Annotated in this window: 112 protein-coding genes, 1 pseudogene and 1 riboswitch (1 of these 114 cut by a window edge); of the genes and pseudogenes, 54 read left to right on the top strand and 59 right to left on the bottom strand. The window is 72.6% G+C overall.

Annotation, left to right across the window (positions count from 1 at the left end):
* The 4 genes from ACWCPM_RS10540 to ACWCPM_RS10525 form a co-directional block, all read left to right on the top strand.
* Positions 1–850, top strand: the final stretch of a protein-coding gene (locus tag ACWCPM_RS10540) for a SpoIIE family protein phosphatase (RefSeq protein ID WP_450975746.1). 1,652 nt of this gene lie to the left of the window's left edge; only the last 850 of its 2,502 coding nucleotides appear in the window; its start codon lies beyond the left edge, outside the window; the stop codon is at positions 848–850.
* Between the two features lie 322 nt (positions 851–1,172).
* Positions 1,173–1,595, top strand: coding sequence for a hypothetical protein (locus tag ACWCPM_RS10535; protein WP_450975745.1), 423 nt, complete (start codon positions 1,173–1,175; stop codon positions 1,593–1,595).
* Positions 1,596–1,645: 50 nt separating this feature from the next.
* A complete protein-coding gene (locus tag ACWCPM_RS10530) occupies positions 1,646–2,371 on the top strand; it encodes a lysophospholipid acyltransferase family protein (protein WP_450975744.1) in 726 nt (241 codons plus the stop codon).
* A 142-nt stretch (positions 2,372–2,513) separates the two neighbouring features.
* Complete coding sequence (locus ACWCPM_RS10525) at positions 2,514–3,566, top strand: NAD-dependent epimerase/dehydratase family protein (RefSeq protein ID WP_450975743.1); 1,053 nt, start codon at positions 2,514–2,516, stop codon at positions 3,564–3,566.
* A gap of 19 nt (positions 3,567–3,585) precedes the next feature.
* Here ACWCPM_RS10525 and ACWCPM_RS10520 read toward each other — a convergent pair whose 3' ends face one another.
* The 6 genes from ACWCPM_RS10520 to ACWCPM_RS10495 form a co-directional block, all read right to left on the bottom strand.
* On the bottom strand, positions 3,586–4,350 hold the full coding sequence (locus ACWCPM_RS10520; RefSeq protein ID WP_450975742.1) for an urease accessory protein UreD: 765 nt from the start codon (positions 4,348–4,350) through the stop codon (positions 3,586–3,588).
* Positions 4,347–5,024 carry an urease accessory protein UreG gene (ureG, locus tag ACWCPM_RS10515; RefSeq protein WP_450975741.1) on the bottom strand — a complete coding sequence of 226 codons (678 nt, stop codon included), beginning with the start codon at positions 5,022–5,024 and terminating at the stop codon, positions 4,347–4,349. Before ureG ends, ACWCPM_RS10520 begins: the two co-directional genes overlap by 4 nt.
* A 241-nt stretch (positions 5,025–5,265) precedes the next feature.
* Positions 5,266–5,940 carry an urease accessory protein UreF gene (locus ACWCPM_RS10510; RefSeq protein ID WP_450975740.1) on the bottom strand — a complete coding sequence of 225 codons (675 nt, stop codon included), beginning with the start codon at positions 5,938–5,940 and terminating at the stop codon, positions 5,266–5,268.
* Positions 5,941–5,953: 13 nt separating this feature from the next.
* Positions 5,954–7,675 carry an urease subunit alpha gene (locus tag ACWCPM_RS10505; protein WP_450975739.1) on the bottom strand — a complete coding sequence of 574 codons (1,722 nt, stop codon included), beginning with the start codon at positions 7,673–7,675 and terminating at the stop codon, positions 5,954–5,956.
* Positions 7,668–7,979, bottom strand: coding sequence for an urease subunit beta (locus ACWCPM_RS10500; RefSeq protein WP_450975738.1), 312 nt, complete (start codon positions 7,977–7,979; stop codon positions 7,668–7,670). Before ACWCPM_RS10500 ends, ACWCPM_RS10505 begins: the two co-directional genes overlap by 8 nt.
* Before the next feature lie 10 nt (positions 7,980–7,989).
* Positions 7,990–8,292 (bottom strand): urease subunit gamma, encoded by a 303-nt coding sequence (locus ACWCPM_RS10495; protein WP_450975737.1) that lies wholly within the window; start codon positions 8,290–8,292, stop codon positions 7,990–7,992.
* 729 nt (positions 8,293–9,021) lie between these two features.
* A riboswitch (cyclic di-AMP (ydaO/yuaA leader) is annotated at positions 9,022–9,211 on the top strand.
* A gap of 3 nt (positions 9,212–9,214) precedes the next feature.
* Between ACWCPM_RS10495 and ACWCPM_RS10490 the strand changes: the two genes are divergently transcribed.
* Positions 9,215–9,688: a C40 family peptidase gene (locus ACWCPM_RS10490; protein WP_450975736.1), complete on the top strand. Its 474-nt coding sequence runs from the start codon at positions 9,215–9,217 to the stop codon at positions 9,686–9,688.
* 787 nt (positions 9,689–10,475) lie between these two features.
* Here the strand turns inward: ACWCPM_RS10490 and ACWCPM_RS10485 are convergent.
* Complete coding sequence (locus ACWCPM_RS10485) at positions 10,476–10,943, bottom strand: ATP-binding protein (RefSeq protein WP_450975735.1); 468 nt, start codon at positions 10,941–10,943, stop codon at positions 10,476–10,478.
* A 212-nt stretch (positions 10,944–11,155) separates the two neighbouring features.
* Here ACWCPM_RS10485 and ACWCPM_RS10480 point away from each other — a divergent pair, with 212 nt between their 5' ends.
* Complete coding sequence (locus ACWCPM_RS10480) at positions 11,156–12,016, top strand: helix-turn-helix domain-containing protein (protein ID WP_450975734.1); 861 nt, start codon at positions 11,156–11,158, stop codon at positions 12,014–12,016.
* Between the two features lie 9 nt (positions 12,017–12,025).
* Positions 12,026–12,247, top strand: coding sequence for a DUF397 domain-containing protein (locus ACWCPM_RS10475; protein ID WP_450975733.1), 222 nt, complete (start codon positions 12,026–12,028; stop codon positions 12,245–12,247).
* Positions 12,248–12,345: 98 nt separating this feature from the next.
* Here ACWCPM_RS10475 and ACWCPM_RS10470 read toward each other — a convergent pair whose 3' ends face one another.
* Positions 12,346–13,473 carry an 8-amino-7-oxononanoate synthase gene (locus ACWCPM_RS10470; RefSeq protein WP_450975732.1) on the bottom strand — a complete coding sequence of 376 codons (1,128 nt, stop codon included), beginning with the start codon at positions 13,471–13,473 and terminating at the stop codon, positions 12,346–12,348.
* Positions 13,474–13,626: 153 nt separating this feature from the next.
* Here ACWCPM_RS10470 and bioB point away from each other — a divergent pair, with 153 nt between their 5' ends.
* The 4 genes from bioB to ACWCPM_RS10450 all read left to right on the top strand — a co-directional run bounded on the left by bioB (position 13,627) and on the right by ACWCPM_RS10450 (position 17,765).
* Positions 13,627–14,856 carry a biotin synthase BioB gene (gene bioB / locus ACWCPM_RS10465; protein ID WP_450975731.1) on the top strand — a complete coding sequence of 410 codons (1,230 nt, stop codon included), beginning with the start codon at positions 13,627–13,629 and terminating at the stop codon, positions 14,854–14,856.
* On the top strand, positions 14,849–16,129 hold the full coding sequence (locus ACWCPM_RS10460) for an adenosylmethionine--8-amino-7-oxononanoate transaminase (RefSeq protein ID WP_450975730.1): 1,281 nt from the start codon (positions 14,849–14,851) through the stop codon (positions 16,127–16,129). Before bioB ends, ACWCPM_RS10460 begins: the two co-directional genes overlap by 8 nt.
* 1 nt (position 16,130) lies before the next feature.
* Positions 16,131–16,859 carry a dethiobiotin synthase gene (gene bioD, locus ACWCPM_RS10455; RefSeq protein ID WP_450975729.1) on the top strand — a complete coding sequence of 243 codons (729 nt, stop codon included), beginning with the start codon at positions 16,131–16,133 and terminating at the stop codon, positions 16,857–16,859.
* Positions 16,860–17,084: 225 nt separating this feature from the next.
* A complete protein-coding gene (locus ACWCPM_RS10450; RefSeq protein WP_450975728.1) occupies positions 17,085–17,765 on the top strand; it encodes a class I SAM-dependent methyltransferase in 681 nt (226 codons plus the stop codon).
* 9 nt (positions 17,766–17,774) lie between these two features.
* Here ACWCPM_RS10450 and ACWCPM_RS10445 read toward each other — a convergent pair whose 3' ends face one another.
* Both ACWCPM_RS10445 and ACWCPM_RS10440 read right to left on the bottom strand, forming a co-directional pair.
* On the bottom strand, positions 17,775–18,149 hold the full coding sequence (locus ACWCPM_RS10445; RefSeq protein WP_450975727.1) for a fic family toxin-antitoxin system, toxin component: 375 nt from the start codon (positions 18,147–18,149) through the stop codon (positions 17,775–17,777).
* A 4-nt stretch (positions 18,150–18,153) separates the two neighbouring features.
* Positions 18,154–18,435: an antitoxin gene (locus ACWCPM_RS10440; RefSeq protein ID WP_450975726.1), complete on the bottom strand. Its 282-nt coding sequence runs from the start codon at positions 18,433–18,435 to the stop codon at positions 18,154–18,156.
* 221 nt (positions 18,436–18,656) lie between these two features.
* On the opposite strand from ACWCPM_RS10440, the gene ACWCPM_RS10435 reads away from it, so the two are divergent.
* The 7 genes from ACWCPM_RS10435 (at position 18,657) to ACWCPM_RS10405 (ending at position 26,616) form a co-directional block, all read left to right on the top strand.
* Positions 18,657–19,469: an ABC transporter ATP-binding protein gene (locus tag ACWCPM_RS10435; protein ID WP_450975725.1), complete on the top strand. Its 813-nt coding sequence runs from the start codon at positions 18,657–18,659 to the stop codon at positions 19,467–19,469.
* Between the two features lie 4 nt (positions 19,470–19,473).
* Positions 19,474–22,041: an ABC transporter permease gene (locus ACWCPM_RS10430; RefSeq protein WP_450975724.1), complete on the top strand. Its 2,568-nt coding sequence runs from the start codon at positions 19,474–19,476 to the stop codon at positions 22,039–22,041.
* A gap of 476 nt (positions 22,042–22,517) precedes the next feature.
* Entirely contained in the window at positions 22,518–22,946 is a 429-nt protein-coding gene (locus ACWCPM_RS10425) for a GNAT family N-acetyltransferase (protein ID WP_450975723.1), read from the top strand.
* Between the two features lie 158 nt (positions 22,947–23,104).
* The gene (locus tag ACWCPM_RS10420) at positions 23,105–24,445 is read left to right on the top strand and encodes a hemolysin family protein (RefSeq protein ID WP_450975722.1); all 1,341 of its coding nucleotides are present in this window, start codon (positions 23,105–23,107) and stop codon (positions 24,443–24,445) included.
* Positions 24,442–25,455 (top strand): hemolysin family protein, encoded by a 1,014-nt coding sequence (locus tag ACWCPM_RS10415; RefSeq protein WP_450975721.1) that lies wholly within the window; start codon positions 24,442–24,444, stop codon positions 25,453–25,455. Before ACWCPM_RS10420 ends, ACWCPM_RS10415 begins: the two co-directional genes overlap by 4 nt.
* A 67-nt stretch (positions 25,456–25,522) precedes the next feature.
* Complete coding sequence (locus ACWCPM_RS10410; RefSeq protein ID WP_450975720.1) at positions 25,523–26,308, top strand: SGNH/GDSL hydrolase family protein; 786 nt, start codon at positions 25,523–25,525, stop codon at positions 26,306–26,308.
* A 47-nt stretch (positions 26,309–26,355) separates the two neighbouring features.
* Positions 26,356–26,616, top strand: a complete 261-nt coding sequence (locus ACWCPM_RS10405) for a hypothetical protein (RefSeq protein WP_450975719.1) — start codon at positions 26,356–26,358, stop codon at positions 26,614–26,616.
* A 94-nt stretch (positions 26,617–26,710) separates the two neighbouring features.
* Here ACWCPM_RS10405 and ACWCPM_RS10400 read toward each other — a convergent pair whose 3' ends face one another.
* Positions 26,711–27,163: a hypothetical protein gene (locus tag ACWCPM_RS10400; RefSeq protein WP_450975718.1), complete on the bottom strand. Its 453-nt coding sequence runs from the start codon at positions 27,161–27,163 to the stop codon at positions 26,711–26,713.
* Entirely contained in the window at positions 27,160–27,804 is a 645-nt protein-coding gene (locus tag ACWCPM_RS10395; protein ID WP_450975717.1) for a hypothetical protein, read from the bottom strand. Before ACWCPM_RS10395 ends, ACWCPM_RS10400 begins: the two co-directional genes overlap by 4 nt.
* A gap of 423 nt (positions 27,805–28,227) precedes the next feature.
* Between ACWCPM_RS10395 and purB the strand changes: the two genes are divergently transcribed.
* Both purB and mug read left to right on the top strand, forming a co-directional pair.
* Positions 28,228–29,670: an adenylosuccinate lyase gene (gene purB / locus ACWCPM_RS10390; RefSeq protein ID WP_450975716.1), complete on the top strand. Its 1,443-nt coding sequence runs from the start codon at positions 28,228–28,230 to the stop codon at positions 29,668–29,670.
* A complete protein-coding gene (gene mug / locus ACWCPM_RS10385; RefSeq protein WP_450975827.1) occupies positions 29,667–30,224 on the top strand; it encodes a G/U mismatch-specific DNA glycosylase in 558 nt (185 codons plus the stop codon). The genes purB and mug overlap by 4 nt, the downstream gene beginning before the upstream one ends.
* A 118-nt stretch (positions 30,225–30,342) precedes the next feature.
* Here mug and ACWCPM_RS10380 read toward each other — a convergent pair whose 3' ends face one another.
* The 4 genes from ACWCPM_RS10380 to ACWCPM_RS10365 are packed head-to-tail and all read right to left on the bottom strand — an operon-like array spanning position 30,343 to position 32,591.
* The gene (locus ACWCPM_RS10380) at positions 30,343–30,465 is read right to left on the bottom strand and encodes a hypothetical protein (RefSeq protein ID WP_450975715.1); all 123 of its coding nucleotides are present in this window, start codon (positions 30,463–30,465) and stop codon (positions 30,343–30,345) included.
* The gene (locus ACWCPM_RS10375; protein ID WP_450975714.1) at positions 30,462–30,902 is read right to left on the bottom strand and encodes a hypothetical protein; all 441 of its coding nucleotides are present in this window, start codon (positions 30,900–30,902) and stop codon (positions 30,462–30,464) included. The genes ACWCPM_RS10380 and ACWCPM_RS10375 overlap by 4 nt, the downstream gene beginning before the upstream one ends.
* Before the next feature lie 40 nt (positions 30,903–30,942).
* A complete protein-coding gene (locus ACWCPM_RS10370; RefSeq protein ID WP_450975826.1) occupies positions 30,943–31,668 on the bottom strand; it encodes an ABC transporter permease in 726 nt (241 codons plus the stop codon).
* 2 nt (positions 31,669–31,670) lie between these two features.
* The gene (locus ACWCPM_RS10365) at positions 31,671–32,591 is read right to left on the bottom strand and encodes an ATP-binding cassette domain-containing protein (protein WP_450975713.1); all 921 of its coding nucleotides are present in this window, start codon (positions 32,589–32,591) and stop codon (positions 31,671–31,673) included.
* Between the two features lie 107 nt (positions 32,592–32,698).
* On the opposite strand from ACWCPM_RS10365, the gene ACWCPM_RS10360 reads away from it, so the two are divergent.
* The 3 genes from ACWCPM_RS10360 (at position 32,699) to ACWCPM_RS10350 (ending at position 35,790) form a co-directional block, all read left to right on the top strand.
* Positions 32,699–33,856 carry a sensor histidine kinase gene (locus ACWCPM_RS10360; protein ID WP_450975712.1) on the top strand — a complete coding sequence of 386 codons (1,158 nt, stop codon included), beginning with the start codon at positions 32,699–32,701 and terminating at the stop codon, positions 33,854–33,856.
* Positions 33,857–33,870: 14 nt separating this feature from the next.
* The gene (locus tag ACWCPM_RS10355; protein ID WP_450975711.1) at positions 33,871–34,533 is read left to right on the top strand and encodes a response regulator; all 663 of its coding nucleotides are present in this window, start codon (positions 33,871–33,873) and stop codon (positions 34,531–34,533) included.
* A 99-nt stretch (positions 34,534–34,632) separates the two neighbouring features.
* The gene (locus ACWCPM_RS10350) at positions 34,633–35,790 is read left to right on the top strand and encodes an ROK family transcriptional regulator (RefSeq protein WP_450975710.1); all 1,158 of its coding nucleotides are present in this window, start codon (positions 34,633–34,635) and stop codon (positions 35,788–35,790) included.
* A 217-nt stretch (positions 35,791–36,007) separates the two neighbouring features.
* On the opposite strand, the gene ACWCPM_RS10345 is transcribed toward ACWCPM_RS10350, so the two are convergent.
* Entirely contained in the window at positions 36,008–36,769 is a 762-nt protein-coding gene (locus tag ACWCPM_RS10345) for a GntR family transcriptional regulator (RefSeq protein WP_450975709.1), read from the bottom strand.
* Positions 36,770–37,208: 439 nt separating this feature from the next.
* Between ACWCPM_RS10345 and ACWCPM_RS10340 the strand changes: the two genes are divergently transcribed.
* The 4 genes from ACWCPM_RS10340 (at position 37,209) to ACWCPM_RS10325 (ending at position 44,153) form a co-directional block, all read left to right on the top strand.
* Positions 37,209–38,057, top strand: coding sequence for an alpha/beta fold hydrolase (locus ACWCPM_RS10340; protein WP_450975825.1), 849 nt, complete (start codon positions 37,209–37,211; stop codon positions 38,055–38,057).
* A gap of 416 nt (positions 38,058–38,473) precedes the next feature.
* Positions 38,474–39,886, top strand: coding sequence for an SWIM zinc finger family protein (locus ACWCPM_RS10335; RefSeq protein ID WP_450975824.1), 1,413 nt, complete (start codon positions 38,474–38,476; stop codon positions 39,884–39,886).
* Positions 39,883–42,534: a DUF7824 domain-containing protein gene (locus ACWCPM_RS10330; RefSeq protein WP_450975708.1), complete on the top strand. Its 2,652-nt coding sequence runs from the start codon at positions 39,883–39,885 to the stop codon at positions 42,532–42,534. The genes ACWCPM_RS10335 and ACWCPM_RS10330 overlap by 4 nt, the downstream gene beginning before the upstream one ends.
* 179 nt (positions 42,535–42,713) lie before the next feature.
* Positions 42,714–44,153: a GNAT family N-acetyltransferase gene (locus ACWCPM_RS10325; RefSeq protein WP_450975707.1), complete on the top strand. Its 1,440-nt coding sequence runs from the start codon at positions 42,714–42,716 to the stop codon at positions 44,151–44,153.
* A 125-nt stretch (positions 44,154–44,278) separates the two neighbouring features.
* Here the strand turns inward: ACWCPM_RS10325 and ACWCPM_RS10320 are convergent, their stop codons facing one another.
* A complete protein-coding gene (locus ACWCPM_RS10320; protein ID WP_450975706.1) occupies positions 44,279–45,511 on the bottom strand; it encodes a trans-sulfuration enzyme family protein in 1,233 nt (410 codons plus the stop codon).
* Positions 45,512–45,570: 59 nt separating this feature from the next.
* Here ACWCPM_RS10320 and ACWCPM_RS10315 point away from each other — a divergent pair, with 59 nt between their 5' ends.
* Together ACWCPM_RS10315 and ACWCPM_RS10310 are read left to right on the top strand one after the other, a co-directional pair.
* A complete protein-coding gene (locus ACWCPM_RS10315; RefSeq protein WP_365444835.1) occupies positions 45,571–46,062 on the top strand; it encodes an Lrp/AsnC family transcriptional regulator in 492 nt (163 codons plus the stop codon).
* A 33-nt stretch (positions 46,063–46,095) separates the two neighbouring features.
* A complete protein-coding gene (locus ACWCPM_RS10310) occupies positions 46,096–47,787 on the top strand; it encodes a DUF885 domain-containing protein (RefSeq protein WP_450975705.1) in 1,692 nt (563 codons plus the stop codon).
* Between the two features lie 22 nt (positions 47,788–47,809).
* On the opposite strand, the gene ACWCPM_RS10305 is transcribed toward ACWCPM_RS10310, so the two are convergent.
* The 6 genes from ACWCPM_RS10305 to ACWCPM_RS10280 form a co-directional block, all read right to left on the bottom strand.
* A complete protein-coding gene (locus ACWCPM_RS10305) occupies positions 47,810–48,655 on the bottom strand; it encodes an SDR family oxidoreductase (protein WP_450975704.1) in 846 nt (281 codons plus the stop codon).
* Between the two features lie 145 nt (positions 48,656–48,800).
* Positions 48,801–51,788, bottom strand: a complete 2,988-nt coding sequence (locus ACWCPM_RS10300) for an AAA family ATPase (RefSeq protein WP_450975703.1) — start codon at positions 51,786–51,788, stop codon at positions 48,801–48,803.
* Positions 51,785–52,948, bottom strand: coding sequence for an exonuclease SbcCD subunit D (locus ACWCPM_RS10295; protein WP_450975702.1), 1,164 nt, complete (start codon positions 52,946–52,948; stop codon positions 51,785–51,787). The genes ACWCPM_RS10300 and ACWCPM_RS10295 overlap by 4 nt, the downstream gene beginning before the upstream one ends.
* 123 nt (positions 52,949–53,071) lie before the next feature.
* Positions 53,072–53,698, bottom strand: coding sequence for a YigZ family protein (locus ACWCPM_RS10290; RefSeq protein WP_450975701.1), 627 nt, complete (start codon positions 53,696–53,698; stop codon positions 53,072–53,074).
* A 146-nt stretch (positions 53,699–53,844) separates the two neighbouring features.
* The gene (locus ACWCPM_RS10285) at positions 53,845–54,387 is read right to left on the bottom strand and encodes a SixA phosphatase family protein (RefSeq protein ID WP_450975700.1); all 543 of its coding nucleotides are present in this window, start codon (positions 54,385–54,387) and stop codon (positions 53,845–53,847) included.
* On the bottom strand, positions 54,384–55,106 hold the full coding sequence (locus tag ACWCPM_RS10280; RefSeq protein WP_450975699.1) for a hypothetical protein: 723 nt from the start codon (positions 55,104–55,106) through the stop codon (positions 54,384–54,386). Before ACWCPM_RS10280 ends, ACWCPM_RS10285 begins: the two co-directional genes overlap by 4 nt.
* A 184-nt stretch (positions 55,107–55,290) precedes the next feature.
* On the opposite strand from ACWCPM_RS10280, the gene ACWCPM_RS10275 reads away from it, so the two are divergent.
* On the top strand, positions 55,291–55,698 hold the full coding sequence (locus tag ACWCPM_RS10275; protein ID WP_450975698.1) for a CoA-binding protein: 408 nt from the start codon (positions 55,291–55,293) through the stop codon (positions 55,696–55,698).
* Between the two features lie 139 nt (positions 55,699–55,837).
* Positions 55,838–56,275 carry an FAD-dependent monooxygenase gene (locus tag ACWCPM_RS10270; protein WP_450975823.1) on the top strand — a complete coding sequence of 146 codons (438 nt, stop codon included), beginning with the start codon at positions 55,838–55,840 and terminating at the stop codon, positions 56,273–56,275.
* On the opposite strand, the gene ACWCPM_RS10265 is transcribed toward ACWCPM_RS10270, so the two are convergent.
* Entirely contained in the window at positions 56,182–56,541 is a 360-nt protein-coding gene (locus tag ACWCPM_RS10265) for an ArsR/SmtB family transcription factor (protein WP_450975697.1), read from the bottom strand. The two genes, ACWCPM_RS10270 and ACWCPM_RS10265, sit on opposite strands and share 94 nt — an antisense overlap.
* 86 nt (positions 56,542–56,627) lie before the next feature.
* On the opposite strand from ACWCPM_RS10265, the gene ACWCPM_RS10260 reads away from it, so the two are divergent.
* Positions 56,628–57,650, top strand: a complete 1,023-nt coding sequence (locus ACWCPM_RS10260; RefSeq protein WP_450975696.1) for a cation diffusion facilitator family transporter — start codon at positions 56,628–56,630, stop codon at positions 57,648–57,650.
* 8 nt (positions 57,651–57,658) lie between these two features.
* Here the strand turns inward: ACWCPM_RS10260 and ACWCPM_RS10255 are convergent, their stop codons facing one another.
* Complete coding sequence (locus tag ACWCPM_RS10255) at positions 57,659–58,216, bottom strand: YbaK/EbsC family protein (RefSeq protein ID WP_450975695.1); 558 nt, start codon at positions 58,214–58,216, stop codon at positions 57,659–57,661.
* 202 nt (positions 58,217–58,418) lie between these two features.
* Positions 58,419–59,183, bottom strand: a complete 765-nt coding sequence (locus tag ACWCPM_RS10250) for an acyltransferase (protein ID WP_450975694.1) — start codon at positions 59,181–59,183, stop codon at positions 58,419–58,421.
* 108 nt (positions 59,184–59,291) lie between these two features.
* On the opposite strand from ACWCPM_RS10250, the gene ACWCPM_RS10245 reads away from it, so the two are divergent.
* The gene (locus ACWCPM_RS10245) at positions 59,292–59,822 is read left to right on the top strand and encodes a gamma carbonic anhydrase family protein (RefSeq protein ID WP_450975693.1); all 531 of its coding nucleotides are present in this window, start codon (positions 59,292–59,294) and stop codon (positions 59,820–59,822) included.
* A gap of 211 nt (positions 59,823–60,033) precedes the next feature.
* Here the strand turns inward: ACWCPM_RS10245 and ACWCPM_RS10240 are convergent, their stop codons facing one another.
* Complete coding sequence (locus tag ACWCPM_RS10240) at positions 60,034–60,684, bottom strand: DedA family protein (protein ID WP_450975692.1); 651 nt, start codon at positions 60,682–60,684, stop codon at positions 60,034–60,036.
* 254 nt (positions 60,685–60,938) lie between these two features.
* Positions 60,939–61,376 carry a DUF4442 domain-containing protein gene (locus ACWCPM_RS10235; RefSeq protein ID WP_129797489.1) on the bottom strand — a complete coding sequence of 146 codons (438 nt, stop codon included), beginning with the start codon at positions 61,374–61,376 and terminating at the stop codon, positions 60,939–60,941.
* 186 nt (positions 61,377–61,562) lie between these two features.
* Here ACWCPM_RS10235 and ACWCPM_RS10230 point away from each other — a divergent pair, with 186 nt between their 5' ends.
* Together ACWCPM_RS10230 and ACWCPM_RS10225 are read left to right on the top strand one after the other, a co-directional pair.
* On the top strand, positions 61,563–62,579 hold the full coding sequence (locus ACWCPM_RS10230; RefSeq protein WP_450975691.1) for a hypothetical protein: 1,017 nt from the start codon (positions 61,563–61,565) through the stop codon (positions 62,577–62,579).
* A 48-nt stretch (positions 62,580–62,627) separates the two neighbouring features.
* A complete protein-coding gene (locus tag ACWCPM_RS10225) occupies positions 62,628–63,968 on the top strand; it encodes an MFS transporter (RefSeq protein ID WP_450975690.1) in 1,341 nt (446 codons plus the stop codon).
* Here ACWCPM_RS10225 and ACWCPM_RS10220 read toward each other — a convergent pair.
* The 3 genes from ACWCPM_RS10220 to ACWCPM_RS10210 all read right to left on the bottom strand — a co-directional run bounded on the left by ACWCPM_RS10220 (position 63,930) and on the right by ACWCPM_RS10210 (position 67,093).
* Entirely contained in the window at positions 63,930–64,775 is an 846-nt protein-coding gene (locus ACWCPM_RS10220) for a spermidine synthase (RefSeq protein ID WP_450975689.1), read from the bottom strand. The two genes, ACWCPM_RS10225 and ACWCPM_RS10220, sit on opposite strands and share 39 nt — an antisense overlap.
* A 124-nt stretch (positions 64,776–64,899) precedes the next feature.
* Positions 64,900–66,069, bottom strand: coding sequence for an elongation factor Tu (tuf, locus tag ACWCPM_RS10215; protein ID WP_450975688.1), 1,170 nt, complete (start codon positions 66,067–66,069; stop codon positions 64,900–64,902).
* Positions 66,070–66,370: 301 nt separating this feature from the next.
* On the bottom strand, positions 66,371–67,093 hold the full coding sequence (locus ACWCPM_RS10210) for a DNA alkylation repair protein (RefSeq protein ID WP_450975687.1): 723 nt from the start codon (positions 67,091–67,093) through the stop codon (positions 66,371–66,373).
* A gap of 49 nt (positions 67,094–67,142) precedes the next feature.
* Between ACWCPM_RS10210 and ACWCPM_RS10205 the strand changes: the two genes are divergently transcribed.
* Both ACWCPM_RS10205 and ACWCPM_RS10200 read left to right on the top strand, forming a co-directional pair.
* The gene (locus ACWCPM_RS10205; protein ID WP_450975686.1) at positions 67,143–67,949 is read left to right on the top strand and encodes a TVP38/TMEM64 family protein; all 807 of its coding nucleotides are present in this window, start codon (positions 67,143–67,145) and stop codon (positions 67,947–67,949) included.
* Positions 67,950–68,092: 143 nt separating this feature from the next.
* Positions 68,093–68,563 (top strand): winged helix-turn-helix transcriptional regulator, encoded by a 471-nt coding sequence (locus tag ACWCPM_RS10200; RefSeq protein ID WP_450975685.1) that lies wholly within the window; start codon positions 68,093–68,095, stop codon positions 68,561–68,563.
* 8 nt (positions 68,564–68,571) lie between these two features.
* Here the strand turns inward: ACWCPM_RS10200 and ACWCPM_RS10195 are convergent, their stop codons facing one another.
* From ACWCPM_RS10195 to ACWCPM_RS10185, 3 genes are read right to left on the bottom strand one after another with little or no spacing between them, the layout of a single operon-like run.
* Positions 68,572–69,297 carry a cupin domain-containing protein gene (locus tag ACWCPM_RS10195; protein WP_450975684.1) on the bottom strand — a complete coding sequence of 242 codons (726 nt, stop codon included), beginning with the start codon at positions 69,295–69,297 and terminating at the stop codon, positions 68,572–68,574.
* Complete coding sequence (locus ACWCPM_RS10190) at positions 69,294–70,220, bottom strand: DUF6807 domain-containing protein (RefSeq protein ID WP_450975683.1); 927 nt, start codon at positions 70,218–70,220, stop codon at positions 69,294–69,296. The genes ACWCPM_RS10195 and ACWCPM_RS10190 overlap by 4 nt, the downstream gene beginning before the upstream one ends.
* Positions 70,217–71,422 carry a Gfo/Idh/MocA family protein gene (locus ACWCPM_RS10185; RefSeq protein ID WP_450975682.1) on the bottom strand — a complete coding sequence of 402 codons (1,206 nt, stop codon included), beginning with the start codon at positions 71,420–71,422 and terminating at the stop codon, positions 70,217–70,219. The genes ACWCPM_RS10190 and ACWCPM_RS10185 overlap by 4 nt, the downstream gene beginning before the upstream one ends.
* 248 nt (positions 71,423–71,670) lie before the next feature.
* Here ACWCPM_RS10185 and ACWCPM_RS10180 point away from each other — a divergent pair, with 248 nt between their 5' ends.
* The 6 genes from ACWCPM_RS10180 (at position 71,671) to lnt (ending at position 77,612) form a co-directional block, all read left to right on the top strand.
* Complete coding sequence (locus tag ACWCPM_RS10180; RefSeq protein ID WP_450975681.1) at positions 71,671–72,549, top strand: undecaprenyl-diphosphate phosphatase; 879 nt, start codon at positions 71,671–71,673, stop codon at positions 72,547–72,549.
* A gap of 257 nt (positions 72,550–72,806) precedes the next feature.
* Positions 72,807–72,986, top strand: coding sequence for a hypothetical protein (locus ACWCPM_RS10175; RefSeq protein WP_450975680.1), 180 nt, complete (start codon positions 72,807–72,809; stop codon positions 72,984–72,986).
* A gap of 627 nt (positions 72,987–73,613) precedes the next feature.
* Positions 73,614–74,120, top strand: coding sequence for a cupin domain-containing protein (locus ACWCPM_RS10170; protein ID WP_450975679.1), 507 nt, complete (start codon positions 73,614–73,616; stop codon positions 74,118–74,120).
* 164 nt (positions 74,121–74,284) lie between these two features.
* Complete coding sequence (locus ACWCPM_RS10165; protein WP_450975678.1) at positions 74,285–75,358, top strand: helix-turn-helix transcriptional regulator; 1,074 nt, start codon at positions 74,285–74,287, stop codon at positions 75,356–75,358.
* Between the two features lie 136 nt (positions 75,359–75,494).
* A complete protein-coding gene (locus tag ACWCPM_RS10160; protein WP_450975677.1) occupies positions 75,495–75,974 on the top strand; it encodes a nuclear transport factor 2 family protein in 480 nt (159 codons plus the stop codon).
* Between the two features lie 69 nt (positions 75,975–76,043).
* A complete protein-coding gene (gene lnt / locus ACWCPM_RS10155; protein ID WP_450975676.1) occupies positions 76,044–77,612 on the top strand; it encodes an apolipoprotein N-acyltransferase in 1,569 nt (522 codons plus the stop codon).
* Here the strand turns inward: lnt and ACWCPM_RS10150 are convergent.
* Positions 77,527–78,441, bottom strand: coding sequence for a Gfo/Idh/MocA family protein (locus ACWCPM_RS10150; RefSeq protein WP_450975675.1), 915 nt, complete (start codon positions 78,439–78,441; stop codon positions 77,527–77,529). The two genes, lnt and ACWCPM_RS10150, sit on opposite strands and share 86 nt — an antisense overlap.
* Before the next feature lie 464 nt (positions 78,442–78,905).
* Between ACWCPM_RS10150 and ACWCPM_RS10145 the strand changes: the two genes are divergently transcribed.
* Both ACWCPM_RS10145 and ACWCPM_RS10140 read left to right on the top strand, forming a co-directional pair.
* Positions 78,906–79,418 carry a DinB family protein gene (locus ACWCPM_RS10145; RefSeq protein ID WP_450975674.1) on the top strand — a complete coding sequence of 171 codons (513 nt, stop codon included), beginning with the start codon at positions 78,906–78,908 and terminating at the stop codon, positions 79,416–79,418.
* A 392-nt stretch (positions 79,419–79,810) separates the two neighbouring features.
* On the top strand, positions 79,811–80,290 hold the full coding sequence (locus ACWCPM_RS10140) for a hypothetical protein (RefSeq protein WP_450975673.1): 480 nt from the start codon (positions 79,811–79,813) through the stop codon (positions 80,288–80,290).
* A gap of 26 nt (positions 80,291–80,316) precedes the next feature.
* Here ACWCPM_RS10140 and ACWCPM_RS10135 read toward each other — a convergent pair whose 3' ends face one another.
* From ACWCPM_RS10135 to ACWCPM_RS10105, 7 genes are all read right to left on the bottom strand, one after another.
* The gene (locus tag ACWCPM_RS10135; protein ID WP_450975672.1) at positions 80,317–80,838 is read right to left on the bottom strand and encodes a hypothetical protein; all 522 of its coding nucleotides are present in this window, start codon (positions 80,836–80,838) and stop codon (positions 80,317–80,319) included.
* Positions 80,839–80,955: 117 nt separating this feature from the next.
* A complete protein-coding gene (gene ung / locus ACWCPM_RS10130) occupies positions 80,956–81,648 on the bottom strand; it encodes a uracil-DNA glycosylase (protein ID WP_450975671.1) in 693 nt (230 codons plus the stop codon).
* Positions 81,649–81,729: 81 nt separating this feature from the next.
* Positions 81,730–83,310 (bottom strand): ABC transporter substrate-binding protein, encoded by a 1,581-nt coding sequence (locus ACWCPM_RS10125; protein ID WP_450975670.1) that lies wholly within the window; start codon positions 83,308–83,310, stop codon positions 81,730–81,732.
* A gap of 228 nt (positions 83,311–83,538) precedes the next feature.
* Positions 83,539–84,300 (bottom strand): SDR family oxidoreductase, encoded by a 762-nt coding sequence (locus ACWCPM_RS10120; protein WP_450975669.1) that lies wholly within the window; start codon positions 84,298–84,300, stop codon positions 83,539–83,541.
* 11 nt (positions 84,301–84,311) lie between these two features.
* A complete protein-coding gene (gene fabG / locus ACWCPM_RS10115; RefSeq protein ID WP_450975668.1) occupies positions 84,312–85,073 on the bottom strand; it encodes a 3-oxoacyl-ACP reductase FabG in 762 nt (253 codons plus the stop codon).
* Positions 85,074–85,208: 135 nt separating this feature from the next.
* Positions 85,209–85,625 carry a DUF3037 domain-containing protein gene (locus tag ACWCPM_RS10110; RefSeq protein ID WP_450975667.1) on the bottom strand — a complete coding sequence of 139 codons (417 nt, stop codon included), beginning with the start codon at positions 85,623–85,625 and terminating at the stop codon, positions 85,209–85,211.
* On the bottom strand, positions 85,622–86,377 hold the full coding sequence (locus ACWCPM_RS10105) for a HipA family kinase (protein WP_450975666.1): 756 nt from the start codon (positions 86,375–86,377) through the stop codon (positions 85,622–85,624). Before ACWCPM_RS10105 ends, ACWCPM_RS10110 begins: the two co-directional genes overlap by 4 nt.
* 183 nt (positions 86,378–86,560) lie before the next feature.
* Between ACWCPM_RS10105 and ACWCPM_RS10100 the strand changes: the two genes are divergently transcribed.
* Positions 86,561–87,016, top strand: coding sequence for a Rieske (2Fe-2S) protein (locus ACWCPM_RS10100; RefSeq protein WP_450975665.1), 456 nt, complete (start codon positions 86,561–86,563; stop codon positions 87,014–87,016).
* 2 nt (positions 87,017–87,018) lie between these two features.
* Here the strand turns inward: ACWCPM_RS10100 and ACWCPM_RS10095 are convergent, their stop codons facing one another.
* A complete protein-coding gene (locus ACWCPM_RS10095; RefSeq protein ID WP_450975664.1) occupies positions 87,019–87,660 on the bottom strand; it encodes a cysteine hydrolase in 642 nt (213 codons plus the stop codon).
* A gap of 132 nt (positions 87,661–87,792) precedes the next feature.
* Here ACWCPM_RS10095 and ACWCPM_RS10090 point away from each other — a divergent pair, with 132 nt between their 5' ends.
* Positions 87,793–88,260, top strand: coding sequence for a pyridoxamine 5'-phosphate oxidase family protein (locus ACWCPM_RS10090; protein WP_450975663.1), 468 nt, complete (start codon positions 87,793–87,795; stop codon positions 88,258–88,260).
* A gap of 6 nt (positions 88,261–88,266) precedes the next feature.
* On the opposite strand, the gene ACWCPM_RS10085 is transcribed toward ACWCPM_RS10090, so the two are convergent.
* Positions 88,267–89,169 carry a LysR family transcriptional regulator gene (locus ACWCPM_RS10085; protein ID WP_450975662.1) on the bottom strand — a complete coding sequence of 301 codons (903 nt, stop codon included), beginning with the start codon at positions 89,167–89,169 and terminating at the stop codon, positions 88,267–88,269.
* Between the two features lie 62 nt (positions 89,170–89,231).
* Between ACWCPM_RS10085 and ACWCPM_RS10080 the strand changes: the two genes are divergently transcribed.
* A complete protein-coding gene (locus ACWCPM_RS10080; protein ID WP_450975661.1) occupies positions 89,232–90,197 on the top strand; it encodes a DMT family transporter in 966 nt (321 codons plus the stop codon).
* A 30-nt stretch (positions 90,198–90,227) separates the two neighbouring features.
* Here the strand turns inward: ACWCPM_RS10080 and ACWCPM_RS10075 are convergent, their stop codons facing one another.
* Together ACWCPM_RS10075 and ACWCPM_RS10070 are read right to left on the bottom strand one after the other, a co-directional pair.
* Complete coding sequence (locus ACWCPM_RS10075; protein ID WP_450975660.1) at positions 90,228–90,560, bottom strand: glyoxalase superfamily protein; 333 nt, start codon at positions 90,558–90,560, stop codon at positions 90,228–90,230.
* Positions 90,561–90,682: 122 nt separating this feature from the next.
* On the bottom strand, positions 90,683–92,005 hold the full coding sequence (locus tag ACWCPM_RS10070) for an aminotransferase class I/II-fold pyridoxal phosphate-dependent enzyme (RefSeq protein WP_450975659.1): 1,323 nt from the start codon (positions 92,003–92,005) through the stop codon (positions 90,683–90,685).
* Between the two features lie 35 nt (positions 92,006–92,040).
* Here ACWCPM_RS10070 and ACWCPM_RS10065 point away from each other — a divergent pair, with 35 nt between their 5' ends.
* Positions 92,041–92,724 (top strand): pyridoxamine 5'-phosphate oxidase family protein, encoded by a 684-nt coding sequence (locus ACWCPM_RS10065; RefSeq protein WP_450975658.1) that lies wholly within the window; start codon positions 92,041–92,043, stop codon positions 92,722–92,724.
* Here ACWCPM_RS10065 and ACWCPM_RS10060 read toward each other — a convergent pair.
* The 3 genes from ACWCPM_RS10060 to ACWCPM_RS10050 form a co-directional block, all read right to left on the bottom strand.
* Entirely contained in the window at positions 92,711–93,646 is a 936-nt protein-coding gene (locus tag ACWCPM_RS10060; protein ID WP_450975657.1) for a DMT family transporter, read from the bottom strand. The genes ACWCPM_RS10065 and ACWCPM_RS10060 overlap by 14 nt on opposite strands.
* A gap of 182 nt (positions 93,647–93,828) precedes the next feature.
* On the bottom strand, positions 93,829–94,869 hold the full coding sequence (locus ACWCPM_RS10055; protein WP_450975656.1) for an EamA family transporter: 1,041 nt from the start codon (positions 94,867–94,869) through the stop codon (positions 93,829–93,831).
* Between the two features lie 35 nt (positions 94,870–94,904).
* Positions 94,905–95,450: a Clp protease N-terminal domain-containing protein gene (locus ACWCPM_RS10050; RefSeq protein WP_450975655.1), complete on the bottom strand. Its 546-nt coding sequence runs from the start codon at positions 95,448–95,450 to the stop codon at positions 94,905–94,907.
* Positions 95,451–95,710: 260 nt separating this feature from the next.
* On the opposite strand from ACWCPM_RS10050, the gene ACWCPM_RS10045 reads away from it, so the two are divergent.
* Positions 95,711–96,139 (top strand): type II toxin-antitoxin system Rv0910 family toxin, encoded by a 429-nt coding sequence (locus ACWCPM_RS10045; protein WP_450975654.1) that lies wholly within the window; start codon positions 95,711–95,713, stop codon positions 96,137–96,139.
* A gap of 85 nt (positions 96,140–96,224) precedes the next feature.
* On the opposite strand, the gene ACWCPM_RS10040 is transcribed toward ACWCPM_RS10045, so the two are convergent.
* Positions 96,225–96,860 carry a PadR family transcriptional regulator gene (locus ACWCPM_RS10040; protein WP_450975822.1) on the bottom strand — a complete coding sequence of 212 codons (636 nt, stop codon included), beginning with the start codon at positions 96,858–96,860 and terminating at the stop codon, positions 96,225–96,227.
* Positions 96,861–97,048: 188 nt separating this feature from the next.
* Here ACWCPM_RS10040 and ACWCPM_RS10035 point away from each other — a divergent pair.
* Positions 97,049–97,852: pseudogene (locus tag ACWCPM_RS10035) on the top strand (PhzF family phenazine biosynthesis protein); the annotation flags it as partial.
* Between the two features lie 224 nt (positions 97,853–98,076).
* Here ACWCPM_RS10035 and ACWCPM_RS10030 read toward each other — a convergent pair.
* The gene (locus tag ACWCPM_RS10030; protein WP_450975653.1) at positions 98,077–98,877 is read right to left on the bottom strand and encodes a CPBP family intramembrane glutamic endopeptidase; all 801 of its coding nucleotides are present in this window, start codon (positions 98,875–98,877) and stop codon (positions 98,077–98,079) included.
* 103 nt (positions 98,878–98,980) lie between these two features.
* A complete protein-coding gene (locus ACWCPM_RS10025) occupies positions 98,981–100,501 on the bottom strand; it encodes a glutamate--cysteine ligase (RefSeq protein WP_450975652.1) in 1,521 nt (506 codons plus the stop codon).
* Between the two features lie 565 nt (positions 100,502–101,066).
* On the opposite strand from ACWCPM_RS10025, the gene ACWCPM_RS10020 reads away from it, so the two are divergent.
* Together ACWCPM_RS10020 and ACWCPM_RS10015 are read left to right on the top strand one after the other, a co-directional pair.
* The gene (locus ACWCPM_RS10020; RefSeq protein ID WP_450975651.1) at positions 101,067–101,660 is read left to right on the top strand and encodes a hypothetical protein; all 594 of its coding nucleotides are present in this window, start codon (positions 101,067–101,069) and stop codon (positions 101,658–101,660) included.
* Positions 101,661–102,009: 349 nt separating this feature from the next.
* A complete protein-coding gene (locus ACWCPM_RS10015) occupies positions 102,010–102,216 on the top strand; it encodes a DUF5999 family protein (protein WP_450975650.1) in 207 nt (68 codons plus the stop codon).
* 121 nt (positions 102,217–102,337) lie between these two features.
* Here the strand turns inward: ACWCPM_RS10015 and kdpA are convergent, their stop codons facing one another.
* From kdpA to ACWCPM_RS09985, 6 genes are all read right to left on the bottom strand, one after another.
* The gene (gene kdpA, locus ACWCPM_RS10010) at positions 102,338–103,987 is read right to left on the bottom strand and encodes a potassium-transporting ATPase subunit KdpA (protein WP_450975649.1); all 1,650 of its coding nucleotides are present in this window, start codon (positions 103,985–103,987) and stop codon (positions 102,338–102,340) included.
* 5 nt (positions 103,988–103,992) lie between these two features.
* Entirely contained in the window at positions 103,993–104,865 is an 873-nt protein-coding gene (locus ACWCPM_RS10005) for a potassium-transporting ATPase subunit C (protein ID WP_450975648.1), read from the bottom strand.
* Between the two features lie 2 nt (positions 104,866–104,867).
* Positions 104,868–107,033 (bottom strand): potassium-transporting ATPase subunit KdpB, encoded by a 2,166-nt coding sequence (kdpB, locus tag ACWCPM_RS10000; RefSeq protein ID WP_450975647.1) that lies wholly within the window; start codon positions 107,031–107,033, stop codon positions 104,868–104,870.
* Positions 107,033–107,122, bottom strand: a complete 90-nt coding sequence (gene kdpF / locus ACWCPM_RS09995) for a K(+)-transporting ATPase subunit F (protein WP_063797361.1) — start codon at positions 107,120–107,122, stop codon at positions 107,033–107,035. The genes kdpB and kdpF overlap by 1 nt, the downstream gene beginning before the upstream one ends.
* 97 nt (positions 107,123–107,219) lie before the next feature.
* A complete protein-coding gene (gene lysA, locus ACWCPM_RS09990; RefSeq protein ID WP_450975646.1) occupies positions 107,220–108,551 on the bottom strand; it encodes a diaminopimelate decarboxylase in 1,332 nt (443 codons plus the stop codon).
* 12 nt (positions 108,552–108,563) lie between these two features.
* Positions 108,564–109,043: an SAV_915 family protein gene (locus tag ACWCPM_RS09985; RefSeq protein WP_450975645.1), complete on the bottom strand. Its 480-nt coding sequence runs from the start codon at positions 109,041–109,043 to the stop codon at positions 108,564–108,566.
* A 327-nt stretch (positions 109,044–109,370) separates the two neighbouring features.
* Between ACWCPM_RS09985 and ACWCPM_RS09980 the strand changes: the two genes are divergently transcribed.
* Positions 109,371–109,937, top strand: a complete 567-nt coding sequence (locus ACWCPM_RS09980; RefSeq protein ID WP_450975644.1) for a universal stress protein — start codon at positions 109,371–109,373, stop codon at positions 109,935–109,937.
* Positions 109,938–110,158: the final 221 nt, after the last annotated feature.

Raw genomic sequence — 110,158 nt, 5'->3', positions numbered from 1 at the left:
CGCGGGCGGGATCGACCGCGGCCACGGCGCCCCGCAGGGCGGCGACGGGACCGGCGGCTCGGAGTCCGTCGGATCCGGCTGCCTGTACGTCGTCTACGACCCGGTCGACGGCCGGTGCACCATGGCGGCGGCCGGGCACCCCGCACCGGCGGTCATCGGGGCGGACGGCAAGGTGGTGTTCGTGGAACTGCCGCAGGGACCCGCCCTCGGCGTGGGCGGGCCGCCGTTCGAGTCGGTGGAGGTGTCGCTGGCCGCGGGCAGCACGCTCGTGCTGCACACCGACGGGCTGCTGGTCGGCGACGACGAGGTGTGGGCGGTCGACATCGGCCGGGACCGGCTGCGCGGGGCACTGGAGCGGTCCGAGCCCTCGCTGGACAGGCGCTGCAGGGCGGTGGTCGACGCGCTGGTGCCCTCCCGCCCGCACGACGACGTGGCCCTGCTGCTGGCGCGCACCAGGCTGCTCAGCTCGGAGCAGGTGGCGACCTGGGAGCTGCCCGTGGACCCGGTCGTGGTCGCGGACGCCCGCAAGGCGGCCTGCCGACAGCTGTCGGCCTGGGGTCTGGACGAGTTGGCCTTCACCACCGAACTGGTGGTCAGCGAGCTGGTCACCAATGTGATCCGGCACGCCGTCGGCCCCATCCGGCTGCGGCTGATCAGGGCGGCGACCCTGGTCTGCGAGGTGTTCGACAACGGCGCCACCGCACCGCACCTGCGCCATCCGCGCACCACGGACGAGGGCGGGCGCGGACTGCTGCTGGTGTCGCAGCTGACCCAGCGGTGGGGCACCCGGTTCGTCCCCGACGGCAAGGTCATCTGGGCGGAGCAGCCGCTGACCGGCCTGCCGGACTGACGCGGGAGGCCGCGCGCCGCCTCGGTGCCGCGCCCCCGGCCGGCGGCCTCGTCCGCCGGGCCGGCACCGCCTGCGTTCCTCTCCGGTGCCGGGGACCGGCCGGGCCTTCGTCACCTCGCCCTCGGCGATCAGGCGGGCCTCCTCCTGGTGGAGGCGGTCTGCCATGACTGGGGAGTCGGAACCGCCCCGAACGGCACGGGACGCGTGGTCAGAGCCGACGTGACGACGAACCCCGCCGCCCCCGTCCCACCCGCCCCCGCGGCACGACCGTCTCCGCCTGCCGATCCCACCCCACCTCCCCACGCGCCTCGGCCATGACGCCGTGGGCACCTCACCGGCGCACGGCGAGAGCATCCTGGAGGCGCTCCCCCGCGTCGGCTGCGTCTTCACCGACGACCGGCACTGGTGGTGGGTCGTCCCCTCCGGATCGCACCTCGGGATCACCTGGCCCCCGAGCACCACGTACGTGATCGGCGCCCGGATGGGCGACCCGTCCTGGACGGCGTCCCGCCCGCGGCCGGGAACGAGCAACCCGCGCCTGCTCCACGCCCCCGTGGACGGCTCGCCGTACACCCCTCCCCTACCGCTGTATTTCCTCACCTGCCGCCTCACCGGCAGCAGCCCCCGCTGGTCACTCGGCGAGGCGGACCGACGCACCACCGGTACGACGTACTCCCCCGACGTCGTACCGGTTTCCCACCCTCCCGCCCGCGCCTACACTGACACCTCACGACGTGCTGGTTGACCTGCGAGAACGCCGCGGGACGCAGAACCTACGGAGTGAGGAGCCACCCGTTGTTCTACTACGTGCTCAAATACGTCCTTCTCGGGCCGTTGCTCAGACTGCTCTTCCGGCCCCGGATCGAGGGTCTGGAGCATGTGCCGGCATCGGGTGCGGCGATCGTCGCGGGCAACCATCTGTCGTTCTCGGACCACTTCCTGATGCCGGCGATCCTCAAGCGCCGCATCACCTTCCTGGCGAAGGCGGAGTACTTCACCGGCCCCGGCATCAAGGGCCGGCTGACCGCGACGTTCTTCCGCAGCGCCGGGCAGATCCCGGTCGACCGCTCCGGCAAGGACGCCGGCCAGGCCGCGATCCGCGAGGGCCTCGGGGTGCTGAGCAAGGACGAACTGCTCGGCATCTACCCGGAGGGCACCCGCTCGCACGACGGACGCCTCTACAAGGGCAAGGTCGGGGTCGCGGTGATGGCCCTCAAGGCCGGGGTCCCGGTCATCCCGTGCGCGATGATCGGCACCTTCGAGGCGCAGCCGCCGGGCAAGGTCGTGCCCCGGCTCCACCCCGTGGTGATCCGCTTCGGCACGCCCCTGGACTTCTCCCGCTACGCCGGCATGGAGAACGAGAAGGCCGTCCTGCGCGCCATCACCGACGAGATCATGTACGCCATCCTGATGCTGTCCGAGCAGGAGTACGTCGACCGGTACGCGGCCGTCGTCAAGGCGGAGGAGTCACAGAAGGCGGAGCAGCGCGAACGCAGGTTCCGCCGCAACCCGCTGCGTTGACGCCCTCCGCGCGGCTCCTGCCGTGCAGTGCCCGTTGACATCGCTGTCGCTCTGCTCTGCTCTGCTCTGCTCTGCTCTGCTCTGCTCTGCTCTCAGCCGAACCTGCTGGCCCGCTCGTTCGTCGCGGCCCTACGGTCGTCTCATGAGACGTGCTGTGGTGATCGGAGCGACAGGACAGATCGGGCGCCCGGCGGTTCGGGCACTCGCACGGGACGGCTGGGAGGTGACGGCCGCGTCCCGGGGCGGCGGACGGGACGCGACCTGGCCCTCCCCCGTGCGGGCGGAACGGCTCGACCGCGGCGACGACGCGGCGCTGGCCGCGCTGATCGGCGACGACTGCGACCTCGTGGTCGACGTGGTCGCCTACGGGGCCGAGCACGCCCGTCAACTGACCGGGCTGGCCGGACGGATCGGCTCGGCCGTGGTGATCTCCAGTGTGGCGGTGTACGAGGACGACAAGGGCCGCGGCTTCGACACCCAGGAGGAACCGGACGGCTTTCCCCGGTACCCCGTGCCCCTGCCCGAGAGCCTGCGCACGGTGACGCCCGGCGAAGCCTCGTACAGCACCCGCAAGGCGGCTCTGGAACGGGAACTGCTGGCGGCCGGCGACCTGTTGCCCACCACCCTGCTGCGCGCGGGCGCCGTCCACGGCCCGCACTGCCGCACGCCCCGCGAGCTGTACTTCGTCAAACGCAACCTGGACGGCCGCGCCCCGCGGGTCCTCGCCTACGGCGGCCGCAGCCGTTTCCACCCGGTGAGCGTGCACACCCTGGCCGAACTGATCCGCCTCGCCGCGGCCCGCCCCGGTTCGCGTGTCCTCAACGCCTGTGACGACGAGGCGCCGACGGTGCTGGAGATCGCGGACGCGATCGACGCCGTGATGGGTGTCGAAACGGAGACGGTCCTGGTCGACGGTCCGCCGCCGGCCCCGACGGTGGGCGACACCCCCTGGTCGGTTCCGGCGCCGGTGGTGTGCGACATGTCGGCGGCGGAGCGGGAGCTGGGCCACCGACCCGTGGTCCGGTATGCCGAGACGCTCCCGGAGACGGTCGAGTGGATCGAGCGCCGGCTGTCGGGGCGGGACTGGCGCGAGGCGTACCCGAAGATGTTCCAGACCTACGGCGACCTCTTCGACTACGCCGCCGAGGACGCCTGGTTCGACGAGGGCCGGCCGGCCGGCCACGGCACCGCATGACCGACGCCCGCGCCGGACGTCAGCCGAGCGACGCCAGGACCTCGTCCAGCGTCCGCCGCAGGCTCAGCGCGTCCGGCGCGACGGCGGTCACCAGCGCCGCCGGTCCGGCGAGGGGCAGCACCGCCGCGCCCTCCCCGACGGTCCGGGCCGTGACGGCGCGTCGCGCGAACTCCGGTCGCACGAGCAGCAGTTGACCGACGGCACGATGACCTCCGAGCCCGGCGGGACCGTCCCAGCCGCCCGGTGCGCCCGGGCCGCAGGACAGCTCCTGGTCGAGGACGGTCCGCCCGGCGATGCGCACGGACAGCCGGCTGGTGAGCCGCCCTGGTTCCTCACCCGCGCGTCCGAGCACCTGCTCCTCGCGCAGGAGGAGTCGGGCCGCGGCGCCGAGGTCGGCCCGGATACGCACCCGCAGGTCGCTGCCACGTGCGGAGATCAACTGTTCCGGCAGCCAGTGCAGTTCGCCCCCGTCGGCCACGTCCAGGCGGACGTCGTGACGGGCTTCGCCCTTGGCCTGCCCGGGCAGCGCGAGGGTGGCGGCGGGGGACCCGACACGCAGCCGGGCCCCCTCCGCCACGCCCACCTCGACCGTGAAGCGGTCGCCTCCGAGGGGTCCGCTCATCGCGCCGACCAGCATCACGTGGGCCTCCCCGGCGCTCCCCCGGGTCCGGCGCGGCGCCAGCGGCCCCTCCCCCGCCAGTACCGGCAGCGCCGTACCGCCGCGTCCGTCGGCGCGGGCGACGATCCGGGCGGTGGCGCGTACTCCGGTCGCCGTCGCGCTCATGCCGTCCACGCGGCGAGCCGCCCGCGCACCCACTCGGCCACGTCCCGCACGCCGTTGTCGGAACGCAGCGACTGGAACACGACGGGCAGTTCGGCGCGCTGAGCCTTCGCGTCCGCGGCCATCCGGGCCAGGTCGGAGCCGACGTACGGGGCGAGGTCGGTCTTGTTGACGACGAGCAGGTCGGCGGTGGTGACCCCGGGGCCGCCCTTGCGCGGGATGTCGTCGCCTCCGGCCACGTCGATCACGAAGACCTGCGCGTCGACGAGGCCCTTGGAGAAGGTGGCGGTGAGATTGTCCCCACCGGACTCGACCAGGACCAGGTCGAGCGCCCCGACCTCGTCCTCCAGGTCCTCCACCGCTTCGAGATTGGCGGAGATGTCGTCCCGGATGGCCGTGTGCGGACAGGCCCCCGTTTCCACGGCGGTGATCCGCTCCGGTGGCAGCACGGCTTCCCGCAGCAGGAACTCGGCGTCCTCGCGGGTGTAGATGTCGTTCGTGACGACGGCGAGGGAGACCTCGTCACGCAGCGCGCGGCAGAGCGCGGCGACGGTCGCGGTCTTCCCTGATCCGACAGGGCCGCCGAGCCCGATCCGCAGGGCCCGCCGGCGCCCGTCGGGCCGCCGGGCGTCGGCGCTGACGGCGGCGGGGCCGTGGTGGGTGTGATCAAGGTGCATGACACAAGCTCCTTCTGTAGCTACTTGGCTCGTCAGCGCCTCAGCGCCCTGGCGCCCTGGCGCCCTGGCGCCCTGGCGCCCTGGCGCCCCGGCAACTTGGCTCCCCGGCAACTTGGCGGCTCGGCAACTCGGCGATTCGGCGCCTCAGTGACTCGGTACCTCAGTGACTTGGCGCCTCGGTGACTTGGCGCCTCGGTGACTTGGTGCCTCAGCGCCTTCTGCGGCCGGCCCGGCGGAACCCTCACGAGGCGAACAACCGCACCGGCCTGCCCGCGTGTACCTGCGCCCCGATCTCCAGCAGCGGCGCCGATCCGGCGGGCAGCGCGTCGACCCCCTCCTCGTCGACCTCCCGGGCCGCCTCCTCCGCCCGCGCCGCGACCCGGTCGACCTCCGGCGCCAGCCGGGCCAGCACCCCGGTCGCCTCGAACGGATCCAGGCTCAGCAGCCGCACCGTCGCACCGGCCGGCCCGCTCACGCAGTCGTACGCCGCGCAGTGGGCCGCGTCGAGGGCCCCGAGCCCCGCCGCCCGCGCCACCAGCCCCAGCACCACCGGCTGGTGCGCCCCCTTGGGGAACGTCCGTGCCACGGCCTCCAGCTCGTCGGACGGCCAGGTGGCGCGCGCGGCGCGCAGCAACTGCCGTCCCAGCCTGCGCGCCGCGAGCCGCAGCGCCGGAGACGGTGCGCGCGCGTCGGCGGCACCGTCCAGTTCCTCGGGATCGGCACCGAGCGCCGCCGCGGCGGCGAGGGACGCCGACACCAGCCCCGTCGTGTGCAACCGGCCCCGGCAGAACTCCTCCAGGCTCGCCGCACCCGTGACCCGGCCCGCCTCGACCGCGGCCTCGGCCCCGCCGGAGTGCGCGTGCCCCCCGGCGGGGAAGCGGCCGTCGGCCAGCAGGAGCAGAGCCGCCCGTGACATCGCAGCTCCCGTCTCAGAAGAGGAAGTAGCGCTGGGCCATGGGCAGTTCGGCGGCCGGTTCCGCCTCGACCAGCTCACCGTCGATCCGCACGGCGAAGCTGTCGGGGTCGATGCGCACCTCGGGCCGGGCGTCGTTCTCCCGCATGTCGGCCTTGGTCACCCCGCGGGTCGAGTCGATGGCGGCGAACCGCTTGCCGAGCCCGAGCCGCTCCGGCAGCCCGTCCTCGACGGCCGCCGGAGCCACGAAGTTGACCGAGTTGGCGGCCGGTGCCCGCCCGATCGCTCCGTACATGGGCCGGGGCAGGATCGGCTGCGGAGTCGGGATCGAGGCGTTGGCGTCGCCCATCTGCGCGTACGCGATCTGCCCGCCCTTGATGACGAGGAGCGGCTTGACGCCGAAGAACGCCGGTTCCCAGAGCACGAGGTCGGCGAGTTTCCCGGTCTCCACCGAGCCGACCTCCCGCGCCAGTCCTTGCGCCAGCGCGGGGTTGATCGTGTATTTGGCGACATAGCGACGCACTCGGTGGTTGTCCGCCCGTCCGTCACCGGGCAGCGCGCCGCGCCGCCGCTTCATCACGTGCGCGGTCTGCCAGGTCCGCAGCACGACCTCACCGACCCGCCCCATGGCCTGCGAGTCCGACGAGATGATCGAGATCGCGCCCAGGTCGTGCAGTATGTCCTCCGCCCCGATGGTGGACGGCCGGATCCGGGACTCCGCGAAGGCCAGGTCCTCGGGCACCGCCGGGTTGAGGTGGTGGCACACCATCAGCATGTCGAGGTGTTCCTCGGTGGTGTTGACGGTGAACGGCCGAGTCGGGTTCGTGGAACTCGGCAGCACGTACGGCTCGGAGACCACGCTCATGATGTCGGGCGCGTGCCCTCCCCCGGCGCCCTCGGTGTGGTAGGCGTGGATGCCTCGCCCGGCGATCGCGGCCAGCGTGTCGCCGACGAACCCGGCCTCGTTCAGGGTGTCGGTGTGGATGGCGACCTGGATGCCGGTGCGTTCGGCGACGGTCAGCGCGGCGTCGATCACGGCCGGTGTGGAGCCCCAGTCCTCGTGCAGCTTCAGGCCGAGGGCGCCGCCGCGGATCTGCGAGAGCATCGCCTCGTGGGAGACGGTGTTGCCCTTGCCGAGGAAGCCGATGTTGAGCGGGTACTGCTCCATCGCCTCCAGCATCCGCGCCAGATGCCACGGGCCGGGCGTGACAGTGGTCGCCTTGGAGCCCTCGGCGGGCCCGGTGCCGCCGCCGACGAGGGTCGTGATGCCCGACGCCAGCGCCTCGTCGGCGATCTGCGGGCAGATGAAGTGGACATGGGCGTCGATGGCCCCGGCGGTCAGGACGCGCCCGTTGCCGGCGATGACCTCGGTCTCCGGTCCGACGACCAGGTCCGGATGCACCCCGTCCATGGTGTCGGGGTTACCTGCCTTGCCGATCCCGGTGATCCGGCCGTCGCGCATACCGACGTCGGCCTTGACGATCCCCCAGTGATCGACGATCACGGCTCCCGTGATGACGGTGTCGGGCGTGCCGTCCGCGCGCGTGGCACGCGACTGCCCCATCGACTCGCGGATGACCTTGCCACCGCCGAACACCGCCTCGTCGCCGGCGCGTCCGGGTCCGCCGCTACGGTCCTCCTCGATCTCGATGAGCAGATCGGTGTCGGCCAGCCGGATGCGGTCACCGGTCGTCGGGCCGAAGAGGTCGGCATAGGCGGTACGCGAGATCTCAGGCATCGAGGGCACCTCCGGTCTCCCCGCGCAGCCCGGGCACCACGCGGGCGCCGGCGAGCGGGACGAGTTCGACGTCGACGGGGATGCCGGGCTCGAAGCGCACGGCCGTCCCGGCGGCGACGTTGAGCCGCTTGCCGCGCGCCGCGGCGCGGTCGAACTCCAGGCCGGGGTTGGCCTCGGCGAAGTGGTAGTGCGAGCCGACCTGGACGGGGCGGTCCGCGGTGTTGAGCACGCTGAGGCGGGTGACCTCGCGCCCCAGGTTGTAGACGATCGGACCGTCGGCGAAGAGGATCTCTCCGGGGATCATCGAGGCCCCCTCACACGATCGGGTCGTGGACGGTGACGAGTTTGGTGCCGTCCGGGAAGGTCGCCTCGACCTGCACGTCGTGGATCATCTCGGCGATGCCCTCCATGACGTCGTCCCGGGTGAGCAGCTCGCGCCCCGAAGCCATCAGTTCGGCGACCGTACGGCCGTCCCGCGCGCCTTCGAGGAGGTGCGAGGTGATGAGGGCGACGGCCTCGGGGTGATTCAGCTTCAGGCCCCGGGCGCGGCGCTTCTCCGCCACGTCGGCCGCCACGTGGATGAGCAGCCTCTCCTGCTCGTGCGGGGTCAGTTGCACGTCCCACCTCACCTCCTCGCGCCGGGCCGTGCGGGGCCCGGCTGCCGCACCCACCGGCGAAGACCCTGGTGGCGTGGAGCGGCAGGCTAGTTGGCACGAGTTTCGTGCACGTTAACCAAGTTGTGATCCGCGTGTCGCGGCGCCCTTGGCCAAGGCCGTCGACCGTCAGGCTCACCCGGGCGCGGCAAGCGCCCGGCCGAGGGGCGTCGCAGGAGGACCGTGCGCCCGGCCGAGGGGCGTCGCAGGAGGACCGTGCGCCCTACCGAGGGCGTCGCGCAGGACCGTGCGCCCCAGTGGCGCGGGTCGTCGCGCAGGACCGTGCGCCCCACGGGCGCGGGTCGTCGTCCCACCGCGCTCCGACAGGTGCGGCAGTGCTGATCCACCCGTCGTCGACGCGGTTCGCCGGGCGTCATGACAGAGCGTGCGCACGGGAGTTGAAACGGACCAAAAGGGGTACCGCCGTCCGGATGACCTTCACCTCCCTTTCCGGGGCCCTTGCGGTTGCGCAACGCGAGCTGCCTCGGGGCGGAATGAGACGTTCCCTCGCTGGTCCGGGGTGGCGTGGCACCCTTGACACCCGTTCGCACAAGGGGCTGTCCACCCGAACGGGTGAGTGGTGAGTAACGCCACAAATTCCCGGTTGCGTTGGGATTTTCGCACTTCGGTGAGTCAAGATCCCTGACTGACGACAAGACCCCGCCGCCGCGGCGGGGCGATCCGGGCGGACGCCGAGTCCTGCCGCCGTCCGGATGACCGGTCGACAGGAGTGGATCGGCAGGAGTGGAGGACCCGAGCACGACGGGTCGCCGGAGACCAGTCTCCGAGTGTCCCTTGGGGTGAAGCCGTAGCAACGCGGCCGGGCAACTTCGCCAGCCCGAATCCGACAGGTCATCCTTCACAGGCGGCTGACGAAGGGTTGCGCATGACCGCGCTCAATCGTGTCCCGTCGCTGATGGTCCGTGCCGGTACGGCCTCGGCCCTCACCCTCGCCGCGGTGGGCGGCTCCGTCGTGGCTCCGGGGTTCGCCTCGGAGGCAGTGGCCGCCACGCCGGCCACGAAGGCACTCCAGATCGCCGCCTCGAAGAAGGGCTCCCCTTACCGGTGGGGCGCCACCGGGCCGCGCAGGTTCGACTGCTCCGGGCTGACGCTCTACTCGTTCAAGAAGGCGGGCAAGAAGCTGCCCCGCACGGCCGCCCAGCAGTACAACAAGACCCGCCACATCGGCGCCAAGAGCCGCAAGGCCGGTGACCTCGTGTTCTTCCACTCGGGATCGAACGTCTACCACGTGGGGATCTACGCCGGGAAGGGGAAGATCTGGCACGCGCCGAAGACCGGTGACGTGGTGAGGCTCCAGAAGATCTGGACCAAGAGCGTCTGGTACGGCCGGGTCAAGTGATCCCCGGGTGGCGGTGGCGGCGCCCGGAGGGGACGCCGCCGCCCCGCCCGTGACGCGGGCTCGGACGGCCAGGACACCAGGTCGCGCCGAGAGACGTCGGCGCGGCGCCCGCGACGCCCCGGGGCCGGTGCGAGGCGCTGCGCGGGCGGCGCGGGCGGGTCGGCCCCGGGTCGGGGCTCCGGCAGGAAGCCGTACGAGGCCGTCTTACGGCCCCGTACGGCCGACGGAGCCCGGAGGGAGAGGTGCGCCGCCGGTCGAGTGCGGAGCCCGGGACGGCACGGGACCGAGGCCACCGGCTCGACGTGGAGCCCGGGACGCTACTGGGACGGCAGCGGCACGGCGCCGGGGCCGTCGTTCGATGGCGGGCGCGGTGTGGCCCGCGTCCGGTGGGCGGGGCGCCCCGGCGGCTGACGCGTTCCGCGCCCTCGTGCGGGGCTCCGCCGCCCGAACCGGACAGCCCACGCCCGGGTCCACCCCCTCCATCGCCCGTGGCGCCTCGGCCGACCTGTGCGGGACCTCCCGGGGGCCTGCCGGTACGGGGTCGAGTCCACGCCGTAGCCGGCACGGCGCGTAGGCCGGGGAGGAGTCTCGGGCACCCGGCGCCGCTCGTCGGCGCGTCCGGCACATCCGCCCGGCCGGGCACCGCACGCCCACCCGGTCCCGACGTCCACGGACCACCTCGCCACCCCCGCGGCGCCCACCACCGCCAGACCGCGGGCCGACCACCCGCCCGACCGCGGCGCCCACCAACCGCCAGACATGCGCTGCGGCCCCGCCCTCGGACGCGCTACGGCTCCTGCGGGCCCGCCAGGCGGACCGGGCGGGCCGGGCGGACCGGTACCGTCCAGGGAAGCTCGATGGAGACCGTCTTGCCGCCCTCGCGGGTCGGGCGGACTCTGAGACGGCCGCCGCACTCGGCCGCGAGCCAGCGGATGATGACCATGCCGCGGCCGTTGTCCTGCTGGACGGCGGCCGGGAGCCTTTTGGGGAAGCGTGGGTGACTGTCGGTCACCCCGATGCGGAGCTGCTCGTCGCGGTCGAGCCGCATCGCGACCGTGAAGGTGGGTGACTGACCGAAGGTGTGCTGGACGGCGTTGGTGGCGAGTTCGGAGATGATGAGCCTGATCGTGTCGGCGACCTCGGTCTCCGGTGGCAGGCCCCATTCCGCCAGGGTGCTGACCACATAGGTGCGGGCGGTGGAGACCGAGGCGGGTTCGCTCGGCAGAGTGACGGATGCTTCCAGTTGGTCTGCCATGGCGACGTCGTCCCTTTCCCACGGGACCGTAGTCCGACACGGAGCGGATGGTTCGAGTACGGTCCCGGACTGGTGCTTCTTCGCCAGACTGCCACTCAAAGCCCGGTAGCGGTGGCGATCCACCAAGATATGCATATATCTGTCGCTCGAAGCGGTGAACTCTGCGACGGCAGAGCGTATTTGGGCGGCCCGGAAGGAGTAGGGAGTAGCCCATGCAGTACGGTCCCGCGGTGCGCCGCCGGAAACTGGGCGCCGAACTACGCACACTGCGAGGCCGCGCGGGCCTCACAAGCGGTGAGGCGGCCCGGCTGGTGGGATGGCACCAGTCGAAAGTGAGCCGTATCGAGACCGGCGCCAGCGGCGTGAAACCGGCCGATGTGCGGTTGCTCCTGGACGCCTACGGGGTCGACGACGCACAACTGAGGGAGCTGCTGCTGGCGTTGGCGGGGTCCGGCGACGGCCACGGCCGCGACCACTGGTGGCACGCCTACAGAGGGGTGCTGCCGCCCACCTACCGGGACTTCATCAGCCTGGAGTCGCAGGCGGGCGCCATGCGCACCCTGGAGACCTCCGTCGTACCGGGCCTGCTCCAGACCCCCGAGTACGCCCGCGCCGTGACCCGCGCGGCGGTGGAGGGCCTGGACGAGGACCGCCTCGACGCGCTGGTGGAGGTACGGCTGGCCAGGCAGGACGTGCTCCGTTCGCAGCCTCCCCTGGTGCTGAGCGCGGTGCTCGACGAGGCCGTGCTGCGCCGGGAGGTCGGCGGCCCGGAGGTGATGGCGCGCCAGCTGGAGCGGCTCCTGGAGGCCGCCCGTCTGCCCCAAGTGCGGCTCCAGGTGCTGCCCTTCGCCGCGGGGGCGCACATCGGCGTCACCGGGCCTTTCGTTATCTTCTCATTTTCGCGCACTTCTGATCTGGATGTTGTGGTTCTAGACCACTTGACGAGTAGCCTCTACCTCGAAAGGAAAGAAGACGTAGAGGCCTACACCGAGGCCTTCAACGCCCTTCAGTTCCACGCCCTTTCGCCCGAGGAATCGTTGGACTACATCGCCGGGATAGGTGACGGCGCGTAAGGAGGCACCATGACCGCACTGCCTCGGAACGTACCTTCCAGCACTCAACTGCTCGGTGTGCACTGGCTGCGCAGCAGCCACAGCACCGGCGCCAACAACTGCGTCGAGACAGCCCGGCCGGCCCTGGGCCCGTGGGCCGGACTGCTCGCCGTACGCGACTCCAAGGACCCGGCCGGACCCGCGCTGCTCTTCTCCCCCGAGAGCTGGGCGGGGTTCACGGCTCATCTCTGACAGGGTCCTGACGGCATTCGTACTCGCCCTCACCTGATCGTGTGGGATCACCCCTGATCAGTTCCGAACAGCGCGATGCACGGCCCTGGTTCGCCGACTCATGGTCGCGTGTCGCCGACGACTCGTACAGCGCGTTCGATCTGGTCCCCGGAGAGATCCGCGCGGGCCGTCAGCCGCAGCCGGGAGATGCCGTCGGGCACGGAAGGAGGCCGGAAGCAGCCCACGGCGAGCCCCTCGGCGCGGCAGTCGGCCGCCCAGCGCACGGCGCTCTCCGGGGACGGCGCGCGCACGGAGACGACCGCGGCGTCCGGCCGTACCGCCTCCAGGCCAAGAGCCGTCAGCCGGCTGTGCATCTCGCCCGCCACCGCGCGCGCCCTGGCCGCCCGCTGCGGCTCCTCGCGGAGCAGCCGCAGCGCCGCCAGTGCCGCACCCGCGGCGGCGGGAGCCAGACCGGTGTCGAAGATGAACGTCCTGGCCGCGTTGACCAGATGGTCGATCACGCGCGCCGGGCCCAGCACCGCGCCGCCCTGACTGCCCAGCGACTTCGACAGGGTGACCGTGACGACCACGTCGTCCGCGCCCGCGAGGCCCGCCGCGTGGGGCGCGCCCCGGCCGCCCTCGCCGAGCACCCCGAGGCCGTGCGCGTCGTCCACGACCAGCCCGGCGCCGCTCGCGCGGCACACCTGGGCCAGTGCGCCGAGGGGGGCCTGGTCCCCGTCGACCGAGAAGACCGTGTCGGACACGGCGAGCGCCGGTCCGTCGTGCGTGTGCAGCGCCTTGCGCACCGCCTCCGGGTCGGCGTGCGCGACGACCTGCGTGGCGCCCCGGGCCAGCCGGCAGCCGTCGATGAGCGAAGCGTGGTTTCCCGCGTCGGAGACGATCAGCGAGCCGTGCGGCGCCAGTGCGGTCACCGCGGCGAGGTTGGCGGCGTAACCGGAGGAGAAGACGAGTGCCGCCTCGAAGCCGCAGAAGGCCGCCAGTTCGTGTTCGAGTTCCGTGTGCAGTGCGGTGGTGCCGGTGACCAGGCGGGAGCCGGTCGCCCCACCGCCCCACGTCCGGGCCGCCCGCGCGGCGCCCTCGACGACCTCCGGATGCCGGGCCAGACCCAGGTAGTCGTTGCTCGCCAGGTCCAGCAGCGGCGAGTCGGCCGGGCGGGGGCGCAGGGTCCGTACGAGTCCGGCGCCCCGGCGCAACTCCGCCTGCTCGTCGATCCAGCCGAACGCCATGGGGTCCGTCCTCCGGTGTTTTTGTAGGCAGTGCACAGACACTAGCGGTACCCATCGCGGCTCAGGATGTGGCAATACCCACACGTCGAACACGCCGGATTGTACGAAGTCTCCTCTTGGCCCGAAGCGGTGCGTTAGGACAGGATCACCTTCATGGACCTGCTGAACACGCTGGTGGACAAGGGGCTTCGGCGCGAGTCGCCGACCCGCGAGGAAGCACTCGCCGTCCTCGCCACTTCCGACGACGACGTACTCGATGTGGTGGCCGCGGCCGGCAAGGTGCGGCGCCACTGGTTCGGCCGAAGGGTGAAGCTCAACTACCTGGTCAACCTCAAGTCGGGCCTGTGCCCGGAGGACTGCTCGTACTGCTCCCAACGCCTCGGCTCCCGGGCCGGGATCCTCAAGTACACCTGGCTGAAGCCCGACGAGGCCTCCGAGGCCGCCGCCGCGGGGCTCGCGGGCGGTGCCAAGCGGGTCTGCCTGGTGGCCAGCGGACGCGGGCCGACCGACCGGGACGTCGACCGGGTCTCCGAGACGATCAGGACGATCAAGGAACAGAACGAGGGCGTCGAGGTGTGCGCCTGCCTCGGCCTGCTCTCCGACGGCCAGGCCGAGCAGCTGCGCGAGGCCGGCGCCGACGCGTACAACCACAACCTCAACACCTCCGAGGCGACCTACGCGGACATCACGACCACCCACACCTACGCCGACCGGGTCGAGACCGTGCAGAAGGCGCACGCGGCCGGGCTGTCGGCCTGCTCCGGTCTAATCGCGGGCATGGGCGAGTCGGACGAGGACCTGGTCGACGTCGTCTTCTCGCTGCGCGAGCTGGACCCGGACTCGGTACCGGTCAACTTCCTGATCCCGTTCGAGGGCACCCCGCTCGCCAAGGAGTGGCACCTCACTCCGCAGCGCTGTCTGCGGATCCTGGCGATGGTGCGGTTCGTGTGCCCGGACGTGGAGGTGCGGATCGCGGGCGGCCGCGAGGTCCATCTGCGCACGATGCAGCCCCTCGCGCTGCATCTGGCCAACTCCGTCTTCCTCGGCGACTACCTCACCAGCGAGGGCCAGGCGGGCAAGGCCGACCTGGAGATGATCGCCGACGCCGGTTTCGAGGTGGAGGGCGCCGATCAGGTGACGTTGCCGCAGCACCGGGTGGAGGGCGGTTGCGGCACCCACGAAGGCGCGGCCGGCGGAGGTTGCGGCACGCACGAGGGTGCGCCGGGCGCCGGGTGCGGGTCCCACGCGGGCGGCGGGTGCGGGTCCCAGGAGGGCGGCGGAGTCTGCGGTTCCGCACCTGCCCCGCAAGCCGCCGAGCCACGTACGGACCTGGTCGCCGTACGCCGCCGGGGTGCCGGAACGGACCTCGCGCCCAATGCCTGAACTGCCCCTGCCCGAGCTGCTGGACCTCGACCGGCGGCACGTCTGGCATCCGTACGGCCCCATGCCCGGCCGGCAGGAACCGCTCGTCGTGGAGTCGGCGAGCGGGGTCCGGCTGCGGCTCGCGGACGGCTCGGGCGAGCTGATCGACGGGATGTCGTCCTGGTGGTCGGCGATCCACGGCTACAACCATCCGGTGCTGAACGAGGCCGCGCGCCGGCAGTTGTCGCGGATGAGCCATGTGATGTTCGGCGGGCTCACGCACGAGCCCGCCGTAAGGCTGGCGAAGCTCCTTGTCGATATCTCTCCTGACGGTCTGGAGCATGTGTTCCTGGCCGACTCCGGGTCGGTGTCGGTCGAGGTCGCCGTCAAGATGTGCCTGCAGTACTGGCGTTCGCTCGGCCGACCGGAGAAGCACCGCCTGTTCACCTGGCGGGGCGGCTACCACGGCGACACCTGGCAGCCGATGTCGGTCTGCGACCCCGACGGGGGCATGCACGAGCTGTGGACCGGGGTGCTGCCGCGTCAGGTCTTCGCGGACCCGCCCCCGGCCACGTACGAGGAGTCGTACGCGGAGGGGCTGCGCGCGGCGATCGAACGGCACGCCGGTGAACTGGCCGCCGTCGTCGTGGAACCGGTGGTGCAGGGCGCGGGCGGGATGCGGTTCCACTCCCCCGCGTATCTGCGGGTGCTGCGCGAGGCGTGCGACGCGCACGGCGTACTGCTGGTGTTCGACGAGATCGCGACGGGCTTCGGCCGGACGGGCGCGCTGTTCGCGGCGGAGCACGCGGGTGTGACGCCGGATGTGATGTGCGTGGGCAAGGCGCTGACCGGCGGTTACCTGACGATGGCGGCGACGCTGTGCACTCCCCGGGTGGCCGACGGCATCTCGCGGGGCGAGGTGCCGGTGCTGGCGCACGGGCCGACGTTCATGGGCAATCCGCTGGCGGCGGCCGTGGCCTGCGCCTCGATCGAGCTGCTGCTCGGCCAGGACTGGCGCACGGAGGTCAAGCGGATCGAAGCCGGGCTGCGGGAAGCACTGGCGCCGGCCGCGGACCTTCCGGGCGTACGGGACGTGCGGGTCCTGGGCGCCATCGGCGTCGTCCAGCTCGACCATGCGGTGGACATGGCGGCGGCGACGCGGGCCGCCGTGCGCGAGGGCGTGTGGCTGCGGCCGTTCCGCGACCTCGTCTACACGATGCCGCCGTACGTCACGTGCGACGCGGACCTGGCACGGATCGGCCGCGCGGTCCGCGCTGCCGCACGGGAGGGATGACATGCCGATCCTGGTGATCACGGGGACGGGCACGGAGGTCGGCAAGACGGTCACGACGGCCGCGATCGCGGCGTCGGCGAGGGCCGCGGGGCGTTCGGTCGCCGTACTGAAGGCCGCCCAGACGGGCGTACGGCCCGATGAGCCCGGTGATGCCGAGGAGGTGACGCGGCTGGCGGGCCCGGTCACGGCGACGGAACTGGCCCGCTACCCGGAGCCGTTGGCGCCGGGCACCGCGGCGCGGCGGGCCGGGCTGGCCCCGGTGCATCCGCGGGACGTGGCAGAGGCCGCAGCGAAGTTGGCCACCGAGCACGATCTGGTGCTGGTGGAGGGCGCGGGCGGGCTGCTGGTGCGGTTCGATCCGGCGGGCGGGACGCTGGCGGACGCGGCGGTGCTGCTGTCGGCGCCGGTGCTCGTGGTGGTCGCGGCGGGCCTGGGCACGCTGAACACCACCGAGCTGACGGCGCGTGAGGTGCGCGCCCGGGGGCTCGACCTGGCGGGACTGGTGATCGGCAGCTGGCCCACCGAGCCGGATCTGGCCTCGCGCTGCAATCTGGCGGACCTGCCGGAAGTGGCGGGCGCGCCCCTGCTGGGCGCGTTGCCGGCCGGGGCGGGGACGGCGACGCCGGAGACCTTCCGGACGGCGGCACCCGGATGGCTGGCCCCGCGCCTCGACGGCACCTGGGACGCGGAGGCGTTCCGCGTGCGCGAACGACCGCTGCCCTTCGGCTGAACCCGGCCGGGCGCCCTGCGCCGGCCGGGAGTCGGTGCCCTCGCCCACAGTGGGTTCGTGGGGTGCGCCGTGGGCGAGGGACCACCGCGAACGGGGCCGCGGCGACCCCCGCCCTCGATGCCGACGGCCCCGGGGCGAGTTCGCCGCGGTGCGCGGCGGGCGGGGGTGTATCCGGCGTTCACGGGGGACAATCCCGGTACGGCCCGTCCTGCCCGGGAGGTTTCGATGCCGCTTCGGTCCGCCGGCACCGGCAAGGTCGCGCGGGATCCCGTGCACCACCCGCTGTTCGCCCGCTACTACGCCCGCGTCAGCGTGGCCGCCGAGACCCGGATGGGCATGGCCGGGGTACGCGACCGGTTGCTCGCCGGGCTGTCCGGGCGGGTGCTCGAGATCGGCGCGGGCAACGGGCTGAACTTCGCGCACTACCCGGGCGCGGTCGCCGAGGTCGTCGCGATCGAACCGGAGCGCGGCCTGCGCAAGCTGGCCGTGGAGACCGCCCTGCGCGCCGACGTGCCCGTCGACGTGGTGCCGGGCGTGGCGGAGGCGCTGCCGGTCAAGAGCGAGGGGTTCGACGCGGTGGTGCTGTCGCTGGTGCTGTGCAGCGTGCGGGACGTGCCGCGCGCCCTCGGGGAGGTGCGGCGGGTGCTCCGGCCGGGCGGTCAGGTGCGTTTCTTCGAGCACGGGCGGGGCGGCGGCCGCGCCATGGGCTTCACGCAGCGCGCACTGGACCGCACGCTGTGGCCGGTGCTGGCCGGCGGCTGCCATCTGTCCCGGGACCCGCTGGGCGCGGTCCGGGACGCCGGGTTCGAACTCGGCCCGTACCGGCGGCTGCTGATGCCGCAGAAGGGGCCGGCGCTGCCGACGTCCTTCTGCGTGCTCGGCACCGCATGGCGGCCCCAGCGGTAGGCAGGCGCCTCACAGGCTCCACCGGCGCAGCTCGCGCGCGATGTCGTGCACCGACGCCTCACCGCTCTTGACCAGCCGGGCCAGATCGCGCACCTGCTCGGGCGAGGTGACGACCTTGGCGCCGCTCGCGACGAGGTAGGCATAGGCGACGGCGGAGGCGAACAGGGCGTTGGAGCGCTCCAGCGCCGGGACGTGGATGAGCAGTTGGAGCAGGGCCGCGGCGCGGGCGTGCGGGGTGTCGTAGACGGGGAGGTCGAAGATCTCGGCCCGGTGCCGGGCGACGGCGGCGACGAGGGCTCCCCAGTCGGTGACCTGGGGGTCCCCCGGCGTGTTCTGTTCGGCGAGCATCAGGAGCCAGGCGAGGTCGATGGTGAGGTCGCTCAACGGATCAGCGGCGACCTTCGCTCGAGCCGCCCTCACGGGCTCCCTTCACCGGGCCCGCGCTCACGCGGCCCTCGCGGTCGGCGCCGAACTCCTCGGCGAAGACCGACTCGTACCGCGTCATGAAGTCGGCCGCGGCCTCCACGAAGGTGTGGCCGACCTCGCCGGTGTCCTGCTTGACGAGTTCCTCGATGTAGCGGTTGACGCTCATCCCACGCGCGACCGCGCGTTCCCGCGCGGCACGGGCGGTGCCCTCGTCGACGCGGACGTTCAACTGGGTCTTGGCCATACTTCGAAGCTAGCGCTCGGACGCTAGCGCGGCAAGGGCCTCCGTGCCGCCGGTTGCATGCCCCTTACAGCCGTATCCGGCGCACGACCTGGGCAGGAGAACGGCCGGGACCTCCGGGGGATACCGCGTGTGCCACGCGTCACACTACTGTCTGCCCGTGCTGGGAGTCGTGCGCGCGGTACCCGGCCGCCCACGAGCGCGGAGCGACCAAGGAGGGACCCTTGTCCACACCTGCTGCGGAGCACGTCCCGGGGCAAGCCCCGGCCGACGGGGTCGCCGCCCGCACCCGGGGGCTGACCAAGGCGTACGGCTCGGGCGAGACGGCGGTGCTCGCCCTGGACGCGGTGGACGTCGACATCGCGCGCGGGCGCTTCACCGCCGTGATGGGTCCCTCCGGTTCCGGCAAGTCCACCCTCATGCACTGCCTGGCCGGGCTCGACACCGTCTCGGCGGGCCAGGTGTGGCTAGGCGGCACCGAGATCACCGGGCTCAAGGACCGCGAGCTGACGCGGCTGCGCCGGGACCGGATCGGGTTCATGTTCCAGTCGTTCAACCTGATCCCCACGCTGAACGCGCTCGAGAACATCACGCTCCCGATGGACATCGCGGGCCACAAGCCCGACCAGAAGTGGCTCGACCAGGTCGTCGACACCCTCGGACTGCGCGACCGGCTGAAGCACCGCCCCTCCCAGCTGTCCGGGGGGCAGCAGCAGCGCGTCGCCTGCGCCCGGGCCCTCGCCTCCCGGCCGGAGCTGATCTTCGCGGACGAGCCGACGGGCAACCTCGACTCGCGCGCGGGCCTGGAGGTCCTCGGCTTCCTGTGGGAGGCCGTCGACGCACTCGGGCAGACCGTCGTCATGGTCACCCACGACCCGGGCGCCGCGGCCCACTCCGACCTGGTGCTCTTCCTGGGCGACGGACGGATCGTCGACGAGATGGAGGGACCGACGGCCGAGGCGGTGCTGGAACGCATGAAACGGTTCGACGTGATCCGTCGTCCGCACGACGACGGCACACGGGCCCAAGGAGACTGAATCCGTGCTGAAGGCGACCCTCAGAAGCTTCCTCGCCCACAAGGGGCGGCTGCTCCTCTCGGCACTGGCGGTCCTGCTGTCCGTCGCGTTCGTCGCGGGCAGCCTGATCTTCTCGGACACCGTCAGCCGCACCTTCGACCGGTTGTTCGCCTCGACCGCGGCCGATGTCACCGTCAGCCCCAGGGAGAACCTCTCCGAGGCGGTGCCGTCCGGTGCCACGGCCACCCTGCCGGCCGCGCTGGCCGACCGGGTCGCCCGGGTCGACGGGGTGGCCGCGGCCCGCGTGGAGGTCGAGGTCCAGAACATCACCGTCGTCGACGACCGCAACGAGTCGGTCAGCCCGACGAGCGGCGCCCCCACACTCGGCAACAACTGGAACCCCACCGAGCGCAGCCCCGTGGAGCTGACCTCGGGTCGTGTCCCCCGTGGGCCGGCCGAGGCGCTGCTCGACTCCCAGACGGCCGAGCGCAGCGACGTCCGCGTGGGTGACACCCTCACGGTGATCGCGGCGCCCGGCTCGTTCGAGGTGGAGGTGGTCGGCATCGTCACCTTCACCACGACCAACCCCGGCGCCGCGCTGCTGTTCGTGGACACACCCACCGCTCAGACCAAGTTCCTCGGCGACCCGGAGGGCGCCACCGGCATCACGGTGGACGCCGCGCCGGGAGTCAGCGACGACTCGCTCAAGGAGCGAGTGGCGGACACGCTCGGCGCCGGCCGCTACGACCTGCGCACCGCGGACGAGAAGGCGGAGTCGGACGTCGAACAGCTCGGCGGCTTCCTCGATGTCATCAAGTGGGTGATGCTCGGCTTCGCCGGGATCGCGGTGCTGGTGGGCGTGTTCCTGATCGTCAACACGTTCTCCATGCTGATCGCGCAGCGCACCCGCGAACTGGGCCTGATGCGCGCGCTGGGCGCCGACCGCCGCCAGGTCCGCCGTTCGGTGCTGACCGAGGCGCTGCTGCTCGGCCTGGTGGGCTCGACGCTGGGCCTGGTCGCCGGCATCGGGCTCGCGGCCGGGCTGATCGAGCTGATGGGTGTGCTCGGCATGAACATCAGGTCCACCGAGATGGTCATCGGCTGGGCGACCCCCGTGACGGCGTACGTCGTCGGCGTCGGCGTCACCTTCGTCGCCGCGTATCTCCCCGCCCGCCGCGCTGCCTCGGTGTCGCCGATGGCGGCGCTCGCGGACGCGGAGGTCGCCGGGGTGGGCCGGCCGCTCAGGACGCGCGCGATCGTGGGCACGGTCGTCGGGGCGGCGGGCACGGCCGCGCTGGTGGGCTGCGTGGCGGCCACCGACACCGGGTCGGCGGCCTCGCTGCTTGGCCTCGGGGTCGTCCTGACGCTGGTCGCCACGGTGATCGCCGGGCCGCTGCTGGTCCGGCCGGTGATCCGGGTGCTCGGCGGCTGGTTCCCCGCGTTGTTCGGTTCGGTCGGGCGGATGAGCCAGCGCAACGCCCTGCGCAATCCCCGTCGCACGGGAGCCACCGCCGCCGCGCTCATGGTCGGGCTCGCGCTGGTCGGCGGGATGTCGGTGGCGAGCGCCTCGATGACGAAGTCCTTCGACGAACAGATCGACCGGACGCTGGGCGCGGACTTCGTGCTCCAGAACGCCAACTTCGTGCCGTTCCCCCAGGAGGTCACCGAACGGGTGCGTGGGACCGAGGGCGTCGGCCTGGTCGTGCGCTCGCGGTTCGCCCCGATCGCGCTGAGCCTCCCGGGAGGGGAACGGATCGAGACGACGGCCGCCGGCTACGACCCGCGGCTCGACGAGGTCGCCGACGTGCCCTACGCGCAGGGCGACAGCGCCGCCGCGCTGGCCCCCGGGCGCATGGCGATGGACCAGGACTTCGCTCGGGAACACGGCCTGAAGGTCGGCAGCAGGGTGCCCGTGGAGTTCCAGGGCGGACGCGAGGCCGAGCTGACCGTCGGCGCGCTCACCGACCAGGAATCCTCCGACGGCTTCGGCATGCAGGGCGGGATCTACTTCGGGCTCACGACGCTGGAGCGGTACGCGCCGACCGCGCAGGACTCCGCGCTGTACGTCAACGGCGCGCCGGGCACCGTCGCCGACGACCTGCGCGACGGCCTGGAGGCGACGCTGGAGGCGTATCCGCAGGTCCAGGTGCGCGACCTCGCCGACTACAAGCAGCTCGTCAACGACCAGATCGCGGTGCTGCTCTACCTGGTCTACGCGCTCCTCGGGCTCGCGATCGTCATCGCCGTGCTGGGTGTGGTCAACACCCTTGCCCTGTCGGTCGTCGAGCGCACCCGGGAGATCGGGCTGCTGCGGGCCATCGGGCTCGGCCGGCGGCAGCTCCGCCGGATGATCCGGCTGGAGTCGGTGGTGATCGCGGTGTTCGGCGCGGTGCTCGGACTGGCACTGGGGCTGGTCTGGGGCCTGTGCGTCCAGCAGGTGCTGGCGCTGGAGGGCATGACGGCGCTGGCGATCCCGTGGGGCACGATCGTCGCCGTCGTGATCGGCTCCGGCGTGGTCGGCGTGGTCGCGGCACTGCTGCCGGCGCTGCGGGCGTCCCGGATGAACGTACTGGCGGCGATCGCACACGAGTGAGGGAGGGGCGCGGCCGTACGCGTTCGAGTGAGGGAGGGGCACGGCCGTACGCGTTCGAGTGACCGGGGCCCCGGTCGTACGCGTTCGAGTGACCGGGGCCCCGGTCGTACGCGTTCGAGTGACTGGGGGGCGCCGGGCCGTGCACGTCGCGATGAGGGTGTGGCCGTTCTGACCACTTCTGCTGAGGGTTTGGCCGTTCTGACCACTTCCGCTGAGGGTGTGACCGGTCCGCCCAGTCCACTGAGGGGTGTGACCGACCCGAGGCCCCCGTCACGGAACTGGCCGGTCCCGGCCCCTTCGCACGGTGGGCCGTCTCCCGCGGCGTCCGGATGCCGGTAACCTCCCGCGTCCGGACTCCGTGGAGGCCACGCGTTCCGACGCCGTGGAGAACCCCGCGTCCCGACTCCGTCGAGACCCCGCGTCCCGATGCCGGAAACGGGGCGCGGGGCGGTCGCGGCGGGTGATGGGATCACGCCATGACCGATCTGCGGATACGTGCCGCCACACCCTACGACCTCGGCTCCGTACTGGCCTTCTGGAAGACCGCCGCCGAGGGCACCGGCGTCAGCGACGACCGCGACGGCGTGGACGGCCTGCTCGCCCGTGACCCCGACGCGCTGATCCTGGCTGAGCGGGCGGACGTCCTGGTCGGCACGGTCGTCGCGGGATTCGACGGCTGGCGCTGCCACCTGTACCGGCCCGCCGTGCACCCCGGCCACCGCCGTCAGGGCATCGGCGGCGCGCCGCCGGCCGCCGCGGAGGAACGCTTCGTAGGACTCGGCGGACGGCGTGGGGACGCGATGGTGCTGACCCGCAACGAGCGCGCGCAGCACGCCTGGCGCGCGGCGGGGTACTCGCCGCAGGAACAGTGGCGGCGCTGGGTGAAGTCGCTGACCGTATCCTGACGTCCTTTGCCGATCTCCTCCCCGGAAACGACCACCCGGTTCCGCCCGGACCGGTCCCGACGTGAAAGGTGTGAGCGTCCGCCCATGGGCGAGCCTCCCCGTGCCAGACATCGCGCGATCGTCACCGCCCTGCCGGATCATGGGACGGAGGTGACCCGATGACCGAAGTGCTCCTCCTGCTGGTGGCGATCCTGCTCTCGCTCGTCTGCGGCGCGTTCGTCGCCGCCGAGTTCTCGCTGACCACGGTCGACCGCGGCGACCTCGAACGGGCCGTCGAACGCGGCGACAGCGGCGCCGCCGGCGCCCTCGGGGCCGTACGGAACCTCACGTTCCAGCTCTCCGGCGCCCAGCTCGGCATCACCGTCACCAACCTGGTGGTCGGCATGCTCGCCGAGCCGTCTATCGCGCGACTCATCGCGGGACCGCTGCGCGGGATGGGCGTTTCCTCCTCCATGGCGTCGTCGATCGCGCTGGTGCTCGGCACGGCACTGTCGACGGTGTTCCTGATGGTCGTCGGCGAGCTGGTGCCCAAGAACTGGGCGATCTCCTCACCGCTCGTGGTGGCCCGGCGGGTGGGCAACGCACAGCGCTGGTTCAGTGCCGTCTTCCGGCCGCTCATCACCCATCTGAACAACACGGCGAACCGCCTGGTACGCCTCTTCGGCATCGAGCCCGCCGAGGAGCTGGCCTCCGCGCGCGGGCCGCAGGAGCTGGCGGCGCTGGCCCGGCACTCCGCCCGGGAGGGCGCCCTGGAGCCGGACACCGCCGAACTGTTCGTGCGGACCCTGAACCTCGCGGACCTCACCGCGGAGAACGTGATGACCCCACGCGTGCAGGTCGTCGCCCTGGACGCGCAGGCGACCTGCGAGGACGTGGCGAACGCGACCCGCGCGACGGGCCTGTCGCGGTTCCCGGTCTACCGCGGCAACCTCGACTCGGTCGTGGGCACCGCCCACATCAAGGACATCCTGACCGTGCCCGCGGAGCGCCGCCCCCGGGTCCGCGTCGCCGACATGATGCGTGAACCGCTGCTCGTCCCCGAGACCCTGACCGTCGACCGGCTCATCGACCGGCTGTCCGGCAAGCGCACGATGGCCGTGGTCATCGACGAGTACGGCGGTACCGCGGGCGTGGCGACCCTGGAGGACATCGTCGAGGAGGTCGTCGGCGAGGTACGCGACGAGCACGACCCGCACGAGACCCCCGACCTCGCCCCGGTCGGCGCCGACGAGGACGGCCACGCCCTGTACTCCGCGGACGGCGCCGCCCGCATGGACCAGCTCGCGCGCGTCGGTCTGCGGCCACCGGAGGGGCCCTACGAGACGCTGGCCGGACTCGTCGCAAGCGAGCTGGGACGCATCCCGGCCGTCGGCGACAGCGTCACGGTCACCGGCTGGCGGCTGGACGTGCTGGACGCGGCGGGCCGCCGGGCCGCGCGCGTGCTGCTGCACGCGCCGCTCGACGACGAGGGGACCGCGGAGAAGGGGGCGCGGTCATGACCGTCGTACAGCTGCTGATCGGACTGGCGACGCTGGTCGTGAACGCCTTCTTCGTGGGCGCCGAGTTCGCGCTGATCTCCGTGCGCCGCTCCCAGATCGAGCCGTACGCCGAGCAGGGTGACCGGCGCGCCAAGAGCGTGCTGTGGGGTCTGGAGCACGTGTCCGCGCTGATGGCGGCCGCACAGCTCGGCATCACGCTGTGCACTCTGGTGCTCGGTGTGGTCGCCGAACCGGCGATCGAGCATCTGCTCGAACCCGTGTTCCACGCGCTGGGCGTGCCGACGGGCGTGGGTCACGCGGTGTCGTTCGTGATCGCGCTGTCCCTGGCGACGTATCTGCACATGCTGCTGGGCGAGATGGTGCCGAAGAACATCGCGCTGGCAGAGCCCGTGCGCAGCGCACTGCTGCTCGGGCCGCCGCTGGTGACCGTGTCCCGGGCACTGCGGCCGGTGATCTTCACGATCAACGCCTTCGCGAACGGGCTGCTGAAGCTGCTGCGGATCGAGACCAAGGACGCGGTCACGGCGACGTTCTCGGACGCGGAGCTGGCCCGGATCGTCAAGGACTCCGGCGCGGCGGGGCTGATCGACGACCGGGCGCAGGAGCGGCTGCACGACGCCCTCGAACTGGGCCGCCGGCCCGTGCGCGACGTCGTGCTCCCGCTGGAACATGTCGTGTACGCGAGCGTCGGGGTCACTCCGGAGGAGCTGGAGGGGTTGTCGGCCCGGACCGGGTTCTCGCGCTTCCCCGTGGTGGACGAGGGGCGGCGCATCGTCGGCTACCTGCACGTGAAGGACGCGCTGGACGCCTCCCCGCGGGACATGCCGTTCCGGCTGCGCGACATGCGGCCCATCGCGCGCGTGCGGGAGGCCACACCGTTGGACGACGTCCTCACCGCGATGCGCGGCAGCCGCACGCATGTGGCGGCCGTGATGGGCTCCGACGGGCGGCTGGCGGGGCTGGTGACGATGGAGGACGTGCTGCGGGAGCTGTTCGGGCAGTGGGCCTGAGGCCCCGGGCCTGCGGGGAGGGCGACCGACCGAGGGGTATGCGCCTCGGGATACCATCTCCGACGTCATGGAGACGAACCCCTCACCCACGTACAGCAGCCTGGTCGCCGTCGGCGACTCCTTCACCGAGGGCATGTCGGACCTGCTCCCCGACGGCACCTACCGGGGGTGGGCCGATCTGCTCGCCGCCCGGATGGCCGCGCGGGCTCCCGGCTTCCGATACGCGAATCTGGCCGTGCGCGGCAAGCTGATCGGCCAGATCGTCGACGAGCAGGTGCCCGTGGCAGCGGCCATGGGCGCCGATGTGATCACGCTCGTCGGCGGGCTCAACGACACCCTGCGGCCGAAGTGCGACATGGGGCGGGTGCGCGGTCTGCTGGAGGAGGCCGTCGAGCGGCTGGCCCCGGCCTGCGGACAACTGGTGCTGATGCGCAGCCCGGGACGGCAGGGCCCGGTGCTGGAGCGCTTCAGGCCTCGCATGGAGGAACTCTTCGCCTGCGTCGAGGAACTGGCCGCGCGCCACGGCGCGCTGGTGGTCGACCTGTACGGAGCGGGCTCGCTCAGCGACCCGCGCATATGGGACGTCGACCGGCTGCACCTCACCGCCGAAGGGCATCGCCGGGTCGCGGAGGCGGTCTGGCAAGCCCTCGGACACGAGGCCGAGGACCCGGAATGGCGGGTGCCGATGGCGGCGACGCCGCCGCCCGGGTGGGCGACCCGCCGCGTCACGGACGCCCGGTTCGCCCGGCAGTACCTGCTCCCCTGGATAGGGCGCAGGCTCACCGGCCGCTCCTCCGGGGACGGCCGCCCGCCTAAGCGGCCCGACCTGGTGCCGTACGAGGATCCGGCGTAGCCCGGAGCCGCTCGACGCCGTCGTCGGCACTTGTCTTCCACCCGAGCATGCCCACGGCTCAGGGCGTCCTCCTCGTCCGTAACAACGTGACCGTGAACATCACGATCGACTCGGCCAGGATCTGGTGGACGGACGCGAACGGCACCGGTGTCGTCGGCTCCTCGGTCGAGTGCAACAGGACCGTCGTCGTCTCCGGCGAACTCACGGCCTGCTACGGGAAGACCATCCATCCCGGCACGGACTACTGGGTGCACGCCAACTACTGGCACAACGGCATGCTGAACGGGGCCGTCCCCGAGAAGATCTAGGCCCGACGCTTCATCAGGCGTGCACGAGCCCCGGTCGACGCCCGCCGAGGCCGACCGGGGCCGCAGCGCGAACTCAGCCCCTGGCAGGCGTCGACTACACCACCGGCGGCGGCTGATTCGCCTGGGCGGCCACGTTGAGAACGCGACGGGTGATGTCCACGACAGCCTGCGACGCCTTCGCGTCGTGCCGCCGGAGGATGTAGATGAGAGCCATGCTGATCATGCTGGGCCCGCACAGCAGGGCGGACAGCCACCAGGCGTCCTTCGCGACGTAGATGCCCCCGCCGAGCATGGCGAGGCTGATGACGGCGCCGACGATGAGACCGGTCATCAGGAGCCTGTGGGATCGCCTGTCGCGAGCCTCCGCCTGCTCGAGGACCTTCATCCGGGCTTCGTGCTCCCGCTGAAGCTCGGGTTCGAGCGCCACCAGCGCGACCTTGAGCTGGTCGGCGTCGGAGACCTGGCCCCATCTCCGGGCGATGTCCATGCCGGCGGACAGGATGGGGTCCCGGTCCCGGGGCGCGGGGGTGGTGCTGTCGGTGCTCATTGCAGTGCGCCTCCGCCGTTGCTGCTCGCCGGCGCGTAGTCGGCCGGGGCGGACTCGGGTGGGGGGCCGAGCCGGATGAAGAGCCGTGCCAGGGCGTGGTCGATGGTTGCCGCTGCCGCGGGAGCGGCCGCCTCGGCGTCTCGCAGGCGCATTGACGGTTGACCGTCCCCCGGCGCTGACACCGGCAACCGCAGCCGACGCGGGATCGAGAGGACGATGGAAGCGTCGCCTGGATCGGTGTTCGTGTGGACGGTCTCGTCGGCACCGATCAGACGGGTGACCTCGTACCACATTGCCTCCAGTTCGGCCCGCCGCCCCGGGGACTTCGCCGTGTACATCAGGCGTGTGTAGAGCTGGAGGATGGCGTGCCCTGGGTCGAGGTCCTCGGAAGAGGTGGGTATCTGCACCTCGTGGTTCCCCCGGGACAGCAGTTGCCACAGCTCCGCCGGGCGCGGCTGGCGGTCGGCGAACTCGCGCGCCAGAACCTGGTACAGGTCTCGGGCCACATGCAGATCCCGTCGGAACCTGAGGTTCGCCCGGTCGGCGATACCGGCGGCCGCGGTGCCCGCGAGATACGCCCCGATCTCGAACGGCAACGACCACGGAATGCCGCGTCGCGCTCTACGCCAGAACTGCTTCATCTGCCCCCCTGCGTCCCGCGCTCTGTAGCCAAGGTACTGCGCTGTGTAGCTGCCGGGGAGCGTTTCGCGGGCTCTGCCGGCGTCACGAGGCCACCCGCGCCCCGTTCGACGACGGCACACCGCCGGCCCTGGACGAGCGCTCGCCGGCCGACGGCAGGCCCTGGACGAGCGAGCGTTCTCCGGCCCACAGCAGGACCTGGACGAGCGATCTCCGGCCCACAGCGGGCCCAGCGTCTCTCCGGAAGGCCGAGGCGCGGACAGGGATCGAACCTTCGGCAGGGGCCGGCGGCGACCATCCGGCAAGCGGCGTCCGTGCGACGGACCGCCCTCGGACAGGCGCCGCCCGCCATGCCCCTGACCTGCGATACCCCGTGCTGTCCGGGCGTTCGGCGCCTCCGTGGACGGCAGGTAAACTCCGTTTACGTGACTTCTGCGCCCGCCAAGCCCCGTATCCCCAACGTCCTCGCCGGACGCTACGCCTCCGCCGAGCTCGCCACGCTCTGGTCGCCCGAGCAGAAGGTGAGGCTGGAGCGCCGGCTCTGGCTCGCCGTGCTGCGCGCCCAGAAGGACCTCGGGGTCGATGTCCCCGACGCGGCGATCGCCGACTACGAGCGGGTCCTCGACCAGGTCGACCTCGCCTCGGTCGCCGAGCGCGAGAAGGTCACGCGGCACGACGTGAAGGCGCGGATCGAGGAGTTCAACGACCTCGCCGGGCACGAGCACGTGCACAAGGGCATGACGTCCCGCGACCTCACCGAGAACGTCGAGCAGCTGCAGATCCGGCTCTCGCTGGAGCTGATGCGCGACCGCACGGTGGCGGTGCTGGCACGCCTCGGGAAGCTCTCCGGGGAGTACGCCGAGCTGGTCATGGCCGGCCGCTCGCACAATGTCGCCGCGCAGTCCACCACCCTGGGCAAGCGCTTCGCCACCGCCGCCGACGAACTGCTGGTCGCGTACGGCCGGATCGAGGAGCTGCTCGGCCGCTACCCGCTGCGCGGCATCAAGGGTCCGGTGGGCACCGCGCAGGACATGCTGGACCTGCTCGGCGGCGATGCCGGCAGGCTGGCCGACCTGGAGCAGCGGATCGCCGCGCATCTGGGCTTCTCGCAGGCGTTCACCTCGGTCGGTCAGGTCTACCCGCGCTCGCTGGACTACGAGGTCGTCACCACGCTCGTACAACTGGCCGCCGGACCCTCGTCGCTGGCGAAGACGATCCGGCTGATGGCCGGGCACGAGCTGGTGACCGAGGGCTTCAAGCCGGGTCAGGTCGGCTCCTCCGCGATGCCGCACAAGATGAACACCCGCTCCTGCGAGCGCGTCAACGGCCTGATGGTGATCCTGCGCGGCTACGCCTCCATGACCGGTGAGCTCGCGGGCGACCAGTGGAACGAGGGCGACGTGTCCTGCTCGGTGGTGCGCCGGGTCGCGCTGCCGGACGCGTTCTTCGCGCTCGACGGCCTGCTCGAGACGTTCCTGACGGTGCTCGACGAGTTCGGCGCCTTCCCGGCGGTGGTGTCGCGCGAACTGGACCGCTACCTGCCGTTCCTGGCGACGACGAAGGTGCTCATGGCCTCGGTGCGCGCGGGTGTCGGCCGTGAGGTCGCGCACGAGGCGATCAAGGAGAACGCCGTGGCGTGCGCCCTCGCGATGCGTGAGCAGGGCGCCGAGCGCAACGAACTGCTCGACAGGCTGGCAGCCGACGAGCGCGTCCCGCTCGACCGCGCCGGGCTCGACGAGCTGATGGCCGACAAGCTGTCCTTCACCGGTGCCGCCGCCGGCCAGGTCGCGGCCGTGATCGGCCGGATCGAGGAGATCGTGAAGCAGCACCCGGAGGCAGCGGGGTACACGCCGGGAGCCATCCTCTGACGCGCTTCACTCCCGAGGAGCTGGAGGCCGCCCGCGACCGTGTCGTCCCCGACGTGGTCGCGGACGGTCTGCGCGTCCTGTTCTGCGGTATCAACCCCGGACTGATGACGGCTGCGACAGGTCATCACTTCGCCCGTCCCGGCAACCGTTTCTGGCCGGTGCTCCATCTGTCCGGCTTCACGCCCCGGCTCCTGGCCCCCTCCGAGCAGGGCGAGTTGCCGTCGTACGGACTGGGCATCACGAACGTGGTGGCACGGGCGTCGGCGCGGGCCGACGAGTTGGGCGCCGAGGAGTTCCGCGAGGGCGGGCGGCTGCTGTCCCTGAAGGTGGCGCGGCTGCGGCCGCGTTGGCTGGCGGTCGTGGGGGTCACCGCGTACCGGGCGGCCTTCGACGACCGCAAGGCGCGGATCGGGCCGCAGGAGCGCACGATCGGGGAGACCCGCGTGTGGGTCCTGCCCAATCCCTCGGGGCTGAACGCGCACTGGACGGCGCGGACGATGGCGGAGGAGTACACGCGGCTCCGCCTTGCCTCGGAGGACTGCTCGGAGGGCTAACGGCCATGGGGCCGTGGGACTGTCGGGCCGTCGGGCCGTGAAAGGGTCCCCGGCTCGGGCGACCCGCCACGGAGGAGTGGCTCACGACTTCTGACGGCGGCGAAGGAGCCGACACGGCTCACGGTGGCCGCGCACAGACGCCCGCACAGCCCTCGGTCGCCGCGCAGGCGCCCGCACGGCTCACAGTGGCCGCGTAGGCGTCCGCGCCGATCCAGGTGGCCTCGATGGGCCGCACCCTCACGCCGGGGCCACCTCCGTCACGACGGCCAGGAGCCGGGCGGGGGCCGTCCCGTCGCCGGGGGCTGTTCCGAGGGCGATCCAGCGGCCCGTCCCCGCCGCCTCCCATATGCGCAGGTCGTCCGCCAGGACGCTGACGCTCGCCCAGGGCTCCGGGATCTCCTCGCCCCGCTCCGCGCGCACCCGGAGAGTGAGCATCCCCCACAGGGGACGCGCTCCCCACCGTTCGTCGAGGCGTTGGGCTATCCCCTCCCTGAACGCCTCGACGTCGTCCGCGGTGTGTTCCCCGTGTGCGCAGCCGGGGTCCGTGGCTCCCCATTCCCCCAACTCCACCAAGTGGTAGCGCGGGCCTCCTCGGCAGACGTCCGACCGGCCGTGCTCCGACGGAAAGGGGCGGGAACACAGCCGGTCGATCGTGTCCAGGCACCGCGCGATGTTCATGCATCCAGTAAACCCGGCACCACTGACAATTGGCGTCGCGTCAGGCGTCCCGCCGCAGAACGCTCCACGCACCCGCCGCCAGCGCCGCGGCGGTCCACACGGCGGTCACCGCCAGCCCGGTCCACGGCCCCAAGGTGCCGTCCCATGTCTCCTGCAGGACAATCTGCCCGGCCCGGTCCGGCATGAACTCCACGGCCCTGCCCGCCGCGTCGCCGATGACGAACGAGATGATCAGGATGAACGGGACGAGGATGCCGAGCGCCGCCGTGCCGCTGCGCAGCAGTGCGGCGAACCCGGCCGCGAACAGCGCGATCAGCATCAGGTAGACCCCGCCGCCGAGCACGCCGCGCACCTGCTCGCCGACCGTGAGCCCGGCGGCGGCGTCACCCATCCCGCTCCGCCCCGCCAGCAGGGACGCGCCGGTCGTCAGCAGACCGACCAGGAGCGCCGGTACGGCTATGGCCGTCAGCTTGGCCGCGTACCAGCGCCCACGCTGCGGCACGGCGGTCAGGGAGACGCGGAGCGCGCCCCCGTGGTACTCCGCCGATACGGCCATGGCCCCGAAGGCGATGGCCGCGATCTGACCGGGCATGATGCCCGAGAGAGCGTGGAACAGCGGGTCGAACTCCGGGTCCGAGGCACTGGAGATACCGCTCAGCGCGGAGAACGCCGTGGACACGGCGAACAGCGCGCACAGCGTGCCGCACAGTGACCGGAGCGTAAGGATCTTCAGCCACTCGGCGTGCAGTACGGGAGCGAAGTACATGGTCATGCCTCCTGGGGCTGGGCGGTGAACTCGGTCTCGGTCGCGGTCAGGTCCAGATATGCCTGTTCCAAGGTTCCCTCCGTGCCGGCCAGTTCGAGGATCGGCACTTGCGCCTCGGACGCCAGGCGGCCGATGTCGTCCACGCGCGCGTGGTGCACGCTCCACGCCCCGTCCTCGGTCTCGGTGGAGATGTAGCCATTCCGTCCGAGCACGTCCTTCAGCGCGGCGGGATCGCTCGTTCGCACGCGGACCAGGGGCTGCACGCGCGCGTCGATGAACTCCCGCATGGGCATGTCCGCGAGCAGCCGACCGCGTCCGAGGACCACGAGGTGGTCGGCGAACGACGCGGTCTCGCCCATCAGATGGCTGGAGACCAGGACCGTGCGTCCCTCGTCGGCCAGGCGGCGCAGGAGGCCGCGGATCCAGACGATGCCCTCGGGGTCGAGACCGTTCGACGGCTCGTCCAGCATGATCACCGCCGGGTCGCCGAGCAGTGCCCCCGCGATGCCGAGGCGTTGGCGCATGCCCAGGGAGTACGACTTCACGCGGCGGCGTGCGGCCGGTGCGAGGCCGGTCTCCTCCAGCACCTCGTCCACGCGGCGTACCGGGATGCGGTTTCCGGCCGCGAGGGTGCGCAGGTGGTCGCGTCCGGTGCGGGAGCCGTGGGCGGCACCGGCGTCGAGCAGGGCGCCGACCTCGCGCAGGGGCTCATGGAGCGTGGCGTAGGGGCGGCCCCCGACGGTGGCGGTGCCGGAGGTGGGCCGGTCGAGGCCGAGCACGAGCCGCATGGTGGTGGACTTTCCGGCGCCGTTGGGGCCGAGGAAGCCGGTGACGCGGCCGGGCCCGACGGTGAAGGTGAGGTGGTCGACGGCGCGTCGGGAGCCGTACTCCTTGGTGAGGTCCTGGACGTGGATGCTGGTCATGGCAGCAGCCTGGCCGGTGGGCGGCCCGTACTCCTCCCCCGCACGTGGTGACCGTCTCCCCCGCCCGGGGGAGGTGCGTTGTCGGTGGCTGCTGGCACGATGGCGAAATGGGCCGATTGCTGCGCCCCTTGCTGCGGGGGACGACGTACACACGCTGGCTGCACCTGTGGGTACCCATGTTCCTGGTGAGCGTGTGGCTCTTCATCGACATGTCGAAGCCGTGGGTGCCCGCGCTGGTGGCGGTCCCGGTCGCCATGATCCCGGCCGTGCGGAGGGGCGAGGGCGTGCAGGCGCAGCTGTTGCTGACGCCGGGCGAAGCCGATGCGGGGATCTCCACGGCGCACTCGTCGACCTGGCCGGACCGGTGGCGCACCCTGCTGTGGCTCGAGATCCGCCTGGCGCTCAGCGTGGCGGCGTCCTTCGCGACGATATGGCTGCCCCTCACCACCGTCGACCTGATCTCGACCGCGCTCGGGAACCCACAGCACGACGACAACCCCCTGCTGCCGACCGTCGAGGCCCCGTGGATCTACGGTCTGCTGGCACCGCTCCCCCTGATCGCGCTCTACGTGGCGGTGCTCTTCCTCGGCCACGTGGTCACCGCGGCCGCCCGCCTCCTTCTCGGCCCTTCCGCGGCCGAGCGGCTGGCCGCGCTCGAAGAGCGCACCGAGCAGCTCCTGGAACGGACGCGTATCGCGCGGGAGTTGCACGACTCCATCGGCCACGCCCTCACCGTGGCGGTGGTGCAGGCGGGCGCGGCGCGGGCGGCGGGCGATCCGGCGTTCACCGAGCGGGCGCTGGCCGCCATCGAAGAGACCGGGCGGGCCGCCCTGGAGGATCTGGAGCGGGTGCTGGGCGTCCTGCGCGAGGCGGAGCGCCCGCTGAGCTCCCGTCCCACGCTGGTGGACGCCGAGCGGCTGCTGGAGTCGGCGCGTGTGTCCGGGGCGAAGGTCGACGCCGAGGTGACCGGACCGGTCGACGCCGTGCCGGGACCGGTCTCGCGCGAGGGGTACCGCATCGTCCAGGAGTCGCTGACCAACGTCCTGCGGCACGCGGGTGCCGTCCCGGTCCGGGTCAGGATCGAGGTGGCGGACGGCATCCTGACGCTGGACGTCCGCAACCCGCTGCCCGGGGCGATACCGGGCCCCGGACAGGGCAGCGGCCTGCGGGGCATACGGGAGCGGGCGGCCCTCCTCGGCGGGAGCGCGCGGACGGGACCGGCCGACGGTGACTGGCAGGTGCGTGCGGAGCTGCCGCTGCGCTGATCTACGCTGGCCGGATGCCGCTCAGCGTTCTCCTCGTCGACGACGAACCTCTCGTACGGGCGGGACTGCGTGCCGTGTTGGAGGCGCAGCCCGACATCGAGGTCGTGGGCGAGGCGGCGGACGGGGCCGCGGTGATCCCGTTGGTACGGCGACTACGGCCGGACGTCGTCGCGATGGACGTACGGATGCCGCTGCTGGACGGCATCGAGGCCACACGCGCGGTCCTGCGGACGGTCGACGAGCCGCCCAGGATCCTGGTGGTGACGACGTTCGAGAACGACGAGTACGTGTACGCGGCTCTGCGGGCCGGGGCTTCCGGGTTCCTGCTGAAGCGGGCCCGGCCGGCCGAGATCGTGCACGCCGTACGGCTGATCGCCGAGGGCGACTCGCTGCTGTTCCCCGCGTCGGTACGACAGCTGGCCGCGGAGTACGGCGACAGCGGCGGCAATCGCGCGGCCCGGGCGGTACTGAAGCGGGCCCGGTTGACCGAGCGTGAGGCGGAGGTGCTGCGGCTGATGACGCGGGGGTTGTCGAACGCGGAGATCGCCGGGCAGCTGGTCGTCGGCACGGAGACGGTGAAGTCGCATGTCAGTGGCGTGCTGGCGAAACTCGGCGCGCGGGACCGGACCCAGGCCGTGATCACGGCGTACGAGTCGGGGTTCGTCTCGCCCGGTTGAGGAAAATCCCGGGCGGATTCCGGGGCTCCGGCACTCGCCGCTGTCGGCCGGTGACGAGTACGATCCGGCGAACACGCGGACGAGCTGGGAGGACGGACGTTGGGGCAGCTGACCGGCCGGGATCCCTCGCTGCTGCGAAGGATCAATTCCGCGGTGGTGCTGCACGCCCTGCGTGCCACGGACTGCGCGACGCTGACGGAGATCACCCGGGTCACCGGTCTGTCCCGGCCCACCGTCGAGGGGGTCGTGGAGGGGCTGATAGAGGCCGGTCTCGTGGTCGAGCAGGCGGCCGAGGAGGGTGCCACGCGGCGCCAGGGGCGGCCGGCGCGACGGTTCCGGTTCCGGGCCGAGGCCGGGCATCTGCTGGGGCTGGAGATCGGTCCGCACCGGGTCGCCGCGCTGCTGGCGGACCTGGACGGGCGGATCGTCGGCGCGCAGGCCAAGGACATCGACGAGACCGCGCACGCCGACGAGCGGCTGGACCGGCTGCGCACCGCCGTCGCCGAGCTGCTGCGCCGGGCCGGGATCGCGCGGGGTTCGCTGCGGGCGGTGGGGGTGGCGACGCCGGGGATCGTCGAGGCCGACGGCACCGTACGGCTGGGCACCGCGCTGCCGGGCTGGACGGGGCTGCGGCTCGGGGAACGGCTCGGGCGCTCCTTCAAGTGCCCGGTGCTGGTGGAGAACGACGCCAACGCGGCGGCGGTCGCCGAGCACTGGAAGGGCTCCGCCATCGAGTCCGACGACGTGGTGTTCGTGCTGGCGGGCCTCAGCCCGGGCGCGGGCGCGCTGATCGGCGGGCGGCTGCACCGGGGTTTCGGCGGGGCGGCCGGCGAGATCGGCGCGCTGCATCTGCTGGGCCGGGAGGCGACGCCCGAGACGCTGCTGTCCACCACCGACGAACCGCTGCATCCGCTGGACGAACAGGCGGTCGCCGAGGTCTTCGCGCAGGCCCGCGAGGGTGATCAGCGGGCGATGGCCGCCGTCGAACGGTTCATCCAGCGACTCGTGCACGACGTGGCCGCACTCGCACTCGCCCTCGACCCGGAACTGGTGGTGATCGGCGGCTGGGCGGCGGGACTGGACGGCGTACTGGATCCGCTGCGGCGGGAACTGGCCCGCTACTGCCTGCGACCGCCGAAGGTGACGCTGTCGCTGCTGGGTGAGGCGGCCGTGGCGACCGGGGCGCTGCGGCTGGCACTGGACCACGTGGAGGAGCAGTTGTTCGCGGTCGAGGGCACGGTGACGGCCCGCCGGTGACACACGGCGGTGACGTACGACGCTGACACACGGTGGAGACGTACGCCGGTGACCTGCGGCGGCCGCGGCCTGGAGAGACCTGCGTAAGGGGCGGCGGACCGGAGGGAGTGTGCGAGGCCGCCGAACCGGGAAGCGGAGCGTGCGAGGCCGCGAGCCGCGAACACCTGCGGGCCCCGGAGGAACTCCGAGGCCCGCACGACGCTGATCGCCGCCGAGGTCAGGACGCCCTGCGCTCCGGGCCCTCGTGGATCTCCACACCGCCCGAGTCGCCGAAGGTCAGCCGGCAGGTGTCCGCGCGGTACGTCGCGACGGAGACCGCCGCGATGCGGGCCGCGGAGTGGAACCGGGTGGTGACGACCAGGACCGGCGCTCCCGGCAGACGGTCGAGCTCCTTGGCGTCGTCGGCACGGGCCGAGCCGAGTTCGACGGCGCGGTCCTGGCCCTCCAGCTCCAGGCGCTGCAGCTCGCGCAGCACCGCACGCGCGCGTGCGGGGCCGGCGGGGGCATCGATGGCGGACAGGTCGGGCACCGACGACTCGGCGATGTAGAGCAGCTCGGCAGCGACCGGCTGGCCGTGGGTCGTACGGGTGCGGCGCACGATGTGCACGGGCTCGTCGCGGCCCGTCTCCAGGGCGTCCGCGACCACGGCCGGCGGGACCGCGACCACGCAGTCGACGGCCTGCCAGGCGTCGCCGGACCCGCCCGGCCAGTCGTGCTGCTCGGTGCCGACGGCCACTCCCACGCGCGGCGGGGCGACGGTCGTGCCGACGCCGCGCCGGCGCTGCAGCCTGCCTTCCAGCTCCAGCTGTTCCAGGGCCTGGCGGAGCGTGGCGCGGGCGACGCCGAAGCGGGCGGCGAGGTCGCGCTCGTTGGGCAGGATCTCGCCCACCGAGAACTCGGAGTCGAGTGCCTCCGTGAGCACGGTCTTGAGATGCCAGTACTTTGGTTCCGGCACCGATTCCAGCTGCGTGGTCCCCACCCTGTCCTCCGCAATCGCCGTGGATCGGCGGCGTTTTAGCGCCCTTGTTTATTAAAGGTTGTTGTACTTATCTGCGACCATAGGACGGCCCTCACCCTTGGTCAAGACCAATCATTTCTCGCTCGGGCGCCGCACGGGTGGGGCGCGGCCGAGCGTTCACGGGCCGTTCGCACCCCGGCACATACGTGACACAACGGCGCCGGTGGCGGAGTCGGCGGTCTTCACCTCATCCCGTCCGAAACGTCACGAGGTGTCCAGGCGCTTTCGGCGGGCACGCGCGTGCCGCCGTCTCGTGCGGACGCGCGCAATGCCTGCGTCCAACGCGGTGCGTTCGGCCGTACGGCTGACGGGACCGGGGCCCTGGGGGCTACCCGCGGGTAGCCGTTGCTGACAGGGTGCCTCCATCATGTCCGGCACCGAGTCCTCGACGAGGAGCTGTATGTCCACCGTCTCCTTCACGGTCCCCACCCCGCACGGCCCGCGCGGCATGAGCATGGCGTACACCCGCGTGGGCACCGGTGAACCGCTGCTCCTGCTGCACGGAATCGGTCACCACCGGCAGGTGTGGGACCCGGTCGTCCCCGTCCTGGCCGTCGAGCGGGACGTGATCTCCGTCGATCTGCCGGGGTGCGGCGAGTCCTCGGCACTCCCGGACGGACTGGCGCACGACCTGCCGACGACGACCACCGTGCTCGCCGCGCTGTGCGAGGCGCTCGGGGTCGAACGGCCGCATGTGGCGGGCAACTCGCTCGGCGGCCTGCTCGCCCTCGAACTGGGCCGCGACAAGCTCGCGCGGTCGGTGACGGCACTGTCGCCCGCGGGGTTCTGGTCGCAGGCGGAGCGGCGTTACGCCTTCACCGTGCTCACGGCGATGCGGCACATCGCCCGGCGCATGCCGCCGCCCGTCGTCCAGGCGCTCGCCCGCCCCGCAGTGGGCCGCACACTGCTGACGAGCGCGATCTATGCCCGCCCGGCCCGCCGTTCGCCCGAGGCGGTGGTCGCCGAGACGCTCGCGCTGGCCCGTGCCGAGGGGTTCTCGCAGACCCTCCGGAGCGGCCGGGACGTGCGGTTCACCGACGACATCACCGGCATCCAGGTCACCGTGGCCTGGGGCAGCAAGGACCGACTGCTGGTGCCCCGGCAGGGCGTCCGCGCCAAGTACATCCTGCCCAGGGCCCGGCTGGTCCGGCTGCCCGGCTGCGGTCACGTCCCGATGAACGACGACCCCGCACTCGTGGCGCGGGTACTGCTCGACGGCAGTCGCCCCGCCGCGAGGCGGTCGCCCTGAGGACCGCGTCGCAGGGGGCACGGGGCGCGCTTCTCCCGCCCCGCGGCGCACACGACGTCCGCCACGACCGGGCACCCGTGGGCGCGCTCCAGGGCCTGGAGCCGGAACGCGTCGCCTACACCGGGTCGGTCCGCGAGTCCCTGGCCCCGGGACTGCTGGAGACCGATCCGAGGCGGGCCTTCGGCAGGAGCTCAGACCCACGCCCCACGCCCCGCAGGAACTCCCCCTCCCGGCAGGAGTTCCGCCCCTCGCAGGAACTCCGATCAAGGGCACTGGTTCCCGTACCCTCGCGACACGGGTCGCGCACCGGCGCCATCTCCCGGTGCACGACCCTTCCCGAGCGTTCCAACTCCTCGGCCAGATCAGCGTTTTCGCAGGTCAGACTGATTGTCAGTGGTGGCCTCTACGGTTTTCCCATGACGCGATCATTGCAGGCCGTGGCCTATCGGCGACCCTCCGTGCTGGAGTCCGCGGTGGACGGGCAGCGCCTGGGTCTGGAGACCTCACGCGGTGCGACGCCCTCGGGCGTGCGGGACCATCCGCAGTTCTTCACGGGCTTCCTGACCTCACCGCAGATCGCTGCGGCGGGCCTCCTCGCGGTGGCGGACGTGGCGGCCGCGCGGTACCACCAACGGCAGCTGCGCGCCTCGCTCGACCCGGTGGTCACGGGTAACGGCGACCGGCTGCGCTTCGAGTCGTTCTCCGGCTGCGGCGGGGTGTACGCGCGCCTGGACGTCCTGGAGGCCGGCCTCGACGGTGGCACGGTGGGACACGGGACGACGAACGTCGACGTCAACAACCCTCTGCGGGAGGCCCTGTCGCGGGTCGGCGCGGCGGACCCGCTGCACCTTCGGGTCGGCCCGGAGGAGATGGCGGTGACCACGCTGGACGGTCCGGTCGTGGAGAAGAAGGTGCCGCTGCCCGATCGCTGGCTGCGAGGATTCGCCGAAGCCCAGGTCGTCGCCGCCGACTTCGATCTGCGGGCGGAGCTGCCGGCCGCCGACGCGGTGCGGTTCCTGCGGGCGCTGCCCCGGGGCGGCGGACGCGGCGCGTCGGCAGGCGCCCGCTGGGTGGTGCCCGCCGGTCGCGCGCTGCGGCCCAGCACGAGGCCCGTGCCCGGCGCGGTGTGCCTGCCCGGCCCGGAGCGCCTGATCGCGCTCCAGCGAGTGCTGCGGCACGCGACGTCCCTGCGGGTGTACGGCCCCGCGGTGGCCGGCGACTCCGCCGCCACGGCGGCGGCCTGGGAAGTCGTCCTCCCGGGCATGCGGCTCACGCTGACACTGTCTCCCGACGCCTCGCGCGGGTTCTCCGGCGAGGGCGGAGTCCTGGACGCGCTGGCCACCGACGAGGCCGCCCAGGACGCGGAGCTGATCGCGGTGCTGCTGGCGTGGGAGCCGCGCGTCGACGTCGGCGACCTCGCGACCGCTTCGGGGCTGACCGCCGAGCGCGTCCGGGCGGCCCTGGTCAGTCTCGGCACCTCGGGCCGTGTCGGGTACGACGTGGCGGAGACGGCTTACTTCCATCGCGAACTGCCCTATGACGCCGCACGCGTGGAGCGGCACAACCCGCGCCTGCGGTCCGCCCGCGCGCTGGTGGCCGCGGGCGCGGTCGCCCTGGACGGCGCGATCGCCACGGTGACGGCGGAGGACGGGCACATACACCGGGTGAGGGAGCAGACGGGGGTGCTCAGCTGCAGTTGCGTGTGGTGGGCGAAGTACCGGGGCGGGCGTGGTCCGTGCAAACACGCGCTGGCGGTGCGCATGGTGCGGCGCGGGGTCACCGCGGCGCAGGCGGGACAGCAGGAGCGGGTCGACGGGGGTGTGCGATGAGTTCGCTGGCGGAACTGGTGCGGGCGGGCCGTACGGCCGAGGCGGTGGCCCTGCTCGACGGGCTGACGGACGTCGAACGGCGCGCGTGCTTCCCCGAGTTGAAGGAGCTCCGCAAGGAGTTGCGGGCGGCTCCCTGGGAGTCGCCGGCGCAGCGCGCGTATCCGGCTCTGCACGCGGCCGGGGCCGCGTGCCAGACGGGCGCGGCAGGCGTGGCGAGCTGGATCGCCGCCGCCGACCTGCGCTGGACGCAGGTCTCGGCCGGCGTGCTGCTGCACGTGCTGGGCGACCGGGACGCCGACTGGCTGGCCGATGTGGCGCACCGGCTGGCGGAGCGTCCGGCCACCGCCTGGGTGCCGTTCGAGCTCATGGCGGGCCTGGTACGGCTCTCCGGGTGCCCGGTGCCGACGACCGACGCCTACGTCCGGGGCTGGGTCGATCACCTGCACGGCTCATGGCAGCGCGGGGGCACGCTCCTCGACCGGTTGCGGCAGGACCCGCATCTGCGGGAGCTCGCCGCCGCTCTGTTCGAGACGGAGGACATGGGCAACCGGCTGCGGTGGCCGAACGACGACGGCCCGGACAGCTGGATCGGCGCACTGGCGCAGTTGACGGTGGAGGGCGCCCTCGACCGACGGGCGACGGTCGACGCGTGCGTGGCACGACTGCTGCGGGGCGGCACGACCTCCGACCAGCGGGCGTTCCTTCGGCTCCTGAAGTGTCTCGCGCTCACCCGGGAGGAGGAGCGGGAGCACTCGACGGACTGGCTGGCGCTGGCCTCCGACGCCACGTCGACGGTGGCCTCGCACGCCCAGTCGGTTCTCGGGGCCCTGGCCCTGGACGGAGGGCTGACGGCGCGGCAGCTGGCGGAGATGTCCGAGGCGGTGCTGTTCCGCAGCGAGCGCAAGCTGGTGCGGGCACAGCTGGTGCTGCTGGGCAAGGCGCTGACGCGGGACGCCACCGCGGCCGGAGAGCTGCTGCCCGCCGTCGCGCAGGCTTTCGGGCACGAGGACGCGGACGTCCAGGAGCGGGCGTTGAAGCTGGCCGAACGGCACGTCGGGAAGCTGGACTCGGTGCCTGCGCGGGCGGAGCTCGCCAGGGCCGCGCAGCAGTTGATTCCCGGACTGCGCGCTCGCGCGGTCGGGACACTGGGAGCGGCGCCGGCCGGTCCCGAACCGTCGGGCCACGAGGAGCTGCTGCCCCCGGCCCCCAGGCCGGCACGCCTGGCCCCCGTCGCCGCGTCCGCCGTGGAGCTGGCCGAGGAGGTGGGCGCGGCCCTGGCCTCGGAGCCGGGCGTCACCGATTTCGAGCGGGCCCTGGACGGTCTGGTGCGCCACGCGTACCGGGACCGTGAGGCGCTGATGACGGCACTGGAACCGGTGGTCACCCGGCGCTGGTGGGACAGCGCCGACCGGTCCGCGTCGGGCGACGGCTTCGGCCACTCCTACGGCGCGGTCTCCGACGCCGGCGGCGGCCTCGACCTTCTGCTCGCCACGCTGCGCGGCGCGGTCCGCACCGCCATCCTGCACACGCGCCTCACGCGTGGCTCCCGCACCGGTGACTGTGTGCACAGCGCCCTTTTCAGGGCGTTCGAGTGCCGCCTGTGGGAGGTGGCGTACCGGCTGCGCACCGACCCGCTGCCCTTCCTTCTCTCGACCCCGACCTGGAGTACCGGCCTGCTGGAGCCGGACGAACTGGTGGAACGCCTCGACGCCTACGCGCGGCTCGGTGCCCGGGTCGCGGACGCCGATTTCGCGCAGGCCCTGCTGCGGGTGCGCCGCGGAGACCCGGAGGCGGCCGGGTCGGCGGCCCGGCGGGCGGCGGATCTCGGGACGGCGGAGGGGACACGGCTCGCCGCCTGGCTGACCTCCGGCGCACCCGAGACGCCCGTTGTGCGGCGGCGGGCATGGGGGCGGCGCGTCCTGCTGGAGCTGGGCGAAGTCCTTGAACTGCAGGAGGACTTCCCGGCGGCGTTCCGGTCGCTGGGCGGACCGCTCGACGGGTTCAAGCAGCACCGGTGGTGCTACCACTGGGAGGACGACATGCGGCAGCACTGGTCGGCGCTGCTCCCGGAGCGGCGGGAGCTGGTGGCGGCGCGGCTGCTGCAGGGGCTGTCCGACCTCGCCGTGGACGACTCGAGGGGCGCCGCCGCGGCGTTGCCGCCGCTGGCGGAGTCCGGCGGGGAGGCCGGCGAGGCCGTCCATCTGGGCGTCGCCTACGGGCTCGGGGCGCGGCATCCGGAGGACCGGCTGGCCGCGGTGGACGCACTGCTGGTGCTGGCCGCGCGCGGGCAGCTGGACGCGGGGCGGCTGGGATCGGACCTCGGGCAGCTCGTCCGATGCGGCGCGGTGAAGGCGCGACGACTGTCCGATTCGATGCGCACGGCGGCCGCGACCGGCGCCGACGCCACAACATGGAGCGTTCTGAGCCGGACGCTGCCCGACCTGCTCTCCGGTCTGTCGACAGGTGAGGCGCCGCCGGTCCGGGACCTCGGGGACCTGCTGGCGGTCGCGGCCGAGTGCGCCGAGCGGTCCGGCGCGCGCGGCGAGGTGCCCCATCTGGCCCAGGCGGCGGCCCGGCGTGGCTCCTCCCGTCTGGTGACACAGGCGCGTCGGCTGCGCAGTGCGCTGGGCGAGCGGGCGGCGGCATGACGTAGCCGGGTCGGTACCGGGAGGCGAGGGAACACATACGTCCTCGCAGGTCGTCACGACGCGAACGACTGGTTGCAGAAAAAACAATAAATAGGACAGATCCATGCTTTACCGATCAGTCACAGAGCGTTCGTGATCACGCAACACCGTTCCTCCACAGTGGGTGCATGAGTCGAGACATGTCTGATGTGACCCGTGCGAAACATGGGCGCCCCGTGCACCACTGGCGACGCGACCTTGTGGAACTCGCCGCGCTGTTCACCGCCGTCGCGGTGGCGGATGCCGTGGCCAACCTGATCGGCCACGGCCCCGACGGCCCGGCGCTGCTGGTGATCTCCGCGATCGCCCTGCTGGCCACGGCGGCGTTCCACACCTGGTGGTCACGCCACCACGGGCACGCGCCGCCGATCAGCGATACCGGCGCCCGGCCGCCCTCCTCGGAGCCGCAGGCCGGGCCCTCCGCGTCCACCGCCTCCGCGCACGGGCGGCCCGACGCCCCCGGCTCCGGCCAGGGCACGCTCTGGCGGATGCGGACGACGGTGAAGGACGAGCCGGGTTCCCTCGCCGCGCTCTGCACGGAACTGGCCGGGCACCGGGTCGACATCCTGAGCCTGCAGACGCATCCGCTGGGCGACGGCACGGTGGACGAGTTCCTGTTGCGGGCCCCGGCCGGGTTCGCGGCGGACGAGTTGACGCGGGCGGCGGCGCAGGCGGGCGGCACGTGCACATGGATCGAGCGGGCCGACGCCCACGATCTGGTGGACGCGCCGACCCGGGTCCTGGACCTGGCCACCCGAACCGCCCTGGACGCCGCCGAACTACCCCTGGCCCTGCGACAGTTGCTCGGCCGGTGCACGATCCGTTCGCTGCCCGCCTCCCCGGTGGGCGGCCGCGGGACGGACGGCGTACCGGTGGAGGGCGTCCTGGAGGACACCGTGCTGCGGCTGCGGGCACCGGAGGGTGGCGTGATCACCGTGGAACGGCCGTATCTGCCGTTCACGCCGACCGAGTTCGCGCGGGCACGCGCGCTGGTGGAACTGGACGCACGGCTCGGGCCGCGCGTCCCGCGCGGCGAGGACGTCCTGACGCTCCCGCAGGGCAACGCCATCACCGTGCGACGGGCCGACACCGGGGACGTCGAGGCCGCGAAGGCGATGCACGACCGGTGCTCGCCGCGCACCCTCTCGATGCGCTACCACGGGCCGGTCGCGGACGCGGACCGCTACCTCAACCACCTCCTGAGCCCGCGCTTCGGCCGGACCCTGGCCGTGCAGACCGCGTCGGGCCGGATCGTCGGGCTCGGACACCTGTTGTGGGACGGGGACGAGACGGAGGTCGCGCTGCTCGTCGAGGACGACTGGCAGCGCCGGGGCATCGGGACCGAACTGCTCGGCCGCCTCGTGGCGATGGCGGTCGAGGCCGGCTGCGAGAGCGTGTACGCCCTGACGCAGTCGTCCAACACCGGCATGGTCGCCGCGATGCGCGGACTGTCCCTGCCCCTCGACTACCAGATCGAGGAGCGCACCCTGGTGATCACGGCCCGGCTCAACGCGGCACCGGTCGGTTCGGGAGTACCGCACGACGCGGACCGGCGCGGCGAACGGTTCGCCCGGGAGTGAGACGACGGCCCGACCGACGGGCGTCCGGACGGCTCGGTGCCAGCGACTCCCGGAGGCGCTGACCGGCGCCTCGGGGACGGTGCCGGCGAAGGCCGCGCCGTCCCCGAGGCATGGGACCGGGCCGCTCAGGCGTGCCACACCCCCGCCGCCGCCCGGGTGGGTACCGGCTCCTCCCCCAGTGCCGCGTCCAGGTCCGCCCAGAGGTCCTCGACGTCCTCCAGCCCCACCGACATCCGGAGCAGCCGGTCGCTGACACCGGCGCCCCGGCGATCGTCCGCGTCCACGATGCGGTGACTGATGGAAGCCGGGTGCTGGATGAGGGTGTCGACGCTGCCGAGGCTGACGGCCGGGGTGATCAGACGGACGCCGGCGATGACCTGGTGCGGGTCGCCGTGCACCTCGAAGGCGACCATCGCGCCGCCGATGTCGGGGTAGTGGACGCGGGCGACGCGCGGGTCGACGGCGAGGCGGCGGACCAGTTCGGCGGCGTTCGCGGACGCCGCCGACACCCGCACCGGCAGGGTCGAGAGGCCGCGCAGCAGCAGATATCCGGCCAGCGGATGCAGCACACCGCCCGTGGCGAACCGCACCTGGCGCAGCCGCCCCGCGAACTCCTCGTCACAGGCGATGACACCTGCCAGTACGTCACCGTGCCCGCCGAGGTACTTGGTGGCGCTGTGCAGCACCAGCCGCGCGCCCTGTTCGACCGGGCGCTGGAGGACGGGGGTGGCGAAGGTGTTGTCGACGAGCAGCGGCACCGAGCCGCAGGCGTGCGCGGCGGCCCGTATGTCGACCTCCGCGAGGGTCGGGTTGGCCGGCGACTCGACCAGGACGAGCCCGGTGTCGTGGCGCAGCGCGTCCGCGAGGCCGGCCGGGTCGGTCCAGGTGACCTCAGAGCCGAGCAGTCCGGCGGTGAGGAGGTGGTCGCTGCAGCCGTACAGGGGCCGTACCGCGACGACATGGCGCAGACCGAGGGAGGCCCGTACCAGCAGGACCGCGCTCAGCGCGGCCATGCCGCTGGCGAAGGCGACGGCGGACTCGGTGCCCTCGAGCCGGGCGAGGGCTGTCTCGAAGCGGGCGACCGTCGGGTTGCCGAGCCGGGCGTAGACGGGCGGGCCGTCCGGTTCGGCGCCGGTGGTGGCGAAGGCGTCGATGCGGGCGGCCTCCGCCCGGCTGTCGTACGAGGGGTAGGTGGTGGACAGGTCGATGGGCGGGGCGTGCAGTCCCTGCCGGGCGAGATCGTCCCGCCCGGCGTGCACGGCCTCGGTGGCGAACCTCCTGGCCGGGCCCCCGGCGGCGGCCGTCCGTGTCACGTCCTCTGTGGCAGCGTTCCCGCTGTCCGGCACTCTCGTCTCCATGCCCGCAGGGTGAACACCGACCGGGCCACACAGGGAATGACCCGTGCTACGTTCGGCCGATGGCCGAATCTGTCGTACTGGATCCGGTGGACCTCGATCTGCTGCGGCTGTTGCAGAACGACGCCCGGACGACCTACCGCGATCTCGCCGCCCAGGTGGGCGTCGCGCCGTCGACGTGCCTGGACCGGGTGACCCGGCTCCGCCGCGCGGGCGTGATCCTCGGGCATCAGCTGCGCCTCGATCCGGCCAAGTTGGGACGCGGGTTGCAGGCTCTGCTGTCCGTGCAGGTCAGGCCGCACCGACGGGAGCTGGTGCGGCCGTTCGTGGAGCGGATCCGGGCGTTGCCCGAGTCGCTGACCGTCTTCCACCTGACCGGGCCCGACGACTACCTCGTGCATGTCGCCGTCGCGGACATGGCCGATCTACAGCGGCTGGTGCTGGACGAGTTCACGGCGCACCGGGAGGTGGCCCGCGTGGAGACACGGTTGATCTTCCAGCGGTGGGACTGCGGCCCGCTGCTGCCGCCTTCGCCCTCGGCACAATCGGGGTGACGCACCGTGGCCCCTCGTACGAGGATGGTCCACATGTCAGACACCAAGAGCCCGCTGCCCCGAGAGGTCGCCGACGCCTATGTCGACGAGCTCATCGCCCTCGACCCGGTCACCGGTACGTATCTCGGCGTGAAGGAGAGTTCGAGCCGCCTGCCCGACCTTTCGCCCGCGGGACAGGAGGCGCTCGCGGAGCTGGCGCGGGCGACCCTCGCGAGGCTCGACGAGGCGGAGCGCGCGCCCGGCGCGGACAGTGACATCGAGCGCCGCTGCGCACGCCTGCTGCGTGAGCGGCTCACCGCCGAACTCGCGGTGCACGACGCCGACGAGGGCCTTCGCTCGGTCGGCAACCTGGGCACCATCGTGCACCCGGTGCGCGAGGTGTTCACGGTGACGCCGGCGGAGACGGAGGAGGACTGGGCGGCGATCGCGGAGCGGCTGCGCGCGGTGCCGGCCGCTCTGGCGGGCTACCGCGAGTCCCTCGCCCTGGGGCTGGAACGCAAGCTGTACGCGGCCCCGCGCCCGACGGCCACCTTCATCGACCAGCTCGGCGAGTGGACGGACACCGACGGCGAGGGGCGCGGCTGGTTCGAGGACTTCGCCTCGGCCGGTCCCGAAGCGCTGCGCGGCGAGCTGGACGAAGCCGCCCGTGCGGCGACCGCGGCCGTGGTGGAGCTGCGGGACTGGATGCGAGAGGTGTACGCGCCGACCGTCGAGGGCACGCCGAACACGGTGGGCCGGGAGCGTTACGCCCGCTGGTCCCGGTACTTCAACGGCACCGACCTCGATCTGGACGAGGCGTACGCCTACGGCTGGTCGGAGTTCCACCGCATCCTCGGCGAGATGAGGCAGGAGGCCGAGAAGATCCTCCCGGGCGCGCGGACGCCCTGGGTGGCGCTCGCCCACCTCGACGAGCACGGCACGCACATCGAGGGTGTGGACGAGGTCCGGGAGTGGCTGCAGGGCCTGATGGACCAGGCGATCCGGGAACTGGACGGCACCCACTTCGAACTCGCCGAGCGGGTACGGAAGGTGGAGTCCCGCATCGCCCCGCCCGGCAGCGCCGCCGCGCCGTACTACACGCCGCCGTCGGAGGACTTCTCCCGCCCGGGCCGCACCTGGCTGCCGACGATGGGCCAGACCAGGTTCCCGGTCTACGACCTGGTGTCGACCTGGTACCACGAGGGTGTCCCCGGCCATCACCTCCAGCTCGCGCAGTGGACGCACGTCGCCGGCGACCTCTCCCGCTACCAGGCGACCATCGGCGGCGTCAGCGCCAACGCCGAGGGCTGGGCGCTGTACGCGGAACGCCTCATGGACGAGCTGGGCTTCCTCACCGACGCGGAACAGCGCCTCGGCTACCTCGACGCGCAGATGATGCGGGCCGCCCGCGTCATCGTCGACATCGGTATGCACCTGGAGCTGGAGATCCCGGCGGATTCGCCCTTCCACCCGGGTGAGCGCTGGACGCCCGAGCTGGCACAGGAGTTCTTCGGCGCGCACAGCAGCCGCCCGGCGGACTTCGTGGAGAGCGAGCTGACCCGCTACCTCACGATCCCGGGCCAGGCGATCGGCTACAAGCTGGGCGAACGCGCCTGGCTGCTCGGCCGGGAGAACGCCCGGGAGCGGCACGGTGACGCGTTCGACCTCAAGGCCTGGCACATGGCCGCCCTCTCCCAGGGCTCCCTGGGACTGGACGACCTGGTCGACGAGCTGTCCCGCCTCTGAGGCCACACCCTGGACGGTCAGGTCAACGCCGGAAGCCGCCTTCCGAGTCGATCACCTGGCCGGTGACCCAGTCCGCCTCGTCGGTGGCGAGCCATGCGATGAGGCGGGCCGGGTCGTCCGGCATGCCCCACCGCCCGGCGGGGAAGCGCGCGGCGACGGCCGCGTGGACCTCGCCGGTCAGATAGCCCGTGTCGACGGGACCTGGGTTGACGGTGTTCACCGTGACCGCCCGCTCGGCGAGCGTCGTCGCCAGGGAGCGCGTGATCGAGGCGAGGGCGCCCTTCTGGAGGGCGTAGGCGATCTCGTCGGGCATACCGCCCGCGATGTCCTGGCCGGAGGTCATCATCAGCACGCGCCCGCCCGGAGTGCGCGGGGGCAGGTCCTCCCGCAGTCGCGCGTATGCCTGGATCAGCAGCACGACCGACCGTGTGTCGACCGCCCAGTGCGCGTCGAGCATGCCGGCGTCGATGGCGTCGAGCGGCCCGTCGGATCCGCTGCGCGCGTGGTTGGCGACGAGGATGTCCAGCCGTCCGCCGAGCGCCGCGGCGGCGGTGGCGATCAGCTCGGCGGGCGCGGCCGGATCGGCGAGGTCACCGGGCCCGGCGACGACCCGCGCCCCGGGGTCGCCTACCGCCGCGCGCACCGAGTCGACGACGTCGTCGATCCGGTCTGCGCCCCAGGGCTGTTCGGCGTCGTGCGGCACATGGTGGTGGAGGTAGACGCTCGCGCCGTGGGCGACGAGCCGCCGGGCCACCGCATGACCGATGCCGCCGCGCCTGCTGGCCCCGGTGACCAGGGAGGTACGGCCGCGCAGCGGCAGGGGGTCTCGGCGCAGGTCTTCGGGGGAGGGGTGAGGCAGGGACGGCATGGTCGCCCATGATGGGCGACGGGCGGACAGGACGCACGCGCTTTTCCGCCCAGCCGTCCGAAGCCCTCCCGCGCGGCCGAGACCCCGCATCCGACGCCCCGACCCTCGCCACTCCCCCGGCGGCCTCTGAGCCGATGAGCGCGGTTCACCCCGCGCCCCGCTGCCGGAGCACCGACCCGGACCTCCCCTTGACCACCTCCAACTGCGCGTGCACGCGCCGCCGCAGATCGCCCACATGGCTCACGATGCCGACGCTGCGGTCCCGCTCGCGCAGTGAGTCGAGCACGTCCAGCACCTCGTCCAGCGTCTGGTCGTCGAGACTGCCGAAGCCCTCGTCGATGAAGAGGGTGTCCAGCCGCACGCCTCCCGCCTCGTCCGAGACGACGTCCGCGAGGCCGAGGGCGAGCGCGAGCGAGGCGAAGAAGGTCTCGCCGCCCGACAGCGTCGCCGTGTCGCGCTCCCGTCCCGTCCAGGCGTCGACGACGTGGAGCCCGAGGCCGCTGCGCCCGCGTCCGGACCGGTCGTCGGAGTGGACGAGGGTGTAGCGGCCGGACGACATCCGTTGCAGACGTGCGGTCGCGGCGGCCGCCACCTGCTCCAGGCGGGCCGCCAGCACATAGGACTCCAGGCGCATCCGGCGTTCGTTCTCGGCGGAGGTGCCGGCCGCGAGGGCGGCGATCCGTGCCACCCGGTCGTACACCTCGCGCAGGGGCCCGAGCCGTCGTACCCCGGCGGCGGCCCGCGCGGAGAGCAGGTCCAGTTCGGCGCAGCGGCGCTCCGCGGCGTCGCAGGCGGAGGCGGCGGCGCGCACCCGCCGGTCCGCCACCGCGGCGGTCTCCTCGGCCAGGCTGAGATCGGCGGGCGGCCGCTGGGCCGCGGACGCGGTGTCGGTCTCGGCGAGGACCGCGCGGACGGCGGCCTCCTCGGCCTGCCGGGCGTCGAGGCGGCGTTGCAGCTCGCGGTGGGTCGCGGCGTCCAGCAGGGCGTCGGCCGCGGCCTGCGGGGTGTCGAAACCGGCGCGGAAGGCGACGTCGGCGAGCCGGGCGTCGGCGTCCTTGAGGCGCTGGGCGGTGTCCTCGGCGTGCCGTGCCGCGTCGGCGGCCTCGGTGAGCCGCGCGGCACGTCGCTCCAGCTCGGCCGCGCGCGCGGCGACGCTGCCCGCCGAGCCCCGCGCCTTCACCAGCTCCCCTTCCAGGGCCGACCTTTCGCGGTCCGTGGCGTCGCGGCGGGCCAGCCGGGACGCGGTCCTCAGCTCGGCCTCGCGGCGGGCGGCGCTCCTGCGTGCGTGCTCCTGCTCGGCCCGGCGCAACTCCTCGCGCGCGGCGTGCAGACCGGAGGCCTCCCGCCGGGCCCGCTCGTGCAGCCGCGCCAGTTCCTCGGCCTCCTCGGCGAGCCTGCCGGTCGGCGTGTCCCCCGCCTCGGCGGTGGCGGCGGCCAGGGCCTCCCGTGCAACGCCCAGGCGCCGTTCGTTCTCCGCGTGCGTCTCCTCGGCCCGCTGGTAGGCGGCGAGTGCCCGCTCCTCCGTCTCGCGGTCGACGTGTCCGGCGACCTTCCGTGCCGGGGCGGGGTGTTCGGTGGCCCCGCAGACGGCGCATGCCTCGCCGTCGATCAGGCCCGCGGCAAGCTCGGCGGCGATTCCGCTCAGGCGCTGTTCCTTGAGGTCCAGCCAGTGCGCACGTGCCTGGAGGGCGCGTTCTCCCGAGGCCAGGGCGAGGTTGCGGGCCTCCTCCGTGTCCGCGGCCAGTTGGTCGCGCAGCCGCGCGGCGCCGAGCCTCTTCCCCAGCGGCTCACGGCGCACGGCGAGTTGCTCGGCCCGGGAGGCCGCCTCCTGAGCGGCCTCGACACGCTCCTGGTGGCCGGCCCGGGTCGTCTCCCACCCGGCGAGCCAGGTCTCGGCCTCCTGCAGCACGTCCTCGTCGGCGCGCTCCTGCCGGTCCAGGTCGGCGCGTTCGGCGCGGACCTCGCTCAGCCGCCGCTCGGCCCGGCGGGCGGAGTCCAGTCCGCCCAGTTCCTCGGCGGTCCGGCGCGCGGCGGCGGCGAGCCCTGCGGCGGCCTCGTCGGCGAAGCCCTCCGGCAGGGCGGCACATGCGCGTGCCTCCGCCTCGGCCGCCGCGCGGTGCTCGGTGCCGGTCGACTCCCGCAGCTCCAGCGCGGGTGCGACCACCTCCGCCTTGCGGCCCCGCTCCATGCGCCGCTGGTCGGTCCGGTGCGCCTCGTCCCGGTCCGCCAGCAGCCGGGCGCGTTCCCGGGCGTCCGCGAACCTCCGCTGCAGGCGGGCCACTTCACGTATGTCGTCCAGGGCGCGGCCGGCCGCGCCCTGGTCGGACTCGGCGGCGGTGAGGCGGCACCGGGCGGCCGTCAGCTGTTCCCTGGCGGTGCTCCGGGCGACGGCCGCGGCGGTCAGCACGGCCTCCGCCAGGCCGGGATCGCCGGGTGCCAGCTCGGGCAGCTCCATGGCGCCGTCCGCCGCCTGCTGCATGCGGTGGGCGTCGGCCAGCAGCTCCGCGTCGCCGTCGCGCACGTCCGCCTCGGTCGCCCGCCGGCGCTCGGCGAGCCGCTTCTCGACCTCGGCGAAGCGGTGGGTGTCGAAGAGACGGCCCAGCAGCCGGCCGCGGGCCTCGGCGTCGGCGCGCAGGAACCGCGCGAAGTCGCCCTGCGGAAGCAGGACCACCTGGCAGAACTGCTCCCGGCTCATCCCGAGCAGTTGGGTGATCTCCTCGCCGATCTCCTGGTGGGAGCGGCTGAGGTCCTTCCAGGCGCCGGCGTCGTGCTCGCGCAGCCACGCCTGGGCCTTGTCGAGGGTGGTGCCGGTACCGCGCTTCTTGGGGCGCTCCCAGGGCGGCTGCCGGGTGATCTCCAACCGGCGTCCGGCGACGGTCAGTTCGAGCGTCACAGAGGTGCGGGTGGCGGCCGCCGCGTGGTCGCTGCGCAGGGTGGCGCCCTGACCGCTGTGCCGGGCACCCGGCACAGCGCCGTACAGGGCGTAGCAGACGGCGTCCAGGACGGAGGTCTTGCCCGCGCCGGTGGGTCCGTGCAGCAGGAAGAGGCCCGCCGCGGACAGTTCGTCGAAGTCCACGCTCTGGACGCCGCCGAAGGGCCCGAAGGCGGTGATGTCGAGGCGGTGCAGCCTCACGGGGCCACCTCCCGCAGGGTCAGGTCGGCGCGTACGGCGTCGAACGCGTCGCGCAGCACGCCCTGCTCGTGGCCGTCGGGTCCGGCACCGCGCACGTGCGCCACGAAGTCCTCGGCGATCTGCTGGTCGCTGCGGTCCGCGAGACGTCCGGCGTAGGACGTCACGGGCTCCTCGGGGGACCGGTCGGGGGCGAAGACGAGGCTGAGGGTGTGGGGGAAGCGCTCGGTGAGGCGCGCCATGGGGTCGGCCGGCCGGACGGGGTCGGTGAGGGTCGCCTCGACCCAGGACCGCTGGTGCCGGGCGAGCGCCGGGTCGGCGAGCAGTTCCTCCAGCCGGCCGCTGATCCGGGCCAGCGGCCGCGGCACGGGGCAGTCGACGCGCTCGGCGGTGACCGCGCCCCGCGCGTCGAGGTCGACGAGCCACATGCTCTTGCGGTGCCCTGCCTCGGAGAAGGAGTACGCCAGCGGGGAACCGGAGTACCGCACGCGTGGGGTGATGGTCTGGCAGCCGTGCAGATGCCCCAGCGCCACATAGTCCACGCCGTCGAACACACCGGAGGGCACGGCCGCCACGCCGCCGACGGTGATGTCCCGCTCGCTGTCGCTGGCCTCGCCGCCGGTGACGAAGGCGTGCGCGAGGACGACCGACCGCGTGCCGCGCGCGCGTGCGTCGAGATCGGCGCGGACCCGCTCCATCGCGGCGGCGAGCACCGCCTCGTGGCCGGCCTTCTCCACTCCGAACTCGTCCTTCACCAGGGCGGGTTCGAGATACGGCAGGCCGTAGAAGGCCACGTCGCCGAACGCGTCCCGCAGCAGCACCGGTGTGCCGGAGGCGGCCGGGTCGGTGCGCAGATGGATGCCCGCGCGCCCGATGAGCCCGGCGCCGACGCCGAGACGGCGCGCCGAGTCGTGGTTCCCGGAGATCATCACCGTCGGCACCCCGAGGTCGGCGAGCCGGTGCAGGGCGTCGTCGAACAGCTCCACCGCGGCCAGCGGCGGCACGGCCCGGTCGTACACGTCTCCCGACACGACCACCGCGTCGACGGCGTGCTCGCGCACGGTCGTGACGAGGTGGCCGATGAACTCGGCCTGGGCACCGAGCATGCCCACCCGGTGGAAGGCCCGCCCGAGATGCCAGTCGGAAGTGTGCAGCAGTCTCATGATCCCCGAGACTAACGGCCGGGTACGACAGCCCGGGTGGTTACTCCCGTATCGCCCGTCATGACCCGCCCCCACCCCATCCGATACGGGCATTTGGCCCGCTTTGTCGCAGAAGTCGTCGGACTAGGCGTCCCCGTACGCCTCCCCGCCCAGCTCGAACCCCGCGGTGCCCGCGGTCGCGTCCGCGAGCCAGGACCGGAAGGCGTCCACGTCGGCGTCGGGAAGCCCGATCTCGATCGTGACCGCCTCCCCGTAGCGCACGTCCCGCACCTCGCGCCCGGTGGCGCGCAGGTCGTTCTGGACCTTGCCCGCGCGCTGGTGGTCGACGGTCACCGTGGCCAGCCGGAAGCGGCGCCGGGTGAGGGTGCCGAGGTCGTCGAGGGCCTCGCCGACCGCTCCGCCGTACGCCCGGATGAGCCCGCCCGCGCCGAGCTTGACCCCGCCGTAGTAGCGGGTGACGACGGCGACGACGTAGCGCATGTCGCGGCGGAGCAGCATCTGGAGCATGGGGACGCCGGCGGTGCCGCCCGGTTCCCCGTCGTCGCTCGCCTTCTGGACCTCGGCGCCGGCGCCGATGACGTACGCCCAGCAGTTGTGCGAGGCGTCGGCGTGCTCCTTGCGCACGGCGGAGACGAACTCCTGCGCCTCCCGCTCCGTGGCGGCCGGAGCCAGGGCGCACAGGAAGCGCGAGCGGTTGACCTCGGTTTCGTGCACGCCCGGGCGGGGGACCGTGCGGTACTCGTCCTGCATCCGGTCAGCCTATGCGCTGTACGCGTCCACCTCGTCGGGTGAGCCGGTATCCCCGCAGGGCCGCGGCCTCCGCCTCGCCGGGTGAGCCCACGCCCCCGGAGGGGCGCACCTCTCCGGAGGGCCGCCCTTCCCGGTGAGGTGCGGCCCTACTTCTTCCTCCCCCTCGGCACCAGCATCTCCGTCAGCAGCGCCTCACCGGGGCCCAGCGCGTGCCATCCGCTCTCGTGCGCGGCGAGCACCGCGAGAGCCGAGGTGGGGAACTTCACCCGCATCCGGTCCAGCGCGTCACCGACGCCGTCCCCGGCGAGCGACAGGACCAGTTCCTCGAGGCCGGGGTTGTGCCCGACCAGGAGCAGCGTGTGCACCTCGGGCGGCACCTTGCGCACGGCGGCGAGCAGTTCGGGCACCTCGGCACCGTAGAGCACGTGGTCGTAGCGCACCGGCGCCGGTGTGGCCCACTGCGCCGACGCCAGCTGCCAGGTCTGGCGGGCGCGTACGGCGGTGGAGCACAGGGCGAGGTCGGGCAGGCAGTCGGTCTCGGCGAGCACGCGACCGGCGGCCGGCGCGTCCCGCAGGCCCCTGGGCGCGAGCGGGCGCTCGTGGTCGGCGACATCCGGCGGCCGGGCGGACTTGGCGTGCCTCAGCACGACCAGCCGGCGCAGCGGGGAGCCTCCCGCGCGCGCGGTCATGCCGACGCTCCCACTTCGCGGGTCAGTTCGAGTCCGAGCAGCCGGTCGGCGTAGGCGTAGGTCTCGAAGCGCGCTCCGTCCGGCAGGTCGGTGCCGCTCTCCACCCGCCGCAGGACGCGCAGCACCGAGGGCACGTCCAGGTCGTCCTCCCAGGCGGCACGGAGCTGTCCGCGTACCGCCTCGGGGACCGGCCGGGAGGGACGTCGGGCCCAGTCGGCGACGGCCCGGCGCCAGCGTGCGAGCGTGTCGCGGGCCTCGTCCAGGACCGGGGCGTCCACGCGCGCGGGATCGCCGTGGCGCCGCGAGAGCAGCGCCAGACGCAGCACCGCGGGGTCGTCCCCGGCCCGCGTCCCCGGGCCGTGGAAGACGGGGGCCACCTCGACGCGGGGCCCGTCCGGGGTCACCCCGCCCTCCCCCACCACATGGATGACCTGCCCGTCCCCGAGCCCGGCCCCGGCGTCGTGGCGGTCCTCGAAGGGCCGGACACCGAGACCGGCCGCGGCCTCGCGGACCTGTGCCCGGTCCCGTTCCCCGGAGAGCAGCCCCCACACCGGGGTACCGCCCAGCTCCAGGGCGCGGACCAGTACGTCCGCGACCAACATGACGCGCGGGGCGGTGGCGTCGAGGGCGGGCACGTGGGCCTCGACACAGATCAGCCCCCGCCGGGTCAGGGAGGCGTCGACGGGTTCTCCGGTCCGGGCGTCGATGAGGCGAAGCACGCCAGTGAGCCTAGGCGCGCCGACGGCCTTGCGCACGGCACATGTTCCGGTCGGCGCGCTGGAAAGGCTCCCTGACCGTCCGCCAGGACGGAGATCCGGTACGCGAGCGGCTCCGGGAATCCTGGCGTGCGCTCGCCCGTTGCAGTACGTGACGACGAGACGACATGGCCGAAGGAGGCCCCTGGTGTACGGCGACGACGCGACGGTCCGCAGGATTCTCACCGAGCTGGGCGACACCTGGGCGGTGGTGGGCCTGTCGTCGAACCCGTCCCGGGCCGCCTACGGGGTCGCCCAGGTGCTCCAGGGGTTCGGCAAGCGGATCGTGCCGGTGCACCCCAAGGCGGAGACGGTGCACGGCGAACAGGGCTACGCATCCCTCGCCGACATCCCCTTCGCCGTGGACGTGGTCGACGTCTTCGTCAACGCCGACCTGGCGGGCGCGGTCGCCGACGAGGCGGTCACCAAGGGCGCGAAGGCGGTCTGGTTCCAGCTCGGCGTCGTCGACGAGGCCGCCTACGAGCGCACCCGCGCCGCCGGTCTCGCCATGGTGATGGACCGCTGCCCCGCGATCGAGATACCGCGCCTCGGCTGACAGTGGCCGTCCGGTGACCGGCCTGCACTGCGACGTCCGGAGACTCCGCTGACGCTGAGGCGGCCTCCGGGGACGCCACGGCGGCGCCCCCGGCCTCGTCCTCCTCAGGGGCCGACGCCACGATGCTCGCGTGGTGGTCATGTCCTCCCGCCGCTCCGACTCCGCCGCTCCACAGCGCTCTTCGGTCGTCGTGGTGGGCGCGGGCCCCGCCGGTATGACGCTCGGCAGCATCCTGCGGACCCGTTCCGCCGACCGTGTCGTGCTGGCGGCGGGCAGCGGGGAGTCCATCGAGCAGCAGCCACGTGCCGGGGCGCTGGAGGAGCGGGGCCGTCGCGGCCCGAAACGGCGGGGCCTTGCCGGGAACCTGCTGGAGCGGGCTGCGCCGCCTCGTCACCTCCCCGGTGGCCGCCTCCGGTCTCACGGAGCGGTACCTGGGCGCGGACTCCGGGTTCCGCGCCCGGCGCGGGCGACCGTCCCCGGCCCTCAGTCGTGCTCCGGTCGCCCGGTGAGCCGGTGGTCGGCGAGGTTCAGCGCCTCGTCGACGACTCTGCGCAGATGGCCGTCGCACAGGGCGTAGATCACGCGGCGGCCCTCCTTGCGCGTGGTCACCAGCCCCGCGAGCCGTAGCCGTGCCAGATGCTGGCTCACCGCGGGACGGGCCGCGCCGCAGGTCTCGGTGAGCGTCGAGACGTCCGCCTCGCCCGTGCTCAGGGCGTGCAGCAGCGTGAGGCGGGTGCGGTCGCCGAGCAGGGCGAGCAGTTCGGCGGCGAGCGCGAACTGCTCCTCGCCGGGGGTGCGCGGATGCGCATCCTGCGCAGATGACAGGTGCATGCGTGCGCTCATACGCACATGATGGCCTCCGGGTGCGGGTATGTCCACCACCGAGGGGCCACACCCCCGTCACCACCGCGCACCGGAAGGGGATCCCCGTGAGCGACCACCACGAGCACGAGCACCGCTCCCCCACCGGTCCGCGGCACCGGCTGGGTCACCTCCTCACTCCGCACTCCCACGACACCGCGGACAAGGTCGACTCCGCCCTGGAGACCTCGGCCCGCGGGATGCGCGCCCTGTGGGTCTCGCTCGCCGTGCTCGGTGCGACCGCGCTCGCGCAGGCCGTGGTGGTCATGGTGTCCGGGTCGGTGGCGCTGCTGGGCGACACGGTGCACAACACCGCCGACGCGCTGACGGCCGTACCGCTCGGGATCGCCTTCGTACTGGGCCGGCGCGCGGCCACCCGGCGCTTCACGTACGGCTACGGGCGCGCGGAGGACCTGGCGGGCATCGTGATCGTGCTGACGATCGCCGCGTCGGCCGCGTTCGCGGGATGGACGGCGATCGAACGGCTGCTGGACCCGCGGCCTGTCCAGCATGTCCCCGCCGTGGCGGTGGCGGCCCTGGTCGGTTTCGCGGGCAACGAATGGGTGGCCCGCTACCGGATCCGCGTCGGCAGGTCGATCGGCTCGGCCGCGCTGGTGGCCGACGGACTGCACGCGCGGACCGACGGGTTCACGTCACTGGCCGTGCTGCTGGGCGCGGGCGGCGCGGCGGTCGGCTGGCAACTGGCCGACCCGGTCGTGGGGCTGGCCATCACCGCGGCGATCACGCTGGTGCTGCGGGACGCGGCCCGAGAGGTGTTCCGGCGGGTGCTGGACGCCGTCGACCCCGCCTTGGTGGACCGCGCCGAGCGGGCGCTGCGGACGGTGCCGGGCGTGCAGGGGGTGGGCGAGCTGCGGTTGCGCTGGGTCGGGCACCGGCTGCGGGCCGAGGTGGCGGTGGTGGTGGACGGCGACGTGACGCTGCGGCAGGCCCACGCGATCGCCGTCGCGGCGGAACACGCCCTGTTGCACGCCGTACCGCGTCTCGTCGCGGCGCTGGTGCACGCCGATCCGGCGCACGCGCCCGGCGAGGCGGACCCGCATCTGCCGCTGGCCCATCACACCACGGCGTGACGGCCGAGTCAGGCCGTCCCCAGCCCCTCCAGGACCACCGCGCGGGGAAGTTCCGCGAAGGCCTTGCCCGGCACCAGCAGCTTGCCGCGCCGGCGGCCGCTGCCGACCAGGACGTACGGCAGGTCGACCACGGCCGAGTCGACCAGCAGCGGCCAGTCGACGGGCAGCCCGACCGGGGTGATGCCGCCGTACTCCATGCCGGTCTCGCCGGTCGCCGTGTCCATCGGGGCGAACGACGCCTTACGGGCCCCGAGTTGCCGGCGGACCACGCCGTTGACGTCGACGCGGGTGGTGGAGAGGACCACGCAGGCGGCCAGTGTGGTCTCGCCACCGCGCTTGCCCGCCACGACCACGCAGTTCGCCGACTGCTCCAGGAGCTCCCGTCCGTAGTGCTCCACGAAGACCTCCGTGTCGGCCCATCGCGGGTCGGTCTCGACGTAGACGATCTGCTCGGCGGGGACGCTGCCGTGCCAGTGCCGTACGGCGTCGGCGACCGGGCCGATCAGGTCGTCGAGGCAGTCGGGGGCGGGCGTCGCCTGGTCGAAGCGTCCGATGGGTGCGCGCATGTCCGCACGCTAACAGCCGGTCCGCGAGCGGCGGCGGGGCGTCTCGGTGCACGGGCGGCACCGACGCCGTCGCCGGTGAGCGGGCCAGTGAACTCCCCACGGTGACCTACGGCGTGGTGCGTCGCGTCATTCACCGAACCGTACTGCGAGACATCCCGCCGAGTCGGACCTACCGGCCGGCCGAGTCAGGCCTCGAACCGCGTCACGCCTCCCGCTCCAGTTCGGCCAGCCGCTCGACCGTCTCCTCGTCGAGGGCTGCGAGCGCGCGCAACTCGTCCGGGGTCACCCCGGACGGTATCGGCACCGGCGCCGGTGTCCGCAACGGCGGTTGCCAGCCGTCGGACGGCGTCCAGCGCCGTACGACCCGGGCGGGCGCCCCCGCCACGACGGCGTGGTCGGGCACCACCCCTCGCACCACCGCACCGGCGGCCACCACCACGTTCCGTCCGATCCGCGCGCCCGGCAGGATCACCGCGCCGGTGCCGATCCAGCAGCCCGGACCGATCTCCACCGGCTCCATCCGGGGCCACTGCCTGCCGATGGGCTGGTGCGGGTCGTCGTACGAATGGTTCGTGGACGTGACGTAGACGTAGGGACCGAAGTAGCAGTCGCTGCCGATGGTGACCGTCGTGTCGGCGATGACGTGACTGCCCCGGCCGAGGACCACACCGTCCCCGATGCGCAGGATGGGCTCCGGGCCGAGGTCGAGGTCGGGCATCAGACCGGCGGTCAGGGTGACCTGCTCACCGACGATGCAATGGGCGCCGAGGTGGATCCAGGGTTCGCCGAAGACCGTGCCCAGCGGGAAGGCGAGCCTGGTACCCGTTCCCATCGCGCCGAAGCGGAACCTTCCGGGGTGCGCGGCGGTGACGGACGCCGTGCGCTGCACCCACGCCCAGCCCGCGTGAACGGCCCGCTGCACTTGGCGGCGGCGCCAGGATGAGAACGTGTTCTTGCGCTTCGGCACCCGCTCACGTTACTCAGCGCGGGGTGCGGCCATGATGCCGTGGGGCTGTGATCTTCGCCCCACGGCGTGGCGTACCGTTCCCCCGTACGCGACGACGAGGGAGCTGGGATGACGCACCAGGCACTGATCACCGGCATCGGCGGCAAGGAGCCGCGGGTCGATCAGGAGGCGTTCGTCGCACCGACGGCCGCGGTGATCGGGGACGTGACGCTGGGGGCCGGCGCGAGCGTCTGGTACGGGGCCGTGCTGCGCGGGGACGTCGAGCGGATCTCCGTGGGCGCGAGCAGCAACGTGCAGGACAACTGCACGCTGCACGCCGATCCCGGGTTCCCGGTGAGCGTCGGCGAGCGGGTGTCGATCGGGCACAACGCCGTGGTGCACGGGGCGACCGTCGAGGACGACTGCCTGATCGGGATGGGGGCCACCGTGCTCAACGGGGCCGTGATCGGGGCGGGTTCGCTCGTCGCGGCTCAGGCGCTGGTGCCGCAGGGGATGGTGGTGCCGCCGGGGTCGCTGGTGGCGGGGGTTCCGGCGAAGGTGCGGCGGGAGCTGAGTGCCGAGGAGCGGGAGGGCGTGACGCTCAACGGGACGATGTACGCGGAGCTGGGCAAGGCCCACCGGGACGTCCACGGGGCGTGACGTGGTCCGCGGTGGGCGCGGGCGGGACCGGTCGCGCGGTTCGCCGGGGCGGTCGAGCGGCCTGCCGGCCGCCGTCGGCCGGGCGACTGACGCAGGTCCACCGACCGCCGGACGACCGGCCCACGCAACTCCACCGGCCACGACCGCCGCACGACCCACGCAGCTCCACCGGCCACCCGCTCCCCGGAGCCGCCGACGTGGGCCTCCTGGTCTACTCCGCCGCACCGACAGGTTCGGGCTCCGCGACCGGCCGCGACCGCGTCACCCTCCCGGCCTTGCGCTTCATGAGCAGCATCGAGGTGAGGCCGAGCAGGACCGCCAGCACCAGGCCGACCCACGAGAAGCGCTTCAGCCACGCCTCGGCGACCACGCCCACGTAGTAGATGACCGCCGTCGTGCCGCCCGCCCACAGGATGCCGCCGAAGACGTTGGCGATCAGGAACTTCCAGTACGGCATGCGCAGCACGCCCGCGAGCGGGCCGGCGAAGATGCGCAGCAGGGCGACGAACCGGCCGAAGAAGACGGCCCACATGCCCCACTTCTCGAAGGAGCGCTCGGCCGTGGCGATGTGCGCCTCGCTGAAGTGTTTCGGGAACTTCCTGCCGAGCCTGGCGAGGAGCGGGCGTCCGCCCTTGCGGCCGATCGCGTAGCCGATGGAGTCACCGATGATCGCGCCGGCGCTGGCGCAGGCGCCGAGGACGACCGGGTCGATGTCGCCGTGCTGGGAGGCGAGCAGCGCCGAGGAGACCAGGACGATCTCGCCCGGCAGCGGGATGCCCAGGCTCTCCAGGCCGATGACGACTCCCACCAGCGCGTAGACGGCGACCGCCGGTACGGTCTCGAGCCACTCCTGGACGTGCACGGCCGGTTCCTCCCGAATTCGCGCCCCTGGTGCGGACGGCGTGCGTCCGGGAGCCGGGCGCACGCCGCGCAGCCTACCGGGTCACGACGACGCTCCCGGGTCTCACCGATCGCGCCTGTACCCCTGTCGCACGGGCGGGTCCACGACGGGCGAACGGGGTCACCCTCGGCGGGGTGACCCCGCGCCGGAGGGGACCTCCGTCATGGCGTCCGCCGTGGCCACGGCGGCGGTCGGGGGCCTGCCCACGGTGGCTCTCAGCTGTTGGGGCGCAGCGTCCACACCACGGTCATCTCCGTGGTCACCGCCCCGTCCTCGCGCTGGATGGCGACGGCCACGGGGAACTCGGGGCGCTTGCCCTCGTCGAGTTCGGCGACGACCTCGGCGGCCGGTCGTCCGAGGGTCGCGGTGGCCGTGACGGGGCCCAGGGCGATCTTCTTGAACGCGATCTCGGCGTGGACCGGGAGCGGCACGGCACGCGAGAGCTGGTCGCCGAACGCGGCCAGCACGATCGCGCCACTGGCCGACTCGCCCAGCGTGAACATGGCACCCGCGTGCGGCCCGCCGACGTGATTGCGGTACTCGCTCTGGTCCGGCAGGGCCAGCACGGCCTTCTCGGGGGTGGTCTCCAGGTACTCCAGGTTCAGCGTCCGAACCATCGGCACCGTGGCGGCGAGCAACTCGCCGATCGACATCTGATCTGCGCTCATGGCCGCATGTTACCCATGGGTAGCCCGGACTGGCCAGATCCGCGTCCCGATCGCCGTAGCGGCGCCCGGCATGCGGCCGGGGGCGCGGTCCCGCGGAAATCCCGAATTGCTACGTCCCTGACAAAACCCGGTGACCGAATCGTGTCCCTGGCCCTACTAGGGTTACCGCTCATGTGGCCAGGAGAGCAGCCGCCCGGGGGCGAGCAGAACCCGCAAGGACAGAACAACCCGTATCAGCAGCCGGGTTACCAGCAGCCGAATCCGTATCAGCAGGCCGGATACCAACAGCCCAACCCCTACGCGCAGCAGCCGCAGTGGGGCACGCCCGCGTCGATGGGGCCCCCGCAGCCGCAGCCCGGCGGGAGCGGCGGCGGCAACCGGACGAAGCTGGTCGCGATCATCGCGGCCTCCGCCGTGGTCCTGACCGCGGGCGTCACGGGCTTCCTGGTCCTCGGCGGTGACAAGGACGACAAGGCCGACGGCGGCGACAAGCCGAAAGCGAGCCAGTCGCCGTCGAAGTCCGCGGAGCCCAGCGATTCCGCCTCGGGGTCGGACGACAACCCGCGCGACAACGAGGGCCTGAAGCCGACGATCGACGGCTGGAAGGTCGTCATCAACCCCAAGCGCGGCGTCGCCTTCGACGTGCCGGCGGACTGGGAGGTCGAGTCGCCGGGGGTCACGATCGGCTTCGAGGACGACAAGGCGGACGACCTCAAGCCGCTGATCGTGATGTCGGCGCCGGCCTACTACAAGTCGAAGTGGTGCACGTCCGACGAGAACAAGGACGGCCGGACGGAGGACACCCACCTGGCCGCCGTGGGCACCAAGGGCGCCGACGGGGCCAAGAACACCGACGAGGTCGCCGTCAACACGGTCGCCTGGTGGGTCTACGGCGGCTACACCCAGCCGGACAAGAAGAGCATGAAGTTCGATGAGAAGGCCGAGCCCTACACCACCACGTCGGGTATCGAGGGCAGCATCGCCTGGGCCGAGTCGACGAACACGCCCCAGAAGGGCAAGTGCGCCAGCGACGGCAAGGCGGCCACGTTCGGCTTCAAGAACTCCGTGGGCGACTTCGTGTCGTGGAACTTCTACGGAGCCAAGGGCGTCAAGGACGAGGTGCCCAAGGAGACGATCATGCAGATCCTGAGCACCGTACGGCTGCACGGGGAGCCCACCGAAGGCTGACGCACAATCGGTTTGGCAAGTCGGGGGTCGGGCGGTGATAGTCGGCCGGTGAACACCGTCTCCAAAGCCTCCCGCCCCGGCAGACCCTCCTGGGCGGGACGCAACTACAGCCTGCTGACCGCCGCCGCGGTCGTCACCCACCTCGGCAGCAACGGCGCGCTCGTCGCCGCCGCGTTCGCGGTGCTGGAGGCGGGCGGTGACGCGGGTGACGTGGGCCTCGTCGCCGCCGCCCGCACCGTGCCGCTGGTGCTCTTCCTGCTGATAGGGGGCGCGGTCGCGGACCGGCTGCCCCGGCATCACGTGATGGTCGCCGCGAACGCCCTCAACTGTGTCTCACAGGGCCTGTTCGCCGTGCTGGTCCTCGCGGGGGAGGCCCAGCTGTGGCACATGATGCTGCTCAGCGCGCTCGGCGGCACCGGACAGGCGTTTTTCAGCCCCGCCGCCGAGGGCATGCTGATGTCCTCCGTGCAGGGCGATCAGGTGAGCCGCGCGTTCGCGGTGTTCCGGATGGCGATGCAGGGGGCGGCCCTCGGTGGTGCGGCCGTCGGCGGCGCGATGGTCGCCGCCATCGGACCGGGCTGGGTGCTGGCCGCCGACGCCGTCGCCTTCGCCGTCGCCGGTGCGCTGCGCGCCTTTCTCGACGTCAGCCACATCCCTGCGCGCGAGCCGGGCGGCGGACTGCTCGCCGATCTGCGGGAGGGCTGGCAGGAGGTCGCAGGGCGGCCCTGGCTGTGGAGCGTCGTCATCCAGTTCTCGATCGCCAACGCGGTCGTGGCGGCGGCCGAAGCCGTCTACGGCCCGCTGGTCGCCCGTGACCATCTGGGCGGAGCCGCGCCCTGGGGCCTGGCCCTGGGCTTCTTCGCCGGGGGCACGGTTCTCGGCGCGCTGCTGATGACCCGGTGGAAACCGCGCCGGCTGCTCCTCGCAGGCACCCTGGGCGTCTTCCCGCTGGCGCTGCCGTCCGCGGCGCTGGCGGTGCCGGCGCCCGTCTGGGGCCTGTGCGCGGTGATGCTGGTGACCGGGGTGACGCTGGAGATCTTCGGCGTCTCCTGGATGACGGCCCTGCATCAGGAGATCCCGGAGAACAAGCTCTCGCGCGTCGCGGCCTACGACTGGTTCGGCTCGGTCGCGATGGTTCCGCTGGCGACGGCGATGGCGGGCCCCACCGAGGTGGCGTTCGGGCGGACGACGGCACTGTGGGGCTGCGCGACGCTCGTCGTCGTGGTCACGGCGGCGGTGCTGTGCGTCCCGGACGTACGGAATCTGCGGCGCCGTACCCACCACGTGGCCATGGGCGCGCAGGGCACGAAGCGCTCACAGGACACACGGGACGCACAAGCCACGCCGGCTTCAGCCGATGCCGAACGTCCCGTCGGGGGGCTCGGGTGAGGGGACGGCGTCCGCGTCCCCGACCGGCCGCGCGTCCCCGATGAACGCCCTCAGCGCGCAACCGTGTTCCACGCGGGCCGGGAAGGCGTCGGCGGCGGTGCGGCGCGCCAGCGCGGTTGTGTCGAGCGGACGGTGGGCGGCGACCAGCACCGCGTTGCCGAACCGCCGCCCGCGCAGCACCGCCGGCTCGGCGATCAGAGCGAGTTCGGGGAAGACGGTGGCGAACGTCGCGAGCTGCGAGCGGAGGAACGCGAACGGCGCGGCGTCGGCCAGATTGGCCATGTACACCCCGCCGGGACGCAGTACCCGCACGACCTCACGGGCGTAGCCGACGGAGGTGAACCCGGCCGGCACCCGTGAGCCGCCGAAGACGTCGCCGACGACGACGTCCACCGAGTCCGCCGGGGCACCGGCCAGCCAGTCCCGGGCGTCCGCGACGTGCAACGCGACGTCCGCGCCCGCATCGAGGGGCAGATACTCCCCCACCAGTTCAGCCAGCCCCAGGTCGGCCTCCACGACCTCCTGCCGCGACCCCGCCCGCGTCGCCGCCACGTACCGCGGCAGGGTGAGCGCGCCCCCGCCCAGGTGCGCCACGTCCAGCGGCCGGCCCGGCTCCGCGACGCCGTCCAGCACATGCCCGATCCGGCGCACGTACTCGAACTCGAGATGCGTCGGCTCGTCGAGGTCGACGTAGGACTGCGGGGCGCCGTCGACGGTCAGCAGCCAGGCCCGCTCCCGGTCGACGTCCGGCATGAGCTTCGCGGTGCCGTGATCGACGACTCGGCTGACGGGTATCTGGTCACTCACGGGCTCCATTGTGCCGGTGCGGGCGCCGGTGCCGGGACGGGCTCCATTGTGCCGGTGCGGGCGCCCGTGCCGGGACGGTGCGGGGTCTCCCTCGCGGAGGAGACCCCGCACCGTCGCGCGCGCCTCAGCCCACGGCCGTCACCGTGCCGGCGCCGACCGTCCGTCCGCCCTCGCGGATCGCGAAGCCGAGACCGGGCTCCAGGGGCACCTCCCGCCCCAGTTCCACGCTCAACGTCACCGTCTCCCCGGGCCGCGCGACGGCGACCCCGCCCAGGTCGACGTCGCCCACCACGTCCGCGGTGCGGATGTAGAACTGCGGCCGGTACCCGGTGGTGAGCGGCGTCGTACGCCCGCCCTCGCGCGCCGACAACACGTACACCTGCGCGGAGAACCGGCGTCGCGGCACCACGCTGTCCGGCGCGGCGACCACATGCCCCCGGCGCACCGCATCCCGGGGCACCCCGCGCAGCAGCAACGCCACGTTGTCCCCGGCCTGCGCCTCCTCCATCGGCTTGCCGAACGTCTCCAGTCCGGTGACGACGGACGACACGCCGGCCCCGAGCACCTCGACCCGGTCGCCGACCCGGACCGTGCCGCGCTCGACGGCCCCGGTGACGACCGTGCCGCGCCCGGTGATGGTCAGCACGTTCTCCACGGGCAGCAGGAAGGGCGCGTCGAGGTACCGCTCCGGCATCGGCACATAGGTGTCCACCGCGTCCAGCAGCGCCTCGACGGACGCGGTCCACCGGGGGTCGCCCTCCAGCGCCCGCAGCCCGGACACCCGTACGACCGGCACGGAGTCGCCCCCGTAGCCGTGCCGGGTGAGCAGGTCGCGCACCTCCAGCTCGACGAGGTCGATGAGCTCCTCGTCGCCGGAGTCGGCCTTGTTGAGGGCGACGACGATGTGGTCGACGCCCACCTGCCGGGCGAGCAGCACGTGCTCGGCGGTCTGCGGCATGACCCCGTCGAGCGCGGAGACGACGAGGATCGCCCCGTCGAGCTGCGCCGCGCCGGTGACCATGTTCTTGACGTAGTCGGCGTGGCCGGGCATGTCCACGTGCGCGTAGTGCCGGGTGTCGGTCTCGTACTCGACGTGCGCGATGTTGATGGTGATGCCGCGGGCGGCCTCCTCCGGGGCGCGGTCGATGCGGTCGAAGGGCACGAACGTGCCGGTGCCCCGCTCGGCGAGGACCTTGGTGATGGCGGCCGTCAGCGTGGTCTTGCCGTGGTCGACGTGACCCATGGTGCCGATGTTCAGATGCGGTTTGGTCCGCACGTAAGCCGTCTTGGGCATGGCGATACCTCGAAGCGTCTCGATGGTGACGGGGACCCCGGTGACCGGCCGACCCTCCCCCTGCGGGGTCCGCCGGACGTTCCGGGGAGGGTCAGCTTCGGGCGCCGTCGACAGCGGCCTGGAGGATCAGGACGGCAGCCTTCGGGGCATCCGCGACCGCGGATGCTGCGAGGTGGAAGGCGTACCGGAACATGACGTCGATACTCGCCGACGCCGCCCGGCGCGTCGAATGATTTACCGGGACCGTCCGGCGGAACAGGAGCGGCCGACACGTCGAGGCGGGCGACCGGTCGACGCCGGGTCAGGGGCCGATGTTCTTCAGCGCCTCGCGCACCGACAGCGGCGCGAACCGCCCCCGCTCACGCGCGAGGAAGCCGCGTACGGCGTCGGGATCGGTCTTGGCGTACTCCCGCAGGCTCCAGCCGATCGCCTTGCGGATGAAGAAGTCCGGATGCCCCGACTGGCGCAGGCAGTAGGAGAAGAGGCGTTCGGTGTCGGTGCGCTCCTTGTAGCGCAGTTGGTGGAGCAGGGCCGTCCGGGCGACCCACAGGTCGTCGTCCACGATCCAGGCGTCCATGTCCGGCCCGAGTCCGGGATCGGCGGCGACCAGCGGTCCCACCACGTGCGCGGCCAGCAGGTCGACGGTGTCCCACCACGGGACGGTGGAGACGAGCCGACGGGCCACCGGCAGGAAACCGGAGGAGCAGCGGCTCACATGACGGCGCAGATAGTCGACGGCGAAGTAGTGGAACTCGCGCTCGGGCAGCTCCCAGCAACGCAGCGCGACGGCCGTGCAGTCGGCCTCGTCCGGGCGGGGCGTGCCCTCGATGACCGTGCGGGACAGGGTGCGGCGCACGGGCGTGGTCAGACCGAGGAAGGGCGCGACATCCTTCATGTACGCCCGCATGGGCGCCGCGCGCGCCGGATCGGCCGCCGCGGTGTAGGCGGCGGTGAGCCGGGGCAACAGCGTGTCGGCGAGAGGGCTGCGCGGGACACCCGCCGTTCGCGCACCTGTGACGCTCATGAGACGAACCATACGGCGATCACACATATCCGTCGGTTAGGGTCGCTCAATGCTCGATGCCCACACCCGCTCTGGGGGCACCGCACCGGCCTCTCCCCGGGCCACTGCCACCGAACTCGCGGTGACCGCCACGGAAATCGCCACCGCCCGCCCCGTCTCCGGCGGTACGGCGGCCGTCCGCCCCGGCTTCGCCGCCCGCTGCGCGAGATTCCTGCTGTCGCCGTGGGCCCGCTTCTCCGTCCTCGTCGCTTTGCTGGTGGGGGCCGCGGCGACGGTGCTCCTCTTCGAGCCGCAGCGGCTGCTCGCACACGGCTGGCCACCGCAGCTCGGCGGCGTCGTGGCCGCACTCGTCTTCGCGGTCGCGTACGGACTGATCACCGTGGCGTTCGTGCCGCGGCCCCTGCTCAACCTTGCGGCGGGGGCGCTGTTCGGCTCCGAGTTGGGCATCGCCGCGGCGGTCGCCGGCTCGGTGATCGGCGCCGGGATGGCCTTCGGGCTGGGCCGGTTCCTGGGCCAGGACGCGCTGCGGCCACTGCTGCGCGGCAAGTTCCTGAGGACCGTCGACCGGCAGTTCAGCCGCCACGGCTTCCGCTCGATGCTGGCCGTGCGGCTGTTCCCGGGCGTGCCGTTCTGGGCGGCGAACTACTGCGCCGCCGTCTCCAAGATGGGCTGGCTGCCCTTCCTGCTCGCGACGGCGCTCGGCTCGCTGCCGAACACGGCCGCGTATGTCGTCGCCGGCGCGCGGGCCTCGACACCGACGTCACCCGTGTTCCTGATCGCGATGGCCGCGATCGCGATCCCGGGGCTGGCGGGCGTGGTGGTGGCATGGCGCAAACGCCACCACCTGCGTGGCTGACCCTCGGTCAAAGGCCCTACGGTCGTGGGGCCCACGGCTGTAGGACCTACGAGACCGCAGGGGCAGGCGACCGCAGGGGCGGGCGACCGTAGGACCTGAACCTTGCTGGTTGGAAAATCCAACTCTTGCCTAGACTGGGCCGCATGGCCGCCACCAAGGACCCGCGACCCTGCTCGATCGCCGACACCCTGGCACTCGTCGGCGAGAAGTACTCGCTGCTCGTGCTGCGGGAGGTGCTGCTGGGCAACGGCCGCTTCGACCAGCTCGTGCGCAACATCGGCGCCCCCCGCGACATCATGTCCACGCGGCTGCGCCGCCTGGTCGACGCCGGAATCCTCACCAAGCAGGCCTACAGCGAGCGCCCGCGGCGCTTCGAGTACCGGCCCACCCAGGCGGGCCTCGAACTGCAGCCCGTCCTGCTCACCCTCATGGACTGGGGCGACCGCCATCTGCGCGGGGACGACCGCCCCATGAGCCTCGCACACAGCTGCGGTCAGGAGTTGGTCGCACAGGTCACCTGCGGCTCCTGCGGCGACCCGGTCCGGCACGGAGACCTGACCCCGCATCCCCGCTCCCCGGGCTGGACCGTCACCGGTCCCGCAGCGGCCCGGTAGCTCCAGGACTATTCGCCGGGGTAGACGTCGAGCCGCCCGCACATGCCGAACTTCCCGCGCTTCACGGGCTGCTCGGACCTGACGACGGCCGCGGCGAGATGCGACACGTCACCCCGCTCCAGCCTGTCGAGCTGGGCCCCGGTCGCCACCGCCGCCGCCTCGGCGCCCCGCCGCCAGCGCTCCCGCCACTCGGCGAGCCGGGGCCGTACGAGCGCCCCCGCCGCGCGATGGAACTCGGCCAGCGCCTCCGGGCCCGCGGCGCGCAGCGCGCGGTAACCCTCCAGGGCGAGATCGCGTCTGGCGCGGGCGGCCCGCTCCTGCTCGGCGACGGGCGCGTCCGCGGGGATCGCGGTGGCGGCGGCGTACGCGTCCGGGTCGGCCAGGTACTCCGGCGGCAGGGTGAGCACCGCGTCCCCCGCCTCCGGCAGCCCGCTGTTCTGCATCAGCACGGTGATCCGCAGGTCGCCGTCGTCGACCAGTCGGTGGATCGTGCCCGGCGTGAACCAGGCGACCGTGCCGGGCGCGAGCGGCGTGACCTCGTACCCGGACGTCGTGAGTGTCTGCACCGCGCCCCGGCCGCCGACGACGACGTACGCCTCCGAACAGGTCAGGTGCAGATGCGGGGTTCCGCCGCACGCCCCGTCCGCGGCGGGCCAGTCGTACACGGACAGGTGCGAGACGGCGACGCCGCCCGGCAGGCCGGTGAACGGGCCCGTCAGCCCTTCGGTGGTCACCCCGGGTGCGCCTCCAGGTACGCGGCGATCTCGTCGCGCTCCCAGGCGCCGTCGGCGACTACGACCCGGTAGCGGCGGGTCAGGGTGGCGCCCGACGCGAGTTCCAGTTCGTCGTGGAAGGCCCAGGACGGGGCGACGGCGGCGAACGGCTCGTTACGGACGAACCAGTGGGCGGGATGGCCGCCGCCGGCACCGGTGTGGTCGTTCTCCGGGGCGTGCGCGAACACCAGGGTGGCGTGGCCGTCGACGCCGTCGTGCTCTCCCGAGTACGCCAGCCAGGGCGCCTGCGCGCCCATCAGGCCGGGACCCTCGCCGTCCGGCCCGAGGACGCGTCCGCCGCGGAAGGCGCGCGGCCCCCGCCAGAACAGGCCCGTGTAGCCGGCCATCTCCCGGCCCGCGGTGGTCGGACTGCCGAACAGCAGGGGCTGCTCGCGCCGGTTGGTGACGGCACTGGTCCAGGTCAGCGCCCAGGAACCGGCCGCCCGGTCCACGTCGTGCACCTCGATGCGACGCCGTTCGTCGGCCCACAGCTCACCACCGTACGGATGCCAGGTGAGCCGCTCCGCGAGTACGGCGCGGGTGCCGTCCGAGCAGAGCTCGTCGAAGCCGGCGTGCGCCATGGACCCCACGAGCCCCGGCAGGACGACGTACCCCTCCCCGTGCACATAGGTGTGCCCGCCCCACAGGTTCTGCCCGGACAGATGCGAGGCCGTCAACTGCAGGCCCTTGTGCCAGCGGTGGTCGTGGGGCCGGTAGTCCGTGACGACGGCGTCTCCCAGGGTCCGCACGGGGTGCAGATAGGGCTTCGGGGCCTCCCAGGCGGCCTCCGGCCGGTAGACGTACGTGAACAGCTGGACCCCGGAAGCGGGTTCGCGGAACGTGACCCTCTCGCCGTGCGCGTGGACGATGCTCGAACCGCTCATACGGGCACCTCCGAAGGCGCGTCGGACTCCCCGGCGACGGGCGCCCAGGCGGGAGCGCCTCCGTGCAGGGCCGTGTAGAACGGGTCCCCGGGCCCGATCTCGCCCCGGCGGACGGTGGTGCCGGTGAACGCGGACTTGTACAGCGCGGTGATCAGTTCCAGGCTCTTGCGCCCGTCCGGCCCGCTGCCGCGCGGCCGTTCCCCCGCGCGCATGCCGGCCACCAGCTCACGCAGCTGCGCCAGATGCGAGCTGGGCACGTCGGCCCCGAAGTCCCGCCATTCATCGGCCTGGCCGGCCGGTACGTGCGGCGCCGGCGTGAAACGCCAGTCGGCGTTGGCGTACCCGTACAGGTGGGTGAGTTCGACGGTGGCGTGCTCGCAGTCGACGCGGATGCGGCTGACCTCGTCGGGGCTCAGCACGCTGTTCACCACGGTGGCCAGGGCACCGTGCTCGAAGCGGACCAGGGCGGTGGAGACGTCCTCGGTCTCCACGTCGTGCACCAGCCGCCCGGCCATGGCCCGCACCTCGCGCCACGGGCCGAGCAGATCGAGCAGCAGGTCCATCTGGTGGATGCCGTGCCCCATGGCGGGCCCGCCGCCCTCGGTCTCCCAGCGGCCGCGCCAGGACACGGCGTAGTAGGCGGCGTCGCGGTACCAGGTGGTCTGGCAGTGCGCGACCAGCGGACGTCCCAGGGCCTGCGCGGCAAGCAGCCGGCGCACATGGGCGGCGCCCGAGCCGAACCGGTGCTGGAAGACGATCGACGCGTAGGGCCCACCCGCCGGTCCCTCCGCCGCCTCGACGGCGTCGAAGTCGGCGAGCGAGGGCACCGGCGGCTTCTCGCACCACACCCAGGCACCGGCGCGCAGCGCGGCGACCGCCTGCTCACGGTGCAGCCGGGGCGGCGTGCAGATCGTCACCAGGTCGGGCCGCTGTTCCCGCAGCATCCGCGCCGTGTCGGTGTAGGCGTGCGCGATCCCGCCCCGCGCGCAGAACGCCTCCACGGCGGCACGGTCGACGTCGACGGCCGCGACGACCTCCGTCTCGCCCTCCTCGGCGAGCCGGGTGAGGGCGGGCAGATGGCAGTCGCGGGCCACGGCACCGGTACCGATGACGGCGGCTCTGACGGGGCGGCCGGAACGAACGGGGCGGCCGGGAAGAGGGGCGGCGTCCTTCGCCGACGCCGGAGTCGCAGATGTGGGCATGAACCTGATCAGCACTCCTCGGAGGGTCCCTGGGTGTGCAGCAAGCGCTTTCTCCGCTCTGCAACGTAGGCCCGGCCCGCCGACCGGTCAACACCCCCTACAGGCCACCGCGGAACCCAGGGAAACCCCTGTGTCGGCCGTGTCGGCGGGGGACGCTACGCTGCCCCTCAACACACCCGATCACCGCGCGCGGGGGCTAGGTGTGTCCTCCGTCCGTTTCGCGATCGGCACTTGGACTCCTTAACTCCATGTCTTGGTTCGAATCACTCATCCTCGGACTCGTCCAGGGGCTGACCGAATTCCTGCCCGTGTCCTCCAGCGCCCACCTGCGCCTGACCGCGGCCTTCTCCGGCTGGGAGGACCCCGGTGCCGCCTTCACGGCGATCACCCAGATCGGCACGGAGGCAGCCGTGCTGATCTACTTCCGCAAGGACATCGGACGCATCCTGTCCGCATGGACCCGGTCGCTCTACGACAAGTCGTGGCGGGGCGACCACGACGCGCGGATGGGCTGGCTGGTGATCGTCGGCTCGATCCCGATCGGCGTGCTCGGCCTGACGCTCAAGGACCAGATCGTCGGCCCGTTCCGCGATCTGCGCATCACGGCCACCATGCTGATCGTCGTCGGCATCATCATGGGCGTGGCCGACCGGATAGCCGCGCGCGACGAGACCGGCGGACGCCACCGGGCGGCGAGGGAGCGCAAGTCCCTCAAGGAACTGGGCGTGCGGGACGGCCTGATCTTCGGCCTCTGCCAGGCCATGGCACTCGTCCCGGGCGTCTCCCGCTCCGGCGCGACCATCACCGGCGGCCTCTTCATGGGCTTCAGCCGCGAGGCCGCGGCCCGCTACTCCTTCCTCCTCGCCATCCCGGCCGTGCTCGCTTCGGGAGGGTACGAGCTCAAGGACGCCATGGAGGGCGGCCATGTGACCTGGGGGCCGACGATCTTCGCCACGGTGATCGCCTTCTTCACGGGCTACGCGGTGATCGCCTGGTTCATGAAGTTCATCTCGACCAAGAGCTTCATGCCGTTCGTCTGGTACCGGATCGCGCTCGGCATCGTGATCATCGCCCTGGTGACGTTCGGCGTACTGAGTCCGCACGCGGCGGAATCAGCAGGCGGCTGAGCGAACGAGAAAGGCCCCCGGGGAGATCCCCGGGGGCCTTTCTCGTTCGCACCCCTTCGAGCCATTCAGCCTCCTTCGCGCCGCTTCGATCGCATTCAGACCCATTCTGAACTCTTGATATCCCTTCGCGCCCATTCATCGCTTCTCGGACCGCTCCCGGAGCCCGCGGCCGGATCCCGTCGCTCGTGACCGACCCCATACGGGATGAGTAGCCGCCCGGTAGCGCAGTGTCAGTGCCTACCCCTAGGCTTGCCCACATGTCCCCCGATTCCGTGACCCCTGGTTCAGCGCGCTCCGCTGCCGAGGTGAACGAGCAGATCCGCGCCCTGTGGATGCGCGCGGGCGGCTCGCTGTCGGCGCAGGAGCGGGCGGAGTACGAGCTGCTGGTCGTCGAGTGGGCCGCGGCGATTCGCGGCACGATCATCGAGGCGGCGTGAGGACAGGTCCGCGGCGGCGTGAGCGGGAACGCGTGGACCGGCCGCACGGACTCGCCGCCCGCCGGCCGAAGCAGGTCCACGCACACGGCGTCCACCACATCGCCTGCGACACCGGCTTCTCGACGCGACGGAACACGCCCGGCGGATCAAGGACCTCCGCCCCTCCCGCCCCACGCCCACGGCCTTCCAGCACCTGAACGAACCCGGTACGCGGTGCCGGATACGGCTTTGAACCCCTCCGCCCGATGCCCGGCCACGTCACCCCCGCGCTCCAAGAGCCTCCAAGAGGTCGACGTACGCCTCGCGCGTCCCGGCGCCGCGCGACCCCACCCGGCGCCCACAGCGACTTGACGGGCGTTCAGCCCTGGGCCGGCGCCACGCGGGCCCTCCGGGAGCTCACGCGCCGGCGCCCCGATCTGCAGCGGTTACTGCCGCGCCGAGGGAGACAACGGTTCCGCACACGCGAGTTCACCGGCGCACACCATGCCACGCGTCTTCGCGAGGAGCGCTGTGACGTCCTCGATCCCGACGGCTCGACACCACAATTCTGGTATATCCCGACCCGTGCGGGCCTGCATAGCATCGTGTCCTGCCGCATTGCCAACACCTTCAACATCGCGAGGACTTGTGACCGAGCCGACGAACCCTCCGACGCGCGCACGCGTGGTGGGCCACAAGGACGCCCCACCGCAGCCCCACATCGGCGGTATCCGCAACCGATTCCTCATCGACGGCAGCGACACGGGTGGCCGTTTCTCCGTGGTGCAGCACCTGTTCGAGCCGCGGGCTCTGGGCGGCCCCATGCACATGCACACGAACGAGGACGAGTACACCTTTGTACTGAGCGGCGAGATAGGCGCCGTCTCCAACGGCCACGAAATCTACGCGGGTCCGGGGGAATGGCTTTTCAAGCCGCGCGGGGAGTGGCATTCGTTCTGGAACAACAGCGACGAACCGGCGGCCGTCCTCGAGGTCATCTCGCCTGCGGGTTTCGAGGACTTCTTCAAGGAGTGCGCCAAGCTGGTCGGCCCCCCGACCGAGGAGCTGCTGTCCGAAATGGCCGCTCCTTACGGGATCGACTTCGACTGGCCGGCGACTCCCCCGCTCGTCAAGCGTCACAGACTGCTCTTCTGAGACACGGGCACGGGCCGCGCCGATCCTCCACGGAGACGTCGCCGAGCCGGGAGACGGCCGGGGCGGAGGCGACCGGGCGAACACGGCCGGCCCTGCCCGGAACACGCGACATGACCTGGTCAGGCCATCAACTCCCCTGACTGACCGAGGTTAAGATCGCGGACATGAACGAGTCGGCGACGCGTCGCGTGGTGGAGAGGATCAGCGAAGCGGCGGCACACAGCCAGGACACGGAGACTCTCTGGCAATCCGCTGCGGACGCCCTCAGCGCGGCGATACCCGATCTGTGGGACACCTGCTGGCACACGGTGGACCCCGAATCCCTGCTGATCACCAGCCACTTCCGTCAGGGGCGGGCCGAAGTCCCGGAATCGTTCCTGGCCGAGCTCGTGGCACACGAAAGCTCCAGCGACGACATCAACGGGATCGTCCAACTCAGCCGTTCCGAGACCGGAATTGCCACGCTTCACGAAGCAACAGGCGGCAATCCTGGGATCTGTCCGCGCTGGCGGCGGCTCACCACGGTCGGAGGCGACCAGGAGCTACGGATGATCCTCCGTACCCGCTCCGGGGAGACATGGGGGGCTCTCTCACTCTACAGAGAGGTCGGCCGGCCTCTGTTCGGGCCGGAGGTCCACGCCCTGCTCCGCGCCGTCGCACCCTCTTTGACGCAGGGGGTGAAACGAACGCTCCTGCAGAGCCGCGCGGCGCATCCCGAAACCGACGACGGCCCCGGGCTCATCATCCTCGATCGAGAGATGCGAGTTCAGTCCACCTCGCCGGGCACGGAGCGCTGGTTGGGACGGCTGCCGGACGGGGACTGGGCCGCCGGCCGACTGCCCTCGGCGGTGTTGTCCGTCGCGGCCTCCGTGCTGCGTACGACCGACGCGGGAGGCAGTGTCGCCGAACCGCCTCAGGCGCGCGTCGCTTCCCGCGGCGGCGGATGGCTCTTCCTGCACGGGGCGCGCCTGGCCCTCGCCGGCCGACAGCAGGCCGCTGTCATCGTCGAATCCGCTCAGGCCGCCAGACTGCACACGCTGTTGATGTCGGCCTACGGATTCACCGAGCGCGAACGCGACGTCACCCGCCTGATTCTCCAGGGGCAGTCGACCCGTCAGATCGCCGGTTCGCTCTCCGTAACGGTCAACACGGTGCAGCAGCACCTCAAGGGCATCTTCGACAAGACCGGCGTCCGCAGTCGCCGCGACCTCACCGGGAAGGTCTTCTCCGGCCGGTGAGGACGCGCTGCCAGGCCGCCGGGAGAACCGCCCGCGCGGGCCGGTGGGCAGCCGCACACGTGCCGACCGGTCACAAGCACCGAACATCACGGCACGCCCTCTTGGCGCGGCCCGCCTCGTACCCAACACTGAGGCGATGACGCAGCGCGTGGAGCTCGCGACCGTGATGGACAGGCTGGCCGTCGACGGTCTGGTCACCGACTACGCCGTGGCGGTGGACGACGGCGACTGGGAGGCGTACCGGAAGCTGTTCACCCCCGACGGGCGGGCGGACTACCGCTCGGCAGGCGGCATCGAGGGTGACGCCGGGCAGATCGCCACGTGGCTGGCCGAGAGCTTGCGGGTGTTCGGCATGCGCCAGCATCTCGTCGTCAACCGCAGGATCCGCTTCGGCGTCCTGGAGCGGGACACCGGGGACACCGCCCGGGTCCAGGCCGACTACGTCAATCCGATGCGTTTCGCCGGTGACGACTCCGCGGCCCCGCACTTCGTGTGCGGCGGCCGGTACGCCTTCGAGGTCCGCCGTACGGACGACGGCTGGCGGCTGCGGGAGGTCGTCGTGAGGGAGAAGTGGCGGCGTGTCCACCAGGGGTCCGGGGTACCTGTGATCGACTGAGCGGGTCCCCCCTGGAGCGGGATCGCCGACAGCGCGCACACTGGATCCACGGAGGGAGGGAGGCGCCGCATGAAGACGCTGGGCCGCCGACTCGACTCCCCGTGGTGGCGCTCCGCGACCGCCGCGGTGGCGGGCGCACTGCCCATGCTCGCCTTCCCGGCCCCGTCCCTGTGGTGGTTCGCCTGTGTCGCCCTGGTGCCGTGGATCCTGCTCGTGCGCACCGCTCCCACCGGACGGCGGGCGCTCTACGACGGCTGGTGCGGCGGTTTCGGCTTCGTGCTGGCCGTGCACCATTGGCTGCTGCCCAACCTGCACGTCTTCACGTTCGTCATCGCGGCCCTGCTGGGCGCGCTGTGGGCCCCGTGGGGCTGGCTCGTCCGCCGCTTCCTCGGCGGGGAGCCCTCAGCGCGCCGGATCTCGGCCGCGCTGCTGGTGCTGCCGTCGGGCTGGCTGGCGGTGGAGCTGGTGCGCTCCTGGGAGGGGCTCGGCGGCCCCTGGGGCATGCTGGGCGCCAGTCAGTGGCAGGTGGGACCGGCGCTGCGGCTGGCCTCGGTGGGCGGGGTCTGGCTGCTGAGCCTGCTGCTGGTGGCCGTCAACGTCGCGGTCGCCGTGCTCGTCGCGGTGCGCACGTCGCGGACACCGGCCGTGGCCGCGCTGCTCGTCACCGCCGCCGCCGCGTCGGCTGCCTGGGCGTGGGCGCCGCGCCCGCACGTCGACCGCGAGGCGCGGGTGGCCGTCGTGCAGCCCGGTGTCGTCCCCGGCCCCGGCCCGCGCTTCGACCGCGAGGAGGAACTCACCCGGCGGCTGACCGGCCAGGACCCCGACCTGATCGTCTGGGGTGAGAGCAGCGTCGGCTACGACCTCGGCGACCGGCCGGACCTGGCGCGGCGGATCGCGGCGCTGTCCCGCGAGACGGGCGCCCCGATCCTGGTCAACGTGGACGCCCGCCGCTCGGACCGGCCCGGCATCTACAAGAGCTCGGTCCTGATCGGCCCGGACGGCCCGACCGGCGACCGCTACGACAAGATGCGGCTGGTCCCCTTCGGCGAGTACGTCCCGCTGCGCTCGCTGTTCGGCTGGGCGACCTCGGTGGGCGAGGCCGCGGCCGAGGACCGCAGGCGCGGCACCGCGCAGGTCGTGATGGACGCCGGGGGCGGGCTGCGGGTCGGCCCGATGGTCTGCTTCGAGTCGGCCTTCCCCGACATCAGCCGCAGCCTCGCCCGCGACGGCGCCGACCTGCTGGTCGCCCAGTCGGCGACCTCGACCTTCCAGCAGAGCTGGGCGCCGGCCCAGCACGCCTCGCTGGCCGCGCTGCGCGCCGCCGAGAGCGGCCGTCCCATGGTGCACGCCACCCTGACCGGCGTCTCCGCCGTGTACGGGCCCGAGGGCCGGCGGATCGGTCCGCCGCTCGGGACGGAGGCGAGCACCACCCAGGTGTACGAGGTGCCGCTGGCCGACGGGGTCACTCCCTACGCCCGCCTCGGCGCCTGGCCCGCGCACCTGGCCGTCCTGGTGCTGCTCGCCCTGCTGCTGGTCGAGGGCGGGCGCTCGGTCACGCGGCCGCGCCGGAGCGCTCCAGTACCGCCTGGACCACCCGCTCGCACAGTTCGTGAGTCGCCAGCGCGTCGCGGGCGCTGAGCGGCTTGCCCGCGCGCACGGCGTCGAGGAAGCCCAGCACCGCCTGCTCTATGCCGCGCTGCCGCGCAACGGGCACCCAGTCGCCGCGCCGGCGCAGGCTCGGCTGGCCCTTGTGGTCGACCACCTCGGCGAGGTTGATCACCTGGCGTTTGGTGTCCTGACCGGAGACCTCCAGGATCTCCTCGGCGGACCCGCTGAGCCGGTTCATGACGCCGAGCGCGGTGAAGCCGTCCCCGGCGAGCTGGAGCACGACGTGGTGCAGCAGCCCGTTCTCGCTGCGGGAGCGCACGGTGATGTCGTCGATCTCGCCCGGCACCAGGAACCGCAGCGTGTCCACGACGTGGATGAAGTCGTCCAGGATCATCGTGCGCGGCTCCTCGGGCAGCCCGACCCTGTTCTTCTGCAGGAGGATCAGCTCGCGCGGGTGGTCGGCGCACTGCGTGTACGCGGGCGCGTGCCGCCGGTTGAAGCCGACGGCGAGCGGCGTGCCCAGCTCCTCGGCGAGCGCCACCAGCCGCTCGGAGTCGGCGAGTTCGTACGCCAGCGGCTTGTCGACGTACGTCGGGACGCCCGCCTCGAGCAGCCTCGTGACGATCTCGGGGTGCACGGCTGTGGGCGCGTGCACGAAGGCGGCGTCCAGGTCCTGGGCGAGGAGGTCGTCCAGGGTGCCGTGGCGCTGCGCGGGCGGCAGGTGAAGGCTGTCGGCGACGCGGGTCAGCGTGGCGGGCGTCCGGGTCTGCAGATGCAGCTCGACCCCGGGCTGGACCCCGAGCACCGGCAGATACGCCTTCTGCGCGATGTCACCGAGTCCGATGCAGCCGACCTTCACGGGGGCTCCTCACTGCTTGCCTGCGGGGGTCTGCCCGGAAGCATACGGCGGCGCCGACGGCCCCCGGCCGGGGATACCGTCACGGCTTCGCGGGGCGGGCGACGGCGCGGCGACCAGGGCGTCCCGGACGGCCGCCGCGGCCCTGCCGCCCGTCGGGTTCGGCCGCGCGGACTCCACGGCCTGGCAGGCGACGCACATGGCCCGGGGCGCCCGGGCCGCGGTGTGGGCTGCGAGGCCGGTGGCGACGGCCTCCCCCACTGCTCCCGGGCCGCCGGGCGGCTCCGGCGGTACACGGGCGGCGGCTCGGCGATGTGACGGACGTCATGACGGAGCACGTCCTCGAGGCGAGCCGACGCGAGGACGGTGGGACATCCGGGGAGCCCGCCGGGGGCGGGTGGGCCGGTTCCCGGGGGCGGGCGCTCAAATGCCTTGGTGATTGTTCGGGGATGAGCGAGGATGCGCCCATGACGACAGAGCGACGCGAACCCGCCCAGGACGCCGACGAACGGACCATGCTGGAGGGCTGGTTGGAGTATCACCGGCAGACCCTGGCGTGGAAGTGCGAGGGGCTGAGCGACGCGCAGCTGCGGATCGCGGCCGTGGAGCCCTCCGAGCTGTCCCTGATGGGGCTGGTGCGGCACATGGCGGAGGTGGAACGGGGCTGGTTCCGCACGGTGCTGGTCGGCGACGACCAGGGGCCCCTCTACTACACCGAGGAGGACCGCGACGGTGAGTTCCACCTCACCGAGGACGACACCTGGGCCGAGGCGTACGCCACCTGGCAGGCGGAGATCGCGGCCGCCCGGGCGCACGCGGCCGGCTACGGACTGGACGACCTGTCCAAGGGCCGCAGCCGCCACTCCGGCGAGCCGTTCAACCTGCGCTGGATCTACACGCACATGATCGAGGAGTACGCCCGCCACAACGGCCACGCGGATCTCCTCCGCGAGCGTGTGGACGGCGCGACGGGCGACTAGCGCCGCATCAGAAGGGGTTCGCCCGTGACGAGCGGCGTCGTGGGGGTCCCTCCCGCTCGAGCGAAGCCGGTAGTGGGGGAGCGGTCCCACGGCGTGCCGGCCGGAAGCCCTCGTACGGGACGTACGCGGGCTTCCGGCCGGTGCGGCGAGAGGGCGTGCCGGACCTCGCGACAGGGCGAACCTCGGCTGACGCCGCACTGGCCCGGCCCGGTACCCCGCCGAACCCCTGCCGTTCCGCGGCGGCCCGGCACCCGGCCCGGCCCCGCGGACGCGCCCCGAACGTCAGCGTGGCGATGCGCGCACCCTCCCTGCGGGGGCGTACTTCACCCGTCCGGAGCAAACTGCGCTTGTCCATCGGGCCCTGCGCGGCCCGAGCCACCAGAGTTGCGCGGGTGCATCGAACGACGACCACCGCGACGCTGCTGGTCACCGTGGCCCTCTCCGCGGTCTCCGGCTGCGTGACCGTCCAGCGGGGCCCCGCAGCCCTGCCCCCGGCGCCGGCCCCGCCGTCGGCACCGGGTCCGGAGGGCCGCACCGAGCCGCAGATCGTGCAGGCCCCGGCCCGCGAGGCGCTGGAGCTGATCGGCCCCTCCCGCAGGCCCGGCGCCGCCCCACCCGAGTCACGCCGTCCCCCCACGCGGGACCCGGCGCAGCCCCGGCGAGCCCCGTCCCCGCGCGCGGAGTCCGGGCCGCACACCGAACCGCCCCGCCCGGAACCACGCCGCCCACGGCGGTCGGCACCGGCCACGGTCCCGGACGTCTCCCCCACGCTGGGCTCCCAGGCCGATGTGTGCGACCTGGGCAGGAAGTACGGCGGCTGGCGCGCGGACAGCCCGGAGGCGGTGATCTGCGAGCAGACCTACGGCCGGTGAGACGCCCGCCTCGGTGCCGGTACGGCTCATGGCCGCTGCCGAGGCGGCCCCCACGCGCCGCCGCCCGGTGAACCCCCGTCCCCGAGCCGGAGCTCCATCCGACCGATGGCCGCCCGCACCCCGTCCCCGTACGGGTTGTCGGCCAGCGCGTGCGCCGCTCCGCGAGCCCGGCGCAGATGGGTACGGGCGGCGTCGGAGCGCCCGAGCCTGACGTAGTCGGCGGCGAGGTTCAGATGCAGGGAGGGGTACAGGGCGCGCACCGCGAGGGCGCCCTCGTGGGCCGCGGGGCGTTCGTCGCCCAGCTCGTCGGCGGCGCCCAACGCCCGCAGGTCCCAGACCAGTTCGTCGCAGGGGTCGTCCTGGGTGTCGGCCATGTAGTGGGCCAGCGTGCAGCGGTGCAGCGGGTCGCCGTCCTCGCCGATCTCCGCCCAGAGCTGGAGGAAGCGGTGCCGGGCCTCCTCACGGTCCCCCGCGTGGTGCAGCATGACGACCTGCCCGATCCGCGTCATCACGGCATCCGGCGCCGCCTGCTCCTGTTGCTCCGACACCGTTGCCTCCGCGCGCTCACCGACGTCCCGTCGATGCCGACGCTAACGGCCGTCACCGGCGATCCCCGCAAGGCGGGGCCGACCCGTGGGGCCGGCCCGCCCTGCGGGGCCGAAGCCTCAGGCCTGGTCGGCCAGGTTCGGAATGCGCCAGTCCACCGGCTCGTGCCCCTGTCGCGCGATCGCCTCGTCGATCTGTGTGAACGGACGCGAGCCGAAGAACTTCTTCGCCGACAGCGGCGAGGGGTGCGCACCCTTCACCACCACGTGCCGGGTCTCGTCGATCAGCGGCAGCTTCTTCTGCGCGTAGTTGCCCCACAGCACGAAGACCGCCGGGTCGGGTCGCTCGGCCACCGCGCGGATCACCGCGTCGGTGAACTTCTCCCAGCCCTTGCCCTTGTGCGAGTTGGCCTCGCCGGAACGCACCGTCAGCACCGCGTTGAGCAGCAGCACGCCCTGCCGGGCCCAGGGCATCAGATAGCCGTTGTCCGGGATCGGCAGGCCCAGCTCCTGCTGCATCTCCTTGTAGATGTTGCGCAGCGAGGGCGGGGTGCGCACCCCGGGGCGGACCGAGAAGCACAGGCCATGGCCCTGGCCCTCGCCGTGGTAGGGGTCCTGACCGAGGATCAGGACCTTCACCCGCTCGTACGGCGTGGCGTCGAGCGCCGCGAAGACCTCTTCGCGCGGCGGGTAGACGGGTCCGGCAGCCCGCTCCTCCTCCACGAACTCCGTCAGCTCCTTGAAGTAGGGCTTGTGCAGTTCGTCGCCCAGGACCCCGCGCCAGGACTCGGGCAGCATGGCGGTGTCGGTCACGTCAACTTCCTCACGGTGTGCGGTCGGTTCCAGAGCACAGAACCTACCGGCGACCACTGACAACGGCCGCCGGGGGCCGCCTCACCAGCTGGTCTTCCGGGACAGCTCCCACACCGTCATGATCGTCGACGGGTCCAGGGCACGCTCGGCCCCGGAGATCTCCACGCTGGCGGCGACGTACTGCTTGCCCTGCCACAGCGGCAGCAGCCGCACGTCCTGGACGAGGATCTGCTGGGCCTCCTCGAAGTCGGACTCCACCCGGGCGCGGTCGCTCTCGCGGCGGGAGCGGGGCAGCAGCTCACCGGTGATCTTGGGTACCGGGTACGGCGTGCCGAGGGCGTTCTCCTCGCCGACGAAGGGCGCGATGTAGTTGTCGGCGTCCGGGAAGTCGGGGAACCAGCCGCGCCCGAACACCGGGTACTCGCCCTTCTGGTAGCCCTCGACATAGGTCTTCCAGGGCCGGCTCTTCAGGGTGATCCGGAACAGGCCGGAAGCCTCCAGCTGCCTCTTGAGCTCCTGGAACAGGACGGCGGTCTCGGAGCCGTAGCGGTCGGTGGTGAACCAGAAGGTGAGCGGGACCGGCACGTCGACGCCGTCCTCGCTGAGCATCGCGCGGGCCTTGTCCGCGTCGGGGTCGCCGAAGTTGTCGAAGAAGCCGGTGGTGTGGCCGGTGAGTCCCTTGGGGACCATCGAGTACAGCGGGTCGACGGTGTCCTTGTAGATCGTGTGGGCGATCCTCGGCCGGTCCACGACCTGGGCGACGGCCTTGCGCACGGAGGCCTTCCCGGCCCACGAGTCCTTCGGGTTGAACACGAGGTAGCTGATGTCGGCGCCGGCTCCCTCGACGAGTTGCAGGCTCTCGTCGGCGTCCTTGCCCTGCAGCGCGACGATGTCGTCGGCAGCCAGACCGCGGTACGTCAGGTCGATCTCCTGCTCGCGCAGTGCCTTCACCATGGCAGCGGACTCCTGGAAGTAGCGGATCGTGACCGCGTCGTTCCTGCGTTCGGCGAAGCCCTTGTACCTTTCGTTGCGCACGAGTTCGGCTCGCTGGCCCTCTTCGTAGGAGTCGAGGAGGTACGGCCCCGAGCCGGTCACCCCGCCGTCCTCACGGAGCTTGTCGGCCGGGTAGTCGTCGGGGTCCACGACGGACATGGCGGGCGTGGCCAGCACGAACGGGAAGGTCGCGTCCGCGGTCTTGAGGTGGAAGACGACTTCACGATCGCCGCGCGCCTGCACCCGGTCGAGGCTGCCCAGCAACCCGGCCGGACCGCCCGGCGCGTCGATGGCCAGAATCCGGTCGATGGAGTGCTTGACGGCCTGCGCGTCGAGCGCGTCGCCGTCGGAGAAGGTCAGTCCTTCGCGCAACTCGCAGCGGTAGACCCGGTTGGCCGCGTCGGTGAACCTGCACCTCTCGGCGGCGTCGGCCTGGGGCGTGGTGGCGCCGGTGGGGTAGCTCAGCAGGGTCTGGTAGACGTTGCGGAACAACTCCCAGGAGCCGTCCCAGGAGGCGGCCGGATCCAGCGTGCTGGGAGCGCTGGTGGTCCCCACGACGATCGGGCCCTCCTCGGCAGGGTCGCCGTCCGAGAACAGGCTGCACCCGGCCAACAGGGATATGGAAGCGATCGCCGCCACTTGCCGCAGGCCTCGGTTCCGGTTGAACACGCGCACGCTCCTCGATCTGCCATACCAAGGGTCGGCAGACCCTATCGCAGGCAAACTCGGCCTGAACGGCGCTTGCGCGAGCTCATTGATCAGCTTCCGCATGACGACGTTGTCATCGGCCCGAACGCCGCCGATTCGTCGACAGGGGCGCCGAATTCGTCAACAAATTCGCGTCGAGCGATCACAGTTGACGGAGCCGGCGCCCCTGTCCGAAGAGAACCGATCCGGTCAGCCGACCCCGGCGTTCAGGAAGATCCCGCCGTCGACGACGAGCGTCTGGCCGGTGATCCAGTCGGCCTGCGCCGAGGTAAGGAACGCGGCGGCGCCTCCGATGTCGGAGGGCACGCCGAGCCGGCCGAGCGGGTAGGCCGACGCGGCCTCCGCCTCCCGGCCCTCGTACAGTGCCTGCGCGAACCTGGTCTTCACCACCGCCGGGGCGATCGCGTTGACCCGCACCTTGGGCGCGTACTCGTGCGCCAGTTGCAAGGTGAGGTTGATCATCGCGGCCTTGCTGATGCCGTACGCGCCGATGAAGGGCGAGGGCGCGACACCGGCCACGGACGCGATGTTGACGATGGAGCCGCCGTTCTCCTTCTGCCACGCGTGCCAGGTCTTCTGGGCGAACCCGAGCGCGGAGACGACGTTGGTCTCGAACACCTTGCGCGCCACGTCGAGGTCGAGGTCGGCGATCGGCCCGAACACCGGGTTCGTACCGGCGTTGTTGACCAGGTGGTCGACGCGGCCGAAGGCCTCCATCGTGCGCTCGACGGCGACGGCCTGGTGGTCGAGGTCGTGGGCCTTGCCCGCGACGCCGATGACCCGGTCGGCGCCGAGCCGCTCGACGGCCTCCTTCAGGGCCTCCTCGTTGCGGCCGGTGATGCAGACGCGGTCACCGCGTGCCACCAGCGCCTCGGCGACGCCGTAGCCGATGCCGCGGCTGCCGCCCGTGACGAGGGCGGCCTTGCCGGAGAGTTCAGGCAGTTCGGTCATGTCCGTGCCCCCTAGTCGAGCGGTCCGCCGGCGACGTACAGCACCTGGCCGGAGACGAATCCGGCCGCCTCGCCCGTGAAGAAGGCGATGGCGTTGGCGATGTCGTCGGGCTCGCCGACACGCTGGACGGGGATCATGGTGGCGGCGGCGGCCTTGAAGTCCTCGAAGCCCATGCCGACCCGCTCGGCGGTCGCGGCGGTCATGTCGGTCGCGATGAACCCGGGGGCGACGGAGTTGGCGGTGACGCCGAACTTGCCGAGCTCCTTGGCGAGGGTCTTGGTGAAGCCCTGCAGACCGGCCTTGGCGGCGGAGTAGTTGACCTGGCCGCGGTTGCCGAGGGCGGACGAGGAGGACAGGTTGACGATACGGCCGAAGCCGGCGTCCACCATGTGCTTCTGGCAGGCCTTCGACATCAGGAAGGCACCGCGCAGATGCACGTTCATGACGGTGTCCCAGTCGGTGACGCTCATCTTGAACAGCAGGTTGTCGCGGAGCACGCCCGCGTTGTTGACGAGGATCACCGGCGCGCCGAGCTCCTCGGCGATCCGGGCGACGGCCGCCTCGACCTGCGCCTCGTCGGAGACGTCGCAGCCGACGGCGACGGCCCTGCCGCCGGCCGCGGTGATCTTCTCCACGGTGTCCTTGCAGGCGGCCTCGTCGAGGTCGAGCACGGCGACCGCGCGGCCCTCGGCCGCCAGGCGTACGGCGGTGGCGGCCCCGATGCCGCGCGCGGCGCCGGTGACGACCGCGACCCGCTGCTCAGTGGTGGACATTGCTGCTTCTCCTCGCCCTTGGGATGCGGCTCAGCGGCCCTCTGTTCGATGAGCGACCGCTTAGTACCTTCAGCAGACGTGACGCTAGAAGCCCTGGCACCCGGTGTCAACGGCCCATCGGGTGCATGTGGTCCCTCACCTCACCAGCAGATCGAGCAGCCGTTCGGTCTCGGCCGCCGGATCGACGGTCAGCCCCGTGTGCACCGGGCCGGGCTGGACGACCGTGGAGCGGGGCGCGATCAGCCAGCGGAAACGCCGGCCGGCGTCGTCGCCCGCCGCCTGCCCGGCGGCCTCGCCGCCCCCGCACACGCTCGCCACCGCGCGCAGCGCGGCGCGCACGCCGGCCAGGTCCGCGTCCGGGTCCAGGGCCAGCAGCCGCGCCTCGTCCAGATGGGTGCGGGCGCCGACGTACGCCTTGGCGCGGCAGTAGACGAGCACGCCCGCGTTGATGCACTCGCCGCGTTCCACGCGCGGGACGACCCGCAGCAGCGCGTACTCGAAGACGTCCCGGCCGCCGCCCTGGCCGGCCCTGGTGATGTGGCGCTCGCTCACTTGATCCCCTCGATGCGTTCGTGGATGACGGCGGCGCGTGCCAGCAGGGGCCGCGCGTAGGCCCCGCGCAGGTCGTCCGGGGTGTCGAAGCCGGGCTCGCCGGTCAGCCAGGCGTCCGGGATCTCGGCGGTGACCTCGGCCAGCAGGTCCTCCGTGACGAGGGGGGCGAGCGCCGCCGCGGCCGCCGCGACGTCCGGCGCGAAGGTCCGCAGGGCGTGGTCAAAGGCGTCGTAGGGGCGGGCGACGGAAGCCTCGGCGCCCGGCCAGTTGTGGTGCCAGATCATGGTGGCGCCGTGGTCGATGAGCCACAGGTCGCCCTGCCACATCAGCAGGTTGGGGTTGCGCCAGGAGCGGTCGACGTTGTTGACCAGCGCGTCGAACCAGACGATCCGCCCGGCCTCCTCCGGGCCCACGGCGAAGGAAAGGGGGTCGAAGCCGAGGGCGCCGGAGAGGAAGTCCATCCCCAGGTTCGGGCCGCCGCTCGACCGGAGCAGGTCCTGGACCTGCTGGTCCGGCTCGCCGAGCCCGAGGACCGGGTCCAGGCCGACGGTGACCAGCCGGGGGACGCGCAGGCCGAGCCGGCGGGCGAGCTCGCCGCAGACGACCTCCGCGACGAGTGTCTTGCGGCCCTGTCCGGCACCGGTGAACTTCATCACGTATGTCCCGAAGTCGTCGGCCTCGACGAGTCCCGGCAGCGAACCTCCCTCGCGCAGGGGGGTGATATAGCGGGTCGCGATGACTTCCTTGAGCATCGTCCCAGGTTACTGGGGCGTTCGGTACCGTTGGCCGCGGCCTGCCGGTACCGCTTCGCGGTCGTTCCCGCCAGATCTCGATCGAGTGAAGTTGGGTCCCGCCGCTGAACTTCGGCCCTCCGCCGGCCGTACTGCTGAACAGATCAAAGGGATCACCCAGCGTCCGTGGAAGGGAATGCCAGCATGCCGAGCCAATCGCTTCACACCGAGTCGGGTCCGGCCCGCCGCACCGTCATGGCGGCGGCCGGGGCCGCCGGACTCGCCGTCGCGCTGACCGCGTGCGGATCGGGCGGCGACTCGTCCGGCACGGACGTGGACTCCGATTCCGGGGCCGGCGCGGAGTCCGGCGCGGGCGGCGGCGCCGCCCTCGCCAAGACCTCCGACATCCCCGAGGGCGGCGGGAAGGTCCTGGGGGATCTGGTGGTCACGCAGCCGACGGCGGGCCAGTACAAGGCGTTCTCCTCCAAGTGCACGCATCAGGGCTGCGCGGTGAAGGACGTCAAGGACGGGGTCATCATCTGCCCCTGTCACAACAGCCACTTCTCGGCCACCGACGGCAGCGTGCAGCAGGGCCCGGCGACCCAGCCGCTGGAGCCCTCGGAGATCACCGTGTCGAACGGCGAGATCCGCCTCGCCTGAGGTCAGCGACGACGCGGCCGCTCCCAGCAGCCGAGCACCTCGTCCGTGGTCGCGACCGTGGCGACCAGGGCGAGGGTGTGGCGGATCATCGCGGGGGTGTACTCGGCGGGCACCCCCGCGACGGCGTCGGAGGGCACCACGACCGTGTAGCCGCGGTTGACGGCGTCGAACACCGCGTTGGGTACGGCCACGTTGGCGGAGACACCGGTGACGACCAGGGTGCGGCAGCCCAGGTTGCGCAGCAGCGCGTCCGCGTCGGTGCCCTGGATCGGCGACAGGCCGTGCAGCCGCCGCAGGACGAGGTCCTCCTCGGTGACCTCGATGGGGGCCGCGACCCGCACCGCCGTGGTGCCGGACAGCTGCCGGACGGGCAGCCGTCCGGCGGCGCGGAAGAGGCGGGCGTTGCGATTGGCGCCGCGGCCGTCGGGCCGGCGTTCGGCGATGGCGTGGATCACCTGGACGCCGCGGCCGTGGGCGGCGGCCACCAGCCGGGCCACGTTGCCGAGGGCGCCGCAGGAGCGGAACTCCTTCGCCAGCTCCGGCAGGGCGCTGTCCGGTCCGACCACGCCCTGCTGGCACTCGACGGTGAGGAGCACCGTGGTCGCGGGGTCGAGAAGTTCACCGAGCTGTTCGTACGACGGCATGGCGCCCCCTGGTGGTCGGCTGAGTGGGAGCCGGTGAGATCAGCCACCATTGCACAGGGACGGAAGACGGTCCATGCTTTTCTGACGTACCGTCAGATGTCTTTCTTCCGACGGGAAGCCGAGGGGAAACAGATGACAGCCACACAGCGCCGGGGCCGGAAGATCATGATGACGTCCGGTGAGCTGGACGCGTTCCTGACCGGCCAGCGCACCTGCCGGGTCGCCACGGTCTCGGCCGACGGAGCGCCGCACGTGAGCACGCTGTGGTTCGCCTGGGACGGCACGTCGATGTGGCTGTACTCCGTGGTGCGCAGCAAGCGGTGGACCGATCTGCGCCGCGATCCACGGGTGGCGGTCGTGGTCGACACCGGGGAGGAGTACGACGAGCTGCGCGGCGTCGAGCTCTCCGGGACCGTCGAGTTCGTGGGCGAGGCCCCGCGCACCGGAGAGCTGTGCGCCGAACTCGACCTTCCGGAGACGTTGTTCGCCCGCAAGAACTTCGGGCTGCAGGAGATGCCGCACGACGGACGGCACGCGTGGATGCGGCTCACACCGTCGAAGACCGTCTCCTGGGACTTCCGCAAGCTCGGTTCCCTGTAGCGCGGCTCAGCCGACGCTCTCGCCCGCCGCCCGCAGTGCCGCCACCGCCGCGCGGATCGAGGGGCGGCGGTCGGCGTCCGCCCGCCAGACGACGTACACATGCCGGCGCACCCGCTGCTTCAGCGGCACGGTGACGACTCCGGCGGGCAGCGGATGGCGGCCCAGCAGCGGGCAGACGCACACGCCGAGCCCGGCGGCGACGAGTGCGAGCTGGGTGTGCGTCTCGGCGGCGCGGTGTCCGAGGATCGGCTCGACGCCGCGCGAGCGCAGGGTGAACATCAGCCACTCGTGGCAGAACTCGCCCTGCCCCCAGGTGATCCACTCGTCCTCGGCGAACTCCCCGAGGTCCACCTCGGCCCGGTCGGCGAGCGGATGCCCGACGGGCATCGCCACATCGGCGGGATCGTCCAGGATCGACGCCTTGACCAGGCCGTCGGGCAGCGCCATCGGCTTGTTGTACCAGTCCAGGACCACCGCCAGGTCGAGGTCGCCGCGCACCACACCCTGGATGCCGCGCTCCGGCTCCAGCTCGCAGGTGCGCAGCCGCAGCGCGGGGTGGGCGGTGCGGAGCGTGGCGAGCGCGGTGGGGAACAGCCCGCGCGCGGCGGTCGGGAACGCCGCGAGGCGCAGCTCGCCGGCGACCTGCCCGCGCTGTGCCTCCAGGTCGGACTGGGCGAGGGCGACCTGCGACAGGATGCGTGACGCGTGCTGGGCCAGCAGCCGGCCGGCGTCGGTGAGCCGGACGCCCCGGCCGTGCTTGGCGAGCAGTTGCTGGCCGACCTCCCGCTCCAGCTTGGCCAGCTGCTGGGAGACGGCCGAGGTGGTGATGTGCAGCCCCTCGGCGGCGGCGCTCACGGAACCGTGGCGGGCGAGCGCGTCGAGGGTGCGGAGACGGTCCAGGCTCAACATGTAAGTGATTCTACGAGATACAGCGTGCGAAATCTCGCTTGTTCTACGAGGTCCGCTCCCGCATGGTTGCTTCCGTGACCACCGCCACGACCGACGCGACGCAGGGCGCCCCGCAGGGTGCCACGCCCACCCCCGTCCGGGCCCCCGCCCGCCGCACCCTCGACTGGAGAGTCCGCTTCGCGGCGCTGTCCCTGGTCTGGGGCTTCAGCTTTCTGCTCATCAAGGTGGGCACCGACGGCTACGCCCCCTTCCAGGTCACCCTCGGCCGGCTGCTGTTCGGCACGGCGGTGCTCGCGGCGGCGATGGCGGTGAAACGTCAGAAGCTCCCGCGCGGGGCGCGCACCTGGGCCCATCTGACCGTCGCCGCGTTGCTGCTCAACGCGCTGCCGTTCTCCCTGTTCGCCTACGCCGAGCTGACGATTCCGTCCACGCTCGCCGGCATCTGCAACGCCACCTCGCCGCTGTGGGGCATGGCCCTGTCCATGGTCGCCCTCTCCGAGGACCGGCCCACCCGGGTCCGGGTCGCCGGATTGGGCCTCGGCTTCCTCGGCGTGCTGACGGTGCTCGGCGCCTGGCAGGGCTTCACCGGCGTCGAACCCCGGGGCACGGCCTTGGCACTGCTGGCCTCGCTCAGCTATCCGGTCGGCTGGATCTACGTCCGGCGCACTCTGGCGGGATCAGGGGACTCGCATCTGTCGCTGACCGGAGCGCAGTTGCTGCTGGCAACACTGCAACTGGCGGTGGTGACGCCGCTGTTCACCAGCGCGCCGAGCCGTTTCCCGGTGGTGCCGCTGCTCGCCGTCGCGGCCCTGGGTGCCCTGGGCACGGGGTTCGCGGTGCTCATCCAGTACGGTCTGGTCGCCGAGGTCGGGCCGACCACCGCCCAGATGGTCACCTACTTCATCCCGGTCGTCGCCACGGCGGCGGGCGTCGCCATCCTGGGCGAGTCCCTGACGTGGTCGACGCCGGTGGGCGCGGTGATCGTGCTGGCGGGGGCGGCGTTGACGCAGGTGCGGCCCAAGGCGTGAGCGGGGCTCCTGCCTGACCGGGGTCCGTGCTCAGCCCTTCGGCGTGCCGATCCGCAGCCGGTTGCCGTCGGGGTCCCGCAGCTCGATCTCCCGGGCCCACGGCGCCTCCTCCACCGGCACGCCGAACTCGGCGGCGACCTCGTCCACGTGGGCGAGCCTCAGGTAGACGAGCGTGTCCGGCCGGGCGTCGCCGGTGTGCTCCGACAGGAACAGGCTCACCGGCCCCCGGGCGACCTCGACGAACGCCGGCAGCCCCGGCTCGAAGCGGTGCTCCCACCGCCGGGCGAACCCCAGGCGTTCGTACCAGCGCACCGCTGCGGCGGCGTCGGCCACCCGCAGCACCGGGATGACGTCCTCGTTCATGGCGTCATCGTTCCAGACCCGCCCCGTCGCATGTGGCCGCGCACCGGCGCCCGGGGCCGACGGCCCACCCGGTCGTGCGGCAGGCGGGGAGACGGCCTTCACGGCGCTCGCTCTCGAAATCCCTACACATGGCTGCGCGCAGGCGCCGGGCGGACGGCGGCCGCGATCGCGTCCGCCAGCGGCCCCGTCTCGGCCTCGGTCAGCGTGGCGACGGTGACCCGGACACCCGGCGGAGCGCTCATCCGGAACCGCGCCCCGGGGGCGACGGCCCACCCGGCGTGCAGCAGGCGGGACACGGCGGCGGTCTCGTCCGGCACCGGGATCCAGACATTCAGTCCGCTGCGCCCGCGGGCCGCCACTCCGCGGCGCGCGAGCGCGTCGATCAACGCGCCCCGGCGCCGTCCGTAGGCGGCCGAGACGGCCTCCGGGTCCACCGCGCCGTGGGCCCACAGATGGGCCACCGCGCGCTGGGTGATCCGGCTCACCCAGCCGGGCCCGAGCCGTTGCCGCCCCCGCACGCGGTCCAGCGTGACCTCGTCACCCGTGAACACGGCGAGCCGCAGGTCGGGACCGTACGCCTTGGCCGCCGAGCGGACGAAGGCCCAGTGCCGGGTGACGCCGGCCAGCGTGTGCAGGGGCAGGTCGACGATGCCGTGGCCGTGGTCGTCCTCGATCAGCAGCGTCGCCGGACGGTCGCGCAGCACCGCACGCAGCGCACGGGCGCGTGCGGCGCTCAGCACCGCGCCGGTGGGGTTCTGCGCGCGGTCCGTGACCACGAGGGCCCTGGCACCCGCCCCGAGGGCACGGTCCACCTCGTCGGGGAGCGGGCCGTCGTCGTCGAGGGCGACGGGAAGCGTGCGCAGCCCGAGGGCCGGCACCAGGTCGAGCAGTCCGCCCCACCCGGGGTCCTCCACCGCGACGGCGTCCCCGGGCTTGAGGTGCGCGGCCAGCACCCGCTCGATGGCGTCCAGCGACCCGGAGGCCACCGCGATCGGCCCGGCGGGCACTCCCCCGGCGTCCATCCCGGCCCGCGCGAGGCGCGCCAGTTCGGGCTCGACGGACGCCTCCCCGTACAACACCGGCGCCCGGCCCGCGGCCTCGGCGAACGCGGCCGCCGGCGACGGCAGCAACGCCGGGTCCGGGTTGCCGGCGGCCATGTCCCGCACCCCTGGCGGCACATCGGCCGCGATCTCCTCGCGGCCGGTGGTGGCCGGCCTGTGCCGCACCCGGCTGCCACGCCGCCCGTCGGTCTCGATCACCCCGCGCTCCCGCAGGGTCCGGTAGGCGGCGGCCACGGTGTTCGGGTTCACCCCGAGGCGGGACGCCAACTCCCGCATCGGCGGCAGCGGCTGCCCCGGCGCGAGGGCGCCCGCCGCCACCGCCCGCTCCACGCTCGCGGAAATCTCCGCAGCGCCCCGGCCTTCGATCCGATATTCTCCTAGCACAAAGCCCAGTATGCACTAGTGCAATGGAGTACGCCATGCAGGGGACCCAGGAGCCGACGTCACCGACCGCCGCCTACACGCCGTCCGACCGCACCGTCCCCACCCGCTCGGCGGACCGCGCCTCCTACGACAAGGACCTGGTGCACGCGATCCTCGACGAGGGGTACGTCTGCCACCTCGGCTTCGTCCGCGACGGTGCGCCGGTGGTGCTGCCCACGCTCTACGCCCGGGTCGGCGAGCAGCTCTACGTGCACGGCTCGACCGGCTCACGCCCGCTGCGGATGACCGGACAGTCCGAGCCCGGCCTGCCGGTGTGCCTCACGGTCACCCACGTCGACGCGCTGGTCCTGGCCCGCTCCGCCTTCCACCACTCGATCAACTACCGCTCCGTGGTGGTGCACGGTGTCGCCCACGACGTCACGGACCCCCAGGAGAAGCGGCTGGCCCTCGACGCGCTGGTCGACCACGTGGTCCCCGGCCGGTCAAGCGACTCGCGGCCCGCCGACAAGAAGGAGTCCGCCGCCACCGCCGTCATCCGCCTCGACCTCGACGAGGTCTCCGCGAAGACCCGCACCGGCGGAGCCGAGGACGACCCCGAGGACCTGTCGCTCCCCCACTGGGCCGGCGTGGTCCCGCTGCGCAAGGGCTACGGCACACCGGTGCCGGACGCCCGCCTGGCGCCCGGCACCGAACTGCCCGGCTATCTCACCGGGCGGTGATCCCGCGCGCCCCGCGCGCCTCGGCCACCGCGAGCCCCGCGACGGAGCCCAGCATCAGCAGGGTCCCCGTCACGGTGGCGGTCGTCAGCCGCTCGCCGAGCAGTGTGACGGCCAGCACCGCCGCGCTGACCGGCTCCAGCAGCATGATCACGGACACGATGGCCGACCGGACGACGGCCGCGCCCGCGAAGTAGAGCGCGTAGGCGAGCGCCGTGGGGATCGCCGCGATGTAGACGAGGAGCCACAGCAGCAGCGCGGGTTCCGTCGTGTGCGGCACCAGGCCCTCCGTGAGCGCGAACGGCAGCAGGCACAGGGTCGTGACCGCGAACGCCCACACGGTGGTGGCGGAGGCGTCGGTGCGGCCGTCGCGACCCCAGTAGCGGGTCAGCAGCGTCATCGCGCTGTACCCGGCGGCGGACAGCAGGGCGAGCGCGACACCCCACGGACGTACGGCGGTGTCGCCGCCGCCGAGCACCAGCACCCCGAGGCCGCCGAGCGCGCCGACGACGGCGAGGACGCCGGCCCGGCCGAGCCGCTCCCCCATCGTCAGGCGCGCGCCGAGCGCGATGAGGACAGGGCCCGCGCCGAGGGTGACGACGGTGGCGACGGCCAGGCCGGTGGCGGAGACTGCGGCGAAGTAGGCCGTCTGGAACACCGCGAGACCCAGGCCCACGGCACCGATCCGCAGTGCCTTGGGCGCGGGCGGCCCGGCGGAGGCGCCGGCCCCCGGCCGTAGGTGGCGGGCCGCGAGCAGGAGGAGCAGGCCGACCGCGCAGCGCCAGAAGGACAGAGCGACCGAGCCCATGTCACTGGCGCGGTAGACCAGCGAGGCGGCCGCGCCCGCGGTGCCCCAGGCGGCACCGGCGACGATCAGATACAGGAGGCCTCGCCCGACGGGCAGGCCGGAAGCAGCAGTGGACACGCGTTTCTCCGCATGCGCCCGAGAGCGCGGATGTTCGGGAAGGACCGCCGCTCGGCGGGGTCCGCGGACGACTTCCGCGGGCAGCACCGTCCCGCCCGGCGCCAAGGCGCAGGGCCTCGAAGAGCCCGCCTCAGGCGGCCGGGGGCGGAAGAACGCATGCGTCCATGTGCATGATCGTCACCCTAGGCCGCGGTGCCCCGGGCGGACAACTCCCGCTCGGCCCCGCCGCTCGTCACCGGCTCCGGCGAGCCCTTCGACGGCGTCGACGACTGCGCGATGAAGGCCCCGGCCAGGACGACGACGCCGCCCACGATCTGCGGCGCCGAGAGGTGCTCGCCGAGCAGCACCCAGGCGAGTACGGTCGCGATCACCGCCTCCAGGCACGCCACCACACCCGCGACCTGCGGAGAGAGCCGGCGCACGGAGAGCACGCCGGTGACGTACGCGACGACGGTCGCGACGAGCACGATCCAGGCCAGCAGCGCGGCGGCCGGGACGGCGGTGCCGTCCATGTGCGCGGAGTGCGCGAGCACCGACCAGTCCATGCCCCAGGGGCGGGCGACGACGGTCAGCACGAGAGCGCCGATCAGGAGGCCGAAGGCGATCACACCGAGCGGGTCGGGGGCGTCGGCGCCGGAGTCGCTGCCCTGGTCGGCCAGCACGAAGTAGCCGACCTGGCAGCAGGCGGCGCCGAGGGCGAGCAGCAACCCGAAGGCGTCGAAGCCGAGTCCGGACCACACCTCGACGACACAGGCCAGTCCGCCGACCGCGAGGACCACGCCGAGCGCCGCGGCACGCGTCACGGGCCGCCGCTGCACGAACCGGACCCAGCCGAGCACCAGGGCGGGCGCCAGATACTCGACGAGCAGCGCGACCCCGACCGGGATACGGGATATCGCGGCGAAGTAGCAGGCCTGCACACCGGCGACGGCCAGCAGGCCGAACCCGGCGAGCAGGGCGGGGCGGCTGCGCAGCAGCGCGCGGTGGCGCACGGCGAGCGGCAGCATCACGAGGGCCGCGCCGGCCACACGCAGCCACACCACGTGCAGCGGGTCGAGGCCCGCTTCGATCAGCGGCTTGGCCGCGACTCCCGATCCGCCGAAGGCGACCGCGGATCCGAGCGCGAGCGCGAGTCCGGTTCCCCTGCCGCGGCTGCCCCTGCTGCTGACTGACGTATGCACGCCGACATGATGACAGGCGACGACATCACCGTCACCCTCCATGACTCCTGTCTCGCCGACTGGACCCCGGGCCCCGCTCAGCAGCCGGCCTCGGTGCCCCCGACCCGCTCCTGCGCGTGCTGCTCGATCCGCAGGAACAACTCGGGTGCCTCCACACCCGCCCGCTCCAGCACCTCGACGGCCCGCGACCGCGGGTCCACGACGATCCCCGCGAGCAGGTCGAGCCCCCGCGCCCGCCCGTCACCACGGCGTGCGGCGCGCTCCCCGGCGTAGGCCATCGCCGTGGCGACCGACGGCGAGTGACCCGGGACGCCGGTCACGACGGGGACCGCGCCGGAGTCCTCGACGGCGGTCTGCCAGCGCAGGCCGTAGCCGATGCTGCGCTGCACGAGGTAGCCGAGCAGCCGCGCGAGCTGCGGTTCGCTGTCGAAGACGGCGCGCACCTCGGGGTCGTACTCCAGGAGCGAGTGCAGCAGATGGGCGGTGTCGACCTGCCGGTCCGCGTCCCGTACGGCCCGCCTGCGGGCAGCCGCGACCACCACCGCCAGCTCGTCGCTGAGACCGGCATCGTTGTCCTCGGTGGGGCGTTCACCGGCCTGCTGCCGGGGGATCGGGTGTTGCACACCCTCCACCCCATCAGCCCCCTCGGGTCCGGTCATCCCCGGCCGGAACCATTTTCCCGTCCCACGGACAGGGGACATCCCTGGCCCGCATCTCCTCCTTGGGGATGAGATCAGGCCGGAACCGGCCCGACGCACACCACCGGGACCGCCGGGAACGCCGCCGACGGGCCCGGATTTCCTGACGGCTCGTCAGTATTGAATGTTGCGGGCCCTGCGGCTACGTTCCGCGACACCGAAGCCCGACACGAAGGGGTGGTCGCATGGCCGAAGTCAGCGCCGAGGCACGCATCGAGGCACCGGCCGAGAAGGTGTGGGCCCAGCTCACGGACTGGTCCGCGTACGGGGAGTGGAACGCGACCCACACCAACTTCCCCAAAGGCGGCCCCACGACCCTGGAGACCGGCGCCACGTTCCAGGAGAACATGAAGCTGATGGGCTTCCCGGCCGAGGTCGAGTGGACCGTGGAGGAGCTGACACCCGCGCGGGTGCTGGCGATTCGCGGCAAGGGCCCGATGTCCGTGATCGTCACCACGCGCTACACGCTGATCCCCGACGGGGACGCCACGACGGTACGCATCGACGGCGAGTTCACCGGCGCCGCGGTGTCCCTGATGGCCGGCAAGCTCAAGGACTCGGCGACGGCGGCACTGGACGAGTCGCTGCGGAAGCTGGCCGGGCTGGTGACCTGAGGCCGCCGCAGACCCCGGCCGCGGCTCACGGCGGAGCGCCCCGCGGACCGTTCCACGGGGCGCCTCCAGTACCGTCGGACAGGCGTCAGTCCTCGTCGGCGAGGATCAGGTACAGCTTCTTGCGGGCGTCGTTGATGACGGTGAGCGCCTTCTCGCGCTGCTCCTTGTCGCCGGTCTTCCAGACCTGGCTGAACGCCTCCATCAGCCCGAAGCCCGCCTGGCGGATCTCGCCGAGGGCCTCCCAGTCGACGCCGCGCGACGCCTCCTCCCACGGGGCTTCCGGTCCCTCCTCGGCCGCCGTGCGGCCCGCCTCGGTGAGCGAGAACAGTTTCTTGCCGCCCTCGGACGCGCTGACGATCAGCCCCTCGTCCTCCAGGAGCTGGAGGGTGGGGTACACCGAACCGGGGCTGGGCTTCCACGCCCCGCCGCTGCGCTCGGCGATCTCCTGGATCATCTCGTAGCCGTGCATCGGCCGGTCCTTCAGCAGGGCCAGGATCGAGGCGCGTACGTCTCCGCGCCGCGCCCTTCCCCTGGGGCCTCCGCGTCCTCGTCCGCCCCAGGGCCCGGGGCCGAAGCCACCGAATCCACCCGGGCCACCGTGACCGAAACCGTGTCCGCCGGGACCGAAGGGGCCGAACGCCGCGCGCAGGGCCTCGAAGTCACCACGACGGCGCCGGGGGCCGTCGTGACCGTGTCCACGCTCGTAGCCGTGGTCCTGCATGGTCATCACTCCAACCGTTCGTCGATCTGACGCAGACCTGCTGATGATCTGTCGCGATACTTCAACGATATATCGGAACAGTTCGCCGAACAAGCCTCCATCTCGTCGCGAGCCGTGCCCGGAAAGGGTCCAGTGCCCGCGCATTGGCCTTGGCCCGGGTCTTCGCGCGGGCCCTAGCGTCAGGGGTCATGCGGATTCGAATCGTCGACGCCTTCACCGACCACCCCTTCGCCGGCAACCCGGCGGGGGTCCTGCTCCTCGACGCTTTTCCCGAGGACGACTGGATGCAGCGCGTGGCCCTGGAGGTCAACCACGCCGAGACGGCCTTCGCCCACCCGCTGCCCGGAGGCGGCGAGGCCGACTGGGCCCTGCGCTGGTTCACTCCGGCCGCGGAGGTGGCGATGTGCGGTCACGCCACGCTCGCCACGGCCCACGTCCTGCACAGCACGGGTGCCTCCGAGGGCCCGGTGCGGTTCGCGACGCGCAGTGGCGTCCTGGTGGCCACGCCCCAGGAGGACGGTTCGACCACGCTGGACTTCCCCACCGCCCCCCTCACGCCTGTCGACGTCCCCGAAGGGCTCGCCGCGGCACTCGGCGCGCAACCACGGGCGGTCTTCGACACCGGCCCGAACGTCGGCGACCTGCTGGTGGAGCTCGCGGACGAGCGGACCGTCCACGCGCTGCGCCCCGACCTCCGGGCCGTGGGCGCCCATTCGTCGCGCGGCGTCATCGCCACGGCCCGCGCGAAGGAGCCGGCCCTCGGGTACGACTACGTCTCCCGGTGCTTCTTCCCGAACGTCGGCATCGACGAGGACCCGGTCACGGGCAGCGCGCACACCGCGCTGGCGCCGTTCTGGTCCGAGCGCCTCGGCCGCGCCGAACTGACGGGCCTGCAGGCCTCGCCCCGCTCCGGCCGGGTCCGCACGGAACTGCGCGGTGAACGCACCCTGCTCGGCGGCCGGGCGGTGACGGTCATCGAGGGCGAGCTGCTCGTCCAGCGCCGGTCGTCCGGCTCAGGCCACCGCGAGCCGACAGGGCGCTGCCGATGCCGGTGACCGGGCTCTGGTGGGCGCGGGAGAGGGGCGAGGCGACGGGGGTCCCGCCCGCGCGAGCAGGGCCGAGCGCGGGGAGGTCGGCTCCCGACGGCGACGCGGCAGCCGGGCGGGGCGGAGCGTTCGTCCGCGGCCTGAGCCGAACGACCGGCCCCGACGGAGTCTCAGGCGGTGGGGAGCCAGTCCACCTTGCCGGCGAGCAGGGCGTATCCCACGAAGGCCCCGATGTCGAGCAGCGAGTGCGCGACCACCAGGGGACCGACACGGCCCCAGCGCCGGTAGAGCAGGACGAAGACGACGCCCATCACCATGTTGCCGATGAACCCGCCGATGCCCTGGTACAGGTGGTAGGAGCCGCGCAGCACGGAGGCGGCCGCCAGCGACGCACCGGGTGACCAGCCCAGCTGGTCCAGCCGGCGCAGCAGATAGCCGACGACGATGACCTCTTCGACGATCGAGTTCTGCAGCGCCGAGAGGATCAGCACCGGGAACTTCCACCACACCTCGGGCAGCGCCTCGGGGACCACCGTGAGGTTGAAGCCGAGGCCCCGGGCGGCGAGGTAGAAGGCGATGCCGGTGCTGCCGATCACGGCGGCGACGACGGCTCCGCGTCCGAGGTCCGACCAGGGCCGGCTGCGGTCGAAGCCGAGTGTTCGAAGGCTCCGCCCCTCGCGCATCAGGAAGTGCGCGACCAGGGCGACGGGGATCAGCGCGGCGGTGATCCCGAACAGCTGCCAGGCCAGATCGAGCCAGGGGCGCCCGGGTGCGGCGGAGGCGTTGAGCGTCGCGGCCTGGTCCTTCAGACCTCCGGGCCTGGTGACGGAACCGACGAAGCTGATGAGCGCGGAAACGGCGCTCGCGCCCAGGGAGAGCCCCAGCACGATCAGGGTCTCGTCCCGCAGCACCCGACGCGAGGGCACCCCGTCCGCCCGATCACCCTTCACGGTTCCCGTCTCAGCCTGCACGCCCGCCTCCAGCCGCGTCGTCCCAGCGCACATCCTCGTCCTGGTCACCAGGACGTGCGCGGAACAGCCTCGCAGACGTGTCCGTGCGGCCGCCCCCGACCCCTCACCCGGTCCGGACAGCCGCCTCCGGAAGCCCGACCGGCCAGGTGTGCACCGGCTCGCCCTGCCGCATCAGTTCGGCGTAGCGCCGCGTCGTCGCGGCCAGTGCGGCGTCACGGGACAGGCCGGCCTCCGACGCCCGGTGGAAGGTCGCGACCTGCCAGGACGCGCCGTTCACCCGCCGCCGGCACCGCTCGTCGATCACCCCGAGGTACAGGTCGCGGTCGGCCGGTTCGACGCCCCAGGCGTCCAGTCCGGCGGCTGCCAGCGGCAGCAGTTCGTCCCGGACGAGGCTGACCGCGTCCACCTCGGTCGTCCCGCCGTACCGGACCCGTCGCGGCCACGTGAAGCGCGCCTCGATGCCGTACCGGCACGCGGCGTCGAAGTTGGCCGCGGCCGCCTCGAAGGGCAACCGGGTCCACACCGGCCGGGAGTCCTCGGCGAGCGCGCGGATGAGGCCGTAGTAGAAGGCCGCGTTGGCGATGACGTCGGTGATGGTCGGGCCGGCGGGCAGGACCCGGTTCTCGACGCGCAGATGCGGGACGCCGTCGGCGATGCCGTAGACGGGCCGGTTCCAGCGGTAGACCGTGCCGTTGTGCAGCACCAGTTCGGCGAGTTTCGGCACGCCGCCCGCGTCCAGCACGGCCAGCGGGTCCTCGTCGTCGCAGATCGGCAGCAGCGGGGGGTAGTAGCGCAGGTTCTCCTCGAAGAGGTCGTACGCCGAGCTGATCCAGCGCTCCCCGAACCAGGTACGCGGCCGGACGCCCTGCGCCTGGAGTTCGGGCGGGCGGGTGTCGGTGGACTGCTGGAACAGCGGCGGCCGGGACTCGCGCCACAGCTCCCGGCCGAAGAGGAACGGCGAGTTCGCGCCCACCGCAATCTGGGCGGCGGTGGCGGCCTGCGCGGCGTTCCACACGTCGGCGAAGCGTCCCGGGGTGACCTGGAGGTGCAGTTGCACGGAGGTGCAGGCGGCCTCGGGGGCGATCGACTTCGACGTGCAGGTCAAGTGCTCCACACCGTCGATGTCCAGGGTGAAGTCCTCGCCGCGGGCGGCCACGATCTGGTCGTTGAGCAGGACGTAGCGGTCCACGTCGGAGAGGTTCGAGGAGACGAGGTCGTCGCGTTCGAGGGTCGGCAGAATACCGATCATCACGATTCCGGCGTCCACCTCACCGGCTTTCCGATGGGCATATGCCAGTGACGTACGGAGTTCTTCCTCCAGGCGGTCGAATACCCGGCCCCCCAGCCGATGGGGGGCTATGTTCACTTCCAGGTTGAACATGGCGAGTTCTGTTTGGAAGTCACGGCTCGCGATCCTTTCGAGGACCTGTCCGTTGAGCATTCTGGGCATACCGTCGGCGCCGGCGAGATTCAGCTCGATCTCCAGCCCCATGAGGTTCTTGGGCCGATCGAACCGCTCCTCCTCCAGAAGCCGCCCCAGCCCCTGCAGGCACTGCTGGAGCTTGCTGCGGTAGCGCTGACGATCGGACAGGTCGAACGCGCCCGCCACGACCTTCTCCCCCATCGAAGCGTCCCTCCTCGGTGGGCGGGCCGAAAGATCCGGCCGCCGGTGTCCGGGTCAGGATGGATGATGCCCAGCCCCGGCGATCCATAACGCCCCCGGTGAACGACCGCAGCCGCTACTCTGACCCCTTGGGCCAGGAAGATCGGTGGCACATTCACCGGGCATGCCGCACCCTGCACTTTTGGACGCAGAAGACCTCGTGAAAAACGCCGACGAGAATTGGCCGACCGCTGTTCGGACATTCTTCGAGGTCATCGCGGTGTCCCCCCTTCGGAAACGGGATGATTTCCACGTATCGCTGACCGGATGAACTCTTGTGCGAGTGCCCGGAAACGGTTAGACGAAACACCGGCTGAACAAATGTCGTATAAACTCGGTCGGCAGGGCAGCAGGCCGGAGCTCATGGTCGGAGGAAACTGTCGTCGTCGATCACGCCCGGCAGGCCTCACACCCAGACCATCGTTCGCGGAGCCGGCCGTACCTGCCTTCCCACCCACGTGAGCTGACAGCGCCGTCCGCCCCGCCCGTCGCGCCACCCTGCCTGTCGAACGAGAGGCGACCCACCATGCCGCTGTTTGTCCCCCCGGCACCCGCGCCAGCACTTCGCTCCGTCCTCACGGCCCTCGGTTCCCCCACCGCGGTCCGCGAGGCCAAGACACCCGCACTGCGCAACGTCCAGGGCCCTGTCACACCCGAGCTGCCGCTGCCGGTCCATGTGCTGGACCGGATCACCGCGAACGGCGAGCCGGTCACCCGACTGGCCGGATGGCGCTTCCTGATCCGCTCCGGCGACCAGGTGGTCGCCGCGGCGGAGAGCATGCTCACGCCGGACGGCTGGGCGTTCTCGCACTTCTTCGAGGGTCCGTACCTCGTCTCCACCGAGCGCGCGCTGCGTCAGGCCGAGGCCCTCGCCGAGTCGTACCAGGCACGTCTGCTCTCGGTGCCGGGCCTGTACATGCTGACGCTGTGGCTGCACGGGGACCACGCCTCCGACGGCACCGCCGGTCACCCCGCGGCGGCCGATCTGCTCGTCCCGCTGGCTCCCGCCCCGCCCGGCATCGCGGCCAACCGCCCGCACCGGGTCGCCGAACTGCTCCCGGTGCTGACCCTCCGGGTGCCGCCGGCGCCGCCCACGCCGCTGCTCGGCTCCCCGGCCTGACCGCCGGGCGGATCCGAAGGGGCGTACTCCGTCCGCCGTACCCCGTCACCGGATCGCCGGTGGCGGGGTACGCCGCTGTCGCGCCCCGGGTCCCCGGACGGACTAGCCCCATCAGGCCACCTCGAACCATCCGAAGTGACAGTGCAGTTGGGCTGAACCGTCCGCGCGGGTGATGCGTCATCAACCTGTGAGAGGCGGTGCCGCGAAATCCCTGCGGAAAGACGCCCGTAGGGCAACACTGGGTTCGACCGACCGATGACAACGGGGGGCGGCCATGAACGAAGCTTCACGCCGCGGGACAGACACGACAGCGATCACCGACGACACATCAGAGCGAAAGATCCCATCCATGTGCCAGCACCAGTCACCGTGCCCGACCGCCGACTCCGCCGACCGGGAGTCCGCCCGTCTCGTGGCGCACCACCCGGAGCAGGGCTGGAGCCTGCTGTGCAACGGTGTCGTCCTCTTCGAGGACACCGGTGAGCTCCTGCCGGACGGCCAGGTCATCGCCCCGCACCGGCTGCCCGCCGGCAGCCAGGTGATGACCGCCGCCTGAGCCAGGACCGGGCGGCCGCGCCACCCGGGGAGAACAAGGGGCCGGCCCGCGGACGTACACCGCGCACCGGCCCCGACGCGTCTTCGGCCACGGTCACTGACCGTGGTCACTCATGCGCGTCCTACATCAGCCCTTCCGCCAGGGACCCCAGTGAAAGGGCCGGGAGGTAGTTGAGCAGCGCCAGCAGCAGTGCGGATCCGGTTGCCAGGACCACGAAGTTGACCCCGCGGGCCTGCAGCGTGCCCACGGTGACCACGCCCGGCCGTTGCAGGGCCAGCCGCCCGGCGAGCGCGAGCAGGAACGCCATCGGCAGATAGCGGCCGATCAGCATCGCCGCCGACATCAGCAGGTTGTGGAAGTCGGTCGCCCCGTTGAAGCCCGCCATCGCACTGCCGTTGCCGTTGACGTTGGAGGTGTACGCGTAGGTGAGTTCGGTCAGTCCGTGCGGTCCGGGATTGCCCATGGACGTGGGTCCGTGCCCGAGGCCCACCGCGAGCGCCACACAGACGAGCACGGCGGTCGGTGAGACCAGCGAGTACAGCACGACGTAGCGCATCTCCCCGAAACCGAGCCGCTTGCGCAGGTACTCGGGTGTACGGCCCACCATCAGGCCGCCGATGAAGACCGCCACCATCACGGCCATGATCAGGCCGTACAGCCCGCTGCCGGTGCCGCCGGGGGCGATCTCGCCGAGCATCATCGCCGAGAGCAGCACTCCGCCGCCCAGGCTGGAGAAGCTGTCGTAGGACGCGTTCGCCGCTCCGTCGGCCGAACCGGTGGCCGCCACGCCGAAGAGCGTGGAGGCGGGGATGCCGAAGCGGGTCTCGGTGCCCTCGTACTGGCCGCCGACCGCTTCCGTGACCGTGCCGTTGTGGGCGCTCTGGGCGAGGTTGGCGGCCGCGAGCAGCAGACCGAAGAGGATGCCCACGACGGCGAGCAGGGTCCAGCTCTGCCGCAGCGAGCCGATCATCCGGCCGTAGGCGCGGATGAAGGCGGTCGGGATCAGCAGCATCAGCACGATCTCGATCGCGTTGGTGACCGCGGTGGGGTTCTCGAAGGGATGCGCGCTGTTGGCGTTGAAGACGCCTCCGCCGTCACCCGTCATCAGCTTCAGCGGCTCCCAGGAGCCGACCGGGCCGCCCAGCAGCGTCTGCTCCCCGCCGGCGACCGTGGTGACGGTGTGCGCGCCGCCCAGGCTCTGCGGCACGCCCAGGGCGATGAGCACGATGCCGAAGACGACCGCCAGGGGCAGGAAGATCCGGAAGATCGAACGGGTCAGATCGACCCAGAAGTTGCCCAGCCGGTCCGTGTCGCCGCGCGTCAGGCCCCGGACGAGGGCCAGTGCCACGCACAGGCCGACGGCGCCGGAGGCGAACGCCTGGACGCCCAGGCCCGCCATCACCGCCAGGTGGCCGGTGGCCGACTCACCCGCGTAGTTCTGCCAGCTGGTGTTGGTGGTGAAGCTGATCGCGGTGTGCAGGGCGAGCCGCCAGGGCATGCCCTCGTGGCCGGTGGACCAGGGCAGCCGGCCCTGCAGGGTGAACAGCGCGAAGAGGGCGGCGATGCTCGCCGCGCTGAACGCGAGGAGCGCGAACAGGTAGTGGCGCCAGTCCTGTTCCTGGTCCGGGTCGATGCCGCAGACCTTGTAGAGCAGCTTCTCGGGGCGTCCGTGCCGTCCGCTGTCGAGGGCCCGAGCCATGTGGTCGCCGAGCGGGACGTGCAGTCCCAGGACGACCGCGAGGATGAGGGAGGCCTGAAGCCAGCCGTACATGTCGGTCAGTTCCCCTTCATGGGCCGGGCGCGGTCGAGTGCCGCGTTGAGCTCGACGACGTTCACGGCCGGCTCGCCGAGCACGCCGAGGCCGCGGCCTGCGGTGTATGTGCCGACGAGCCCCCGCACGGCGTCCTCGCTCATACCGCGTTCACGGGCGATCCGCGGGGTCTGGAGCGTGGCGTAGGCGGGGCTGATGTGCGGGTCGAGGCCGCTGGCGCTCGCGGTGACCGCGTCGGCCGGGACCTCGGGGGCGGCGGGCGCGTCGCCGCGGACCGGGGTGACGACGGCTTTGGCGTGGTCCTCGCCCGGCTCGGCGCACTCCACGGTCACGCCCTCGTACTCCGCGGTGAACGGCTTCGACGGGCATGCCTGGTTGAGACTGACCACACGGGTGGCGCGGCCCGTGCTGCCGTCCTGGCGGAAGACGCCGAGGACCGCGCCGACGCCGTCGTCCGTGCAGAACGGGCGGGAGCCGTCGACCTGTTCGAGCTCGCCGACGGCCTTGCTGCGTCCGCACACCTGGGTGAGCAGGCTCTGCTTGCCTTCGGGGCCGAGGACGTCCACCGTCGACTCCGGGCCGAGGTTGCCGGCGGCCGAGGCGGTGGCGTCGTAGCCCTCGCCGGCGTTCGAGGGCCGGGGCTGGAAGTAGTACGGGATCGGGTTGCCGTCGCCGTCCAGGAAGGACTGGCCGATGAGCGAGCTGCCGCCCTCGGCGAGCTTCGAGCCGCGGGCGTCGTCCCGCAGTCCCGGGACCTGGGCGATCGCGGTCATCCCCAGGGGATAGGCCAGACCGACGAGCACGGTGAGCACGATGACCATCCGGATCGCCGCCACATTGTGGCCGATCCAGGCAGGCGTCCTGGAGAGAAGTTTCATGATCAGATTCCCGGGATGAACTGGACCACGGCGACGTCGATGAACTTGATCGCGAGGAAGGGCAGGAGCAGTCCGCCTCCGCCGTAGATCCACAGATTGCGGGTGAGCAGCTTGTCGGCGCTGCCAGGGCGGTAGCGCACCCCGCGCAGGGCGAGGGGGATCAGCGCGACGATGATCACCGCGTTGAAGATCACCGCGGACAGGATGGCCGAGGTCGGTGAGTGCAGGCGCATGACGTTGACCGCGTCCAGCGAGGGGTAGAGCCCGGCGAAGATCGCCGGGAGGATCGCGAAGTACTTGGCGATGTCGTTGGCGAGCGAGAAGGCGGTCAACGCTCCCCGGGTGATGAGGAGTTGCTTGCCGATCTCGACGATGTCGATGATCTTGGTCGGGTCGGAGTCGAGGTCGACCATGTTGCCGGCCTCCTTGGCGGCCGACGTGCCGGTGTTCATCGCCACGCCGACGTCGGCCTGCGCGAGCGCCGGGGCGTCGTTGGTGCCGTCACCGGTCATCGCGACCAGCTTGCCCCCGGCCTGCTCCTTCTTGATCAGCGCGAGCTTGTCCTCGGGAGTCGCCTCCGCGAGGAAGTCGTCGACTCCCGCCTCCCGGGCGATCGCCTTGGCGGTCACCGGGTTGTCACCCGTGATCATCACCGTGCGGATGCCCATCCGGCGCAGCTCCGCGAAGCGTTCGCGCAGACCGGGCTTGACGACGTCCTTGAGGTGGACGACGCCGAGCAGTCGCGCCGGCTCGTCGCCGACCCGTTCGGCGACCGCGAGCGGGGTACCGCCGGTGGCCGAGACCTGGTCGACGCAGTCGTGCAGTCCGGCGGGGACCTCACCGCCGTTGTCCCGGACCCAGGCGGCCACCGCGGCGGCCGCGCCCTTGCGCAGCTGGTGGCCGCCCGGCAGGTCCACGCCCGACATCCGGGTCATGGCACTGAACGGCACCCATGCGGCGTCGGGGTCCGCGGTCCGCTCCAGGTCGAACTTCTCCCGTGTGTACGCGACGATCGAGCGGCCCTCCGGCGTCTCGTCGGCGAGGCTGGACAGCAGGGCGGCGTCGGCGAGCCGGCCTCCCGTCACCGCGCCGATCGGGAGCAGCTCGCCCGCCCGCCGGTTGCCGAAGGTGATGGTGCCGGTCTTGTCCAGCAGCAGGGTGTTGACGTCGCCCGCCGCCTCGACCGCGCGTCCCGACGTGGCGAGCACGTTGCGCTGCACCAGCCGGTCCATGCCGGCGATCCCGATCGCGGACAGCAGCCCGCCGATGGTCGTCGGGATCAGACAGACCAGCAGCGAGACGAGCACGATGCCGGTGATGCCGTCCGCCGTGAGCGCCTCGGTGTCGTGGGCGGCCGCCATGAAGTCCATGGAGAACACCGCCATCGGCTGGAGCGTGACCACCGCGACCAGGAAGACGAAGGTGAGCATCACCAGGAGCAGGTTGAGCGCGAGCTCGTTGGGGGTCTTCTGCCGGTTGGCGCCCTCGACCAGGGAGATCATCCGGTCCAGGAAGGACGCGCCGGGCTCCTGCGTGATCCGGACGACGATCCGGTCGGACAGCACGCGCGTGCCGCCGGTGACGGCAGTGCGGTCGCCTCCCGACTCGCGGATGACCGGTGCGGACTCGCCGGTGATGGCCGACTCGTCGATGCTGGCGACACCCTCGATCACATCGCCGTCGCCGGGAACGAGTTCGCCGGCCTCGACGACCACGAGGTCACCCTTGCGCAGCTCCGCCGCGCCGACCGGTTCCTCGACGTACTCTCCCGAGCGGACGTGCGCCACACCGCCCACGAGCCGGCGCGCGACGGTCCGGCCGCGCATGCCGCGCAGCGTCTCCGCCTGGGCGTGGCCACGGCTCTCGGCGACCGACTCCGCCAGGTTGGCGAACACGACCGTGAGCCAGAGCCAGGCGGTGATGAGCCAGCCGAACAGCGACGGCCGGGCGACGGCGAGTCCGGTGGTCAGCACGGCACCGATCTCGGTGACGAACATGACCGGGTTGCGGGCCAGCGTGACGGGGTTCAGCTTGTGCAGAGCGGCGGGCAGCGCGCGCCAGAGCTGCTGCGGATCGAGCAGGCCGGCGCCGATCCTGCGCGCCGGTTCCGACGCCGACGGCCGCACCGCCCCGGTGGGACTCTCCCTCACGGGTGCGGGCGCGGTCATCAGAAGCGCTCCGGCTTGATCAAAGCCACCACCAGGTAGGCGAGCAGGGCGATCGCGACGATCAGCCCCACCACGTTCTCGGCCGTCACGGGTTCCTCACATGTCGTTTCAAGAGGGGCGAAGTGACACCTCCGGCCGAGGTCGTGGCCGGCACTCGGCCGGAGGTGGTCGAGGGGGCGACGGGGGTCAGAGGCCCACGTCGCGGCTGCGGATGTCGTCCAGGGACTCCCGGCGGACCAAGAGCCTCGCGCGGCCGTCGGCGACGGCCGTCACCGGCGGCCGGCCGACCATGTTGTAGCCGGAGGCCATGGACAGGTGGTAGGCGCCCGCGACGGGGACGGCCAGGAGGTCGCCGGGCCGTACGTCCGAGGGCAGTTCCACATCGGCGGCGAGGACGTCGCCGGCCTCGCAGTGCCGGCCGACCACGGTCACGGGAGCCGGGGCGGCGGTGCTGTGGCGGCCGACCAGTCGCGGCGCGTACCGCACCCCGTACAGGGCGGGCCGCGGGTTGTCGCTCATCCCGCCGTCGACGGCGACGAAGGTGTGCGAGCCCGTCTGCTTCACGGCCAGGACGTGGTACAGGGCGACACCGGACGGACCGGCGATCGCACGGCCCGGTTCGATCATCAGACGGGGCACCTCGATGTCGGCCGTCGCGCAGGCGTCGGCCAGCTCGGCACGCACCTTCCGGGCCAGCGTGGTGATGTCCAGGGCCTCCTCGCCCGGGCGGTAGGCGATGCCGTGGCCGCCGCCGAGGTCGAGTTCCGACAGGACCAGGCCGTACTGCTCGTGCAGGCGGGCCATCAGGCCGACCATACGACGCACGGCCGAGAGGTACGGCTTGACGCTGGTGATCTGCGAGCCCAGGTGGCAGTGCAGGCCGGTCAGTTCGAGCTGCGGCTGGTCGAGGATGCGGGCGATGGCGTGCTGCGCGTATCCGTCGGAGATGGACAGGCCGAACTTCTGGTCGTCGGTGCCGGTACGGATCTTGGCGTGTCCGCCGGCGCTGATGCCGGGGATCACCCGGACCATGACCTTCTGATGTCCCTCGGGCCCGACGGCCGCCGCCAGCCGGGCGATCTCGGAGGGGCCGTCGATGACGATGCGGCCGACGCCGAGCCGGAGCGCGGTCTCGAGGTCGCGGGGCGACTTGGCGTTGCCGTGCAGCACGATCTTCTCCGGCGGGAAGCCGGTGGTGACCGCCAACTCCAGCTCACCGGCGGAGCAGACGTCGAGCCCGAGGCCCTCCTCCTCCACCCAGTGGACCATCGCCCGGCACAGGAACGCCTTGGCCGCGTAGAGGACGTCGGCTTCGGGAAAGGCGTGCCGGTAGGTGCGGCAGCGCTCACGCACTTCCGCCTCGTCGAGGACGTAGACGGGTGTGCCGAAGCGCTCGGCGATCCCGGCGAGCTGTACGCCGCCCACGGCGACTTCGCCCGGCTGGTGCTCGGTGGTGGAGGCCGGCCACACCGACATGGCGTCGGTGGTGGTGACGGCGGGTTCGTGAAGCGTGGTCATCGTGCGGTCCTCTCAACCGATCCACAGCGCGAGCGCCGAGACGAGGGCGGCGGCGCCGGTGACACGCAGGACACCGACGGCATGGGGTTTCCGGGAGGCGTCTCGGGGGGTCTCCGGCACCGCGCGCGACGCGGACTTCCGGGGAGCGGAGGCAGGCTCCGGTGCGGGCGGCGCCGTCGGCGCGGACGCCTTCGAGGTGTCACGGGCCGGTGCGGGTGCCGAGAACTGGGGGTCGATCGTGACGGTGGTGACCCCGAGCGGCGCGGTCAGTGCGCGCAGGGCGGGTTCGGCCAGCCGGATCCACGCCTGGTCGCGACCCAGGGTCGCCTTGAGCCGCTGCTCGGAGGTGAAGCCCACGGCCGTACGGTCGCCGAGGGGGCTGCGGAAGAGCCGAGCTGCGGAGCCTGCCGGTCCCGGCCGGACGGGGACGTAGAGAGGTCCGGCCGGGAACCGTTCGCAGGGTTCCGGGTCGTCACACGTGAGATCTGCCATGGGATGCCTCCTGGAGGATCCTGAGCTGGTTGCTTTCCTGGCTGACGCGCCTCGGTCGCCGGAAGACGGTCCGGGGCGCTCGCCAGACGCTATGCCCGGCATCCGCCGGCGCCGACGGCTCATGACGCGTTGCTGACGGCGAGCGTGCCGACGCTGACGGGTTGCTGACGGCGTGGCCGGCCGGCCCGCCGAAGGGCGCTAGAGGCGTGCCAAGAAGTGACGTTCCGTCTGTTCCCGTCCCGCGCGGCGAGGTGGGATGGGGGGTGCGGCCGTGTGTGCCGCACGCGGGCAGGGCCACGCGGGTGTGTGCGAAGGAACGGTGGAGCCATGACCGATCACGACCATTCCGGTGCCGCGCGCGTCGTCGTCGGCGTGAGCGGCTCCCTGGGGAGCCTGACCGCTCTCTGCCGGGCGGCCCAGGAGGCCCGCTCCCGGGGTGCCGAGCTGTGGCCGGTGCTGGCCTGGGAGCCGCCCGGCGGGCAGCTCGCGGCGAGTCGGTCCACCGCTTCGTGCGTGCAGGCCTACGAGTGGCGCGAGCCGGCCCGCGAGCGCCTGCTGACCGCGCTCCGGCATGCCTTCGGCGAGGAGGGCCCCGGGGTCGCCATGCACGCGCTGGTGGCCCACGGCACGCCGGCTCGCGCCCTGGTGGACGTCGCGGACCGCGCGGACGACGTCCTGGTGGTCGGCGCCGGGCGCCGGGATATCTGGCACCGGGCGTTCGCCCCCTCGGTGAGCCGGTACTGCCTGACGCACGCCCACTGCCCCGTGCTCGCGGTGCCGCCGTCCCCTCTGGAAGCCGAACTGGCGGTCCTGCACCGTCGCAACACCTGGGGGCTGCGCCTGGACTCCGGGGACTTCACCTGCGGTCCGGAAGCGGTACGGCCGGAGTCCTGAGGCGGGACCGCCGTGCAGCGCGATACCCCTTCACGCGCTGTCATGCGGCGTCATGCCCTTGATGCGCGGCGCCCCGGCCGGTCCCGGCGATCCGGGCGACGCACCACCCCGGTGTCATGCCGGAGCCCCCGACGGCATCCGCCTGGACACCGGGTACACGGGCGGCGACGAGATCGGCGTCCACTACGACCCCATGCTCGCCAAGGCCGTCGCCCACGCCC

The organism is Streptomyces sp. NPDC002309, from assembly GCF_053593375.1.
This window is presented reverse-complemented; position numbering and strand designations above follow the sequence as displayed.

What these genes read in the sequence shown, in the direction of transcription:
- tuf (WP_450975688.1), bottom strand. Translation starts at nt 66,069, where the DNA reads ATGCCCAAGACGGCTTACGTGCGGACCAAACCGCATCTGAACATCGGC.
- ACWCPM_RS10360 (WP_450975712.1), top strand. Translation starts at nt 32,699, where the DNA reads ATGGGCCGATTGCTGCGCCCCTTGCTGCGGGGGACGACGTACACACGC.
- ACWCPM_RS10235 (WP_129797489.1), bottom strand. Translation starts at nt 61,376, where the DNA reads ATGTCGATCGGCGAGTTGCTCGCCGCCACGGTGCCGATGGTTCGGACG.
- ACWCPM_RS10185 (WP_450975682.1), bottom strand. Translation starts at nt 71,422, where the DNA reads ATGCCCACATCTGCGACTCCGGCGTCGGCGAAGGACGCCGCCCCTCTT.
- ACWCPM_RS09985 (WP_450975645.1), bottom strand. Translation starts at nt 109,043, where the DNA reads ATGGCAGATCTCACGTGTGACGACCCGGAACCCTGCGAACGGTTCCCG.
- ACWCPM_RS10120 (WP_450975669.1), bottom strand. Translation starts at nt 84,300, where the DNA reads ATGACCGAACTGCCTGAACTCTCCGGCAAGGCCGCCCTCGTCACGGGC.
- ACWCPM_RS10520 (WP_450975742.1), bottom strand. Translation starts at nt 4,350, where the DNA reads ATGAGCGCGACGGCGACCGGAGTACGCGCCACCGCCCGGATCGTCGCC.
- ureG (WP_450975741.1), bottom strand. Translation starts at nt 5,024, where the DNA reads ATGCACCTTGATCACACCCACCACGGCCCCGCCGCCGTCAGCGCCGAC.
- ACWCPM_RS10175 (WP_450975680.1), top strand. Translation starts at nt 72,807, where the DNA reads ATGTCCCCCGATTCCGTGACCCCTGGTTCAGCGCGCTCCGCTGCCGAG.
- lnt (WP_450975676.1), top strand. Translation starts at nt 76,044, where the DNA reads ATGAAGACGCTGGGCCGCCGACTCGACTCCCCGTGGTGGCGCTCCGCG.
- ACWCPM_RS10470 (WP_450975732.1), bottom strand. Translation starts at nt 13,473, where the DNA reads ATGGCGTTCGGCTGGATCGACGAGCAGGCGGAGTTGCGCCGGGGCGCC.
- bioD (WP_450975729.1), top strand. Translation starts at nt 16,131, where the DNA reads ATGCCGATCCTGGTGATCACGGGGACGGGCACGGAGGTCGGCAAGACG.
- ACWCPM_RS10365 (WP_450975713.1), bottom strand. Translation starts at nt 32,591, where the DNA reads ATGACCAGCATCCACGTCCAGGACCTCACCAAGGAGTACGGCTCCCGA.
- ACWCPM_RS10415 (WP_450975721.1), top strand. Translation starts at nt 24,442, where the DNA reads ATGACCGTCGTACAGCTGCTGATCGGACTGGCGACGCTGGTCGTGAAC.
- ACWCPM_RS10460 (WP_450975730.1), top strand. Translation starts at nt 14,849, where the DNA reads ATGCCTGAACTGCCCCTGCCCGAGCTGCTGGACCTCGACCGGCGGCAC.
- ACWCPM_RS10270 (WP_450975823.1), top strand. Translation starts at nt 55,838, where the DNA reads ATGTCCTCCCGCCGCTCCGACTCCGCCGCTCCACAGCGCTCTTCGGTC.
- ACWCPM_RS10500 (WP_450975738.1), bottom strand. Translation starts at nt 7,979, where the DNA reads ATGATCCCCGGAGAGATCCTCTTCGCCGACGGTCCGATCGTCTACAAC.
- ACWCPM_RS10025 (WP_450975652.1), bottom strand. Translation starts at nt 100,501, where the DNA reads ATGGGGGAGAAGGTCGTGGCGGGCGCGTTCGACCTGTCCGATCGTCAG.
- ACWCPM_RS10045 (WP_450975654.1), top strand. Translation starts at nt 95,711, where the DNA reads ATGGCCGAAGTCAGCGCCGAGGCACGCATCGAGGCACCGGCCGAGAAG.
- ACWCPM_RS10160 (WP_450975677.1), top strand. Translation starts at nt 75,495, where the DNA reads ATGACGCAGCGCGTGGAGCTCGCGACCGTGATGGACAGGCTGGCCGTC.
- ACWCPM_RS10180 (WP_450975681.1), top strand. Translation starts at nt 71,671, where the DNA reads ATGTCTTGGTTCGAATCACTCATCCTCGGACTCGTCCAGGGGCTGACC.
- ACWCPM_RS10410 (WP_450975720.1), top strand. Translation starts at nt 25,523, where the DNA reads ATGGAGACGAACCCCTCACCCACGTACAGCAGCCTGGTCGCCGTCGGC.
- ACWCPM_RS10065 (WP_450975658.1), top strand. Translation starts at nt 92,041, where the DNA reads ATGCAGGGGACCCAGGAGCCGACGTCACCGACCGCCGCCTACACGCCG.
- ACWCPM_RS10510 (WP_450975740.1), bottom strand. Translation starts at nt 5,940, where the DNA reads ATGTCACGGGCGGCTCTGCTCCTGCTGGCCGACGGCCGCTTCCCCGCC.
- ACWCPM_RS10370 (WP_450975826.1), bottom strand. Translation starts at nt 31,668, where the DNA reads ATGTACTTCGCTCCCGTACTGCACGCCGAGTGGCTGAAGATCCTTACG.
- ACWCPM_RS10015 (WP_450975650.1), top strand. Translation starts at nt 102,010, where the DNA reads ATGTGCCAGCACCAGTCACCGTGCCCGACCGCCGACTCCGCCGACCGG.
- ACWCPM_RS10210 (WP_450975687.1), bottom strand. Translation starts at nt 67,093, where the DNA reads ATGAGCGTCACAGGTGCGCGAACGGCGGGTGTCCCGCGCAGCCCTCTC.
- ACWCPM_RS10405 (WP_450975719.1), top strand. Translation starts at nt 26,356, where the DNA reads ATGCCCACGGCTCAGGGCGTCCTCCTCGTCCGTAACAACGTGACCGTG.
- kdpA (WP_450975649.1), bottom strand. Translation starts at nt 103,987, where the DNA reads ATGTACGGCTGGCTTCAGGCCTCCCTCATCCTCGCGGTCGTCCTGGGA.
- ACWCPM_RS10440 (WP_450975726.1), bottom strand. Translation starts at nt 18,435, where the DNA reads ATGGCCAAGACCCAGTTGAACGTCCGCGTCGACGAGGGCACCGCCCGT.
- ACWCPM_RS10200 (WP_450975685.1), top strand. Translation starts at nt 68,093, where the DNA reads ATGGCCGCCACCAAGGACCCGCGACCCTGCTCGATCGCCGACACCCTG.
- ACWCPM_RS10265 (WP_450975697.1), bottom strand. Translation starts at nt 56,541, where the DNA reads ATGAGCGCACGCATGCACCTGTCATCTGCGCAGGATGCGCATCCGCGC.
- ACWCPM_RS10330 (WP_450975708.1), top strand. Translation starts at nt 39,883, where the DNA reads ATGAGTTCGCTGGCGGAACTGGTGCGGGCGGGCCGTACGGCCGAGGCG.
- ACWCPM_RS10320 (WP_450975706.1), bottom strand. Translation starts at nt 45,511, where the DNA reads ATGGAGACGAGAGTGCCGGACAGCGGGAACGCTGCCACAGAGGACGTG.
- ACWCPM_RS10475 (WP_450975733.1), top strand. Translation starts at nt 12,026, where the DNA reads ATGACCGCACTGCCTCGGAACGTACCTTCCAGCACTCAACTGCTCGGT.
- ACWCPM_RS10485 (WP_450975735.1), bottom strand. Translation starts at nt 10,943, where the DNA reads ATGGCAGACCAACTGGAAGCATCCGTCACTCTGCCGAGCGAACCCGCC.
- ACWCPM_RS10020 (WP_450975651.1), top strand. Translation starts at nt 101,067, where the DNA reads ATGCCGCTGTTTGTCCCCCCGGCACCCGCGCCAGCACTTCGCTCCGTC.
- ACWCPM_RS10285 (WP_450975700.1), bottom strand. Translation starts at nt 54,387, where the DNA reads ATGACCGCGCGCGCGGGAGGCTCCCCGCTGCGCCGGCTGGTCGTGCTG.
- ACWCPM_RS10005 (WP_450975648.1), bottom strand. Translation starts at nt 104,865, where the DNA reads ATGAAACTTCTCTCCAGGACGCCTGCCTGGATCGGCCACAATGTGGCG.
- ACWCPM_RS10080 (WP_450975661.1), top strand. Translation starts at nt 89,232, where the DNA reads ATGGTTGCTTCCGTGACCACCGCCACGACCGACGCGACGCAGGGCGCC.
- ACWCPM_RS10190 (WP_450975683.1), bottom strand. Translation starts at nt 70,220, where the DNA reads ATGAGCGGTTCGAGCATCGTCCACGCGCACGGCGAGAGGGTCACGTTC.
- ACWCPM_RS10100 (WP_450975665.1), top strand. Translation starts at nt 86,561, where the DNA reads ATGCCGAGCCAATCGCTTCACACCGAGTCGGGTCCGGCCCGCCGCACC.
- ACWCPM_RS10450 (WP_450975728.1), top strand. Translation starts at nt 17,085, where the DNA reads ATGCCGCTTCGGTCCGCCGGCACCGGCAAGGTCGCGCGGGATCCCGTG.
- lysA (WP_450975646.1), bottom strand. Translation starts at nt 108,551, where the DNA reads ATGACCACGCTTCACGAACCCGCCGTCACCACCACCGACGCCATGTCG.
- ACWCPM_RS10075 (WP_450975660.1), bottom strand. Translation starts at nt 90,560, where the DNA reads ATGAACGAGGACGTCATCCCGGTGCTGCGGGTGGCCGACGCCGCCGCA.
- ACWCPM_RS10205 (WP_450975686.1), top strand. Translation starts at nt 67,143, where the DNA reads ATGCTCGATGCCCACACCCGCTCTGGGGGCACCGCACCGGCCTCTCCC.
- ACWCPM_RS10295 (WP_450975702.1), bottom strand. Translation starts at nt 52,948, where the DNA reads ATGAGACTGCTGCACACTTCCGACTGGCATCTCGGGCGGGCCTTCCAC.
- ACWCPM_RS10090 (WP_450975663.1), top strand. Translation starts at nt 87,793, where the DNA reads ATGACAGCCACACAGCGCCGGGGCCGGAAGATCATGATGACGTCCGGT.
- ACWCPM_RS10325 (WP_450975707.1), top strand. Translation starts at nt 42,714, where the DNA reads ATGTCTGATGTGACCCGTGCGAAACATGGGCGCCCCGTGCACCACTGG.
- ACWCPM_RS10340 (WP_450975825.1), top strand. Translation starts at nt 37,209, where the DNA reads ATGTCCACCGTCTCCTTCACGGTCCCCACCCCGCACGGCCCGCGCGGC.
- ACWCPM_RS10230 (WP_450975691.1), top strand. Translation starts at nt 61,563, where the DNA reads ATGTGGCCAGGAGAGCAGCCGCCCGGGGGCGAGCAGAACCCGCAAGGA.
- ACWCPM_RS10085 (WP_450975662.1), bottom strand. Translation starts at nt 89,169, where the DNA reads ATGTTGAGCCTGGACCGTCTCCGCACCCTCGACGCGCTCGCCCGCCAC.
- ACWCPM_RS10480 (WP_450975734.1), top strand. Translation starts at nt 11,156, where the DNA reads ATGCAGTACGGTCCCGCGGTGCGCCGCCGGAAACTGGGCGCCGAACTA.
- ACWCPM_RS10400 (WP_450975718.1), bottom strand. Translation starts at nt 27,163, where the DNA reads ATGAGCACCGACAGCACCACCCCCGCGCCCCGGGACCGGGACCCCATC.
- ACWCPM_RS10305 (WP_450975704.1), bottom strand. Translation starts at nt 48,655, where the DNA reads ATGCCGTCCCTGCCTCACCCCTCCCCCGAAGACCTGCGCCGAGACCCC.
- kdpB (WP_450975647.1), bottom strand. Translation starts at nt 107,033, where the DNA reads ATGACCGCGCCCGCACCCGTGAGGGAGAGTCCCACCGGGGCGGTGCGG.
- ACWCPM_RS10315 (WP_365444835.1), top strand. Translation starts at nt 45,571, where the DNA reads ATGGCCGAATCTGTCGTACTGGATCCGGTGGACCTCGATCTGCTGCGG.
- ACWCPM_RS10095 (WP_450975664.1), bottom strand. Translation starts at nt 87,660, where the DNA reads ATGCCGTCGTACGAACAGCTCGGTGAACTTCTCGACCCCGCGACCACG.
- ACWCPM_RS10505 (WP_450975739.1), bottom strand. Translation starts at nt 7,675, where the DNA reads ATGCCTGAGATCTCGCGTACCGCCTATGCCGACCTCTTCGGCCCGACG.
- ACWCPM_RS10105 (WP_450975666.1), bottom strand. Translation starts at nt 86,377, where the DNA reads ATGCTCAAGGAAGTCATCGCGACCCGCTATATCACCCCCCTGCGCGAG.
- ACWCPM_RS10165 (WP_450975678.1), top strand. Translation starts at nt 74,285, where the DNA reads ATGAACGAGTCGGCGACGCGTCGCGTGGTGGAGAGGATCAGCGAAGCG.
- ACWCPM_RS10335 (WP_450975824.1), top strand. Translation starts at nt 38,474, where the DNA reads ATGACGCGATCATTGCAGGCCGTGGCCTATCGGCGACCCTCCGTGCTG.
- ACWCPM_RS10420 (WP_450975722.1), top strand. Translation starts at nt 23,105, where the DNA reads ATGACCGAAGTGCTCCTCCTGCTGGTGGCGATCCTGCTCTCGCTCGTC.
- ACWCPM_RS10425 (WP_450975723.1), top strand. Translation starts at nt 22,518, where the DNA reads ATGACCGATCTGCGGATACGTGCCGCCACACCCTACGACCTCGGCTCC.
- ACWCPM_RS10055 (WP_450975656.1), bottom strand. Translation starts at nt 94,869, where the DNA reads ATGGAGGGTGACGGTGATGTCGTCGCCTGTCATCATGTCGGCGTGCAT.
- ACWCPM_RS10525 (WP_450975743.1), top strand. Translation starts at nt 2,514, where the DNA reads ATGAGACGTGCTGTGGTGATCGGAGCGACAGGACAGATCGGGCGCCCG.
- ACWCPM_RS09980 (WP_450975644.1), top strand. Translation starts at nt 109,371, where the DNA reads ATGACCGATCACGACCATTCCGGTGCCGCGCGCGTCGTCGTCGGCGTG.
- ACWCPM_RS10145 (WP_450975674.1), top strand. Translation starts at nt 78,906, where the DNA reads ATGACGACAGAGCGACGCGAACCCGCCCAGGACGCCGACGAACGGACC.
- ACWCPM_RS10290 (WP_450975701.1), bottom strand. Translation starts at nt 53,698, where the DNA reads ATGCAGGACGAGTACCGCACGGTCCCCCGCCCGGGCGTGCACGAAACC.
- ACWCPM_RS10375 (WP_450975714.1), bottom strand. Translation starts at nt 30,902, where the DNA reads ATGAACATCGCGCGGTGCCTGGACACGATCGACCGGCTGTGTTCCCGC.
- ACWCPM_RS10245 (WP_450975693.1), top strand. Translation starts at nt 59,292, where the DNA reads ATGACGCACCAGGCACTGATCACCGGCATCGGCGGCAAGGAGCCGCGG.
- ACWCPM_RS10310 (WP_450975705.1), top strand. Translation starts at nt 46,096, where the DNA reads ATGTCAGACACCAAGAGCCCGCTGCCCCGAGAGGTCGCCGACGCCTAT.
- ACWCPM_RS10395 (WP_450975717.1), bottom strand. Translation starts at nt 27,804, where the DNA reads ATGAAGCAGTTCTGGCGTAGAGCGCGACGCGGCATTCCGTGGTCGTTG.
- ACWCPM_RS10490 (WP_450975736.1), top strand. Translation starts at nt 9,215, where the DNA reads ATGACCGCGCTCAATCGTGTCCCGTCGCTGATGGTCCGTGCCGGTACG.
- ACWCPM_RS10040 (WP_450975822.1), bottom strand. Translation starts at nt 96,860, where the DNA reads ATGCAGGACCACGGCTACGAGCGTGGACACGGTCACGACGGCCCCCGG.
- ACWCPM_RS10355 (WP_450975711.1), top strand. Translation starts at nt 33,871, where the DNA reads ATGCCGCTCAGCGTTCTCCTCGTCGACGACGAACCTCTCGTACGGGCG.
- ACWCPM_RS10255 (WP_450975695.1), bottom strand. Translation starts at nt 58,216, where the DNA reads ATGCGCGCACCCATCGGACGCTTCGACCAGGCGACGCCCGCCCCCGAC.
- bioB (WP_450975731.1), top strand. Translation starts at nt 13,627, where the DNA reads ATGGACCTGCTGAACACGCTGGTGGACAAGGGGCTTCGGCGCGAGTCG.
- fabG (WP_450975668.1), bottom strand. Translation starts at nt 85,073, where the DNA reads ATGTCCACCACTGAGCAGCGGGTCGCGGTCGTCACCGGCGCCGCGCGC.